The 102,682-nt window shown below is 57.0% G+C and carries 89 protein-coding genes; 34 read left to right on the top strand and 55 right to left on the bottom strand.

Annotated elements, in window-relative coordinates; genetic code table 11:
* Positions 1–304: 304 nt before the first annotated feature.
* Positions 305–802 carry a ferritin gene (locus tag HMPREF2920_RS09170; RefSeq protein ID WP_070438323.1) on the bottom strand — a complete coding sequence of 166 codons (498 nt, stop codon included), beginning with the start codon at positions 800–802 and terminating at the stop codon, positions 305–307.
* A gap of 103 nt (positions 803–905) precedes the next feature.
* On the opposite strand from HMPREF2920_RS09170, the gene HMPREF2920_RS09165 reads away from it, so the two are divergent.
* The 3 genes from HMPREF2920_RS09165 (at position 906) to msrB (ending at position 3,536) form a co-directional block, all read left to right on the top strand.
* Positions 906–1,718, top strand: coding sequence for a dihydrofolate reductase family protein (locus HMPREF2920_RS09165; protein ID WP_049189727.1), 813 nt, complete (start codon positions 906–908; stop codon positions 1,716–1,718).
* Positions 1,719–1,861: 143 nt separating this feature from the next.
* The gene (locus tag HMPREF2920_RS09160) at positions 1,862–3,118 is read left to right on the top strand and encodes a glycosyltransferase family 87 protein (RefSeq protein WP_070827430.1); all 1,257 of its coding nucleotides are present in this window, start codon (positions 1,862–1,864) and stop codon (positions 3,116–3,118) included.
* A complete protein-coding gene (msrB, locus tag HMPREF2920_RS09155; protein WP_048733231.1) occupies positions 3,111–3,536 on the top strand; it encodes a peptide-methionine (R)-S-oxide reductase MsrB in 426 nt (141 codons plus the stop codon). The genes HMPREF2920_RS09160 and msrB overlap by 8 nt, the downstream gene beginning before the upstream one ends.
* A gap of 91 nt (positions 3,537–3,627) precedes the next feature.
* Here msrB and hemQ read toward each other — a convergent pair whose 3' ends face one another.
* From hemQ to hemE, 3 genes are all read right to left on the bottom strand, one after another.
* Entirely contained in the window at positions 3,628–4,326 is a 699-nt protein-coding gene (gene hemQ, locus HMPREF2920_RS09150) for a hydrogen peroxide-dependent heme synthase (protein WP_049173031.1), read from the bottom strand.
* Positions 4,327–4,410: 84 nt separating this feature from the next.
* The gene (hemG, locus tag HMPREF2920_RS09145) at positions 4,411–5,889 is read right to left on the bottom strand and encodes a protoporphyrinogen oxidase (protein WP_049189729.1); all 1,479 of its coding nucleotides are present in this window, start codon (positions 5,887–5,889) and stop codon (positions 4,411–4,413) included.
* 105 nt (positions 5,890–5,994) lie between these two features.
* Positions 5,995–7,104, bottom strand: coding sequence for a uroporphyrinogen decarboxylase (gene hemE / locus HMPREF2920_RS09140; RefSeq protein WP_016422662.1), 1,110 nt, complete (start codon positions 7,102–7,104; stop codon positions 5,995–5,997).
* A 170-nt stretch (positions 7,105–7,274) separates the two neighbouring features.
* Here hemE and HMPREF2920_RS09135 point away from each other — a divergent pair, with 170 nt between their 5' ends.
* The gene (locus tag HMPREF2920_RS09135) at positions 7,275–7,829 is read left to right on the top strand and encodes a DUF3000 domain-containing protein (RefSeq protein WP_016422661.1); all 555 of its coding nucleotides are present in this window, start codon (positions 7,275–7,277) and stop codon (positions 7,827–7,829) included.
* A gap of 40 nt (positions 7,830–7,869) precedes the next feature.
* A complete protein-coding gene (locus HMPREF2920_RS09130) occupies positions 7,870–9,171 on the top strand; it encodes an HRDC domain-containing protein (RefSeq protein WP_016422660.1) in 1,302 nt (433 codons plus the stop codon).
* Here HMPREF2920_RS09130 and HMPREF2920_RS09125 read toward each other — a convergent pair whose 3' ends face one another.
* From HMPREF2920_RS09125 to dut, 3 genes are all read right to left on the bottom strand, one after another.
* Positions 9,172–10,437, bottom strand: coding sequence for a class I SAM-dependent RNA methyltransferase (locus HMPREF2920_RS09125; protein ID WP_016422659.1), 1,266 nt, complete (start codon positions 10,435–10,437; stop codon positions 9,172–9,174).
* A 134-nt stretch (positions 10,438–10,571) separates the two neighbouring features.
* Positions 10,572–11,351: a DUF3710 domain-containing protein gene (locus HMPREF2920_RS09120; protein ID WP_049173039.1), complete on the bottom strand. Its 780-nt coding sequence runs from the start codon at positions 11,349–11,351 to the stop codon at positions 10,572–10,574.
* A 118-nt stretch (positions 11,352–11,469) separates the two neighbouring features.
* Positions 11,470–11,922, bottom strand: a complete 453-nt coding sequence (gene dut, locus HMPREF2920_RS09115) for a dUTP diphosphatase (RefSeq protein WP_016422657.1) — start codon at positions 11,920–11,922, stop codon at positions 11,470–11,472.
* 166 nt (positions 11,923–12,088) lie between these two features.
* Between dut and HMPREF2920_RS09110 the strand changes: the two genes are divergently transcribed.
* Positions 12,089–12,565, top strand: coding sequence for a DUF3093 domain-containing protein (locus HMPREF2920_RS09110; RefSeq protein WP_070549532.1), 477 nt, complete (start codon positions 12,089–12,091; stop codon positions 12,563–12,565).
* A gap of 109 nt (positions 12,566–12,674) precedes the next feature.
* Here the strand turns inward: HMPREF2920_RS09110 and HMPREF2920_RS09105 are convergent, their stop codons facing one another.
* Positions 12,675–12,971, bottom strand: a complete 297-nt coding sequence (locus tag HMPREF2920_RS09105) for a DUF4193 family protein (protein WP_016422655.1) — start codon at positions 12,969–12,971, stop codon at positions 12,675–12,677.
* 203 nt (positions 12,972–13,174) lie between these two features.
* On the opposite strand from HMPREF2920_RS09105, the gene HMPREF2920_RS10655 reads away from it, so the two are divergent.
* Positions 13,175–13,783 (top strand): LytR C-terminal domain-containing protein, encoded by a 609-nt coding sequence (locus HMPREF2920_RS10655; RefSeq protein WP_160310020.1) that lies wholly within the window; start codon positions 13,175–13,177, stop codon positions 13,781–13,783.
* Between the two features lie 9 nt (positions 13,784–13,792).
* Here HMPREF2920_RS10655 and HMPREF2920_RS09095 read toward each other — a convergent pair whose 3' ends face one another.
* On the bottom strand, positions 13,793–14,770 hold the full coding sequence (locus HMPREF2920_RS09095; protein ID WP_016422653.1) for an inositol monophosphatase family protein: 978 nt from the start codon (positions 14,768–14,770) through the stop codon (positions 13,793–13,795).
* A gap of 34 nt (positions 14,771–14,804) precedes the next feature.
* On the opposite strand from HMPREF2920_RS09095, the gene ppgK reads away from it, so the two are divergent.
* Entirely contained in the window at positions 14,805–15,560 is a 756-nt protein-coding gene (ppgK, locus tag HMPREF2920_RS09090; RefSeq protein ID WP_042388657.1) for a polyphosphate--glucose phosphotransferase, read from the top strand.
* A 395-nt stretch (positions 15,561–15,955) separates the two neighbouring features.
* The gene (locus tag HMPREF2920_RS09085; RefSeq protein ID WP_016422651.1) at positions 15,956–17,518 is read left to right on the top strand and encodes an RNA polymerase sigma factor; all 1,563 of its coding nucleotides are present in this window, start codon (positions 15,956–15,958) and stop codon (positions 17,516–17,518) included.
* A 318-nt stretch (positions 17,519–17,836) separates the two neighbouring features.
* Here the strand turns inward: HMPREF2920_RS09085 and HMPREF2920_RS09080 are convergent, their stop codons facing one another.
* From HMPREF2920_RS09080 to HMPREF2920_RS09065, 4 genes are all read right to left on the bottom strand, one after another.
* On the bottom strand, positions 17,837–19,444 hold the full coding sequence (locus HMPREF2920_RS09080; protein ID WP_070549534.1) for an SLC13 family permease: 1,608 nt from the start codon (positions 19,442–19,444) through the stop codon (positions 17,837–17,839).
* A gap of 281 nt (positions 19,445–19,725) precedes the next feature.
* Positions 19,726–20,166, bottom strand: coding sequence for a hypothetical protein (locus HMPREF2920_RS09075; RefSeq protein ID WP_016422649.1), 441 nt, complete (start codon positions 20,164–20,166; stop codon positions 19,726–19,728).
* 39 nt (positions 20,167–20,205) lie between these two features.
* Entirely contained in the window at positions 20,206–21,951 is a 1,746-nt protein-coding gene (locus tag HMPREF2920_RS09070) for a DEAD/DEAH box helicase (protein WP_048733265.1), read from the bottom strand.
* Entirely contained in the window at positions 21,948–22,196 is a 249-nt protein-coding gene (locus HMPREF2920_RS09065) for a DUF3039 domain-containing protein (protein ID WP_005509477.1), read from the bottom strand. The genes HMPREF2920_RS09070 and HMPREF2920_RS09065 overlap by 4 nt, the downstream gene beginning before the upstream one ends.
* A 174-nt stretch (positions 22,197–22,370) precedes the next feature.
* Here HMPREF2920_RS09065 and HMPREF2920_RS09060 point away from each other — a divergent pair, with 174 nt between their 5' ends.
* The 6 genes from HMPREF2920_RS09060 to galE all read left to right on the top strand — a co-directional run bounded on the left by HMPREF2920_RS09060 (position 22,371) and on the right by galE (position 28,039).
* The gene (locus HMPREF2920_RS09060; RefSeq protein WP_016422647.1) at positions 22,371–22,910 is read left to right on the top strand and encodes a DUF3099 domain-containing protein; all 540 of its coding nucleotides are present in this window, start codon (positions 22,371–22,373) and stop codon (positions 22,908–22,910) included.
* A 38-nt stretch (positions 22,911–22,948) separates the two neighbouring features.
* Complete coding sequence (locus tag HMPREF2920_RS09055) at positions 22,949–24,514, top strand: DUF7782 domain-containing protein (RefSeq protein WP_070549536.1); 1,566 nt, start codon at positions 22,949–22,951, stop codon at positions 24,512–24,514.
* The gene (dtd, locus tag HMPREF2920_RS09050) at positions 24,515–24,949 is read left to right on the top strand and encodes a D-aminoacyl-tRNA deacylase (protein WP_070549538.1); all 435 of its coding nucleotides are present in this window, start codon (positions 24,515–24,517) and stop codon (positions 24,947–24,949) included.
* Positions 24,950–25,085: 136 nt separating this feature from the next.
* Positions 25,086–26,075 carry a sigma-70 family RNA polymerase sigma factor gene (locus HMPREF2920_RS09045; RefSeq protein WP_016422644.1) on the top strand — a complete coding sequence of 330 codons (990 nt, stop codon included), beginning with the start codon at positions 25,086–25,088 and terminating at the stop codon, positions 26,073–26,075.
* 303 nt (positions 26,076–26,378) lie between these two features.
* Positions 26,379–27,059, top strand: coding sequence for an iron-dependent transcriptional repressor DtxR (locus tag HMPREF2920_RS09040; protein ID WP_016422643.1), 681 nt, complete (start codon positions 26,379–26,381; stop codon positions 27,057–27,059).
* Positions 27,056–28,039, top strand: a complete 984-nt coding sequence (gene galE, locus HMPREF2920_RS09035; protein WP_016422642.1) for a UDP-glucose 4-epimerase GalE — start codon at positions 27,056–27,058, stop codon at positions 28,037–28,039. Before HMPREF2920_RS09040 ends, galE begins: the two co-directional genes overlap by 4 nt.
* Before the next feature lie 26 nt (positions 28,040–28,065).
* On the opposite strand, the gene HMPREF2920_RS09030 is transcribed toward galE, so the two are convergent.
* Entirely contained in the window at positions 28,066–29,178 is a 1,113-nt protein-coding gene (locus tag HMPREF2920_RS09030; protein ID WP_049193020.1) for a DUF4192 domain-containing protein, read from the bottom strand.
* 229 nt (positions 29,179–29,407) lie between these two features.
* Here HMPREF2920_RS09030 and HMPREF2920_RS09025 point away from each other — a divergent pair, with 229 nt between their 5' ends.
* Both HMPREF2920_RS09025 and HMPREF2920_RS09020 read left to right on the top strand, forming a co-directional pair.
* Positions 29,408–30,610, top strand: a complete 1,203-nt coding sequence (locus tag HMPREF2920_RS09025; protein WP_016422640.1) for a PAC2 family protein — start codon at positions 29,408–29,410, stop codon at positions 30,608–30,610.
* 42 nt (positions 30,611–30,652) lie between these two features.
* Entirely contained in the window at positions 30,653–33,172 is a 2,520-nt protein-coding gene (locus HMPREF2920_RS09020; RefSeq protein ID WP_141750518.1) for a DEAD/DEAH box helicase, read from the top strand.
* A 77-nt stretch (positions 33,173–33,249) separates the two neighbouring features.
* Here HMPREF2920_RS09020 and HMPREF2920_RS09015 read toward each other — a convergent pair whose 3' ends face one another.
* Entirely contained in the window at positions 33,250–34,182 is a 933-nt protein-coding gene (locus HMPREF2920_RS09015) for a hydrogen peroxide-inducible genes activator (protein WP_049193018.1), read from the bottom strand.
* A gap of 105 nt (positions 34,183–34,287) precedes the next feature.
* Here HMPREF2920_RS09015 and HMPREF2920_RS09010 point away from each other — a divergent pair, with 105 nt between their 5' ends.
* The gene (locus HMPREF2920_RS09010; protein ID WP_016422637.1) at positions 34,288–34,884 is read left to right on the top strand and encodes a peroxiredoxin; all 597 of its coding nucleotides are present in this window, start codon (positions 34,288–34,290) and stop codon (positions 34,882–34,884) included.
* A 5-nt stretch (positions 34,885–34,889) separates the two neighbouring features.
* The gene (locus HMPREF2920_RS09005; protein ID WP_016422636.1) at positions 34,890–35,414 is read left to right on the top strand and encodes an alkylhydroperoxidase, AhpD family; all 525 of its coding nucleotides are present in this window, start codon (positions 34,890–34,892) and stop codon (positions 35,412–35,414) included.
* Positions 35,415–35,540: 126 nt separating this feature from the next.
* Here HMPREF2920_RS09005 and HMPREF2920_RS09000 read toward each other — a convergent pair whose 3' ends face one another.
* Together HMPREF2920_RS09000 and HMPREF2920_RS08995 are read right to left on the bottom strand one after the other, a co-directional pair.
* On the bottom strand, positions 35,541–36,758 hold the full coding sequence (locus HMPREF2920_RS09000) for an ABC transporter permease family protein (RefSeq protein WP_070601514.1): 1,218 nt from the start codon (positions 36,756–36,758) through the stop codon (positions 35,541–35,543).
* Positions 36,759–36,900: 142 nt separating this feature from the next.
* Positions 36,901–39,003, bottom strand: coding sequence for a neutral/alkaline non-lysosomal ceramidase N-terminal domain-containing protein (locus HMPREF2920_RS08995; protein ID WP_070601515.1), 2,103 nt, complete (start codon positions 39,001–39,003; stop codon positions 36,901–36,903).
* A 216-nt stretch (positions 39,004–39,219) separates the two neighbouring features.
* Between HMPREF2920_RS08995 and HMPREF2920_RS08990 the strand changes: the two genes are divergently transcribed.
* The 3 genes from HMPREF2920_RS08990 (at position 39,220) to hrpA (ending at position 45,830) form a co-directional block, all read left to right on the top strand.
* Entirely contained in the window at positions 39,220–40,722 is a 1,503-nt protein-coding gene (locus tag HMPREF2920_RS08990) for a DUF1846 domain-containing protein (protein WP_016422633.1), read from the top strand.
* Positions 40,723–40,783: 61 nt separating this feature from the next.
* On the top strand, positions 40,784–41,716 hold the full coding sequence (locus HMPREF2920_RS08985) for an oxygen-dependent tRNA uridine(34) hydroxylase TrhO (protein ID WP_016422632.1): 933 nt from the start codon (positions 40,784–40,786) through the stop codon (positions 41,714–41,716).
* A 94-nt stretch (positions 41,717–41,810) separates the two neighbouring features.
* Positions 41,811–45,830, top strand: a complete 4,020-nt coding sequence (gene hrpA, locus HMPREF2920_RS08980) for an ATP-dependent RNA helicase HrpA (protein ID WP_083308237.1) — start codon at positions 41,811–41,813, stop codon at positions 45,828–45,830.
* On the opposite strand, the gene nrdR is transcribed toward hrpA, so the two are convergent.
* Complete coding sequence (nrdR, locus tag HMPREF2920_RS08975; RefSeq protein WP_042388651.1) at positions 45,827–46,309, bottom strand: transcriptional regulator NrdR; 483 nt, start codon at positions 46,307–46,309, stop codon at positions 45,827–45,829. The genes hrpA and nrdR overlap by 4 nt on opposite strands.
* A gap of 865 nt (positions 46,310–47,174) precedes the next feature.
* Here nrdR and lexA point away from each other — a divergent pair.
* The 5 genes from lexA to HMPREF2920_RS08950 all read left to right on the top strand — a co-directional run bounded on the left by lexA (position 47,175) and on the right by HMPREF2920_RS08950 (position 52,325).
* A complete protein-coding gene (gene lexA, locus HMPREF2920_RS08970; RefSeq protein ID WP_016422629.1) occupies positions 47,175–47,876 on the top strand; it encodes a transcriptional repressor LexA in 702 nt (233 codons plus the stop codon).
* Positions 47,877–47,969: 93 nt separating this feature from the next.
* Positions 47,970–48,749 (top strand): DeoR/GlpR family DNA-binding transcription regulator, encoded by a 780-nt coding sequence (locus HMPREF2920_RS08965; RefSeq protein WP_016422628.1) that lies wholly within the window; start codon positions 47,970–47,972, stop codon positions 48,747–48,749.
* The gene (locus tag HMPREF2920_RS08960; RefSeq protein ID WP_070601517.1) at positions 48,746–49,717 is read left to right on the top strand and encodes a 1-phosphofructokinase family hexose kinase; all 972 of its coding nucleotides are present in this window, start codon (positions 48,746–48,748) and stop codon (positions 49,715–49,717) included. Before HMPREF2920_RS08965 ends, HMPREF2920_RS08960 begins: the two co-directional genes overlap by 4 nt.
* A gap of 35 nt (positions 49,718–49,752) precedes the next feature.
* Positions 49,753–51,912: a PTS fructose transporter subunit IIABC gene (locus HMPREF2920_RS08955; protein WP_083308238.1), complete on the top strand. Its 2,160-nt coding sequence runs from the start codon at positions 49,753–49,755 to the stop codon at positions 51,910–51,912.
* Between the two features lie 140 nt (positions 51,913–52,052).
* Positions 52,053–52,325: an HPr family phosphocarrier protein gene (locus HMPREF2920_RS08950; protein ID WP_016422625.1), complete on the top strand. Its 273-nt coding sequence runs from the start codon at positions 52,053–52,055 to the stop codon at positions 52,323–52,325.
* Positions 52,326–52,416: 91 nt separating this feature from the next.
* Here the strand turns inward: HMPREF2920_RS08950 and HMPREF2920_RS08945 are convergent, their stop codons facing one another.
* From HMPREF2920_RS08945 to HMPREF2920_RS08930, 5 genes are all read right to left on the bottom strand, one after another.
* Positions 52,417–53,760, bottom strand: coding sequence for a uracil-xanthine permease family protein (locus HMPREF2920_RS08945; RefSeq protein WP_224433128.1), 1,344 nt, complete (start codon positions 53,758–53,760; stop codon positions 52,417–52,419).
* 96 nt (positions 53,761–53,856) lie between these two features.
* A complete protein-coding gene (gene hflX, locus HMPREF2920_RS08940; RefSeq protein WP_049189640.1) occupies positions 53,857–55,464 on the bottom strand; it encodes a GTPase HflX in 1,608 nt (535 codons plus the stop codon).
* A gap of 75 nt (positions 55,465–55,539) precedes the next feature.
* Entirely contained in the window at positions 55,540–55,857 is a 318-nt protein-coding gene (locus tag HMPREF2920_RS10740) for a FeoC-like transcriptional regulator (RefSeq protein WP_016422622.1), read from the bottom strand.
* Positions 55,858–55,959: 102 nt separating this feature from the next.
* The gene (gene feoB, locus HMPREF2920_RS08935) at positions 55,960–57,945 is read right to left on the bottom strand and encodes a ferrous iron transport protein B (protein ID WP_070601518.1); all 1,986 of its coding nucleotides are present in this window, start codon (positions 57,943–57,945) and stop codon (positions 55,960–55,962) included.
* A gap of 43 nt (positions 57,946–57,988) precedes the next feature.
* A complete protein-coding gene (locus HMPREF2920_RS08930; RefSeq protein WP_016422620.1) occupies positions 57,989–58,246 on the bottom strand; it encodes a FeoA family protein in 258 nt (85 codons plus the stop codon).
* Positions 58,247–58,526: 280 nt separating this feature from the next.
* Between HMPREF2920_RS08930 and HMPREF2920_RS08925 the strand changes: the two genes are divergently transcribed.
* A complete protein-coding gene (locus HMPREF2920_RS08925; protein ID WP_016422619.1) occupies positions 58,527–59,306 on the top strand; it encodes a hypothetical protein in 780 nt (259 codons plus the stop codon).
* Positions 59,307–59,366: 60 nt separating this feature from the next.
* On the opposite strand, the gene dapF is transcribed toward HMPREF2920_RS08925, so the two are convergent.
* From dapF to HMPREF2920_RS08910, 3 genes are all read right to left on the bottom strand, one after another.
* Positions 59,367–60,290: a diaminopimelate epimerase gene (gene dapF, locus HMPREF2920_RS08920; protein WP_070854152.1), complete on the bottom strand. Its 924-nt coding sequence runs from the start codon at positions 60,288–60,290 to the stop codon at positions 59,367–59,369.
* 31 nt (positions 60,291–60,321) lie between these two features.
* A complete protein-coding gene (gene miaA, locus HMPREF2920_RS08915) occupies positions 60,322–61,224 on the bottom strand; it encodes a tRNA (adenosine(37)-N6)-dimethylallyltransferase MiaA (protein ID WP_049189646.1) in 903 nt (300 codons plus the stop codon).
* Between the two features lie 67 nt (positions 61,225–61,291).
* The gene (locus tag HMPREF2920_RS08910) at positions 61,292–61,996 is read right to left on the bottom strand and encodes a hypothetical protein (RefSeq protein WP_070854151.1); all 705 of its coding nucleotides are present in this window, start codon (positions 61,994–61,996) and stop codon (positions 61,292–61,294) included.
* Positions 61,997–62,157: 161 nt separating this feature from the next.
* Here HMPREF2920_RS08910 and HMPREF2920_RS08905 point away from each other — a divergent pair, with 161 nt between their 5' ends.
* The gene (locus HMPREF2920_RS08905) at positions 62,158–63,522 is read left to right on the top strand and encodes a DUF349 domain-containing protein (protein WP_070604666.1); all 1,365 of its coding nucleotides are present in this window, start codon (positions 62,158–62,160) and stop codon (positions 63,520–63,522) included.
* 164 nt (positions 63,523–63,686) lie between these two features.
* Here the strand turns inward: HMPREF2920_RS08905 and HMPREF2920_RS08900 are convergent, their stop codons facing one another.
* From HMPREF2920_RS08900 to HMPREF2920_RS08880, 5 genes are all read right to left on the bottom strand, one after another.
* Entirely contained in the window at positions 63,687–64,436 is a 750-nt protein-coding gene (locus HMPREF2920_RS08900; RefSeq protein WP_016422614.1) for an Rv2732c family membrane protein, read from the bottom strand.
* Positions 64,429–65,976: a tRNA (N6-isopentenyl adenosine(37)-C2)-methylthiotransferase MiaB gene (gene miaB / locus HMPREF2920_RS08895; RefSeq protein WP_049170866.1), complete on the bottom strand. Its 1,548-nt coding sequence runs from the start codon at positions 65,974–65,976 to the stop codon at positions 64,429–64,431. The genes HMPREF2920_RS08900 and miaB overlap by 8 nt, the downstream gene beginning before the upstream one ends.
* Before the next feature lie 106 nt (positions 65,977–66,082).
* Positions 66,083–66,691: a regulatory protein RecX gene (locus tag HMPREF2920_RS08890; protein WP_049193012.1), complete on the bottom strand. Its 609-nt coding sequence runs from the start codon at positions 66,689–66,691 to the stop codon at positions 66,083–66,085.
* A 43-nt stretch (positions 66,692–66,734) separates the two neighbouring features.
* Positions 66,735–67,838 carry a recombinase RecA gene (recA, locus tag HMPREF2920_RS08885; protein ID WP_049170952.1) on the bottom strand — a complete coding sequence of 368 codons (1,104 nt, stop codon included), beginning with the start codon at positions 67,836–67,838 and terminating at the stop codon, positions 66,735–66,737.
* A 316-nt stretch (positions 67,839–68,154) separates the two neighbouring features.
* Positions 68,155–68,388 carry a DUF3046 domain-containing protein gene (locus HMPREF2920_RS08880; protein ID WP_005509697.1) on the bottom strand — a complete coding sequence of 78 codons (234 nt, stop codon included), beginning with the start codon at positions 68,386–68,388 and terminating at the stop codon, positions 68,155–68,157.
* A gap of 80 nt (positions 68,389–68,468) precedes the next feature.
* Here HMPREF2920_RS08880 and HMPREF2920_RS08875 point away from each other — a divergent pair, with 80 nt between their 5' ends.
* Genes HMPREF2920_RS08875 through HMPREF2920_RS08865 form a run of 3 tightly spaced genes read left to right on the top strand, consistent with a single transcriptional unit; the run spans position 68,469 to position 70,439 of the window.
* Complete coding sequence (locus HMPREF2920_RS08875; RefSeq protein WP_049170862.1) at positions 68,469–69,086, top strand: biotin transporter BioY; 618 nt, start codon at positions 68,469–68,471, stop codon at positions 69,084–69,086.
* A 34-nt stretch (positions 69,087–69,120) separates the two neighbouring features.
* Positions 69,121–69,822, top strand: a complete 702-nt coding sequence (locus HMPREF2920_RS08870; protein ID WP_049170859.1) for an energy-coupling factor ABC transporter ATP-binding protein — start codon at positions 69,121–69,123, stop codon at positions 69,820–69,822.
* The gene (locus HMPREF2920_RS08865) at positions 69,819–70,439 is read left to right on the top strand and encodes an energy-coupling factor transporter transmembrane component T family protein (RefSeq protein ID WP_049170855.1); all 621 of its coding nucleotides are present in this window, start codon (positions 69,819–69,821) and stop codon (positions 70,437–70,439) included. The genes HMPREF2920_RS08870 and HMPREF2920_RS08865 overlap by 4 nt, the downstream gene beginning before the upstream one ends.
* Positions 70,440–70,444: 5 nt before the next feature.
* Here the strand turns inward: HMPREF2920_RS08865 and HMPREF2920_RS08860 are convergent, their stop codons facing one another.
* From HMPREF2920_RS08860 to dapB, 11 genes are all read right to left on the bottom strand, one after another.
* Positions 70,445–71,272 carry a PspA/IM30 family protein gene (locus tag HMPREF2920_RS08860; RefSeq protein ID WP_005509356.1) on the bottom strand — a complete coding sequence of 276 codons (828 nt, stop codon included), beginning with the start codon at positions 71,270–71,272 and terminating at the stop codon, positions 70,445–70,447.
* 141 nt (positions 71,273–71,413) lie between these two features.
* The gene (locus HMPREF2920_RS08855) at positions 71,414–71,848 is read right to left on the bottom strand and encodes a helix-turn-helix domain-containing protein (RefSeq protein WP_016422607.1); all 435 of its coding nucleotides are present in this window, start codon (positions 71,846–71,848) and stop codon (positions 71,414–71,416) included.
* 51 nt (positions 71,849–71,899) lie between these two features.
* The gene (locus tag HMPREF2920_RS08850; RefSeq protein ID WP_016422606.1) at positions 71,900–72,442 is read right to left on the bottom strand and encodes a CinA family protein; all 543 of its coding nucleotides are present in this window, start codon (positions 72,440–72,442) and stop codon (positions 71,900–71,902) included.
* A gap of 24 nt (positions 72,443–72,466) precedes the next feature.
* Positions 72,467–73,033 carry a CDP-diacylglycerol--glycerol-3-phosphate 3-phosphatidyltransferase gene (gene pgsA / locus HMPREF2920_RS08845; protein ID WP_016422605.1) on the bottom strand — a complete coding sequence of 189 codons (567 nt, stop codon included), beginning with the start codon at positions 73,031–73,033 and terminating at the stop codon, positions 72,467–72,469.
* Between the two features lie 31 nt (positions 73,034–73,064).
* On the bottom strand, positions 73,065–74,198 hold the full coding sequence (locus HMPREF2920_RS08840; RefSeq protein ID WP_070854150.1) for a TerC family protein: 1,134 nt from the start codon (positions 74,196–74,198) through the stop codon (positions 73,065–73,067).
* Between the two features lie 236 nt (positions 74,199–74,434).
* Positions 74,435–77,731: a DNA translocase FtsK gene (locus HMPREF2920_RS08835; RefSeq protein WP_049193034.1), complete on the bottom strand. Its 3,297-nt coding sequence runs from the start codon at positions 77,729–77,731 to the stop codon at positions 74,435–74,437.
* Between the two features lie 105 nt (positions 77,732–77,836).
* Positions 77,837–78,454, bottom strand: a complete 618-nt coding sequence (locus HMPREF2920_RS08830) for a TIGR03085 family metal-binding protein (RefSeq protein ID WP_049170848.1) — start codon at positions 78,452–78,454, stop codon at positions 77,837–77,839.
* Positions 78,455–78,543: 89 nt separating this feature from the next.
* Positions 78,544–80,625, bottom strand: a complete 2,082-nt coding sequence (locus HMPREF2920_RS08825; RefSeq protein WP_070606685.1) for a ribonuclease J — start codon at positions 80,623–80,625, stop codon at positions 78,544–78,546.
* Positions 80,625–81,530 (bottom strand): 4-hydroxy-tetrahydrodipicolinate synthase, encoded by a 906-nt coding sequence (gene dapA / locus HMPREF2920_RS08820; protein ID WP_049170841.1) that lies wholly within the window; start codon positions 81,528–81,530, stop codon positions 80,625–80,627. The genes HMPREF2920_RS08825 and dapA overlap by 1 nt, the downstream gene beginning before the upstream one ends.
* Before the next feature lie 58 nt (positions 81,531–81,588).
* On the bottom strand, positions 81,589–82,341 hold the full coding sequence (thyX, locus tag HMPREF2920_RS08815; RefSeq protein WP_049170838.1) for an FAD-dependent thymidylate synthase: 753 nt from the start codon (positions 82,339–82,341) through the stop codon (positions 81,589–81,591).
* 20 nt (positions 82,342–82,361) lie between these two features.
* A complete protein-coding gene (gene dapB, locus HMPREF2920_RS08810) occupies positions 82,362–83,114 on the bottom strand; it encodes a 4-hydroxy-tetrahydrodipicolinate reductase (RefSeq protein WP_049170836.1) in 753 nt (250 codons plus the stop codon).
* A gap of 264 nt (positions 83,115–83,378) precedes the next feature.
* Here dapB and HMPREF2920_RS08805 point away from each other — a divergent pair, with 264 nt between their 5' ends.
* The gene (locus HMPREF2920_RS08805; protein WP_224433133.1) at positions 83,379–84,767 is read left to right on the top strand and encodes an MDR family MFS transporter; all 1,389 of its coding nucleotides are present in this window, start codon (positions 83,379–83,381) and stop codon (positions 84,765–84,767) included.
* Positions 84,768–84,798: 31 nt separating this feature from the next.
* Here HMPREF2920_RS08805 and galK read toward each other — a convergent pair whose 3' ends face one another.
* The 7 genes from galK to HMPREF2920_RS08770 form a co-directional block, all read right to left on the bottom strand.
* Complete coding sequence (gene galK / locus HMPREF2920_RS11060; RefSeq protein ID WP_083327118.1) at positions 84,799–87,210, bottom strand: galactokinase; 2,412 nt, start codon at positions 87,208–87,210, stop codon at positions 84,799–84,801.
* Positions 87,211–87,219: 9 nt separating this feature from the next.
* Complete coding sequence (locus HMPREF2920_RS08795; protein WP_049189429.1) at positions 87,220–87,501, bottom strand: hypothetical protein; 282 nt, start codon at positions 87,499–87,501, stop codon at positions 87,220–87,222.
* A 16-nt stretch (positions 87,502–87,517) separates the two neighbouring features.
* The gene (locus HMPREF2920_RS08790) at positions 87,518–89,179 is read right to left on the bottom strand and encodes a sodium:solute symporter family protein (protein WP_187400126.1); all 1,662 of its coding nucleotides are present in this window, start codon (positions 89,177–89,179) and stop codon (positions 87,518–87,520) included.
* Between the two features lie 278 nt (positions 89,180–89,457).
* The gene (locus HMPREF2920_RS08785; RefSeq protein ID WP_049189431.1) at positions 89,458–90,414 is read right to left on the bottom strand and encodes an aldose 1-epimerase family protein; all 957 of its coding nucleotides are present in this window, start codon (positions 90,412–90,414) and stop codon (positions 89,458–89,460) included.
* 157 nt (positions 90,415–90,571) lie between these two features.
* Positions 90,572–92,839 (bottom strand): polyribonucleotide nucleotidyltransferase, encoded by a 2,268-nt coding sequence (locus HMPREF2920_RS08780; RefSeq protein ID WP_070854149.1) that lies wholly within the window; start codon positions 92,837–92,839, stop codon positions 90,572–90,574.
* Between the two features lie 507 nt (positions 92,840–93,346).
* Positions 93,347–93,616, bottom strand: coding sequence for a 30S ribosomal protein S15 (gene rpsO / locus HMPREF2920_RS08775; protein WP_016422594.1), 270 nt, complete (start codon positions 93,614–93,616; stop codon positions 93,347–93,349).
* A gap of 141 nt (positions 93,617–93,757) precedes the next feature.
* Positions 93,758–94,753 (bottom strand): bifunctional riboflavin kinase/FAD synthetase, encoded by a 996-nt coding sequence (locus HMPREF2920_RS08770; protein WP_042388641.1) that lies wholly within the window; start codon positions 94,751–94,753, stop codon positions 93,758–93,760.
* Positions 94,754–94,817: 64 nt separating this feature from the next.
* On the opposite strand from HMPREF2920_RS08770, the gene truB reads away from it, so the two are divergent.
* Positions 94,818–95,804 (top strand): tRNA pseudouridine(55) synthase TruB, encoded by a 987-nt coding sequence (gene truB / locus HMPREF2920_RS08765; protein WP_016422592.1) that lies wholly within the window; start codon positions 94,818–94,820, stop codon positions 95,802–95,804.
* 16 nt (positions 95,805–95,820) lie between these two features.
* Here the strand turns inward: truB and HMPREF2920_RS08760 are convergent, their stop codons facing one another.
* From HMPREF2920_RS08760 to infB, 6 genes are all read right to left on the bottom strand, one after another.
* Positions 95,821–96,534, bottom strand: a complete 714-nt coding sequence (locus HMPREF2920_RS08760) for a 4'-phosphopantetheinyl transferase family protein (RefSeq protein WP_049170823.1) — start codon at positions 96,532–96,534, stop codon at positions 95,821–95,823.
* A complete protein-coding gene (locus tag HMPREF2920_RS08755) occupies positions 96,513–97,889 on the bottom strand; it encodes an MATE family efflux transporter (protein ID WP_080969546.1) in 1,377 nt (458 codons plus the stop codon). The genes HMPREF2920_RS08760 and HMPREF2920_RS08755 overlap by 22 nt, the downstream gene beginning before the upstream one ends.
* Before the next feature lie 4 nt (positions 97,890–97,893).
* Positions 97,894–98,955, bottom strand: a complete 1,062-nt coding sequence (locus tag HMPREF2920_RS08750) for a DHH family phosphoesterase (protein WP_049170820.1) — start codon at positions 98,953–98,955, stop codon at positions 97,894–97,896.
* A gap of 42 nt (positions 98,956–98,997) precedes the next feature.
* Positions 98,998–99,429: a 30S ribosome-binding factor RbfA gene (rbfA, locus tag HMPREF2920_RS08745; RefSeq protein ID WP_016422588.1), complete on the bottom strand. Its 432-nt coding sequence runs from the start codon at positions 99,427–99,429 to the stop codon at positions 98,998–99,000.
* 361 nt (positions 99,430–99,790) lie between these two features.
* Positions 99,791–100,519 carry a hypothetical protein gene (locus HMPREF2920_RS08740; protein ID WP_070854148.1) on the bottom strand — a complete coding sequence of 243 codons (729 nt, stop codon included), beginning with the start codon at positions 100,517–100,519 and terminating at the stop codon, positions 99,791–99,793.
* Between the two features lie 20 nt (positions 100,520–100,539).
* On the bottom strand, positions 100,540–102,682 hold a 2,143-nt coding region (gene infB / locus HMPREF2920_RS08735; protein ID WP_246821110.1), incomplete at its 5' end, for a translation initiation factor IF-2.

The raw sequence follows: 102,682 nt of genomic DNA, 5'->3' as shown, positions 1-102,682 counted from the left end.
CGAGCGGACACACTTTTTGCTACTTAACCCCCAATTTCATCGAGTCCTACCGCTCCCCCGGGTTAAGCAGGAAAAATATTGTCCGGCGGGCGTCTCGGCTGGCAGGTTTTCCAATTCGGCGAGCTTTGCTGAGCAGCTCGCTCGTCTAAATGCTATGGACGGTCAGCCCATGACAGCTCCCCGAATTTCGGTTTGGCTGGACGCCAAGCCCATCAATTGATACCCCAGCTAAATAGAAATGACCGCCCTAGGCAGTTAGCCCCAGGGCGGTCATTTCTATCCAAACTGCGAACCGAGCTCGATATTAAGCTGCGTCGCGAGCGCCAAGCTCCCGGTCGATACGCAGCAGGCCAGCACCGTTGTCGCCAACGATCTCCAGGCGACCGATGATGCCACGCACGGTGTCCTCTTCCTCAATCTGCTCAACCACGAAGCTGTCCAGCAGCGGGCGGGAGTCGAGATCACCCTCGCTATCAGCAAGCTTGCGGAGGTTACGGATAGATGCCGAAACCTTCTCTTCATGCTCGAGAGCAATGCGGAATGCATCGATTGCGGAAGTGACCTTCACCTCCGGTGCGTCGACAGCACCAATCTGCGGGTGGTTGTCGCGAGCATCGAGGTGTGCGATGAACTGATTCGCGTGATCAACTTCCTCATCCGCCTGTGCACGCATCCACTCTGCCATGCCGGAGAAATCCAGCAGGTCCAGTTCGATTGCCAGCTGGCGGTAGACGTGGGAAGCGGTGAGCTCCATAGTGATCTGGTCGTTGAATGCCTTCTCAAGAGTATCTGTTAGTCGCATGCCCCTACTATAAGTCCAATCCTTATAAATGACAACGATTATAACACTTCCCTTATAAGCCAGGCCTTGCCTATTCTGCAATCGTCGGCTTAACCTCGGCGGTATGGCTACACTCACCTCCGTAAGCCCATCGACCGACGAAATTCTGCAGTTTCTTTCTCGACCTGCGCAAACGACACATGATACAGCGGCGGCGTCTCACAACACCTCCACCGTCACGGCCATCGCCGTCACCAGCTTGGACGGACGCGGCGCCGTCGAAGGCACCTCGGGCCAGCTTGGCAACGACACCGATGCCACGGTTTTCAACACGCTTCGCGCGCTTGCCGACGTCGTTTTCGTTGGTACAGGCACCATTGCGTCCGAGGGGTACGGGCCAGTTGAGATACCGGAGTACCTAGAGGCCGTTCGACAGAAGCTAGGTCGCTCCGAGCACGTGGCGATGTCCACACTTTCGCGCTCGTTGGATCTAGATATAGAATCCGACTTTTTCGCGAATGCAGAAGTCAATCCTCCGATAATCTTCACCCCGACTGAGGACGCTTTTAATGATGAAGGAGCAAAGACCGCTCACAAGAACAAAGCTAAAAAGATGGAGTCGGCCGGGGCTCGCGTCGTTAAGCTCCCTAACCCCTCGGTAAAAGCGGCGTTAACCTGGCTGGCTGAACATGGGTATCGGGACATTGTCGTAGAGGGTGGACCGACGATGTATCGAGAAGCATTCAAAAAGGGGTGCGTCGACGAACTGTTCCTGACGTTGTCGCCGATGTGGGTGGGTAACGGTCCCCTGGCTTTCGGCGAGAACGACCCTGATGATGACGGGAACTCGACGAACCCGCAGGCTTTTGAAGTGCGGGATATCCTACGTTCCGACTCACACATCTTCCTACGCTATTCCCGCAGCTTCACCCAGTAGGGTGGAGTATTGTGAGTAAACCAAAAATCGACGTGAGCGCAAGCGCAACGGCATTAACGCAAACGTCCAAGGACACGCCAGAGACAAATTCGGTGGCTCCACGCCCTCTGTCTCGGCACGTGTCGCGAGGACTCAGCGCTTTCTTGTGGCCTATCGCAGCTGTGGTGATTTTTCACCGCACCTGGGTTTTGCCGAAAGACGTTTCTGGCACAGATGACTTTACGACCGTCTGGTCGGCAATTAATCGATTCGTATCGCAGGTACCCGTTTATTCGGAAGACTACGTAACAGCCGATCCGCACTATCTGTATTCCCCAGGCGCTACCCTACTTTTAGCCCCGATTGATTTGTTCGGCTCGCTTGAATCGGGCCGAATCTGGTTTGCGGTGTTTCAGTCAGCTGCAATCATTGCGGCAATTGTATTGCTGCTGAGGTGGCTTGGTATTGCGCGCTCTGGCCCCATCATTCCAGCGTCGATAGCACTGCTCTACCTCACGGAACCCGTTACCAACACCCTTGATTTTACGAACGTCAACGGTTCACTCTTCCTTGCATTAGTGCTGTTTTTTATTGCTCTGACCGAGCGGCGCAATATCCTGGCCGGCCTGATCATCGGTATCGCAATCACCATTAAACCTGTTTTCTTGCCAATGCTGTTCCTACCGTTCATGCGCAGGCAGTTCTCTACGGTACTGACCAGTATCGGAGTGGTAATTGCAGCCAATGTCATTGCGTGGCCGCTCATGGTCCAACCACGTGACTACCTAGATATCACCGTCCCCTACCTGGGAGTTGTCCGTGACTTTGCAAATGCTTCACTGACTGGACAGCTTGTTTGGCTAGGTGCCCATCCGACCCTGATTTTGCTGTGGCAGATCTTTTTCGGCATTTTCGTCTTGGTATCCGTCGTGCTCCTTCTTCGCTGGCTCGAAAGGGATGAGATATTCTGGATTGCTACGACTTCCGGAGTTCTCTTCACCGGCGCGTTCTTCCTTTCCAGCCTGGGCCAGCAGTACTACTCGATGACGCTCTTGCCAATGGTTCTCACCGTGCTTCGCCCATTGGTTTTGGCTCGCGACAATGAAGGAAATATTGGTTCGACAGTCATGTTGAATTGGGGCGCAGGACTCGGAGTCGTACTCTGTTTCTTCTACGCCAATTGGTGGATTGATGAAGATGACCTCTTTTTCCCGTGGTTCACGGTTGCAATCGGCGGTATTGGATGGGCCGTTCTTATTCTCTCCATCACGGCAGCACTCATTCGAATGACGATTGTGGATGCCGTCAATGGGCGTAGCTTTGCATCCGGCTTCAGCTGGCTGAGCGACTGGAAGATAGCAGGCAGGAAGTCTAATCAGGAATCTGATCTCAAGTCTGAGGAGGCTATTCAGAATGGTTGATTCGCATAGCGAAGACTGGAATCTGAGCGAAGAAGAATGGCGCGAACGCCTCAGTGCCGCGGAGTACCAGGTTTTGCGTCAGGCAGGTACTGAACGCGCCTTCACCGGTGAGTACACCGATACCAAGACTCAAGGTGTCTACCGCTGCCGGGCCTGTGGTTACGAGCTGTTTCGGTCGAACGAGAAGTTCGACTCTCACTGCGGTTGGCCATCCTTCTTCTCTCCACTAGCTGGAGACCGGATTATTGAGCGCCGAGACACCAGCCTCGGTATGGTCCGTACCGAAGTGCTGTGCAGTCGTTGCAAGTCTCACCTCGGCCACGTCTTTGAGGGTGAGGGATACAATACTCCGACCGACCTGCGTTATTGCATCAATTCAATTTCACTCACGCTCGAACCGGACAAGACGGCTGAATAACTAGATAGAGAAGCAGCGCCGCTGGTCAAAATCCCGTCAGTTAACGGGGCTTGACCAGCGGCGCTGCTGATTCTCTCGTTGATTGCGTGAGCTACGGCAGAACGTTGATGATCTCTGCGATGTCATCGACGCGACGTCCCGTGTGGAACGGAATCTCTTCGCGGACGTGCAGACGAGCCTCGGTGTAACGCATCTTCCACATCAAGTCCACAATGCGGTCGAGCTCCGGCCCCTCGAATGCAAGGATCCACTCGTAGTCACCGAGTGCGAACGCCGGGACAGTATTGGCGCGCACATCCGGGTAGTCACGACCGGCCATACCGTGTTCAGCAAGGATGCGGCGTCGCTCGGTCGGCTCCAGCAGGTACCAGTCGTAGGAACGAACGAAGGGGTAAACCGCAATCCATCGTCCCGGCTCTTCACCCATGATGAACGACGGCAGGTGCGACTTGTTGAACTCAGCTGGACGGTGCAGCGCAGCGTTCGACCAGTGCGGAGTGGATGCCTTGCCCAGCGGAGTCTCGCGCAGGAAGGCGTTGTAGAACGCCTGCAGGTCTTCCAGCTTCTCTGCGTGGATCCAGAACATGAAGTCGGCTTCAGCACGCATGGCCGAAACATCGTAGAAACCACGGATGATCAGATCAGTGTCTTCGTAACGAGCCAGGAATTCCTTGGTCTTAGCCACTGCCTCTTCGCGGTTATCACCGAGTGCACCTGGGGTCACCTTGAAGGCAGACCACATGGTGTAGCGGATGGTGTCGTTGAGCTTCTTGAAATCGAGCTTGGTCATTAGTTGTCTCCTAGTTCGGTTGAAAGGTTTGTTTAAAAACGATGGGTCAGCGCCAGTTTCGTACTCAGCACCAATCTCGCAGCTTTATGCCAGCTCCGCAGCAATCTTGCTGGCCGCAGCCTTGGCGTTGGAGATACATTCCGGAATGCCCGGGCCACTGAGCCACGCCCCCGTTGCTGCAAGCTTAGGCACCTCGGCCAATTCCTGGCGAGCAAAATCCATCAGGCCGCCATGCCCCATATCGAAGCGTGGAATCCCCGCCCACCAACGCTGGACGAAAACCGCAGTCGGTTCAGCATCAAAGCCAGTCGCCTTAGCCAAATCCGCCTTTGCCCTGGCGATGAGGTCCTCGTCGCTACGATGCACGTGCGAGTCATCATCAAAACGGCCGAAGCTTGCCCTCACAACGGCACCGTAGCGCTCACCAATATGTGGCCACTTCCGGGACGACACTGTAAAAGCTTTCGCGGACAGGTCAGCACCAATCTCGCACAACACGCCGTTAATCTCCGGCAGTCCTTCCGACGAGTCGAAACACATACCGACCACCGCCGAGTTCGACGTGTCTACCCCACCAATGAGCTCGGCCGCCTCTGGCGCAAGATTGCTCAACAGCTCCGATGTGGTTGCAGAAGGTGCCGCCACGACAACGCCGTCGACGTCGATAGTGCTAACGCTCGTGCCGCTTTCCGACGGCAGTTCCACAGTGACCTCAAAGCCATTGTCATGCTGCCGCAGACCAGTAGCCTTCGTCGACAAGAGGAGTTCGGCTCCCGATTCGTCGACAAGCGTGTTGTAGAGAACCTCGAAGCCATCGCGGAACGTTTGGAAGACCACCGGTCGATTCGTCTTCGTCGAGTCTGTCGCAGCCTCACTGCTCAGACGCGCCTGCTGCGCCTGCTTACGTGCTTCCAGAACGCGCTGGACAGCGCCGGTGAGGCTGACATGATCACCGACACTAGCCATTTCATCAAGCGCTGCCGCCAACTGTGGGATGGTCGCACGCAGGCCCAGGTCGTATGCGGTGGTTGAGTAGACGCCTCCGAGCAGCGGGGAGACGATGCGGTCAACGACTTCCTCACCGAGCCGCGCCGCGACCAGCTGGCCGACATTCATGTCGTCACCCAGTACCCAGTGCAAGGCTGGAGTGAGCTCGGGGTTCGACTCGGCATCAATCTTGGCGAGGGTGGCCTCGCTGAGGAGGTAGCCCAACCCTTCTGAACTTCCTGGAATACCGGTGACCGTGTTACGCGGAAGGTCCTTGAGTTCACCGCCAATGTAGAGCTTGGAAGGCAGCCCCGAAGGGGCGACTAGCTGATCTGCCAACCCGAGTTCCTTGAAAAAATCGGTGGCATCGTGACGGAACGCCAGGTACGCCTCAGCGCCCGCTTCGAGAGGGCCGTTAGTTCCTGTTCGAGTCTTCAGCTTGCCGCCGACCTGTGCACTGGACTCGATGACAATTATTCTTGCGGCGGGTCCGAGCTTTTTACGCAACTCATACGCTGCGCTCAGGCCGGAGATACCGCCACCTATGACGGCAATGGTAGAAGGTTGTGCAACCACGGTATTTCGTACGCTTTCTCTATGCCCGCGCCTCGAGCGGGCACGGTCGATAAGACTTGTAGGAAATTAGCTAGTGCGTGTTTTACACGCCTGTTGCGTCGGCTTTTACGTTGCGTGAATGATCTCAACGGCGCGCGTAATCGCGTCGGCATCGGTATTCGGTAGCACCCCGTGACCCAAGTTGAAGATATGTCCACGGGCGTCACCACGCTTAATTGCACGGTCCGTCTCAGAGCAGATGCGCTGAATCTCTTGGGTCATTGCATCTTCACCGGCAAAGAGAATCGCCGGGTCAAGGTTGCCCTGCAATGCAAGGCTGTTTTCCGCCGGGTCTGCGCCTCGGTGAACGTCGGAAAGCGTGGCACGAATGCGGTTGGCAGCAACGTCCAGTGGCACGCGCCAGTCGACGCCCATGACTTCTGGGCCGGCTTCAGCCATCGCACCGAGAAGCTCGCCGGTGCCCACACCGAAGTGGATGCGCGGAATGCCGGCGTCGGCGACAGCCTGGAAGATTTCCTTCGAGTACGGCAACACAAAGCGGCGGTAATCACGCTCGGTGAGATAGCCAGCCCAGGAGTCGAAGAGCTGAATAGCGTCCACACCAGCGCCAATCTGCGCGCGCAGGAAAGCAATCACCATCGGAGTGATTTTCTGCATCAGGTGATCCCACAATTCAGGGTCCGAGTGCATCAGCGCCTTAGTGCGCTCGTGATTGCGGGATGGACCGCCTTCAATCAGGTACGACGCCAAGGTGAACGGTGCACCGGCGAAACCAATGAGTGCCTGGGTATCAGTCAGCTCTTGCAGAATGAGGCCGATACCCTCGGCCACCGGAGCGAGTTGCTCTTCCGTGACTTCCGGTAGAGCCTTGATGTCTGCTTCCGAGCGCACCGGAGTATCCATTACTGGACCGCGGCCAGGAACAATATCCAGGTTGACACCCGCAGCCTTCAGCGGCACGACGATATCGGAAAAAAGAATCGCAGCATCAACGTCGTGCCTACGTACCGGCTGCATAGTAATCTCAGCGAGCAGTTCCGGACGGAAACAGGAGTCCAACATACCGATGTCCTTGCGCACCTCACGGTATTCAGGCAGTGAACGACCGGCTTGCCGCATAAACCACACCGGGCGGCGCGACGGAGTTCGACCGTAAGCTGCATCAAGAATCGGGGCATCAGTCAAAGTGCGACGATTGTTCATACGGACAATCATGCCCCACTTACCTTAGAAATTGATGTGTGGGGTACTAAGAACAGGGAAATCGCTCGCCCTGCTGTGCGTTTTCGACGAACCGCTTGGTCGCTTCCCACTCTTTTCGGCGCGCCTCCCACTAACGCAAGCGTCATATGGCTAAGTTCAGGCGCGTGAATGGAACCGATTCAATGCCACAGAACTTCCGCGCCGCGGTCCAGTCAATGCACTCTGCTGAACTGCGACCTGAGATTGCTCTGGGCACCGTTCGGCCACCGCAGAAGCTGGCACCGTTTAGCCACGCTGTCTCGCTTGAGGTCACGCAGCCCGAAGCTGATATCGTCCCCGAGTCCTCGGACGACGATGCCTTTGGTCGTTTAATTTTGCTCCATGACCCCCGCAGTGAGGAAACCTGGGACGGTGACATGCGCTTGGTTGCATACATCCAGGCGGATATGGACGCCTCCCTCGCGGAAGATCCGCTGCTTCCCCAGGTTGCCTGGCAATGGCTCACCGAGGCTCTGGCTGAGAACAACGCCGAACTGTCGAACTTGGGTGGCACGGTGACTACTACGAACTCTGTCCGCTATGGCGAGATCGGCGGCAAGCCACAGGCCTTTCAATTAGAAATGCGCGCATCGTGGACTGCTCGTGGCACCGACCTGCGCACCCACGTTGAATCCTTCGCTCAGGTACTAGCGAACGTCGCTGGTCTGCCACCCGTCGGCGTTTCCCTGCTGGGCTGATACCGGCGACTGCTGATACCGACGACCGAAGAGGCGTGCGATGAGCTCCGACGTGGAAACTAGTCCCGACGTAGAAGTAAGACTTGCCCCAGCCGAGGGAACTCCACGCGTGCTTTCTGCCATCGACGACATTATTGACGCCGGTGAGCAGCTGGCCAAAGGACACGGTTGGCTCGCAGTCGATACTGAACGAGCTTCGGCATATCGCTACGACGACCGCGCCTTCTTGCTTCAATTTCGCCGCCGTGGAGCGGGCACCTTTCTCATCGATCCCGAAGATGGTCGCAAGGCGATGGCCGTTTTCGGTTCCTCAGTCAACGACCTGACCTGGATTATTCACGCCGCTCATTCTGACCTTCCCTGCCTCGCAGCTCTGGGTCTCTACCCCACCAAAGTCATTGACACTGAGCTGGCCGGCCGCCTTCTCGGCCTGGAGCGAGTCAACTTAGCAGCTCTGACAGAGCGACTCCTCGGAGTTGGACTTGCCAAGGGGCACGGTCGAGAGGATTGGTCTACTCGTCCACTGCCAGCAGATTGGCTGGACTACGCAGCCTTGGATGTCGAGCTGCTCATCGAACTCGCCGAGGTTCTTTGTCAGGCGCTGACTGAGCTCGACCGTTTGGAATGGCTGGAACAGGAATGCGAACGCGAACTCGCTCTAAACCGTAAATACCTCGATGGTCTGCACGTCGGACACTCGTGGCAGGGGCTCAAAGGGATTGGGAAGCTGCGCACTCCCGAACAACTTCACGTCGCCCGTGCACTGTGGACTGAGCGTGACGAAATCGCGCAGCGCCGTGATGTCTCCCCAACACACGTCATGGGTCACAGCGTTCTACGTACAATCGCAGAACAACTCCCCGGTACGCAGCGTGAACTAACTGCAATCCGTGGATTTCCACGTCGCCGTCGCGGTGCCGCGGACGCTTGGTTGAAGGTCGTTAATGAAGCCCGTCAGGAACCCAGGTCGTCATGGCCGAAGCCCCAGAAGCAGGCTCCCAACCAGATGCCCCACTTTCGCCGTTGGGCTGAACATGCCCCACAAGCCGCCGAGATTTTCGAAACCACGCGAGACTGCATCGACAACGTCTGTGCCCAAATACACCTGCGCAAAGACACACTCATCACTTCCGCGCAGACACGTGAACTGGTGTGGTGGATTCACAGTCGCGCAGTCGGCTCATTCGTATTCCGCCACCACGACAACTACGCTGGCGGCCTGCCAGCCGTTACAGAAATCTCCGCTCACCTCAGGGAACAGGGTTTCCGCCCATGGCAGGCACATTTGCTTGCCGACGTGATCGGCGCCAACGTTCTTGCGCCCATGCGGCAGCCACTCTAGCTACAGCTGCTCCAGCACCGCGATGGTTTCAAAGTGATGCGTTAGACCAAATGCGTCCACGACCTCGAGGTGTTTGAACGCGTAGCCATAGTCAGCCCAGTACCGGGCATCGCGGGCAAAAGTCGCCGGATCGCAACCGAAATGTACGACCGTGCGTGGCTTTGCCTCAGCAATAGCGGCAATGGCATCCTTACCAGCACCGGAGCGCGGAGGGTCGAGAACGACGATATCCGGGTTTGGTGTTTCCGCATTAGCAACTTCGCGGCGCACTACCTTGGTGACATCCCCGGTTACGAACCGGACTGGTGCCGCAGGCGACGCATTTCCACTGTGGTCAGCTGCAGTGAAAGCCTTGCGCCCCGCCGTCGCGGCCGCGGCAAAACCCTCGACAGAGAGAATTGAACCCTCTGCGTCAACTAGCTTGCGCAGTGCCGCCGACAGAACGCCTGCGCCACCGTAAAGATCCCAACCGCAGGAGAAAGACTGACCAACCAACAGGTCGATGATGCGCGATCCATAGAACTCAGGGGCATGGCAATGGGCTTGCCAAAAACCGGTCGTCGGCACATCGAAAGTAATTCCGTGAACGGTGTGCTGTGTAGTTGGCTCGCCTTCAATCAACGTTTGCGTGCGGTTCCTGCCGCTGCCGGAAACGTATACAGCACTTCGGTTACCCTCCGTGTCCATGGCCACATGGAGTTCTCCTGGCTTCGGCTTCTTGCTCCCTCGACCGCGAGCAGGCTTAGCAACAGGGATGGTTCCGGCCGTCGAAAAGCCAGCGATGAGATTGGGAACTGTTTGGACGCACTCGGAGCCGATGACGAGCTCGTGGGAACGGGAACGACGTAATCCCGCTCGTCCCTGGGAATCCACACCCAGCCGCACGCGCGTGCGCCAACGGGAGGTCGGAGCCAGTGGAAGAACATCGATAGCTGGCAGCTCGTCGGCGGTGAAACGTCCAAGACGGCGCAGGCAATCGGTCAAGACATCAGCCTTGAGACGCGCCGCGTGCTCAGGATCAATAAAACCCCAGTCGCAACAGCCCGCGCCCTGCTGAGCTGCTTCGCAACGCTGCGAAATTCGATGCTCTGAGGCATCCAGAACCTCAACGACATTGCCGCGCCAAAGCTTGGCATCAGGTTTGGCAATTTCGACAACAACGCGTTCGCCGGGGATACCGCCGGTGACGAAACCGATACGTCCGTCATAGCTGGCAATGAATTCTCCGCCGGCAGCGGGACGGTCAATAGTCACTTCGATGTTCACGCAGTGTGATACTACCCGCTGACAAGAGAAAAGCCGCCGTCGGGTGACGGCGGCGGGCAGTGCACAGTGGCACCTGCAGATCCTCTTCTACCTTGTCAAGCAGCTAGCCTCTCTCTGCTGGCGGGTTAACCAAACTAATTGGTGGAACCATCCGGGTTGATACCAGTAGCGCCTGGCACCTGTCCAGGTTCACCTTCAGCTTGAGCAGCCTGGGTCTGCTGCTGGTATGCCTGACGAATCTGCTCGGCCATCTGGGACGGCAGCGTAACCGGAAGCGGCTGACCTGCTGGCATCGGGTTCTCACCGCGAGAGACGAAGCTACGGGCAAGGAGACCGCGGGCGAGATTCGCAAGTTCCTCCGCCCGATCAGCCGGACCGGAGGCCGTCATGCGAAGCATCCAACGCGGGCCGTCGGCGCCGATGATTCGCATTTCCATATCGGAGGTGCGACCTACGACCTCAGAACCCCACGGCCCCTGCTCGACATGGACATCGAGGCCATCGGACTCAAGACCGTCCTTGATTTCCTGAGCGGACTCCTCCCAGAGGCCACCCGACGTCGGAGCAGCGAATGCTACAGGAGTTACGCGGCCATGCTCAGTGGCGACGTGCAGCATGGTTGGACCTGTCGGCCCCATCTCCACCTGAATATCACCAACGTGAGGAATAGGCAGCAGCATCGAACCGAGGTTCAGGCTGGCCTTCGCGAAGTCCGAAAAATCAAACTGCGTCGGGCTAGCGCTGTTGATATCGAAGGGGCCGTTTGCTGGTGCGTTCTCCGCGGCGGTTTCCGACGCGTCGTCATGCACGGTTGCGGTAGCCTCCTCAGAAGCTGGCGCCGCAGAGTCGGTGGCAACGGTCTCTGCCTCAGCAGCTGGTTCTTCTGGCTGGTTCTTCTTTCCAAATGGCCACATGGTGGTTTATTGACACCTCGCTAAAAAGAAATCTTTGTATACGCTTTTGTAAACGCTTTATTGAGCTCTTCACGCATTGAACCACACTTGGTAGGGTCCCCGCGCTGTCAGAGGCGTTTTAAAGCGTCGTGGACACTCCGGTTGACCCGTGACCTCCCACGCCGCGTTCAGTTTCATCGAGCTCATCGACTTCCACCAGCGGGCTGAGCTCGACCTTCTGCACAACCAATTGGGCAATTCGATCGCCCTTGGCGATCTCCACCGCATTGGTCGGGTCCAAGTTGATCAGGCAGACTTTAAGCTCACCACGGTAACCGGCATCAATCGTGCCGGGAGCGTTGACGATGGACAGCCCCTTTTTGAAAGCCAATCCGGAGCGAGGATGAACCAATCCCACTGTGCCCGCCGGCAAAGCAATGGCAATACCGGTTCCCACGAGCGCCCGCTGCCCTGGTGCTAGGATGACATCCTCCACTGAGCTCAAATCCACACCGGCATCATCGGCATGCGCACGCTGGGGAATCACAGCGTCTTTAGCGAGCTTTTTCACTTGCACCGGGGCATAAGTCATCTCTTTGTATATCCTTCGCTGTCGCGTCTTTTAAGAACCGCACTTCGGCCTTGTCAGTACCGAGCATAGCCGTGCCCTAGAATGGATAACCGTGAGTGGAAAAGATAACCTGCAGCCTCGTCGCGACGACAGCTCAGCATCCGTCTCTGAAGGTGCGGCAATAGCAATGAGCTCGAGCGGAGATTCATCGATTGTCTATTCCGAAAAGCTCTGGGTTCCCTGGTGGTTCTGGGTACTCGGCGCTGCTGCCGTTTTTGTATGCACGGCCCAGATTGGCTTTAACCGTTCACCGTTTTGGCTTGTCATCGGCGGCATTATTTGTCTGGCCGTGGGCGTGTGGGTGCTGTTGACTATGTCGAAGACCACGGTGTCCGTGGAAGTGGACAGCACTGGTGAACGCTGGCTTCACGCTGGCACGGCAGTTTTGCCAGCATCGGTTGTTGCCAAATCCCTGGTGGTCCCGAAGTCCGCGCAGCGCAATGCGTTGGGCCGTCAGCTCGATCCAGCAGCGTTCCTGGTTACACACACGTGGATTCCCACGATGGTGCTGCTAGTCCTCGACGATCCGGACGACCCCACCCCCTATTGGCTGGTCTCCACCCGCCACCCCGAGGCACTGCTTGACAGTCTCTTCGACCGCTAGGTCAAATCTCTCACCGCCGCTACACGCTTGCCGACGGCCCCAGCGCCGCCAGAACCGTGGTAGTGGCGGTTTTCCTTTTTCCTAGGAAGCTATCCCGGCTGTGCGGGGATTAGGCACAGTCCTGACAGATGGGGAATCCATCGCCGTTATCGATTGCGATCATTGAGCGGTGCATCACCATGAAGCAGGAGCCACAGGTGAATTCATCCTCCCCCTTCGGGGCAACATCCATATCGAATTCTTCACCCGCGATGTCGGCAACCGGCAACTCGAACGGCTCAACAATTTCGCCGTCGTCAGTGTCGTCGATTTCCTTCTCAGCAGATGCAGCCTGAAGGCCCTCGAGGGAATCGGTCTCCAGCTCTTCGGTTTCACGAGTACGCGGGGCATCGTAGTTTACAGCCATGTCCCAAACCTTCTTTCTGGACCTTTGCTAGACATTGTGAACTGACTTTTTCTCGGAGAATACAACGCGTTGAGACGATTGACACCCTGTACTCTCCAGCGCCTTTCTCAGCGGATATTAAGGCAATTCACGCAATCTGTCATCTCTGCAGGTCAGAATAGGTTTCTATGCCCATAAGCCGAGGAGAGGATAACATGATGGCTATGAGTTCAGGCCCCGCGAGCACTTCGAGCACATCACATCGACGAAAAATTGTTCCCTACGTGGTGGTTTCCGTCGTTGCTGTAGTGATTGCCGCTACGTTGTGGGTATTGGCATTCCGCAGCCAACCGGCAAGTTATCCGGTGTCCTGTTCCCTCCCCGCGGCTGGGGCCCCTGTTTCCTCCACCACGCTAATCGGAGAGCACGTCGTTCCACCGTCGGATGTTCATGTGCGCGTTTATAATGCCAACGGCAAAGTCGGCCAGGCTACAACCGTCGCCGAGCAATTGCGGCAGCTCGATTTTGTCCTCGATGAGCAGGTTCCCTACGGCAACGACCCTATTGTGGAAAACCAAGACCTCGGTTGCTTCGGCCAGCTGCGTTATGGCGAGGACTTCAATGGCCACGCCGCGGCGCTTCACGCTCTTTTCCCCTGCTTTGAGCTCATCCACGATGGTCGGCCGGATGCAACCGTCGATGTGTCGTTGGGTAAGGGGTTTAAGGATCTCGAAGTAGCCAGCCAGGTTGAGGAAACGATGTCCGCATTGAACCGTGGCGAACAAGCCGACCTAGAGGGTTTGAGCTCGTTAGGCTCGAGCACCTGCTCCTAGACCGACGCACTAATTCCTAGCCTTCGCGATAGCACCATCCAATGCCTCGAAGAACGCATCGGCAACTTCAGAGTTCGCCGCACCGACACCAAAGTCGAGCGGGTCTCCCTCCGGCCGGCCAGTAACGTTGGCACACTGAGTGAATTCCGGGACCCTAATCCTTGCGCCTGCTTCAGCCGCAATCAGAGCACCAGCTGCATAATCCCAAACCTTGATGTCGTGTTCGTAATACGCATCAACACGGCCGTGCGCCACCATGCACAAATCCAGCGCCGCCGATCCCATGCGCCGAATATCTCGACACTCCCCCAGCAACTGCGACGCTATCCGGCCCTGCACCTGCCGGAGACTAGCGGAATAGCTGAATCCCGTTGCCACAAGTGTCTTTTCCAGCTCGGCCGTTGGGGAACAACTAAGCGTCTGCACAGTGCCGTCCCGTCGAGAAACCTGAGCGCCCTCTCCCTTAGCTGCACTGTAAATCTCTCCCGAGGACGCATTTGCCACTGCACCCGCCACTACCTCATCGCCTACGGCGCAAGCGATACTCACGGCACAATTGGGCAGGCCGTAAAGGAAATTCACCGTGCCATCAATGGGGTCTACAATCCAGGTCACCGCTTCGCCCTCGTTGGCAGCCTGCGCTGGGGAACTCGCGCCGTCGTCAAGCCCGCCTTCTTCGCCCAAAATGCGGTCAGAGCTGCTAAACGTCTTGATAAGCGAACGAATGAGCTCCTCAGATTCACGGTCGACGACGGTGACGGGGTCAACAGCTGAGGACTTCGTTTCGGAACTTGCTAAAACGCCATCGGAGCCGAGTTCGACCCGACGACTGGCGATGTGCGCCGCGGCTGCGCGGGCGATAAGTACCGCGCGGTCACGCAATTCCCCGACGCTGGGCCGCACGGACCCGGGGCTATTCGGTGCAGCAGACCCCCTATTATCCGCGCTGTTAGCGAGTTGTTCGGTGCCATGCGAGTTATTGCTCATGCCCCCATTGTGTCTGTTTCGTACAATTTGAGCTATGGGACAACGAATTGGATTTGGCATCGACGTGGGAGGCTCTGGAATCAAGGGTGGCCGCGTAGACCTTGAAACTGGGCAGCTTATTGGCGACCGCATTAAAATTTTCACGCCACAGCCGGCAACTCCGGAAGCGGTTGCGGAGACCATTGCAGAAATTGTGGACATTGCGAAGTGGGATTCCGATGTCGGCATCACGATTCCGTCCGTCGTACAGAATCAGATTGCCTTGCTGGCCGCCAATATTGACGGTTCTTGGGTTAATACGAACTGCCAAGAGCTCTTCGCTAAATACCTGCCCAACAACAAGGCGCACGTGCTTAACGACGCTGACGCTGCCGGCCTCGCTGAAGTCCAGTTTGGCGATCCGGGCAATAAGACAGGCGCCGTGTTGTTGCTAACTTTTGGTACAGGCATCGGCTCCGCGCTTATTCATGACGGACTGCTCTACCCCAATTCGGAGTTAGGCCACCTCATCATTGATGGCATGGAGGCCGAACACTTTGCATCCGCGAGAGTTAAGGATGTGGAGGGGCTCGGCTTCGAAGAGTGGGCTGAGCGCGTGAGCAAGGTGCTTAAGACCTACGAGGCGCTGTTTTGGCCGTCACGGATCATCGTCGGCGGCGGAATCAGTCGCGAACACGAAAAGTGGATTCCGCTGTTGACATGTAAGACTCCAGTTGTCCCCGCAAGTTTGGATAATAATGCGGGTATTGCTGGCGCCGCCTTTGCAGCTGACCAGGGACTTTACCCTTAACCACTTTCATTTCTTATATGGGGATTGGTAGCTACGTGTCGGGCGTGACACGTGCTTGAAGCCATGCCCCGTGGCGGCGATTTTAAGAATTGGTTTACAATAAGAAGTTGACTCACGGCAAGGTTGAATAATCAACAGGCTCGAGGAGGATTGGGAAAATCGAATTCCAGCGCACTGCTTCGATGAGGATTTTCACCGATTACTTCTTCGCTAGGAGCCAGAAAGCAACACTGATGACCGTGGCACGAAAAGGTCAGCTCTGAATGTTTTCCATTCGGCTAGTTGGCTATAGACGAAGTAAAGGCGCACCACTGGCGCGTTGAGCTTCTCTTCGACCGAGAGAAGCTGGCGGCGGCTTTGGCGGCGCACACAACGTACATCGTGAAAGGGCGTTCGTGGCAGGCAACGAACTGGGGCAAGCTCAGGACCAATCCACCGGGAGTGGCACCGGTTCAGCTACTCCTGCAAAGAAGGCTGTAAAGAAGGCCATCAAGAAGGCAGTGAAGAAGACCGTGGCAAAGAAGACTGCCGCGAAGAAAACTGCTGCCAAAAAGACGGCTGCTACCAAAACTGCGGCGAAGAAGACGACCGCTAAGAAGGCAGCGGCCAAGAAGACCGTGAAGAAGGCGGCCAAGAAGTCCGTCGCTAAGAAGACCACGCGTAAGGCCGCCGCCAAGAAGGCAACTAAGCGGACAACGGCTGCGAAGGCCACCGCGGCCAAGGCTGCTGCAGCGAAGGCGAAGGACGCGCAGGCTCTCGACGCAACTGAGAACGAAGAGCTCGAGGACGAGGAACTCGACCACGACTTGGAGCAGGAGCAGGACTACGACCCGGATCTGGATGATGATCTCGAAGACGATGATCTTCACGACGATCTGGATGATGACGACCTCGAAGACGACGACCTCGACGATGATGAAGAAGAGGACGACGAGGACGAAGACGAAGACGAGGATGAAGAGGACGAGGGCGACGAGGTCTGGAACGAGGACGAGTCCGCTCGTCTGCGTCAGGCCCGCAAAGATGCTGCCCTCACCGCCTCCGCCGACTCTGTCCGCGCCTACCTCAAGCAGATTGGTAAGGTCGCGCTGCTGACTGCCGAGGAAGAAGTCAGTCTGGCAAAGCGCATCGAGGCCGGTCTGTACGCGCAGTACAAGATTGACGAGGCCAAGGAAGCCGGCGAGCGCATCGCTTACGCTCAGAAGCGCGACTTGCGCGAGATTTCTCGTGACGGTCAGCGCGCCAAGAATCACCTGCTCGAAGCCAACCTCCGTCTTGTGGTGTCCCTGGCAAAGCGCTACACCGGCCGTGGCATGGCTTTCCTCGACTTGATTCAGGAGGGCAACCTCGGCCTGATTCGCGCCGTCGAGAAGTTCGACTACACCAAGGGCTACAAGTTCTCCACCTACGCAACGTGGTGGATTCGCCAGGCCATTACTCGTGCAATGGCCGACCAGGCTCGAACCATTCGTATTCCGGTTCACATGGTCGAGGTCATTAATAAGCTCGGTCGTATCCAGCGTGAACTGCTTCAGGATCTGGGCCGCGAGCCCACCCCGGAAGAGCTCGCCAAGGAAATGGACATCACAGAGGAAAAGGTTCTCGAGATTCAACAGTACGCTCGTGAACCGATTTCCCTGGACCAGACCATCGGCGACGAGGGTGACTCTCAGCTCGGTGACTTCATCGAGGACTCCGAGGCAGTTATCGCCGTGGACGCCGTCAGCTTCACGCTCCTCCAGGATCAGCTTGGCGACGTCTTGGAGACTCTCTCCGAACGTGAAGCCGGTGTCGTCCGCTTGCGCTTCGGCCTTACCGACGGCATGCCACGTACCCTGGACGAGATTGGTCAGGTCTACGGTGTGACACGCGAGCGCATCCGTCAGATTGAGTCCAAGACGATGTCCAAGCTGCGTCACCCGTCGCGCTCGCAGGTGCTGCGCGACTACTTGGAGTAAAGCTTTAACCTGGAGTTGTTCAGGGGCTAACAGCTAGACCCAGAGAATCGGGCTTGAATGAGGTTTCACACCTTATTCGAGCCCGGTTTTTCTTTTGGTGTCAGCGCTAGTGAGTTACTGACTGCGTTTATGTCAAAAATGACCTCAAAAATGGCCTGAAAGTGTCATAAACTCACACAGTTTCACATTTGCAGCCAAAAGCCCCGAACCACCAAAGTGGAACGGGGCGAAGGAGCATCTGAGCAACGCTAGGCGGAGAAGCCCGATGGTGGTTCAGCACACTGGCCCACCATCCACTACGGGCTACTACCTACCCAGCTAGTACACGACGCCGAATACCCACTGCAGCAGCGTCAGCGATGCCACAGAAATCACGATCAGTGCGACGACGTTCAGCCAAACACCGGCCTTGACCATGTTGTCCATGCTGACGTAGCCGGAGCCGTAGGCGATGGCGTTCGGCGGTGTTGCAACCGGCATCATGAATGCCGAAGTAGCTGCCAGTGCAACTGGAACTGCGAAGATCATCTGGTCGTGGCCCAGACCGATTGCCATCGCACCAACCAGCGGCAGGAAGGTCGCGGCCGTCGCGGTGTTAGAGGTGAACTCGGTCAGGAACAGCACAACGGCGCCGACGACAACCACGAGTGCAGCCACTGGCATCCAGCCGAGAGTAGACAGCTGCTCGCCAATCCAGTCCGACAGCCCAGAGGCACCGAACTGCGAGGACAGCGCCAGGCCACCACCGAACAGCAGCAGCACACCCCACGGCAGCTCCAACGCATTTTCCCAGCGCATGAGCTTCACGCCATTAGGGCCACCCGGAATAAGGAACAACGCAATACCCACGGTCATTGCGATAACCGCATCGGCAATCTTGGTGTCGGGCAGCAGCACCGGAACAAAGACCCACGCCAGTGCCGCCGCGATAAACACTAGGAGCACTCGGCGCTCTCCAGTCGACATACGGCCAAGGCGCTTCAACTCGTCACGCATGAGTTCGCGCCCACCTGGAATATGCGTAATCTCCGGCTTAAACAGAACATTTGTCAGCAAAAACCATGCACAGAGCATGAGCACAACCGCCACCGGGACACCCAGCAGCATCCACTGGCCGAACCCAATGTTGACACCCTGCTCCGCCATGTAGGCCGCCAGCATCGCGTTCGGCGGAGTACCAATAATCGTGCCCAGCGAGCCAATCGATGCCGCGTAAGCGATACCCAGCATCAGCGCGATACCGAAGTTTGACTTTGGCATCGGGTCATAGCTTGACGACGACTCCTCGGCCTCCTCCAGCGCATCCCCACCGGGGGTTTCAGCGACGGATTCACTCGCAGAGCCCGTATCCTCTGCAGGAACCTTTTCATCGTGCAGCATTCGGACAATGAGGCTCAGGACGGACACACCGATTGGCAGCATCATCACGGCCGTGGCCGTGTTGGAGACCCACATCGACAGGAAGCCAGTAGCCACCATGAAGCCGAGAATCAGCATTTTTGGTGACGACCCCATGAGCACCAGAACCCACAATGCGACGCGCTTGTGGAGGTTCCAACGCTGCATCGCCAGCGCCAACAGGAAGCCGCCCATAAAGAGGAAGATGGTCGGGTCTGTGTACTTGCCCGAGAAATCCTTAATCTCCGCGAGGTTGAGAATCGGGAATAGAGCCAGCGGCAGCAGAGCCGTAACGGCAATCGGGATAGCCTCGGACATCCACCACACGGCCATAAGCACTGCTACACCTGCGGTTGCACGCAGGTTGTGATCGAGCTCAGCCGGCATAAAGAAGTACACGAGCAGGGCCAGGATGATACCGAGTCCTAGACCGGTGCGCTTACGGAAAAGCTCCCGGCTGAGGTATCCACGGTCTTGTTGGCCAGGTGACAGTTCCGGGGAGTTATCGCGCGTAGATGTCGCTGCCACGATTCACGCTCCTATTTAATAATCAGCAGACATCCTGTATTGCACGCATGTTCAAACGTTTACCGCATGTGGGGATGCCAAATGTGGGTACTTTCTGACACCAATATCATTACCAACACTCGGCCAAATATGAGATTTCACTAAGAAACCCCCGGCCGAAACTGCAGGCAGTTGGGCTTCGGGGGTGGACTACGGGGTTAGCTCATTTCCTGATTGCGTATCTGGCATTGACCGAAAACTCCGGGCACAAAGTAAGACCGCCATTGATGTCGCTTCCAAACTCACTCCGATTGCTTCTTTGGCTGATCAGTACCCATCTGCTTAGAGATGCACTCGGCATACTCTCCAGAGGTGCGCTCGAACTTCTCGCACTTCGACATCGCATCTGATGTCGACGAATACAGCATCAGCGATACCACGGCGGCTGCAATACCCGTCACAATGCCGACCACGCCCAATCCGAACGAACCGCTGATGACCGCGTCTCCCCCGGCTGCCTGCACGCGTTTCTTGGCACTCATTGCCTTCGCCATCGCGATGATGCCCAGAACAATGCCAAAGACACCGAGGATGCCACCAACAATCATCCAGGACATCAAGAGTCCGCCGACGCCAAAGATCAGTGCCAGCACGCCAATAGTCCGACCGTCATTGCCTGGTACAGCTGACAAACCACCGCCGGTCAATTCCGACGGCCTCGACTTATCACTGCTTGCCGACATTCTTCTCTCCACCATAGATTGCTCAGTTCGTTTGAAACCCTACCAATTACGCAGGTAGCTGATGCGATCACGCAACTGTTCCTCCGTACATAGCGCAGTCGGCGGGCCACCACAGGCGCGCCGAACCTCGTTATGCACTTGACCATGTGGCTTACCGGTTCGCGCCGCTGTCATCGACACCAGCGTATTGAGCTCCTTCCGCAACTTCGGCAACACCTCACTGGCCACCTTCTGCGGCCTTGGGTACGCCGATCCCTCAATCCGGTGCACCGCGCCCCCTTCGCCTCCGCTTGACGACGATTCCCTCGCCTCCTCGCGGGCTTCCTTCTCTCGGGCACTGGCGGCTTTAAGCTGTTCATCCTGCCGCTGACGCAGCAAGAGTCGCATCTGATCGGCGTCGAGAAGCCCTGGCAAACCCAGATAATCGGCCTCTTCGGCGGAACCGGCAACGGTTGCGGTGCCGTAGGAGGAGCCGTCGTAGATGAGGTAGTCAAGTTCAGCATCCGCGCCAATGGATTCGTAGGCCGGCAGCAATTCGTCGGGCTCATCCTTGCGGCGATTGGCCTCAGCGACCAAGTCATCCTCCCAGCCTTCCGAAGGCCGATCCGGCTTGCCGAGCACGTGGTTGCGCTGCACCTCCATCTGCGAGGCCAAGTCGAGCAGCACCGGAATCGACGGCAAGAAGACCGAAGCGGTCTCCCCCGGCATGCGGCTTCGCACGAATCGTCCGATAGCCTGCGCGAAGAATAGTGGAGTCGAGGAACTGGTCGCGTACACGCCGACCGCCAGCCTCGGCACGTCCACGCCTTCGGAGACCATGCGCACGGCCACCATCCACTCATCGGTGGACTCGGAGAAAGTCTTAATTCGTTCCGACGAGCCCGGTTCATCCGAGAGCACTAACGCCACCGGCGTAGAGGCAATCTGCTCGAGAATGCGTTTGTACGCACGGGCAGTTGCCGCGTCGGAGGCGATAACCAGGCCACCCGCGTCCGGGATATGCTGCCTCATCTGCGAGAGCCGGGTGTGCGCTGCCCGCAGCACAGATGGCATCCACTCGCCCTTTGGGTCAAGCGCGGTGCGCCAAGCACGCGTGGTCTCCTCTGGACTCATCACGGTGCCCAGACGCGCAGCAAACTCATCGCCCGCACTATCACGCCAGCGGGCTTCACCGGAATAAGCCAGAAAGACCACCGGGCGGACAACGCCGTCGGCAAGCGCATTGGAATAGCCGTACGTGTAATCAGCGACGGAACGCGAGTAACCATCGCCGTCCGGCGAGTAGCGAACAAACGGAATCGCTGCGTCATCGGAGCGGAACGGCGTACCAGTTAGGCACAGGCGGCGTTCGACATCGCCGTAAGCTTCGGAAATACCGTCGCCCCAGCTCTTGGCATCGCCGCCGTGGTGCACCTCGTCCAGAATCACCAATGTCGGCCGAGCGGTGGCTACGGCATGGTGCTTAAACGGATGCACTGCGACTTGGGCGTAGGTCACAACAATTCCCTGGTAGGAGGGGTTTACCACACCCTTGGCGTTGGTGAATTTGGGATCCAACGCAATCCCCGAACGAGCAGCGGAAGCAGCCCACTGCACTTTCAGGTGCTCAGTGGGAACCACGACGATGATGCGCTCGACGATCCGGCGCGACAGCAACTCACTGGCGATACGCAAGGCGAAGGTCGTCTTACCTGCGCCCGGTGTCGCCACTGCAAGGAAGTCCTTGGGGTTAGTCGCCAGGTATTTGTCGAGGGCCTCCTGCTGCCATTTACGAAGCCCGCTCACTTGCGACGCAGGGACTTGTAAATCCGCTCGCAGTCAGGGCATACCGGTGAACCCGGCTTCGCTGACTTCTTCACAGGGAAGGTTTCACCGCACAGAGCAACGACGTAGGAGCCGTTGACCGCGGAGTTCACGATCTGGTCCTTCTTGACGTAATGGAAGAACTTCGGGGTATCGTCCCTCGTCGACTCATCGACGCGGGTATCGGTGCGTTCAATCGTCTTTGTCGTCTTCAATGGAGTGCTCACAGATTCCAATTGTGCCCCATCGGTCAAATTATGCCCAGTGACCCAGGTGCTGGCCGCTGCTGACTGCTGCCTTCCACAGCCATCCACAACATCGCTACGACTACGCGAGCATGCGGCTGCAACGGACATAGCTAGTTGAGACGACCCCACGCCACAGGCGTATGCTAGACAACCATGGCGCGAATCAATGACCGTCGCGACTCCGCGCTGCCGAAACGCGGAAGTTCCCGGCGACGCAAGAAAGACGCGGCGTTGATTACCGACGCCCGCGGCTCTCGGATTCGCAACTATGACCACCGCCGCCACGTCTACGCGGCTCTGCAATGGTCTCGCATTCCGCTGCTGCTTCTTTCCGGCGCTTTTTATCTGTGGTGGGATGTGCCGTGGATTGCAGCGATTCTCATGGTCGTCTCCGTACCCATGCCGTGGATCGCGGTTGTCATCGCCAATGGCGTTGGAGAACCCGCTGACAAGCGTAAGCCGCGCGTCTACAAGCCTGGAGTTGTACGCGAGCAAAACCGCAAATGGGAGGAGCAGCAACGCCAGCGCGCCCTCAAGGAAGCAGAGATGCGCGCGCTCGGTTCTGCCGCCAGTACCGAAGACACCGACGCACCGACGCAGTCCGGTAACGAGACCACCTCAAATCCCTTCGATGACGCAAATGTCATCGATATGCCGGAAGACGACGATTCGTCGTCAAGCTCCCCTAACTAGCCCCTCCGCCCCGCTTTACGACGAAGGTAGTGCCTACGATGACCTTTTCCCCCTCCACCTTCACCCCACCGACTGATCAGCAGCTTCGTGATTTTGTCGACTGTGCGGAGGAATTTGCCACCGCGCTCAGGCGCCTTGAGTTTTCCAGTGAGTCACTGCGTCGAGTCCTAGGCGCCGAGGGACTGGCCGCGCTGGACCGCGGTGAGCCCGGCGTTGTCGATGTTCTACTTACCGAAACTGAGGGCGTTTCTGCGGACACTGTGACCGCGTTGCGTCTTTTCATCCTGGGCGATTTCGCCGACGCACAGCAGCTATTTGGGGCTGAGCTGACAGCCAAGTTACTGGGCAGCGGCATACTTGCCGGCACCGCCACCAACGCACAGGTGTGTATCGATGTGCGCCCGGTCGAGATTGCGGGAGTCGACCGTATTGTCTTTTCCGACCGCGATGCCTCTATGAGCGATCACGTTCCTGGACCCGATCATGTCTTGGGCGTAGGGCGGGCTTCCCGCTCCCTCCTCGATATTTCGCCGACCTCGGCGGTGGAATCCGTACTCGACCTCGGTGCCGGTTGTGGCGTCCAGAGTCTTGCCCAGCCGGATGCAAAGTCGATTGTCGCGACGGACATTCACCCCCGGGCGCTGTTTTTTGCCCGCGCTACTTTCGCCGCAAATGGCTTCGACCAGGCGCAGGCCGTCGAAGGTTCGTGGTTTGAACCGGTTGCAGGCAAGAAGTTTGACCGCATTGTGGCGAACCCGCCGTTCGTCGTAGGGCTGCCAAGTGTGGAACATGTTTACCGTGACTCAGGATTGAATCTGGACGGTGCCACCGAACTTATGATCCGCGGTCTGGCCGACCATCTCACCGACGGCGGCACGGCGCATCTGCTCGGTGCTTGGGCCCATATCGAAGGCGAAAGTTGGCAACAGCGCATCGCCTCTTGGCTCCCTGCTGAAGGCCTCGAAGTGTGGGTAACACAACGAGATGTCGCCACGCCGGCGGAATACATCGGCACCTGGCTTCGAGACGAGTCCATCGACCCCCGCAGCCCAGAAGGCTGCGAGCGCTCCCGTGCCTGGCTGGAGCACTTCCGCAACAGCGGCGTGACAGGCATCGGGTTCGGCTACATCACAGTCCAACGCATTGCCGGCCCGACTTCCGCCGTGTGCGAAGAAATGCCGCAGCCTTTGGCCGCTCCCTTCGGCGCCGAAGCCCAGGAGTATCTCGGCCGCGCCGAATGGCTTCGCGCACAAACTGCTAACACCATCCTCGAAGCTGCCTTTACTCTGCGCCCTGGCGTCGCCTTAGAACGCGTTTCGCTTGCCGACGTCGACAGCGGCCAGGGCTTCACTGAGTTCGATACGCGCATCTCACGCACCGACGGCCCCGCCTGGACACACTCAATCGATGAGTCCGTGGCAACCATTCTGGGTGCGCTGCATCCCGAAGCTGCTCTGGGCTCCGTCATCGACATCATGGCAATGTTTGGAGCCTTTGATGAGTCCGAAGTCCCTGCAATCAAGGACGCCCTAGTTCCCATCGTCGTTGACCTGGTTCGCCATGGTCTGATTCTCCCCACCGAGCTCTTGGAGGATAAACAGTAAATGAAAGCCGTTCTCACCCTAGTTAAATCCGCGTCAGTCACTGTCGACGGCTCCGTTGTTGGCCACGTTGACGGAGGCGATACCGGCGCCATTTTGGCGCTCGTAGGTGTTGGCCGCGAGGACACTGCCGATGCTTGGGAAACGATGGCCCGCAAGATCGCGGAGCTGCGCATTCTGGATGGCGAGCTCAGCGCTGTCGACGCTGGCGCCCCGGTGCTCGTTGTTAGCCAATTCACGTTGATGGGGGCGACAAAGAAGGGACGGCGGCCGTCGTGGGTAGACGCGGCTCCGGGCCCAGAAGCCGAACCCGTCATAGAAAAAATTGTCGAGAACTTGCGCAATCGTGGCTTGACGGTCGAAACGGGACAATTTGGAGCAATGATGGAGGTCGCATCCGTCAATGATGGACCCTTTACAGTTCTCGTAGAATGCTAGTCGCGGCAGTTTTTCTAAACATTATATTTGCATGGCAAAATTACCCTATTGACATTCATCAACTTTCACGGGAACATTTCCGTAACTCCGTGCGTTGTAGTTATTGAGTCCACTTAAAAATCCAGGAGGCAGATTCATGAAGAGTGCCGATATTCAAAATGACGAACTGGAAGGTCAGCCACGGGACAAGGGGCGCCGCACTGGCAATAACTCCAATCCGTCCGCCGATTTGGTTCGTGTGTATTTGAACGGCATCGGAAAGACTGCTCTTCTCAGCGCTGAAGAAGAGGTGGAACTTTCTAAGCGCATTGAAGCCGGTGTATACGCCGAGCATTTGCTGCAGACCGGCGCGAAAATGACCCGCGCAAAGAAGCGTGATGTCAAGATTTTGGCAAAGGAAGGTAAGGCTGCACGCGCCCACCTACTCGAAGCCAATCTCCGTCTTGTGGTCTCGCTGGCGAAGCGCTACACCAACCGCGGTATGCCTCTGCTGGATCTAATCCAGGAGGGCAACTTGGGCCTCATCCGCGCCATGGAAAAGTTCGACTACACCAAGGGCTTCAAGTTTTCCACTTACGCAACGTGGTGGATTCGCCAAGCTATTACCCGCGGTATGGCTGATCAGTCGCGCACTATTCGCCTCCCCGTCCATTTGGTTGAGCAGGTCAACAAGATTTCTCGTATCAAACGTGAGCTCTACCAGCAGCTCGGCCGTGAGGCTACGAATGAGGAATTGGCAGAGGAATCCGGCATTCCAGAGGCCAAGATCGAGATGCTGCTGCGTCAGTCCCGCGACCCGGTGAGCTTGGACATGCCGGTGGGCACTGATGAGGAAGCTCCTCTGGGAGACTTCATCGAGGACTCAGAGGCAACTGATGCCGAGGAGGCAGTTGTCGCTTCCCTGCGTCACCACGATGTCCGCAAGGTTCTGTCCACTCTCGAGATTCGAGAGCAGGAAGTTATTAAGCTCCGCTACGGTCTCGACGATGGCCTGCCCCGCACGCTGGATCAGATTGGCCGCCACTTTGGCCTGTCTCGAGAGCGCGTCCGCCAGATTGAGCGGGAAGTTATGTCCAAGCTCCGCGAGGGTGACCGTGCTGACAAGCTGCGTGAGTACGCAAACTAACGCCACATGGCGGTGACATCGATAGGGTTCCTAATTTCAGCCCTGAGATAGAGCTGGACTTCAATGCCGACCCCGTGCCGGAGTTTCATCCACACTGGCGGTCGGCGTTTTCGTCTGCACGTCGAACTTTCGACATCGCGTACGCTCCCTTCCGTCTCAGCAGCGCCCACCGAACCAAGCTTTTCGCTGCCTAATCAGCACCAAAGCCACTAGATTTGCGAGCCCTAACATCTTTCTTGCGCAAGTGTGGTTATCCTAATACTTGAGTGAAAACTTTTAAGACTGTGTTATCGGAGGAAAACCGTGAGGGATTTGGTTGACACCACGGAAATGTACTTACGTACGATTTTCGAACTCGAAGAAGAGGGCATCATTCCTTTGCGTGCTCGCATTGCCGAACGCCTTGAGCAGTCGGGGCCGACCGTTAGCCAAACCGTTGCGCGCATGGAGCGCGATGGCCTTCTCGTAGTTGCCCCAGATCGCAGCTTGCAGCTTTCCGACGAGGGCCGCAGGCTGGCCACGGCTGTCATGCGTAAGCACCGCCTAGCTGAGCGCCTACTTACGGATGTCATTGGCCTCGAATGGGACAAGGTTCACGACGAAGCCTGCCGCTGGGAGCACGTAATGAGTGACGAGGTCGAGCGCAAACTTCTCGACGTGCTTGACTCTTACACACGCTCCCCATTCGGCAATCCGATTCCCGGTTTGGGAGACCTCGGTGGGACTCAGTCACCAGAGTCGTTAGAGAACGTTCGCCGACTGTCCGATCTAAACCCCGGCGAGTACACCGTTGAGATCGTCCAGATTAACGAAATCCTGCAGGTCGAGCAGAGCTACATGAAGCGTCTCCACAAGGCTGGAATTATGCCGGGTACTGAGGCACTTGCCGAGGTTGCCGCCGGCCGCGTGACTCTCGCCCGTGGTGATCATTCTCTTGACATTCCGGATACTCTGTCTCACGCAATCATGGTGATTATCAAATGAAACTCCTCGTCACTGGTGGTGCCGGCTACGTCGGTAGCGTGTGCTCGGCAGTATTGATTTCTCTTGGCCACGATGTCACCATTCTGGACAACTTCTCTGTTGGCAACCGTGATGCGGTGCCAGAGGGCGCGACCCTAGTCGAAGGCGATGTGGCGGACAAGGCCTACGAGGTTCTGTCCTCCGACAGCTTCGACGGCGTCGTTCATTTCGCTGCGAAATCGCTTGTTGGCGAGTCTGTTGAGGTTCCTTCCGACTACTGGCACAACAATGTGGGCCAAACCCTGAAGCTACTCGACGCAATGCGTGATACCGGTACGAATAACCTGGTGTTCTCTTCGACAGCTGCAACCTACGGTGAGCCAGAGAAGACACCAATTACCGAAGACATGCCAACCGCACCGACCAACCCTTACGGTGCCACCAAGCTGGCCATGGACTACGCCATCTCGTCTTACGCCAAGGCATACAACATCGGCGCTACCAGCTTGCGTTACTTCAATGTGGCGGGTGCCTGGGGCGGTTTTGGCGAAAACCGTGAGGTGGAAACTCACCTCATCCCCCTGGTACTGCAGGTTGCGCTCGGTCACCGCGACAAGATTATGGTCTTTGGCAATGACTGGCCGACTCCGGACGGCACCGCGGTTCGTGACTACATCCACATCAAAGACCTCGCCGATGCGCACGTCTTGGCACTGGAGTCCAACACGCCGGGAACCCACCGTATCTTCAACCTCGGTTCTGGCGACGGCTTTTCGGTTCGCCAGGTTATTGAGACCTGCCGTAAGGTCACCGGTCACCCGATTCCTGCTGAGGATGCACCGCGTAGAGCCGGTGATCCGGCAACCCTTATTGCCTCTTCTCAGCGCGCCATGGACGAGCTCGGATGGAAGCCCAATCATACGGAGCTGGAAACCATCGTCGCCGATGCATGGGAGTACACCAAGAACCTCGGCGACCGAGCCCACTCGGCGCACCGCTAGGTACTGCAGCACAGCTTGCAGGGTCGCTAATCAATACGCGGCATTTTCACCTTGTATACCCTGCGCAGCACCTCTTGTGCCGCACCAAGAATTGTGCCAACGCACCTCGGCACAATTTGATTGGCGACCGCAATTTCCAGCAACTGAGTCAGTGAATGATTCGGTTGCTCCCCCGCTGCCTCATCGAGAGCTGTTTGCGCATAGTTCTCCAGCCCAGCCGCGAACTTTGCGATGGCAAAACACGCTAAAGCGTTAGCACGCAGGCTGCCGCGGTGGACGATTGCGGCCTCGCGCCAGATTTCTCCCATTGATTGCGCCAACTGCGTAGTAATGAAAATCATGGACATATCGCGCAAGGTGACGTTGGTCAGTGCTGCAGCAATGGCATATCCCGCGGTTTCATCGCGAACCGCCTCATGTGCATCCATCACACCATCGGCCACGTTTTCCACGGCGGCTTTTAGCATGTCGAAATGCTCGATGAGCGCGGGATTGTCCGAACCAATTTTGAGCTTCCTAGGCTGCTCAACGGCTGTCGCTCGTTCCCGGAGGCGTTCAATCAGAGCCCTGTCTTTACTGTCGCGGAATTGGCCACCTCGAAAATAGCTGCGGTACTCCTCATAGTTTTTGAAAATCTGCTCTCCCTGCCGAGAGATTAGATTTGCATTGTCGGTCATCAGACTGTCACCGACAATGCCGACGATCTCTCCCTGCTCGTCCGTGACAACTTCCCCCGCAGCAATAGTGGCAACGCCCGCCAAACGCACCTCATGCAGGCCGCCTTCTCGCAGCCAGCCTGTAATAGGTGTGGAGTCCTTTTCAATCCCCCAGGATTCGTCGATGATAAACACATCTGCGTGAGTGCATCCTTCATCGAGCAGGAAGTCCGCGGCTGCCCGCACCAAGTCAGGATTGTTCTCCATCGAGGCCACATCCTTAATCAGCATCGGGCCAGCATGCGCTGTCGGATCAAACTCGACCTTGCCATCGATGAGATCTTCGACCTGCTGACGATACAACGCCGCAATCACTACCTGCCCCCGCGGATAGAATCCAACGATTCCCGGCAGGTTCGTCAGAAAAACACTCGGCTCAATTTCAGGCTTTTGTCCTGCACCGAAGTTCTGTTTGTTTCCCATTAATTCCTTACCCCTTTTCCCCCATTGGAATAGCTCGACAGCGGACAATCCTCTCGCCATCTGGTGGCTCTCATTGTTATCGAATCCGCAACAGCCTTGCTTGTGCGCGACCGGAAAAATCGGCCCATCTGTGGACTACTTTCTACTTGTGGATAACTGGAATAGTTTCTGCGGTATCGTGGTTGTTTACTTCAAATGACGAAAAATGTGATGCAGGAGGTAGTCGTACGTGAGTGATCCGACCGACAAGCCTCAGGGCAATATGTACGAGGTAGTTTTTCCGGTTCCTGACGTAACGGGAAGCGAGGGCCATCTGACCCTGGTCATTGCACTTAGCGGTTATGCGGATGCCGGTAATGCCGTCTCGGAATCAGCTAGTTTCCTCTTGGATGCTCTCGAGCACCGTCCATTGGTGAACTTTTCTATCGACGAGCTGATTGATTATCGTTCTCGCCGTCCCTCTGTGACGATGAACCACGACCAGATTGTGGATGTATCCGATTTGAACCTGTCACTCAATGTGGTTCGCGACAACGTCGGTAAGCCGTTCTTGCTGCTTTCTGGCCCTGAGCCAGACATGCGGTGGGAGGCTTTCTCGACTGCCGTTGCAGAGTTGGCGGAGCGCTACGATGTCGGTCGGACTGTGTCGCTGTACTCGGCTCCGATGACGGTTCCGCACACCCGACCACTGGGCATCATCGCCCATGGCACAGATAAGCGGAAACTCGGTGATATGCATACCTGGGGAAACCGCGTCACAGTTCCGGGTGCTGCGAGCCTGAACATTGAGTACGAGCTCGCAAGCCGCGGTTGTGATGCCTTTGGTTTCACCGCACAGGTGCCACACTATGTCGCGGCCTCTGAGTATCCGCTGGCGTCACTGCGGCTGTTGCAGGAGGTAGCAAAACTAGCCAAGCTCGAGCTCCCGCTTGAGGCGTTGGAGAAGGAATCCGCGCGGGTGGCGGAGCTGCTCAATACGCAGACGAATGATTCCGGCGAGGTCTCTCAGCTGGTCAATCTTCTCGAGGAACAGTACGACCAGGAAGTTCAACGTCGTCAAGAGCTGGAGACTTCTCCCCTGCTTGGACCTAACGGCGAGATGCCTTCGGCCGACGAGATTGGCGCTGAGTTCGAAAGGTTCCTCGCTTCTCAACCGCTGCGCCCAGTAGAGGATTCTTCCTCGCTTGACGACGAGGCGGAGACCCCGGCCAGCTCGGATTCCTCGGCAACTACATCAGAGGACACTGACGCACACTCGGAAGAATCCGAGTCGGCCTCGGCGGATGATAGGTCTGCGGAGTTTTCTGCAGACGGCACTGCCGAACAGCCTGAGTCAGAACAGCCTCGGGAAGAGCAGGCGGAAAGCGAAGAATCCGGTGAACCGGAACAACCTCGCCGTCGGCGCGGCTGGAAGCCCTGGTTCCGCTTCTAATCCGGGGTTACCGCTAGGGTGGGAAGCGTGTCACTATCTGAAATGCTTCCCGACCTAGCTGAGGTTCCAGAGTCCCTTTTCGACGATGCGATTATGGACTCGTTCATTGCCTGGACCAGGGATCAGGGCATCACGCTCTACCCGGCCCAGGAGGAGGCCGCTATTGGTCTCGCTGGTGGCGACCACGTCATCCTTGCCACTCCGACAGGTTCGGGCAAGTCCATGGTGGCTATTGCTGCCCACTTCTGCGCCCTCGCTCGTGGCCAGCGCAGCTTTTACACAGCGCCTATTAAGGCCTTGGTCAGCGAGAAGTTCTTTGCCCTCTGCGAGGTCTTTGGCGCTGAGAACGTCGGTATGATGACCGGCGATGCCACCGTCAACGGTGGTGCACCCATCATCTGCGCAACTGCGGAAATTGTCGCCAATATCGCCCTGCGCGACGGGGCCGACGCCGATATTGACCAGGTGGTAATGGATGAATTCCACTTCTATGCGGATCCCGATCGCGGGTGGGCATGGCAAGTGCCCTTGCTCGAGCTTTCCCGTTGCCAATTCCTGTTGATGTCCGCCACTCTCGGCGATACTCAAAAGTTTGAGACGGATTTGAAGGAACGCACGGGACTCGACGTCAACCTCGTTACAGGTACGACGCGCCCGGTACCGCTGGATTTCCACTATGTCTACACACCAGTTCATGACACGCTGGCGGAGTTGCTGGAATCCGGCAAAGCCCCAATCTACATCGTCTTTTTCTCCCAGCGCCAAGCAGCTGAACAGGCTCAGGCACTGACCGGTCTGAAGCTGCTGACGAAGGAGGAGAAGGAGCGGATTCGCGAAGAGATTGGCGATTTCCGGTTTACCACGGCCTTTGGTCGAGTTCTTTCCAAGTTGGTGCGCCAGGGCATTGGCGTCCACCATGCGGGAATGCTGCCGAAGTACCGTCGTTTGGTTGAGCGTCTCTCTCAGACTGGTCTGCTGAAGGTCATCTGTGGCACGGATACCCTCGGCGTCGGCATTAACGTGCCTATTCGCACGGTGCTGATTACCGGTTTGGCCAAGTTCGATGGCCGTCGTAGCCGTATTCTCAAGTCACGCGAGTTCCACCAGATCGCTGGACGCGCCGGCCGTGCTGGCTACGACACCGAGGGCACCGTAGTTGTCGAAGCACCTGAACACGAAATCGAAAACGCCAAGCTGCGGCGCCGTGCCGGCCAGGATGAGGCCAAACTGAAGAAGTTGCGGCTGAAGTCCGTTCCCAAGGGCGAAGTGACATGGTCGGAGAAGACCTTCGACAAAATCGTTTCTCAGCCACCGGAGCCGCTGACCAGCCGCTTTGCAGTTACCAACGGTATGTTGCTCAACGTCATTGCACGTGGTGGCGATACCTACGAACACATGCGTCATCTGCTGCGCACCAATCACGACACCCGCCACCAGCAAAATGAGGCTATTCTGACCGCAATTGAGCTCTACCGCGGTTTGGTCAACGCGGGAATCGTCGTCATGCATGGCGAGGGCGATGACTGCCGCCCCGAGCTGACAATGGAGCTGCAGCGTGACTTCGCGCTCAATCAGCCGCTGTCGCCTTTCGCCATCGCCGCGCTCGAACTGTTGGATAAGGACAGCCCGAACTACGCACTCGATGTCATCAGTGTGTTTGAGTCAATTCTGGAAGACCCTCGCCCACTGCTCATCGCGCAGCAGAAAAAGGCACGCGGTGAAGAAATCGCCGCGCTCAAGGCCGAGGGTGTTGATTACACCGAACGTATGAACATCGTCGAAGACATCACATGGCCGATGCCGCTTGCCGACGAGCTGGAGGGCGCATTCGACACCTATGCTCAAGGTCACCCGTGGGTGCGTGAGTTTTCGCTGTCGCCCAAGTCTGTGGTGCGCGAGATGGTGGAAAAGGCCATGACTTTCTCGGACGTGGTATCTGAGTATGGAATTGCCCGCTCTGAAGGTATTTTCCTGCGCTACCTCACCGATGCCTGGCGCACTTTGCGACACACTCTCCCTCCGGAAGCCGCTAACGAGGAACTCCGGGACATTGTGGAATGGCTCGGCGAGCTCGTTGTGCAGGTGGATAACTCCCTGGTGGATGAATGGGCGCAGATGGCCGATCCGGACAAGCCATTGGACGAGGAAACTCTCAAGGAAGCGGCTTTTGACACCGACGAGTCGCGGCCCCTTACAGGCAACGAACGTGCATTTACCCGTATGGTGCGCAATCTCATGTTTCGCCACGTGCAGCTCTTTGCCTTTGAAAAGGAGGAGGAGCTGGCCGACCTGGACAACTACCTCGACGATGCGCCAGATTGGCCTGCCGCGATGGATGACTACTTCGATGAATACGATGACCTAGGGATCGATGCAAAGGCTCGCGGCGGCGATATGATTTCGATTGACCGCAAGGCTGGTGAGGGCCTATGGCATGTGATCCAGATACTCGATGACCCTGAGGGCGACCACGGCTGGCGCTTTGAAGCGGGCGTTGACTTGGCTGCATCTGATGAATACGGCGAGGTCAGGTTGGCATCGCTGCGAATTATTCAGGGATAAACGCGAAAAACCGGGCTGGAACTACCAGCCCGGTTTTGCTTATTTCATACGCTACTGCGGCATGCGCCAAGAGAGCTTTAGGCAACAGCGTCTATGTAGGCCTGCCGTACCAGTTCAGCAATTCGATTGAACTCGCCGCCGCGTACCGATGATGCGCGGTGAACCAGCCCAATGGTGCGTCCCGGCCGTGCCGGACCTTCGAATCGCGCAACAGCCAGGCCGGGACGGTCGGCCTCAATCTTGACAGCCGATTCCGGTACAAGCGACTGCCCCAACCCACCGGCAACACACTGCACGACGGTCGATAGAGAAGCCGCCCGTGTTTCCAAGCTGGAGGTCTCGCCGTGAACAGCATCGACCTTGCGACAAATATCCAACACTTGGTCGCGCAGGCAATGACCGTCGTCAAGCAGAAGCAAGTCCAAGTCTCTGATTGCCTCAAGCTTTACCTCTTCCTTACCTGCCAGCGGATGATCCTCTGGCACGACGATGTAGAACTCTTCGTCGTAGAGGTAGATCTCTTCAAAGGAAGGCACATCGGACGGCAGTGCCATGATGGCTGCATCAATGGTGCCGGAGCGAAGTGATTCGATGAGGCGCTCGGTCGGCTCTTCGACGATCCTAGGCTTTAGATCTGGCAGCTCGTCACGAACCAACTGGAGGAAGTTGGGCAGCACGTATGGAGCAACCGTAGGGATAACACCAATGGATAGTGGTCCGGACAAATCATCTGTACGGCCAGAGGCGCGAGCAACGATCTCGTCAACAATTTCAGATGCTTGGCGGGCATATGGAATCAGTCCGCGACCGAGTGGCGTCACCAGCACTCGGCGAGTCGAACGCTCTACAAGCTGCACCCCCAGTCCCTGCTCAAGGGTGGAAAGCGCTTGTGACAGGCTGGGCTGTGAAATGCCGAGGCGGGCAGCGGCTTGACCGAAGTGACCGGTATCGGCAATCGCGACAAAGGCACGTAACTGAGGCAAAGTGGGCCGATAATCTCTATTACGCATACCTATAAGCCTACACGAGCTTATTAACTTTTTCCTCTTGACGGTTCGGGGATCCATAGGCATAATGGTGTGTGACCCCAAAAGGAATACATTCAGGAGGATTCCATGGCAATTTTGACTGTTGGCGACAAGTTCCCCGAGTTTTCTCTGACCGCTCTGAAGGGCGGCAACCTGCGTGATGCAAACGCTTCTTCTCCGGATGACTACTTCGAGCAGGTAACCAATGAGTCTTACGAGGGTAAGTGGAAGGTCGTCTTCTTCTACCCGAAGGACTTCACCTTTGTCTGCCCGACTGAGATTGCTGCATTCGGCAAGCTGAATGAGGAATTCGAGGACCGCGACACCGTTATTCTCGGTGGCTCTGGCGACAACGAGTTCTCCCACTTCAACTGGCGTGCAACCCACGAGGAACTGCTGGACATCCCGTTCCCGATGTTCTCCGACATCCGCCATGACCTGATGCGTGCACTCGGTGTCGAGAACGCTGACGGTGTTGCAGATCGCGCAACCTTCATCATTGACCCGGACGGCATCATTCAGTTCGTCTCCGTTACCCCGGACGCTGTCGGTCGTAACGTTGACGAGGTTCTGCGTGTTCTCGACGCTCTTCAGTCTGAAGAGGTCTGCGCATGTAACTGGCAGAAGAATGACCCGACCAAGAACATCGACAAGATGGACGTTCTGAAGCAGGAGCTGAAGTAACTCATATGAGCATCGATAACCTTCGTTCCGGTCTACCGGAGTACGCCAAGGACATGAAGCTTAACCTTGGCACTCTCACCCGTTCTACGGAACTCTCCGAGCAGCAGCTGTGGGGTACCCTGCTTGCATCCGCTGCTGCCACCCGCAACGAGACTGTTTTCTCCGAGATCGCCGAGGAAGCCAAGGAGCACCTGTCTGACGAGGCTTTCGAGTCTGCACTTGGTGCGGCCACCGTTATGGGCATGAACAACGTTGCTTACCGCACTCGCCACATGCTCGGTGATGACTACGCACAGGTCAAGTTCGGCCTGCGCATGAACATCATCTCCAATCCGGGTGTCGAGAAGGAAGACTTCGAGCTGTGGTCTCTGGCAGTTTCTGCCATCAACGGCTGTGAAGCTTGCGTGACTTCTCACGCAAAGGTCGTCCGCGATGCCGGTCTGACCAAGGAGCAGGTCTGGGAAGCTGTGAAGATTGCAGGCACCGTCTCTGGTGTTGCACAGGCTGTCTTCGCCGAGGCTACCCGCTAAATATTCGGAGCATAGGTTCGGCTTTTGATAGCCGAACGCTCCCCAGCAGGATTACCTGCTGACGAAATAGCGCCCGAGGAACCAATTTTTATCGGTTCCTCGGGCGCTTTCTCTTGTTTGGTTTGGCTACTGCTGCGGAGGGTAATAACCCGGATTCTCCTGGGCTTCATTAACTACTCGACGGCCACCGATGAGCTGACGGTAAATATGTACTTGCACGAGGAGAGCAAGCGGGACTGTGTACAACATACCGATATAGAAGAGCATTGCACCTGCGGAAGAAACAATTGACGTCAGAATGAATGCAACGAGCATCGTCCAATACTGAGGCTTCACCAAGCGCCAAGCGACGACCGGAGCCTCAAGTGCTGTTGCTCGACCATCGAAAACAAGAAGCGGCATAGTCGCTGTGATTGGCATGATGAAGATGGACAGCACAAATACCAACAGGTAGCCGATGGGAATCATCGCAGCTGCAGCTTCACTGCCGTTGGCAGACAGGGATGCTCCAGCGATGAAGAGTGCCATCCCCGGAAGCATGGCGAGCAGCCCCACCAGGAACGTGACAATGTAGGCACCGATAAGAGATCCCCACCGGTTTACACGGAAGAAAGTACCGTAGCTCGGCACTCGCCCGTCGACAGCTTCGAATGCACCGCGCAGCATGAATGCCTGCATCGCGAACATGCCCACCGCAAATAGCAGTGCCATCGCGCCGAGAGTCGCGAACATCGACCCTAAATCCTCAAACGGAACATCGCCTGGATAGTTCGGCTCAAAGTCCGGATCGAAGTCACCAGATGCAAAGAGAATTGCCGCTGCGCCAACAATCAGGGCAACTAGTACGGCGAAGAACGTCAGCATGATGCCAAGCCAGGAAGCAAAATTGCTGTTTAGACTACGAAACGCCGCGGAAAAGGCACGTCCAATGTCGACCTTCGTCGACCCCTGTGCCACAGGCTTCACCGGCGGCTCATCGCCACCTGGCATGTTGACACCTGGAGCAAGCGCGCCGGCTGCAGGATTCCCACCTGCCGGTTGCTGCCAGTAGCTCGAGTCCGCACCATAGGGTTGCCCGGCATAACTATCGCGAGACTCGCCAGTACCGTAAGAAGGAATTGCGCCATAAGCCTGTTCACGGCCGTAAGCCTGATTCCACTCTGGCGAATCCTCTGGTCCACGCGGGCCATGTTGTGCGTCCGAATCGAACCCGTAAGGGTTGTAATCCTGCGAACCATTGTTGGGAAAACCGTGACTCTGGGAGTCATAGTTATTGGACTCATTGTCCCGGCTGCCGTCACCGTAAGGATCGTTGTTGCTATATGGATCGTTTGAGGTACTCATGAAGCAAATTGCTCCTGCCAAATTGACGGATACATACAAATAATGCGCACAACGGACTATACGTGAGACAAGCCCTTGATGAGTTTTTAAAGGCCGAAGTATAAGTCACATTATGCGCATGGACGTATTTAATTGGACGTTCTTACACGAGCTCCACCGCGGCGACTCCCTCGAATTCGTTCAGTGAATCACCGACACCCAACGCGCTACCACGCACGATGATGTCATACTTGCCCGGCGCGACTCCTGCGGTCTCCCAAGTGACCTTGGCGGTGGTATAAATACCGTCCTTGGCAAACTCAATGACAGTTGCTTGGTCCCAGTCGTCGGAAACAATCTCGCCGCGGTCATTCTTGATAAGTAGGTAGCCGTCTTCCAGTCGCAAGTCGTTATTCGGATTTGCCGCGACGAATTGGGCAACGGCCTTCTGCCCTACCGTGATGCTTGCAGTCGATTCGAGCACGTCACCAAAATTCTTGCCCATTGGTGCGGAATCGATAATCTTTCCTCCTGCTGGCGACGGCGGGATGATGCCAGTGAGATCACCTGCAGCACTACCCGGGTCGACAGCCATGCCGTCGGCAAGCGCGTGGGCGAGATCGTGATAGATGGAGATCATCGCACTGAGCGTGTACTTGCCGAAAGCCGTCGCGCCGCCCTCGTAGTCCTGCTGATCGTATTCCTCTGGGGTAACGACGTAGTGTCCATAGCTGTTGGTGTAGCCCTGGCAGATGACAGTGTCGATTGGAACGCCGAGGACATCGGCGACGTGCTGACGCATGCGGTAACCCGACATCGTGGTGGGTTCAAGGCCGTTGGTAATCAAGGTGAAGCCACCGATGCGGGTGATGGAGAACATATGGGTCTGCTGGAGAAGACCATCGATGTAGCCCACTGGCAGCAGGCACTCTTTCTCACCCTGAATCTCCCCGATATTCTTCGGGAGTACGACGTTATTGAGCTGACGTACCCACGGTGTGCCTCCACGCTGACCCTCGTTGAAACCTAGGGCCGGTTCGCCGCCGCCGTCCTCCTGGCTACTGGCTGCGAAGGCCGCACCGAGGATTGCAGGTCCAGTGCGGTGTGGCTGGCCATCGGGCGTGAATTGGCCATCGATGTCGACATCGCCGAGGTTGACCCACTTGTGGACGGTGGAGATCCCGCCTCCTGGCAGTGCAATGGTCTGGCCTTGGGTAGCGTCAATCTGACGCTGACCGAGAATGCGGGCGGACTCTGCTTCGTCTCCGTTGCCGGGACCCGAATTTGGCACGAGCCCCATGTTCGGGCTGATGTCACCCGGGCACGACATGGTAAATGCGGCGACAAAGGGGGCATCGGCCGGCTCACGGTGGGTAACCCCGCGGTCGACCTCAACCTTCCATGCTGCATAGCCCTTGTTGTCGCCGTCGATGATGGTGTGCTCGGGGCCGAAGGTGGTCGGATGAATTCCATACCAGTTAATGAATCCGACTTCGCGACCACCGCGACTCACGTGCAGTGTATGGCTTTCCGGGTTGACTCCGTCGGGGAAAAGACGCTGTTCTTCCTCGGGGTTACGCCTGAATGCCTCCAGGGAGCGGTTAACACCCGCATCCTTGGCAATCCCCTTGGTCAGGTGGATAGTCGACGGCTGGTAATCAGCGTGTGCACGTTCAATAGCCTTGACCACACCGACGACCACAGCTTCGAAAGTGACGGGACGGAAACCGAGAGTAGTCAGGTCGACCATAAGATGGCCCGATGTACCACCCGGCGCGACATGCGTATGAGATGCGCAGATAAGCACGTTGCCCTCGTGGTAGAGGTCTCCGAAGAGAGCTCGCAGTCGCCGCAGAACTTCCATCTGGATGGACTGGAACATGAGCCCCATATCTGCGGTGACGTGGACGACACGGTTGTCGTTGTCATCACCGAAGATGAATGCACGCGCCATCTGGCGAAGACGCAGACCCGAGGTGGTCTGGTCCATGACCGCATACCCGTTCATGCCAGCGCCGAGTGGCTCGCCTGTCATGTCAGCCATTCCTCGACCGACATTCAAAGTGGTGGTCGAATTCCCCGCGGCGGCAGAAGCCCCGTTTGCAGGAGCGGCGTTTGCCTTTGATGCACCATTTACGGCAGGCATCATACTCGCAGCTGACACGGCAGTTGCTCCGACGAGGAAGCCTCGCCTGCCCACTTGGTACGGGGCGCGTGCGGTTGGTTCTGCCGAATTCGACGATGATGCCATCTGGGGATCGAGCATGTCACATCCTCTTCATATTTCTTTTTGAATATCAATATGTTGGACTTTAATCAGACAATCCCCTACGCGTGGCCTAATAAGCCAAAGTTCCCAAAATTCCCCCCGCGACAGCAGTAACCGATACGACATTCGCAAGGCAGTATCACTACCATGGACACAGTAGAATTTCGCAAGCTTTAGCGCGCTCCTCGCAGACACAACTTCAGAAAGGGCACCATGGCTCAGGCTGTCGGTTTTAACCGCGAAAAGTACATCGAAATGCAATCCGCTCATATTAAGAAGCGGCGCGCAGACATCGCAGGTGAAGGCGGCAAGCTCTATCTCGAAATGGGCGGCAAGCTATTTGATGACATGCATGCCTCGCGCGTGCTCCCCGGCTTCACGCCTGACAATAAAATCGCTATGCTCGATCGCCTCAAAGACGATCTGGAAATCATGGTGTGCATCAATGCCAAGGATTTGGAGCGCCACAAGGTCCGCGCTGACCTCGACATCACTTACGAAGACGATGTGCTGCGCCTCGTCGATGTCTTTCGTGAACGCGGGTTTCTAGTCGACAGCGTCGTCGTCACGCAGCTTTCCGACGACAACACCCTGGCAAAGAACTTCATTGAGCGCCTGCAGCGACTCGGATTGAGCGTAATCCGCCATCGCAATATCGAGGGCTACCCGACAAACACGGAGAAAATTGTCAGTGAAGCCGGCTTCGGGCTGAATGAATGGGCGCAAACGTCGCGGGACTTGGTCGTTGTTACAGCGCCGGGCCCGGGCTCTGGAAAGCTGGCGACCTGTCTATCGCAGATTTATCACGATCACAAACACGGAATTCGTTCCGGTTACGCAAAGTTTGAGACCTTCCCTATCTGGAACCTGGCACTCGAACACCCGGTAAATCTGGCCTACGAGGCGGCAACAGCTGATCTCGATGACATCAATCTCATCGACCCTTTTCATTTGGCCGCCTATGACACCAAGGTCACCAGCTATAACCGTGATGTCGAGGTCTTCCCACTGCTGCGCACTCTGTTGGAGAAGCTCGCGGGCGAGTCGCCGTACAAGTCACCGACCGACATGGGCGTCAATATGGCCGGTTACTGTATCGACGATGACGAAGTGTGCCGAGAGGCATCCAACCAGGAAATCGTTCGCCGTTACTACAAGGCTCTTGTCGACGAACACAAGAACAGCGCAGACGACGAAGTCTCACAGCGCATTGCCATGATTATGAGCAAGGCCAACGTGTCGACAGCCGCCCGCCGAGTCGTCGCACCAGCACTTGAAGTTGAGAAATCTACCGGGGCACCGGGTAGCGCAATCGAATTGCACGACGGCACAATCATCACGGGCAAGACTTCTGAACTACTCGGATGCTCAGCAGCAATGCTCCTCAACGCTCTCAAGAAGCTCGCCAATATCGACCCGGACTTGCACTTGCTCTCCCCAGCTGCCATTGAGCCAATTCAAACGCTTAAGACGCATCACCTGGGCAGCCGCAACCCCCGCTTACATACCGACGAGGTTCTTATCGCCCTTTCCGTGTCGGCGGCCACCAGCGACGATGCCCGCGCAGCCCTCGCCGAGCTGAAGAACCTTCGAAACTGCGATGTCCACACCACCACCATTCTGGGCAGCGTGGACGAAACAATTTTCCGCAACCTCGGTGTGCTAGTGACTTCGGAGCCTAAGTACCAGAAGAAGGCTCTCTATCAGAAGCACTAAGCCATACCAGCAGCTCACGCCGAAAATAGGATAACTGAGAGAGCAGACTAGAATAGTCCCCGTGAGCATCAGCAAGATTCTTCTGTACTACCAGTTCGCCCCACTGTCCGATCCGCGTGCCATCATGCTATGGCAGCGCGATCTTTGCGAGTCGTTAGGGCTCAAGGGCCGCATTCTGGTGTCCGAGCACGGCATCAATGGCACCGTCGGCGGTGATCTCGATGCCTGCAAGAAGTACATCAAGAAAACCAAGCAGTACCCCGCTTTTCACTCCATGCAGTTCAAGTGGAGCGAAGGCGGCGCTGATGACTTTCCAAAACTCTCCGTCAGGGTTCGCGACGAAATCGTCGCTTTCGGTGCTCCGGGTGAGCTGAAAGTCGATGTCGATGGTGTCATTGGCGGCGGCACACATTTGAAGCCGGAAGAGGTCAATAAACTGGTCGAGGAACGCGGCGACGATGTCATCTTCTTCGATGGCCGCAACGCAATGGAAGCCGAGATTGGCAAGTTTAAAAACGCTGTCGTCCCGGACGTAAAGACCACGCACGACTTCATCGACGAACTGGAATCCGGTAAGTACGACTGGATGAAGGACAAGCCGGTTATCTCCTACTGCACCGGCGGCATCCGCTGCGAGATCCTCTCCGCACTTATGAAGAACCGCGGTTTCGAAGAGGTCTACCAAATCGACGGCGGTATTGTGCGCTACGGCGAAAAGTTTGGCAATAAGGGGCTGTGGGAAGGCTCCCTATATGTCTTCGACAAGCGCATGCATATGGAGTTTGGCGATGGCATCGAAGACGAGGACTACGTACAGCTCGGGCACTGCGTCCACTGCGGCAAGCCCACAAACACCTTCCAGAACTGCATCAACGAAGATACCTGCCGTCGTCAGGTGCTTATTTGCGATGATTGCTGGGAGCACACCGAGACACAGCACTGTGGGCGCGAGGACTGCAAGGAAGTTGCCGAAGAGCTAGCAGCCGCAAAGTAGGACGCTCCCTGCTGCCATCGGACTATCTCGAGCACCTCTTAATCAGCACAGATGTGGGTTGTCTCCCCAGACGCGGCTAATCTAGTAGGCAACCATGAGTACTCCTAGCCGTTCTGATAAACCAGCTCCACGTGCCCAGTCGGGAAACCACCACTCCGGCCACCGCAATTCCGCCAGGCCACAGCGCTCTGGCAAACCTGCTAAGGACACGCGTAAAAAGGAGCTCTACCAGCTCGCTGATCAATTGCCGATTCGGGAGGCTCAGTCCTTCCGACGCCGGCTAAAGCGAGCATCCGCGCCGAAGGCGCTGTCTGCAATCTCTGCAGACCTCGACTTTGCGCTGGAGCGGTTAGAAGATCGTCGTAAAGCGATTCCTCGCATCACCTACCCTGCCCAGTTGCCGGTGTCCGCGCGCCGCGACGACATTGCAGAGGCAATTGAAAACAACCAGGTCGTCATTATTGCTGGTGAGACTGGCTCTGGTAAGACTACGCAGATCCCGAAGATATGCCTCGAACTGGGACGCGGCGTGCGGGGCAAGATTGGTCACACTCAGCCACGTCGTATTGCGGCGCGTTCCGTCGCGGAGCGCATCGCTCATGAGCTGGGCGAAAAGATTGGACAGCACGTCGGCTATGCAGTGCGTTTTGATGATCGCGTGAGCAAGGATACCTGCATCAAACTGATGACCGACGGTATCCTGCTGGCCGAAATTGGCCGCGACCGACTGCTACGCGAGTACGACACCATCATCATCGATGAGGCGCACGAGCGCAGCCTCAACATCGACTTCCTGCTGGGATATTTAAAGCATATTCTGCCGCAGCGTCCAGATCTGAAAATCATTATCACTTCCGCGACGATTGATCCGGAACGGTTCGCTCGTCATTTCGCGCCTGACGACGAGCACCCTGCGCCCATCATCGAGGTGTCGGGGCGCACCTACCCGGTGGAAATCCGCTATCGCCCGCTGGTGCGGACCGTTGTTGCGAAGAATGGGCAGGAAAAGGAAGTCGCCATCGAGCAGATCGATGGTGTAATCGCTGCGTGTGAAGAGCTGATGCGGCTTGGCGACGGCGATATCCTGGTGTTCTTTTCGGGTGAGCGAGAGATCCGAGAAGCTGCCGAAGCCATCGAGGGCAAACACTGGAAAGGTGTAGAAGCCGTTCCACTATTCGGTCGGCTATCTAATGCAGAGCAGCATCGGATCTTCACTCCGCATTCCGGGCGTCGCATTGTGCTGGCGACCAACATTGCGGAAACGTCGCTGACGGTCCCTGGTATCGAGTATGTCGTCGATACTGGTACCGCACGCATTTCCCGCTACTCCACCCGCACGAAGGTGCAGCGCCTGCCAGTTGAGGACATCAGCCAGGCATCCGCGAATCAGCGCTCTGGACGCTGTGGCCGTGTAGCTGATGGTGTGGCGATTCGTCTCTACAGCGAAGAGGATTTTCTCTCGCGCCCCGAGTTTACGGATCCGGAGATTCTGCGCACCAATCTCGCTTCGGTTGTACTGCAAATGATTTCACTGCGGCTTGGCGCGATTGAGGACTTCCCCTTTGTCCAGCCACCAGAGCACAAAGCAATCCGCGATGGCATTAACCTGCTCACAGAGCTTCAGGCTATTACCACCACGTCGGGGTCTGATGCCCCCGAGCTGACGGACATCGGCCGACAAATTGCCCGTATCCCAGTCGACCCGCGTCTTGCCCGCATGCTGGTCGAAGGGTACGAGAACACCACTCTTGGGGCGGTAACCGTCATTGTCGCCGCTTTGTCTCTGCAGGATGTTCGCGAACGTCCACTGGAGTTCCAAGCTCAGGCAGATCAGCTACATGCCCGTTTTAAGGACACCACCAGCGACTTCAACTCCCTACTGAAGCTCTGGGAGTACCTGGAGGAAAAGCGTCGCGAGCTTAGCGGTAACCAATTCCGCAAGATGTGCAAGCGCGAGTACCTCCACTATCTGCGCGTTCGCGAGTGGCAGGACTTGGTGCGTCAGCTCCACCAGGCAACGGCCGAGCTGGGCTGGCATCTTTCGGCCCGCAGCTCAACCAACGGTGTCGACAATCCCGACGAGGTGGCAAAGTCACTGTTACCGGGTCTGTTATCGATGATTGGTACGCGCGAGGGCGAGGGCAAGGAATTTACTGGCACCCGCAACACTAAGTTCCTCATTCACCCCTCGTCCGCGTTGGCAAAGAAGCCGCCTCGCTGGGTGATGGCTGCGGAAATCGTCGAGACCTCGCGCACTTTTGCGCGCAACGTCGGCACGATTCAGCCGCAGTGGCTAGAGAAGGTAGCCCCTCATCTGCTCAAGCACCAGTACTCAAAGCCTCACTGGTCTACTAAGCGCGGTGCAGCGATGGCTTACCAGAAGTCGACGCTCTACGGCGTGCCCGTGGTGGTTGACCGTTTGATGCCTTATCACCGAGTCAATGCCGACGCCGCCCGCTCGATCTTCATTCGCTCTGCGCTTGTCGACGGCGAATGGAACACACATCACGAGTTCTTTAAGAACAATCAAGACAAACTTGCCGAAGCCGAGAAGATCGAGGAAAAGCAGCGTTCCCGCGGCATTGTCGTCGATGACGACGTGCTCTACGCGTTCTACGACTCCAAGCTGCCCGCCTCTATCACCACGGCCACCAATTTTGACCGCTGGTGGAAGAAAACTAAGCCCAAGCAGCCAAATCTACTGGACTTTGATCCCAATAAGCTGCTCAACCCCGAAGCCGGCGACATCGACGACAACGCCTTCCCCGAAATGTGGCAGCAGGGCTCGGTCGATTTCTCTCTGTCCTATAAATTCGAACCGGGCGCCCCTGATGACGGTGTGACTCTCCGTGTCCCCGTGCCTCTTCTTGCAGGTCTGCGTGAAGATGGCTTCGACTGGCAGGTACCAGGTCTTCGCGCTGAGCTCGCGGAAGCCTACATTCGCACTCTGCCGAAGGCACTGCGGAAGTCCGTTGTCCCCGCCCCGGATTTCGCACGCCGCGCGCTGGAGACGATGACTCCGTACTCAGGCCGCTTCGTCGATGTTTTTGCCGATGCTTTACGACGACTCGGAGGCTCGGGCATCAATGGTGCAGACTTTGCCCCTTCGAAGCTGCCAGCACACTTGCGCTTTAACTACGCAGTGGTCGACCGCCATGGAAAGATCGTCGATCAGAGCCGAGATCTTGCTGCGCTTCGAGACAAGCATGCCTCGACGGTCTCAACTGCTGTGTCGAAACGTTCGAAGTCTGCAGCACGCGAAGCTGTGAAAAAGTGGACTTCAGAGAACTTGGGCGCCGTCTCATTAACGGTCAAAAGTAATGTCGACGGTCAGTCCGTCACGATGTATCCGACGCTGGTGACCACCAAGGATGGCGTGGCCATTGAGGTCAAACCAACTAAGGCTCAGGCTGAGGCGACGTTGGCGACCACAAACTTGACAATGCTATTGCGGGATTGCCCAGTAAATGGTGCACAAATGACTAAGGGGCTTCCACTCCAGCAACGTGTTGGCGTGGACGCATGGCCACATGGGGGCGCCGATGGGCTTGTCGAGGACTGCCGTGTCGCAGTGATTCGCGACCGTATGATGGCTGCCGGTGGCCCGGTCCGCGATCCGAAGGAATTCGACAAACTACTCGAACACGTTCGTTCTGGAGTCGCCTCAGAGGTGCGCCAATTGGTCGTCGGCGTTGCCCAGGCAATGCCTCGTTATGTCTCGGTGGTGAATCAGCTAAACAAGTGGGAAGGCGATGCCATTGACGATATGCGTCGCCAGCTGGAGTTCATGTTCCCTAAGGGCGCTGTGGCAAGGCACGGTTGGCAGCACCTACGACATTTGCCACGTTATCTCCAAGCGATGGAGATTCGGCTTGAGGAAATGAACCGTGACCCGGACCGTGATGCTGAACGTGAGGATGAGGTGACTGAGGCCCGCGAATACTTGGCGGCAAAGCTTCAGCAGCTACCTAAGGCACGTCCGAATTCCGCGGAGGTACGGGATATTCAGTGGCTCATCCAAGAACTGCGTGTCAGCCTTTTCGCACAACGCTTGGGTACCGCCCAGAGCGTATCCCTGACTCGAGTAAAGAAACGTGTGGATAAACTGCGTTAGTTCTTTTTTACCTCGTTGCCATTAGCCTGCGGCCCTTTCCCCTTCCGCATGCTGGCAATCTCTTGCGCGAAATCGTCCGCGGAGGAAAAGGACTTGTACACCGAAGCGAAGCGGAGATAGCCAACTTCGTCCAGTTCTTTGAGCGGCTCAAGGATGGCAAGGCCAATATCGTTTGAGTCCACCCGGGGCGTGCCTTTCTCGCGGAGGCTCTCCTCCACTTTTTGTGCAAGTTTCTTCAGCTGAGACTCTGATACTTCGCGCCCCTGGCACGCACGTCGAACACCCTGGATGACCTTTTCACGGTTGAACTCCTCAGGGATTCCATCCCGTTTAACGACCATCAGCTGCGAGCGTTCAATCGTAGAAAAACGTTTACCGCAATTCAGGCATTCTCTCCGGCGACGAATCCCCATACCGTTATCTATTAACCGTGAGTCCAAGACTCGTGTCTGATCATGATGACAAAACTGGCAATACACAGTCTCCAGTCTACGTCCCACCCCAACGCAGGAAACCGGAATGATTATTGTGCGGAGTACGAAGCGTACGTGGACGTAAAGGTGCTTTCGACTGCCTCATTTTGCCCTTGTTCAAAGACCATGCTGCCGACAATTCCGAAGAAAGCACCAAGCCCTAGAGCCCATACCGCCATCAGGCGAGTCAGGTTAGTGCCTGCGGATACATCACTACGATTGGACTGCTGCGCCCTGCTAACGGATAGAGACGGACGCCCGTAGTTGACCGAGACATGACTGGGCCGCGACCTGTCCCTCCGCATTCGCGCCGATGAAGCCCCATTTCGATTGCGCTGTGCAATACGTGCACGCTGACCGGGCCGAACGATGTGCTGTGTGCAAGACGCACTACGTTCACCCCACACCAACGGGGCTTTCCGTGTCGTCCGAGCAGGGAGCTCGGAAACTTGAGAAAAGTCAATATCAGATGTGCTGCTAACACCAAGTGCGGTTGAAACCGTAGACATCATGTTTTCTCCCTTTCCAACGTTGACTCTCCCACCGTTGCCGGCCTGGAGAGAATAAGAGTTGTACGACCGTTTCCCGACGCTGTGGAGACTATGTCCAAGGGCGGATGCGGAGAATCCGTCTAGACCCTTTCATCAAACGACTGTTCGAGTAACTTGTCATGTTCGATTTATAACACCATGTTCGAATATTGTCTACTGCTATCCGGATTTATTTTCGATTTTCGACATCATCACCGCCTCCGAGCACGGATAATGTACACGTTTTCTAAAGAATTCAAGGGCGCACAGTGTTCGATGCTCGACGATTCGAACAGTTTTGAGTTATGATTCATTCGAAAGAGTTTGAGAAGGGATGTTCCATGGCTCAAAAGAAGAAAGCGAACCCTAAAACACTCACCGATCGGCAGCGTCGGATTCTTGACGTCATTTCGGATGCCGTCGTACTTCGCGGATACCCACCGAGCATTCGAGAAATTGGGGATGCTGTGGGCTTGAATTCCACCTCGTCGGTGGCATACCAACTCAAGGAGTTGGAGAAGAAGGGCTTTCTCCGCCGCGACCCACACAAACCCCGCGCGGTAAACGTAAGGGATTCGAAGTCCTCCGCTGGCACTTTCACTCCGGTAAAGCCTGGGCCAAAGGCTACTGGCACCACCCAAACTCCCGAGATGCCAGAGGACATGCCAGAGCCAATCTTCGTTCCTATCGTTGGACAGATTGCGGCTGGCAACCCTATTTTGGCGGAGCAGCATGTGGAAAGTCACATGGCACTTCCGATGGAGATTACGGGCTCTGGTCAGCTATACCTGCTCAAGGTCGTGGGTGATTCCATGGTTGACGCGGGCATTCTCGACGGAGACTGGGTGGTAGTCCGTTCCCAAGACGTGGTCGAACAGGGAGATTTTGTTGCAGCCCTGTTTGAAGATGAAGCAACAGTCAAGGAATGGCACGAAGACGCTGCTGGCAAGTGGCTCATGCCCCATAATCGCGCCTTTGACCCACTCCCCGCGGAGCACGCCAAGATCCTCGGCAAGATTGTCAGCGTCCTACGCAGCCTCTAATTTCCCACATTTTCGTTGCCCGAAACAGACATAAACGGGCATACTGGGAACAGATAGTAAAGCTGAGATTTCTTAACAGCTAAGGAGCGGGGAATGTACGCAGAGGAACGCCGCCGGAAGATTGCGTCTTTGACAGCAGTCGAAGGGCGCGTGACGGTCGCTGATCTTGCGGAAGCTTTCGATGTCACAGCAGAGACGATTCGCCGTGACCTAGCTCAGTTGGATGCAGAGGGCGCAGTTCACCGCGTACACGGTGGCGCTGTGGCTACTCGTTCTTTTCAGACTGTTGAGTTTTCAGTTGCCGCTCGAAAGAACGCGCAAAAGGACGCGAAGCTCTCTATTGCCCGCTGTGCTGCGGATTTTCTGCCTGACTCTGGTGGTGGAATTTTTCTCGATGCTGGAACTACCACCGAGGCTCTTGCAGAGCTGATGGTCCACTCCCCTGATAACCGCCGTTGGTCGGTTGTCACAAACTCTCTTCCCAACGCCATCACACTCGCAGGATCGAACCGCATTGAGCTTCAACTCCTTGGCGGCCAAGTTCGCGTCATTACTCAGGCGGTTGCTGGCGATACGGCACTCCGCACTCTCGCGGTTATGCGTGCCGATGTCGCTTTCATTGGTTCTAATGCCTTGACAATTGACCACGGTCTTTCTACTGCTGATCCACAGGAAGCGGCGGTAAAGCGCGCGATGATTACGAATGCGCGCAAGGTCATCGTTATGGCGGACTCGACGAAACTTGGCCGCGACTTCCTCGTCAGCTTTGCAGCATTGGAAGATATCGACGTCGTGATTACAGATTCCTCTGCCCCGGAACAGTTCGTCAATGACCTCAGGGAGCAAGGTGTCGAGGTTGTGGTTGCTTCATGATCCTGACCTTGACTGTAAATCCGTCAATCGATCGACTTGCTCGACTCGATACGGAGCTCAAGCGAGGTGGCGTGTTCCGTCTACCAATGGCTGAGGACATGGCTGGTGGCAAGGGAATTAATGTGTCCAAGGCGTTGCACTACGCCGGAGAAAAGACGCTCGCGCTCTACCCGGCATCGGACTCCGGAAAATTCACGCGCCTGTTGGAAGTCTCTGGCATACCTCATGAAGCCATCAACACGACTAACGAAGCCCGCGTTAATCTCACACTCGCAGAGCCAGATGGGACGACCACCAAGCTCAATTCCCCTGGCATGACATTGACGAAAGCGCACCGTAGGCGTGTCCTGGAGAAACTTATCCACCATGCTAAACACGCCACGTGGGTAGTTTTCGCAGGTTCATTGCCCCCTGGTGTCCCCAGGGATTTTTACGTTCAATGCACCGAGGCGGTGTATTCGGTCAACCCGAATATTCGTGTTGCTATGGATACGAGCGACGGCCCACTGACTGAGGTCGTTCGCGCATTTCCAAAGGTGCGACCTTTCTTGATGAAGCCGAACGCCTACGAACTTGGTCAAATCATTAATCAGGACGGCGAAGAACTTGAGGCCGCTGCAGCCGAAGGGAACTATCTTCCCGTAGCGCAGGCTGCTCGTGCGCTGAACGAGCTTGGCGTATCCGAAGTCCTGGCCACTCTCGGCGAAGCAGGAGCGGTGCTTTCAGTGAAGTCAGGCGGTTGTTTCGCTGCTACCTCCCCCTCGATAGTCGCTCAGTCGACGGTCGGTGCTGGAGACTGTGCTTTGGCCGGCTACGTTATGTCCCGCGAACGCGGTGATAGCTACCAAGATGCACTAACCACCGCCGTAGCTTATGGGGCGGCGGCAACCAGTCTTCCCGGTACGACCATCCCCTATCCAGAACAGGTGCACCCCGAGGCCGGCCGGTTATGGCAGCTCGACGCTTAGCTTTTCGATGCCTAGATAAGGAGCATTAGAAAACCATGTCTTCTTCGGCAGATTTTTCCGCTATTGCATCAGACTTAGCCGATGAGTCGACAGTGTTCCTTAACCTAGATGTCGGTCCGCAAAAGGAGAGGATCCTTAACTACCTCATCGCTAAAGCTGTAGAGACCAGCCGCGCCACCAACTGCAACGGTATCGTCGCAGCAGCCCTCGAACGCGAAGAGAAGGCCCCGACAGGTCTGCCGGGCGGGATAGCCATCCCCCACTGCCGCCATGAGGATTGGTCGAAGCCGACCCTGATGTTTGCCCGCTTAACCAGCGCTACGGAATTCACCACACCAGACGGGCCGGCGGACCTGCTCTTTTTCATCGGTGTCCCATCTACTAACAGCGATGTCCACGTCGACATTCTGGCCGCACTCGCAAAGGCACTTCGCGATAAGGGGTTTCGCGCAGCTCTTCGCGGAGCTGAAAGCGATGAAGAGGCCGCCCGGATCATTAGCGAGCACATCACCAAAGCGCCGCGTCGGAAAGCGAAAAAACCTCCGACGAAGACCAATATCGTCGCCATCACAGCCTGCCCCACGGGCATCGCTCACACTTATTTGGCAGCCGAAGCGCTTACTGGCGCGGCAGAAAGCATGTCTGATGTCACACTAACTGTAGAGACGCAGGGCTCGGCAGGAACCCAGGAAGCCCCCGCAGAGGCAATTGCCCGGGCCGACGTGCTAGTAATCGCAGCCGATATTGGGGTTACGGGGCTTAAGCGCTTCAGCGATAAACCACAGGTCAAAGTGCCAATTCGTAAGGCAGTCAATGAACCTACTGCGGTTATTGAACAAGCGAAGGCAAAAGCAGAACAATCACGGGTTCGCGCCTACGACCGAAAGGCGCCGCAACCTAAGGATGACCACGACAAGGAGGCCGGTCCGCAAACCGGTACTACCGGCGCGGACCCTTCATCTGAGAGGGTACAAGCAACTACCAAGGTGGGGGCACATAAATCATCCTTAGGCGGTGACAAAGCCTTCGGACACTGGGTTCGTGATGCCATTATGACCGGTGTCAGCTATATGGTGCCGTTCGTGGCCGCATCGGGGTTGTTGATTGCGCTGGGATTCCTCGTCGGCGGTCATCAGGTTGGTGTAGTAGCTGACGCCGTGACTAGGGATTTGCGGCTGCCGGAGATTATCGGACTCGATGCCCCGATTGCTGTGCCGACAAAAGATCTCGGCACCGTGCTAATTGATCGTAGTGGGCTGTGGCTGTATCTCGGCTCGGCGCTTTTTGCCATTGGCAACCACGGCATGCAGGTCATTGTGGCTGTAATGAGTGCTTATATCGCCTTTGGCATGGCTGGCAGAGCCGGCATTGCACCAGGCTTTATTGGCGGTGCCATCGCGGTCACGGTTGGCGCCGGCTTCCTTGGGGGCCTGGTGACAGGCATCCTGGCGGGACTAGTTGTAGCCCTACTGTTGAGGATGAAAGTCCCGGACTGGCTGCGACCGCTGATGCCGGTTGTCGTGATTCCTATGCTCGGAGCTATGGCCGTTGGGCTCACCATGTACCTGCTGCTCGGGATGCCGCTGGCGTGGCTGATGACGGCTCTGCAGCAGTGGCTGCAATCACTGGATACGACGGCGGCGTTCCTGTTCGGTGGTCTTCTCGGCGCAATGATGTGCGTGGATATGGGCGGAATGATCAACAAGGCTGCTTATCTTTTTGCCGTCGCAAACATCGCCTCAGCAGATCCCGCATCATGGAAGGTCATGGCCGCTGTGATGGCGGCGGGCATGGTACCTCCATTGGCTACATCTCTGGCAGTTGTGCTCCGACCAAAGCTGTTCAGTTCGGCGGAGCGTCAAAACGGCAAAGCGGGCTGGGTGCTCGGTGCGGCCTTCATTTCAGAGGGAGTAATTCCCTTCGCCGCCGCAGATCCGCTACGTGTGATTCCGCCGATTGTGATTGGCGGTGCCGTCACCGGTGGCACCTCAATGGCTTTGGGTGCGGCCACACGTGTTCCGCACGGAGGTATTTTTGTGCTGTTTGCAATCGACAACCCTGTCGCATGGCTTACTGCAATCGTCTTGGGCAGCATAGTGGCAGCAATTCTCGTTGTGGCAGCTAAAAGCCTGTGGCCGCGGCAAGTCAGCACCGATAATCAAAACCTAGAAGCGGACGTTTCAGCGGAAGCGTAGTTTTTACCGCACCGGCTGGTTTATCCCAACGAGCATTTCTACGATTTTCAGCAAACATTCCCCAACCCATCCGGGCAACCTATTAAGCTCAGAAATGGCATCGAGGAAATCGAGAAGCAGAAAGGCAGGATGCCGCTCGCATGGTTACTCAACATGTCCACGTCGGCTCCAAGGTGGGTATTCATGCCCGCCCTGCAACGGTCATCGCTGAGCGTGCCTCCCGTTTTCAGGAAGAAATTCTGGTCGAGCTCCTTGACTCAGACGAGCCCGACAACGAACCGGCCGATGCTTCATCCTCGTTGATGCTCATGGCACTCGGTGCCGAATTCGGCGATGAAGTCACTGTGACCAGTAGCAACGCGGTTGCGGTAGAGAAAATCGCCGAACTCATCGCCCAAGATCTGAGCGATTAAAAGCAATCAGCTTAACGACGAAACATTGTGGCAACGGTCACGTGGTTCCGTCGTTAAGCATTCGTGCGAGATTCTGCCCTGGACGGGTGGCCTACGAGCGGTTCTCGCCGATGCGGTTGTAGAGCCAGTTCAAAATTGGATAGCCGATAATAATGCCGACCGACCCCCAAGCAATGCCCTCCAGCGTCAGCGAACCAATGTCGAGGGTGAGGTTGCCGATACCCGCGATCAGCGCGGTAGCGGCAGCGGTGAGATTAACCGGGTTGTTGAAGTCGACCTTTTCGTCCATCCAGATGCGCACACCGAGCAAACCGATTAGGCCGTAGAGCACCATCGTTGCCCCACCGAGCACGCCGGTAGGAATGGTCAAGATGAGTGCGCCGAACTTTGGAATGAAAGCCAGTGCAATGGCGGTGAAAGCTGCCACCCAGTAAGCTGCGGTCGAATAGACACGGGTAGCGGCCATAACACCGATATTTTCAGCGTAGGTAGTGGTACCAGAACCACCAGCTGAACCGGCGATGGTGGTGGCTAGACCGTCTGCAATAAGAGCATCGCCAGCGATGTCATCGAGGTTTCGGCCGGTCATGGCAGCAACAGCCTTGACGTGACCGACATTCTCTGCGATGAGTACTACGATGACGGGCAGACCAATCAGCATCGCATTGAAGTGGAACTCCGGCGCGTGGAATGCGGGCAGACCAATCCAGGCGGCATTGCCGACAGTTTCTGTAGCCTCGGGCGAGAGATTTCCAGTGGCAGCGGCGAAGACCCAGCCGATTAGTACGCCGATAAGGACACCCAGACGGCTGACCATACCGCGGCCAGCGACGGTTGCGAAGACAATGGATGCCATCGTGACAAATGCGACCAACGGCTGAGTGGCGAAGTTCTCCGTGGCGGCAGGCGCCAGGTTAAGTCCGATGAGAGCGACGATGGCACCGGTTACTGCAGGTGGCATCACTGCATCGAGGACACGCTTGCCGGCGAACTTTACAACGCAGCCAACGAGCATGAGCGCGATGCCGGCGCAGAGCACGACACCGAGCTGAACACCAATACCCTGCGCCTGTGTCGCGGTCAGTGGTGCGATGAAGGCAAACGACGAGCCCAGGTAAGAGGGCAAGCGGTTTCGGGTGATTAGCAGGAAGACAATCGTGCCGATACCCGAGAACAGCAGTGTGGTATTGACTGGGAAACCAGTCAACAGCGGCACCAGAAGAGTTGCACCAAACATGGCAATGACGTGCTGTGCGCCAATGCCAATTGTACGAGGCCAATCGAGGCGTTCGTTGGGAGCCACCACGGCTCCCGGTGCAATCTTTCGACCGTCACCGTGAATATCCCAACCGAAAAGACGGCCACGTTCGGCGTTTTCAGCAGGCGGATTTGCGGAGGTTCCCTGTTGGGTCTCCGCGTCAGAAGTAGAATTCATGGTTGTAATGCTAGTGGATGCCCACCGCAGATCACGCCACGGATACCGCATTAAACCCAGGACTGCCGGAGCTCTTTGTCGCTCTCCCTATTCCGACTAGGCGTCGTTGCTACTATCCTCATTCGCATCCGCCGTGAAGTGAGGATCCGCTGCAGGTTCGATGCGGTATGCCGACAGTTCATCCGCGAGGCTAGTGGGCAAACGCACATCCATCTGGGTGCCTTGCTCTGTCCATGTCTCCGACAGCACGGTCGCATCTTCGTGGAGCATGGAGACAATATTGCCCTTGTCATAGGGAATCAACATATGGACGTGAGACTCCAACTCATTGAGAGCAAGCTCGAGTCGGGTCTCCAGTTCACCAATCCCCTCACCCGTTCGCGCAGAGACAAAGACCGCATCATCGAGCTGGTGGCGCAGTTGCGCCAGGGTAATGCCATCGGCCTTGTCCACCTTGTTGACTACCAACAGCTCGGGCGGAATCTCGGCCTTTTCTTCCTCCGCGATTTCGTTGATGACTTTGTTGACAGCCTTAATCTGCTCCAGCGGGAATGGGTCAGAGGAGTCTACGACGTGCATGATGACGTCGGCTTCGAGCACCTCTTCCAAGGTCGAGCGAAAAGCTTCAATGAGCTGCGTCGGCAAGTGGCGAACAAATCCGACCGTATCGGTCATAATCACCGTGCGACCGTCGCGAAGCTTGGTGCGACGAGTCGTCGGATCCAGCGTTGCAAACAGCGCGTCTTCCACCAGCACACCAGCGCCTGTCAGTGCGTTGAGCAACGAAGATTTACCCGCGTTGGTGTAGCCGACAATTGCCACGCGCGGCAGGTGTCCAGCCTTACGACGTGCGCGTTTAATCTCACGCGCAGTCTTCATGCCAGCTAATTCCTTGCGGATTCGCGCCATATCTTGGCGTAGGCGCTGACGATCGGTTTCGATCTTAGTTTCACCCGGACCACGCAGACCCACGCCGCCGTTGGAGCCCGCGCGACCACCAGCCTGACGCGATAGGTTGCCGCCCCAGCCGCGCAGACGCGTGTACAGGTACTGCATTTGTGCCAGCGAGACCTGCGCCTTGCCCTCCTTGGACTTCGCGTGCTGAGCAAAGATATCCAGAATCAGCATGGTGCGGTCAATAACCTTGGCGTCAAGGCGATCCTCCAGCGCCACCAATTGACCGGGAGACAGTTCACCGTCGCAAATAACTGTATCTGCGCCGGTAGAGGCGACAATATCGCGAAGCTCGTTGAGCTTGCCGGATCCCACGTAAGTACCAGGGTCCGGCTTATCGCGGCGCTGCAGCACCATCTCTAAAACTTCCGAACCTGCAGTCTCTGCCAGTGCGGCGAGCTCCTCCATCGCCACTTCAGCTTCCTGAAGGGTCCCGGATGTCCAGACACCGAGCAGCACCACGCGTTCCAGTCGGAGCTGACGGTACTCGACCATCACTTCTTCAGACTCAGTATGTGCTACTGACCTGGTCAGCCGGCGCAGAGAGGAACGCGCCTCCAAATCCAAATCACCGACGGTAGGTTCCCTTTGCGTGCCGACGTCCGTTGCGAACGCATCCCCGGAGGCACTATCGGCGTTTTCGCCAGCATCGTTAGCGTCGATGAAAAAATCGTCCATCTCGTGCGAGGTGCGAGCTTGCTGCGACGTTTCGTCGCTGACCTCATCAAAGTTGTTGGAAAAATTCGTCATACTAGCTGCTATTGTCGCATGACAAGCCAAATTCTCCGCATTGTGTGCGGAGAATACCGAGCCGAAGCTCAAGACTTAGGCTGCAGAAGGTGGCCTGCGTGTCAGAACCAGTGCGACCGGACCACTCTTAGAACTACCACCAGTACACGTACCGCTGTCGGACATTCCGCAGTTGGAACAACCTCCGCCTGGGCACATGCCACCGAGGGATTCCCGGCGCAGTTGGCCGGTGTGTTCCATGCGGTCAAGGATGAGGTCTACCGTTGCTCGCTGCAATCCGGTGATTTCGCAAATCTTGCGTCGGGAGCTAATGCCCTGCGCAATTGCATCCTGAACGGCTTCTGAAGGCCGACGAGTAACCGTCGTATTCTTCCTGGCTCTAAAGAGTCCCACGGCGATAGCTCCTTTCCGTATCGCGATTCTTGTTGGATCTGATTTCTAGTTCGCAAGTGTGACTTAGTAGCTTTGCCGAAGCTACTAGGAATCAACGAGGCTTTACAGGAACAGCTTCAACCCTTGGAAAACAATCACGGCCAGTGCCCATGCAACGACCAGCTGCGCTAGCAAACCGAAGCCCGTCCACTTCACGCCGATCTCTCGACGTTGTGCCGCGAGCGTAGCCACGCACGGTGTGTAAGCCAGCAGGAAGATCATGTAGGCCCAGACTGCTGCCAATCCATGTCCATCGGATGCATTGTCAAAGTCACGTCGAATATTCTCCGCGAGCGGGCTGGAGGCCTGTTCGCTCGAATCGGAGTCGGTGACGTCCTCCACTGCATAGGTCTGTGCCCAGGTAGAAATGACGGCTTCCTTGGCCACAAAGCCCGTCACCAACGGACCTGTCAGAGACCATGTACCGAAACCTGCCGGGTTAAACACAGGAGCAATAGTTTCGCTGACTGCACCGTATGCGGAGTCCTGCGGTGCCAGGTCTTCATCGGCAAAGGAGTGCCCGGAGACAACCGGGATAGACATCAGAAGCCATACGACGATGACGGTGCTGACGATGATTCCACTAGCGGTCTGCAGGAAGCCCTTCAGACGCATCCACATCACAGATAGTGCCAGCCGTGCGGTCGGAAGCTGGTAGGTTGGCAGGTCAATGACCAGCGGTTCCGACGGCATGGTGCGCCACAAGGTCTTACGCAATGCAAGGCCGGTCAGAACGATCAGCAGAATCGAGATCACGTACATAGCGAAGACGACTGTGCCCGCGTGTTCCGGGAAGAACACCGCACCCAACATGACATACACGGTTAGACGCGCCGAGCAGGAGGTAAACGGAACCAGTAGTGCCGTCAAAATGCGGTGGCGCGGATTACTCAGCACACGTGTTGCCGAAATCGCTGGCACGTTACAACCAAAGCCAACAATCAGCGGAATAAATGCCTTACCCGGAAGACCAATTGCACGCATGACACGGTCAGCCACCACGGCTGCACGCGCCATATACCCTGAATCCTCGAGTACTGCGAGGCACAGGAACATGAGTGCCATCAGCGGAACGAAGGTCAGCACCATGCCGACACCACCGATGATGCCGTTTACAAGCAGCCCGGTGACAATCGGATGGTCCCATCCCACCGCTTCTAATCCACGAGTAACCAAATCTGCGAAATTACCGGTAATAAGGGTTTCCAAACCGTCCTGCAACGGTGCTGCTACCGTCGTCGTGATTTGGAAGACTGCCCACATAACTGCCAGGAACACAATCGGTCCGAGCACCGGGTGAAGAACCACGTTATCAATGCGGTCGGAGAAAGTCTGGCGATCTTCCACCCCGCCCGTAGATGCCGCAACCGCCGCATCAATCGCGGCAAAGCGTGCGTCGTCCAGGCGTTCAATCGATTCACCATCGACCTGGCGAATCGGTGACGACACCGAACTACATCCGTCCAGAGCCGCTGCTACCGCGTCGGCCAACCGCGCCATTCCCGCTTTACGACGGGGATCCAGCGCCACCACCGGCATCCCCATAGCTGACTGCAATGCGTCCGGATTCACATCGATGCCCTTGGCCTTGGCAACATCTAGTTTGGTCAGAGCCAGAACGATGCGCTGGGGCTGTTCCGCCAATTCCGCGGCCATGTAGAGACCACGGCCCAGTGCCGTGGCGTCGACAACGACAACGACGAGATCCGGGCGTTCTTCTTCCGGTTTCTCGATGAGCATCTCGCGAGTGAGCTCTTCGTCCGGACTCATGGCATCCAGCGAGTAGGCACCCGGGAAATCGATGACATCGTACTCAGCGGCATCGGTCTTCCACGCGCCGCGGCTGACCTCTACGGTCGTACCAGGCCAATTGCCCATCTGCGCTTTCGCACCAGTCAAACTATTGAACAGTGTTGACTTACCGGAGTTCGGTGCGCCGACTACTGCGACAACAGGTGCACCATCCTTTGCTGGTGCTCCGCCACTGCATGCATGGCAGCTGGGCGTGGATGCGAATTTTCGCGTTGAGGAATCCGTAGGTGTTGTCATTGTTTACTTTCAGGAGGGAGGTGAGAAAAGAGATGTAGGGGACCTAACCCACGACGGACATCTTGTGCAGCGTGCTGGCATCGATGGCGTAGCGCGTTGCGCCAGCATGGACGATTCGCCCACCGCCGCTGGTGCTCCGTCCCACAGTGACACTCATTCCAGGGCGAAGCCCCAGTTGCGAAAGCCTGCGGCACAGGCGCTCATCCACATGCGACGCTCCCAGAGTGACGGTTACCCCCACCGGGACGTCGGCAAGCGACTGAATGTCATCCGACTGTTTTCGAGACCGCAATCCGAGCATGAGAAACCTCGCTTATATAGATAAGAATTAAGCTAAGCAAATCGTGTTTACGGAGATGAGCTTACTCTTAGGCATGCCTAAATGGAATAAACCGGGCACACCTAAGGAAAGTTATTTATGCCACACTTAATATTTGCCTATTTAGCGTGGCAGAATTGTTAGTCCCATCCGAATAGTTGCCGCGGCGTGGAGGAATGGTTCTAGGTACCCCAGAGCACAATGTGCTCACGTGCGATTCGTTAGTTCGCAGATGAAGATATGGGAAGTATCATCGAAAAGTATGACTACTGACTTGCGAAGCATTGGCATGGACTACCCCAGCTGGCGAGACGCGATGGAAGCCGCGATTGCCAGTGACAATCTGTCGGTCATCGGCGAGGTCCGCGGTGGCCAGCTGGTCCGTTTCGAAGATTCCTCTGGTGCGCGTCTGCACATCCTGGGTGTTGAACCATTTTCTACCTACGCCGGCTTCGCGGGCAGCCCGACCGTCACTGCCCATGTATCCAGCGTGGACGATGTCTTGGCGCTCGTGGAAATCGTCGAGGATGATCCCTCCTCGGATAACTTTGACAAGGTCATCGAGGTCGCTACCTGCCTGCTGTCACAGGGGCCAATGATTGTTGATGCCGGAACTCAGACTTTTGAGCATGTCGCGCTATCAGCTCTGGCAACTGATTTCACCCTCGACGCATCCGCTGAGGAGTACGAAAAGCGCACTGGGGCAACCCCGACAACATTGGACTTCGAAGGTGCTAAGGCAATTGTCGGAGATCAGGTCGGCAAGGCATCGCCTAGCGCAACCGTCAAACTGGCTGGTGTTATCAATAACTCCCGCAAGCATGTCAATGAGCTGACCGGCAAGAAGTTCTGGGTGCTCAACCTTGCTCTTCCGACCCCCATGGACGTACTTGTCCCCGGCGGCGACGAAGCTCCCCAGCCAGGTATGGTCGTCTCCGGCACTTTCTCACTGACCGGTGAGATCATTCCGCCTCAAGGTTGCGGAGGCGGCTGTGGCGATGGCGGCTGTGGTTGTGGCGACGGTGGCTGCGGCGGACACTAGTCCGCTAACTCCCCACCGCTTCCACTACCCCGCTAGGGCTCCTGCTGCACTAGCTACCAGTCACAGGGCTTCCAGCTCAATATCGCCGAGCGTGTGAATCACGCTCGGCCCGGTCAAGGTCGCCGAGAAGTCCCCATCCGCATTGCTGGCCTTGTGGACATCCACAGTCACCACACCGCCGGGCACCTTGACTGTCACAACCCCCTCAGTCCGGCCGGCATCGGCCAGCGCGGCAATAGCTGCCGCAACCGTACCGGTGCCACACGAGCGGGTCTCACCAACTCCACGTTCAATTACTCGCATGGACACCGAATCACAGGCATCCAGCGGGGTGACAATTTCCACATTGAGGCCGTTCGGGAACATGGCTTCGTCGGCACGCACTGGCTTCGCGACACTACCCGCCGCTTCCAATTCCAGCTCCGCCAGAGCGGCGGCATTTAGGCCAGGCATGACGCAGGCCAAATGCGGATTTCCCACGTCGACACCAATCCCGGCGAATTTCTGGGCATTGTTGCCCGAACCGATGAACGCAGTAGCGAGGCCGAGGACTTCTGGCTGGCCCATATCCACCCCAACGACCGCGTGCCTGCGGCTGAGCTCATCAATCGAAACAGCGCGCAGCCCTGCTCGAGTGCCCACCCGCAAGGTTCCGTCGACGACACTGTCCGGGCTGTGAATCGCGGCAATATAGTGTGCAAAGACGCGGACACCATTCCCGCACATCTCGGCAATAGAACCGTCACTATTGCGGTAGTCCATAAACCAATCGTCGGCTTTAACGCCCTCCGGCAATGCCGCCAAAACACCGGCATCGACGAGTTTCCCCGCACGGGCAACCCGCAGGACGCCGTCAGCGCCAAGACCTCGCTGTCGATCGCATACTGCTGCGACCAGTGATTCGGTCAAATCAATCGACACCAAATCATCTGGAAAAATCAAGAAATCGTTTTGCGTACCGTGGCCTTTGGCAAATGAAACCATGCCCTTGATGCTAGCGGGAGGTCCGAATCTCTTACAGACCAAGTGCGGAAAACGCCTGTCCCGGCACGTCACCGGCAGCGTCTAGCCACATGATCCGATGATCACGGTTGAACCAGGAGCGCTGACGTCGCACATACCTGCGCGTACCAGTAATCGTGCGTTCACAAGCCGTATCCAGGTCGTAAACCCCATCGAAGTAGTCCAGCACCTGTGCATAGCCGATCGCGCGACTAGCGGTCACACCTTCGCGCAACCCTTGCGCAATCAAACTCTCAGTTTCTTCCACCAGGCCAGCGGCAAACATGCCCCGCGTACGCTGTTCTATCCGCGGATTTAGCCATTCCGCCTGCGTGCGCAACCCCAATATGCGAGTGTTCCACCGCGGTGGCTTATCAATCGACGGCTTCGACGCTGCAAAAGGTTTACCTGTCAGCTCGATGACCTCCAAAGCCCGGACAGTGCGCCGCGGGTCGTTGGTCTCAATAATTGCCGCCGCATCCGGATCAATCTCTGCCAACCGATCGTGCAACGCCGCCGGACCAATCTCGTCTTGCACTGCCTCCCACTTCGCACGTACCTCAGGGTCCGTAGGTGGGAACTGCCAGTCGTCCACCAACGCCTGTACGTACATCATCGACCCGCCGACAAGGATGGGGACTTTCCCCCGCGCGCGAATAGCCTCAACATCCGCGACCGCCTCACGCTGATACGTCGCCACACTCGCCGGCTGCGTCACGTTCAGCACATCGAGTTGGTGGTGCGGAATCCCCCGCCGCTGGTCCACCGACAGCTTCGCTGTTCCGATATCCATTCCTCGATAGAGCTGCATCGAATCAACATTGACGACCTCACCGCCAAGCTGCTCCGCAAGCACCAGCCCCAAATCCGACTTTCCCGACGCCGTCGGCCCTACCACCGCAATCGGCACCGGCAAGCTCTCACTCTCGAAAGCCGTCACTACCCAGTTCACACTCCTGCACAAAAACTAAAAACGCGAGCTCTTACTTCGCAACACACTGCCAGCTGGCCACGTGGTAACCGATGCCGTAAGGCGCCCTGTCATAGTAAGAACGCTTTACGACGGTCATTCCAGACCCCGTCCAGCTTTCAGCAGCTTTACTCAGCTGCTGCCATAACTCGGCCGCGTACGCGCCGGGAGCTGGAAACACAATATTTTCCACGTTAATGCTTGAGCAGTCCTGACCAGCAATTAGACTGCACAGCGCATCAACCTCCGCTGCACCTTCAATTACGCCGACCGGGGAATCGTCCGCAAGGCCGAATGCGCCGTCGACAAGCACAAGCAGACGCGTGTGACCGGCAGCGAGTGCCTCAGCGATAGAGTCGAAGCACGTTGCCTGAATGACGCGGCCAGTGGGTCCTTCAGAATTCCGTCGCGCGTAGTCTTCGATAAGCCAGCGTCCCAGCAGCTCAGGTAATTCGGTTCCGCCTGACACCGTGACATCAACCGCATACGGAGAAAAACTGTCGGGTGCGCTGGTCTGGTGCGGGGACTTCGCCTGCATCCTGCCAGTGATAATAGCGACCGCGCCGGGCTCCCCGGGTTCGTCATCTGTCCACAGCGTCGCGACGGTTTCACGGGCATGACGGCGCAATTCCGTGGCGGTGGGCGCAAAACCACCCAGCTCCTCGACGATGAGGAGCGCACGCGGAACGATAACAAGCCGAGGCAAACGCGAATTCACGTCCTCAACGCTACCGTGAGGGGCTAGTCGATGCCTTATTCCGGCGGTGTTACGCGCGCTGTGCCAAAATTTTTGGGATACTCGAGCACATACCGTAAGTGTTTGATGGCAGCCGTGTCGCGCGGCAGTTCTGCATGAAGATTGGAAGAGGTTTACCCACTATGACCGGTACCAGCAATTCCCCTAAGCCAGGTCCACGCCCGGGTCCACGTCCGGGACCTCGACCAGGCGCAATGCCGGCTCATCGTAAGGCCCCTGGAGCTACTCCAGCGCCTGCGGGGTCGGCCGCTGTGGCACATGCCGTCCACAATGATCCAAAGAAGTTTGGCCGCATTGACGAAGACGGCACTGTTTGGCTGGTCACCAGCGCCGGCGAACGCAATATTGGCTCCTGGCAGGCTGGCACCGTAGAAGAGGGTTATGCCCACTACGGCAAGCGCTACGAGGATCTGGCCACCGAGGTCGAGCTACTGGAATCTCGTGTAGTCTCCCACCCGCAGGAGGCAAAGACCATTTCTCACAACGCAGTTGAACTGCGTGAGAGCCTTGCCACCGCCACGGTTCTCGGCGATATCGATGCGCTGGATAAGCGCCTTGCAGAGGTCATTGCCACCTCCCACGTCGCAGAGGAGAAAGTCGCTCACGACAAGGCAGAGCGCCGTAAGAACGCCATCGCACGTAAGGAAGAGCTCGCCGCAGAGGCCGAGGAGCTCGCAGAGAACTCCACCGAGTGGAAGGTCGCCGGCGACCGTATCCGCGAGATTCTCACGGAGTGGAAGCAGATTCGCGGCATCGACCGCAAAACTGATGATCAACTCTGGCGCCGTTACTCTCGCGCGCGTGATTCTTTCAACCGCCGCCGCGGTGCCCATTTTGCGGAACTGGACCGCAACCGTGCGGCTGCTCGCCGCGTTAAGGAGGACATCATTGAGCGAGCTGAGGCCCTGAAGACCTCCACTGATTGGGGTGGCACCGCTGCTGCCTTCCGTGACCTGATGGCTGAGTGGAAGGCCGCTGGTCGAGCCCCACGCGAGGTCGATGACAAGCTGTGGGCGCAGTTCAAGGCCGCCCAGGATGAGTTCTTTGGTGCTCGCAACGCGGTCAACGAAGCTCGAGACAAGGAGTTCGAGGAAAACGCTGCGGCCAAGGACGCACTGCTGGCTGAATACGAAGACCGCATTGATCCGTCCAAGGGCCTCGATCACGCTCGCAACGAACTGCGTCAGTTGCAGGAGAAATGGGAGGCCATCGGCTTTGTGCCGCGTGGTCGTGTGCGTGAGTATGAAAACCGCATTGGCGCACTGGAAAAGCGCGTCTCCGATGCTGCCGATTCGCAGTGGCGCCGTACCGACCCCGAAGCACAGGCTCGCGTCCAGCAGTTCGCCAACCGCGCAGCGGAGTTTGAGCAGAAGGCCGCCGAACTCGAGGCGAAGGGCAAGGCTTCTCAGGCCGCCAAGGCTCGGGAGCAGGCCGAACAGTGGCGACAGTGGGCAGAGCAGGCCGCGGAGACTCTCAAGGAGCTCTAACAGAAGCTAGTTGTGTGTCGGGGAAGCAGGTTCTCGCTCTCCGGCGTCCGCAACAGAATCCTGGCTCAGCTACGCGCTGGCAACGCGTCGATGGTTAAAAGTAAGGGGCTCTCTTCCGGAATGGAAGAGAGCCCCATACTTACTGCGCTAGTTAAAAAGTCTCACTACTCGTCGCTGACCTGTTCGTCCTTTTCGCCGGTCTGCTGAGAGACATTATCCGCGCTACTGCCCTGCTGGACACGATTGCGTCGGCGAGCGCGTTCACGGCGGTCGTCGACGACCTCAACATCCGTAGTCGTATTCGGGGTCAGGCCCGCCCGCAGGTAAACCTGCTGCGCGCGCAGTACCGGATCGGTGTCAGCGTGCTTGCGACGTTTCGTCGCGATTGCGAGCTGCTCCTTACTACGTCGGAAAGCGATGAAAGTCACGGAGATGGCCAGTAGAAAACTGCAGAAAATACCGAGCATCAGGCCGAAGGAAATACCCTCGCCGGCCAGTTCCTGTGGACGAGACTGACGCATCCAACCAGCGAAGACTGAGTAGACCATCTGAATACAGGCAAAAAACCAGGTGACGAATGCGAGAATCGTCGTCCGCGTAATCAGCGTGGCAATAGCTAGCAAGACACCTACCACCACGAGAATGGAGTAAATTCGCTCCGGTCGAGTCGTGAAGTACTGATGCGCAACATCCGTATCCAGCAACACATCAAAGCCCAAAACAACGCCCGAGTGCGGAAGGAAGAAACTCGTAATGAGGCCGATGACGGCAACCATCATCGGAATCACCGCACGGCCGAGATCCAGCTCGCCAGCGGCCTTGCGCTCCTGAACCCGCAACGCCTGCGCGGATTCCACCGACTGCTCGCTAGTGGATTCCATATCACTTTCCGGCGAAGCCTTGTCACTACTCACAGCCGCATCCCTCACTTACACTCGTTTTCTCCGGGCGCCCAATCTTTGGCAAGCCCAGACCAACTCCGATCGGCGCGGTCGTCGGAGTCTGGCCGACCTCTACATTATCGCCCGCCTTAGTGCGGCGGTGTGTGAGCACACCGGAGTCAGCAATGAGGAAGTGCGGTGCGGAGTCGGTCACGCGTACTGTCACGTAATCACCTGGGCGAATCTTGCGGTCGACGATGCCTGGTTCGCTTTCCGACGGGCTGAAGTGCACCAGGCGGCCATCCCGACTACGACCAGACATGCGATGAGTCTCCGCATTCTTACGGCCATCGGACTGGCTGACCAGCAGCTCGACTTCCCGGCCGACTAGCTTAGCGTTTTCTTCCTCGGAAATACGCTCCTGAAGCGCTAGCAGCCGACCATAGCGTTCCTTCACAACCTGTGGTGGAACCTGATCCGCCATGGTTGCCGCCGGAGTTCCCGGGCGGGGCGAGTATTGGAAGGTGAACGCCGAGCTAAAACGAGCCTTTTCCACCACGTCGAGAGTTTGCTGGAAGTCCTCTTCAGTCTCGCCTGGGAAACCGACAATAATGTCAGTGGTAATGGCGGCATCCGGCATTTTTTCCCTAACCTTCTCCAGAATTCCCAGGAATTTCTTGGTGCGGTAGGAACGGCGCATGTCTTTCAGCACTCGGTCGGAACCGGACTGTAGTGGCATGTGTAGCTGATGAACCACGTTCGGTGTCTCCGCCATGGCGTCGATGACATCATCGGTGAACTCAGCTGGGTGCGGAGACGTAAAGCGCACGCGCTCCAACCCCTCAATCTGGCCGCAGGCGCGCAGCAACTTGGAAAAAGCCGAGCGGTCGCGTTCCATGTCAGGGTCGGCGAAGTTAACACCATAGGCGTTGACATTCTGTCCAAGGAGGGTGACGTCAGTAACGCCCTGCTCCACGAGTGCCTGCACCTCAGCGAGAATCTCGCCTGGACGACGATCGCGTTCCTTACCACGCAAACTGGGGACGATGCAGAAGGTGCACGTGTTGTTGCAGCCTACGGAGATACTCACCCAACCTGCGTAAGTGGATTCACGCTTGGCCGGCAGCACCGAGGGAAATTCTTCCAGTGCGTCCTTAATCTCGACTTCAGCCCGGTCATTATGAGCGGCGCGTTCCAACAGTGCTGGCAACGAACCCAAGTTATGCGTACCGAAGACAACGTCCACCCATGGGGCCTTCTTTACGACGACGTCCTTATCCTTCTGGGCCAAGCAGCCACCGACGGCAATCTGCATGCCTGGGTGAGCATCCTTGACTGGTTTGAGCTGTCCCAACGTGCCATAAAGGCGATTGTCCGCATTCTCTCGAACGGCACAGGTGTTGAAAACGACCAGATCAGGATTATCGCCTTCTGCAGCCGCTACATAACCGTTTTCTTCCAGCAAGCCAGACAGTCGTTCCGAGTCATGGACGTTCATCTGACAACCGAACGTACGTACCTCATATGTGCGAGGCGAAGACTGCTGCTGAGAGTTCAAAGAAGGGGTAGTCACGGCAGTTTAGGTTAGCTGTTTATGGCCCATTTCCCCAATCAGCGACCCCTTTAAACCTGACGGGTCCGCAGCCGGCGTGCTAATCCGGCGTGCGGTGGCACCGGCGCTAATCTGTGTCCTCTTCGAGTTCCCGGTATCGCTCTTCTAACTGATCCCGAGCAATGCTCATGGACAATTCAGAGGGGAAACCACGCCGCGCCAGCACACCGACGACTTTGCGTAAATCCTTTTGCTTGGAGTTGAAGTCAGGTGCCACTGTTTTAATAGTGGCCGCTTTCTTCGCCGCTAGCTTCCGGGCGACTTCTTCTTCCGCGTTGTGCGTAATCTGCTCCAACGCATCTGCACGAAGCGAAACATCAATGCCCTTTTCCTGCAGCTCCCGGTTCAAAACCATCTTCGACTTGCCGCGACTGGCAAAGCGCTGCCGCACCCATTCGGATGCGAAAAGCTCGTCGTTGACCAATCCACTTCGGGTCAGGTCATCAACGACTTCTTCAATCATCGAGGTTGGAAACTCCTCGACTGCCTCGAGCCTTTCTACGAGTTCCTTGCGGGAACGCATTCGCTGATCGAGCAAGCGCAGTGCCTTAGCACGAATCGGGGCCTTGGATTCCTCACGACCCGCATCGTAGAGCGAACTACCGTCAGCTTCCGCAATTTGCTGAGCAAGCTTTTCGATAGTCTCCCGCACATCGCGGCCGTTACGATCCTCCACGGTCCTCACTTTTCGTGTGTCGCGGCACTACGCCTCGAGCTAGCTAGTCTTCCAAATCATCGAAGTCGATGTCCGGCACGACATCGACAGGGGCATCGATATCGGTCTCGTCCTCGACCTCCGCGAATTCCCCGACACCGAGCTTCTTCTTGATCTTGACTTCGATTTCCTGGGCAATTTCTGGATTCTCGCGCAGATGCATACGAGCCTTTTCCTTGCCCTGACCCAACTGATCGCCCTCGTAGGTAAACCACGAACCGGACTTCTTGACAATGCCGTTATCAACGCCCATGTCAATCAACGAGCCCTCACGCGAAATGCCCTCGCCGTAGATGATGTCAAACTCTGCCTGCTTGAACGGCGGCGACACCTTGTTCTTGACTACCTTCAAGCGCGTGCGGTTACCCACCGCATCCTGGCCGTCCTTCAACGTCTGAATTCGGCGTACGTCACAGCGAACGGAAGCGTAGAACTTCAGTGCTTTACCACCCGTGGTGGTCTCAGGAGAGCCGAACATGACGCCAATCTTTTCACGCAGCTGGTTAATGAAGATGGCAGTGGTACCGGTGTGGGACAGCGCACCCGTCATCTTGCGCAGCGCCTGACTCATCAACCGCGCCTGCAGACCAACGTGGGAATCGCCCATTTCACCGTCGATTTCAGCCTTCGGAGTCAACGCGGCCACCGAGTCAACCACAATGATGTCAATAGCACCGGAACGCACCAACATATCTGTGATCTCAAGTGCCTGCTCACCGGTATCTGGTTGGGATACCAGAAGGTTGTCCGTATCTACTCCAAGCTTGCGCGCATAAACCGGATCCAGCGCATGCTCCGCATCAATAAATGCGGCAATACCGCCCTGCCGCTGCGCCTCTGCAATAGCATGCAGTGCGACTGTGGTCTTACCCGAGGATTCTGGACCATAGATTTCTACGATACGACCACGCGGGAACCCGCCCAGGCCCAAGGCCACGTCGATAGCGATATTGCCGGAGGGAATAACCTGAATTGGAGGACGATTGTCGTCCCCCAGGCGCATAACTGCACCCTTACCAAAGTCCTTCTCAATATTCGCCAGAGCTACATCGAGCGCCTTCAGGCGATCATTGCCCTGGTTCGAAGCCGTAGCCTTCTTACGAGCCATAGTTCGTTGTTCTTCCTCATTGTCATTGTCGCGGTCATTGTCGCGTACGGTATCGGGTTCTGGAGCCGTACTCAGAGAATGTGTCTCCCGATTTTCATCCAAAACAGAAACTTCGCTCACACTTAATTAGGCGCGAAACTAGCCGTTCCGGTTCCAAATTGGTCCGCGACACCTCTACTGCCGGTTACACCCGGAAGTTATACCGAATCAGACGGATTGACTTCATCAGCACTTTCGATAATATGCGAAACCCTGTTCGAATGGCAACGACACGCAAGAGCCGTCGGCAAGCATTCACCGTCGTCTACGCCGGAACCTATTCGTCAGGACCGTACCAGCGGTCTTCGGGAATATCGTGTTCCCTACACAGCGCCCACCAGATATCCCGAGGTTCGACCCCGTCCTCGAGCAATTCCGCGGGAGTTTTTCCATATTCCATCAGTACGTGGGAATGCAACAGCCACGGGCCGTGCTGAGGCCCAAATTCGTGGTTGACGAAGTTGTGAAAATCGGCCAATCGCATGAGACCAACGTACAAGATACCTGTCACTGATACCTACCTGGCCACCCTCTTTTCATAACCTAATCCCCGCTCCCCTGCCTGAACAGTGCTCAACCCATGGGTTTAAGATGAGAGCTGTGAATAATTCCAAGGTGTATGACCTCACTCTTATCGCTGCTTTCGCAGCACTGATCATCGTGCTCGGCGGCATTGCCATTCCCGTTGGCGGCCTCGGCGTGCCAATCGTGCTACAGAACATGGGCATCGCACTGGCCGGGATGATTCTCGGATTCAAACGCGGTGGCCTCGCCACTACCCTGTTCCTGGCTGTTGGTCTCGTGGGCGTCCCAAACATGGCGGGCTGGAAACCACTTCTCGCCGCACTTCCCGGCCCTACCGTGGGCTACATTGTCGGCTACTTAATTGCAGGTTTCGCAATCGGCGCGATTGCCCAGCAAGCACCACGGGCGAAAGTTTCACGAATCAGCGTCTTCATCGGCGCGGGCCTCGTTGGAGTTCTACTACAGTACTTCTTCGGATCTGTCGGATTGGCTTGGCGTATGGGACTTAGCTTCACCGACGCACTGATTACCAACGTCCCGTTTATCCCAGGCGACGTGGCAAAGGTTGTCGTAGCCGCGCTTATTGCTACTGCAGTACTGCAGGCTTTCCCTGATTTGCTTCCCGACGCTGCCAACCGTAAGCAAAGTCGTTTGGTTAAGGAAGCAGCCACCTCGGGCAATTAACCCCACAGAATTAGAAAGGGTCTCGAGTCGCACTATGCCCACCATCGCTTTTGACCGCGCTTCCGCAACCTATTCGGGACGCCAGATACTGAAGCCGACCACGCTAACTCTCACAGAGAAGCGCATTGGCATTATCGGCGAAAACGGTGGCGGTAAGTCCACGCTGGTGCGACTCATTAACGGCCTGGGCCCGGTCACTGGTGGCACGGTCACGTATGAGGGCATGAATGTCGCAAAGCAGGCAAAGGCAATTCGCAAGAATGTCGGCTTCATCTTTTCTGATGCGGATAATCAAATTGTGATGCCTACAGTCGCAGAGGACATTGCCTTTTCACTACGCAAGCGAAAACTACCAAAGGATGAGCGCAACCAGCTGGTGCAGGAAGCCCTCGAGCGGTTTGGGCTTGCCGATCATGCTGACGCCTCGCCACACTTGCTCTCGGGTGGACAAAAACAGCTACTGGCGCTGGCGGCAGTGTTAATTCTTAATCCCACGACCATTATTGCCGATGAGCCCACTACGCTCCTCGACTTGCGCAATCGTCTCCACATTCGGAGTATTTTCGCCCAGCTTGAGCAGCAAATTATCGTGGTCACTCATGATCTGGATTTTCTTATGGACTTCGACCGAGTTATCCGTGTAAGCGCAGGAGAAATCGTCGACGACGGTGCGCCGAAGGAAGTTATTGACCGATACGTCAGCGATATGACTCGTGCGGAAGAAGGCCGCTCATGATTCATCCAGCCGATGTCCCGTTAGGGCTTTACCTAAACCATAAGTCGCCTGTGCACAGGCTCCCGACGGCCCCCAAACTCATCATTGTCATCGCATTTTTATTGCTCACCGGGATTCTCGTGGATACCTGGCTAGGCGGGGCGATTGCCCTGGCAATTGTCACCCTCGCTTATGCGGTGGCCAAGGTGCCACCAATGGTTGCTTTCCGACAGCTCCGTGGAGCCGTAGTCATTTTGGCGCTGCTTTCGCTTCTCCTGTGGTGGCGCGCCGGGGGTGAGCAAGCGCTGACGACCTTCCTCGCGCTTCTCGCCGCAATCGCAGCGGCAATATTGCTAACGCTGACGACCCGCGTCAGCGACATCATGGATACTTTGACCACTGCGATGCAGCCGTTCGCCCGTTTCGGCCTACCAGTCGACACCATCGCGCTCGCACTATCGCTGACGCTGCGTATGATTCCGCTTCAGGTTATGGCCGCTGCCGAGGTACTGGAGGCTCGAAAAGCACGAGGGGCTGCCGGCTCAATCATTGCCTTCGGCGTACCTGTGGTCATCCGAACCATTAATCGCTCGAAGGCAATGGGTGATTCGCTAATCGCACGTGGTGAAGGTGAGTAGGAGAATTAATTGCCCTCACGCAGCTGGCGCATGCGCTCAGCAACAGCAGGGTCAACGTTGGAGGCAGCGCTTCCCTCGATGGACTTCTGAGCCTCGCCACCAGAGAGCTCGTTGCCACCGTTCATTTCTGCGCGGATTTGCTCCAGGCGAGAGTGCCCAGCAAGCTGAACGCCTGCGGCCTCTACCTCAGCCATACGCCCCTGAACCGAGTTCTGAGCTAGCTCGGCCTGACCAAGAGCGTTAGCGTAACGACGCTCAATCTTGTCACGAACCTGATCCAGATTAGGTGTAGCCCCCGAAGAAATCTGATTCATCGACTGCAGGGACTCAGAGACTTTCTCCTGCATCTTTGCTTGCTCCAGCTGGCTGAGGAGCTTTGCGCGCTCCGCGACCTTCTGCTGCAGCTGCATGGAATTACGCTCGACGGCCTTCTTAGCCTGAGCCGCCTGCTGCAGCGACTGATCGTGCAGAGCCTTCAAATCTTCTACCGACTGCTCAGCAGTAACCAACTGAGCTGCGAAAGCCTCAGCTGCGTTCTCATACTCCGTAGCCTTGGCAGTATCCCCCTCAGCACGAGCCTTGTCAGCGAGCTGCAATGCCTGACGAGTGTTCCCCTGCAGCTTCTCAATCTCAGCGAGCTGACGGTTAAGGCGCATTTCCAGCTGGCGCTGATTACCAATCACCGCCGCTGCCTGCTGCGATAGTTCCTGGTGCTGCCGCTGGGCATCCTCGATAGCCTGCTGAATCTGCACCTTCGGATCAGCGTTTTCCTCAATCTTGGAATCAAAAGCGGCCATCAAGTAATTCCACAGCTTTACAAATGGATTAGCCATAGCGTCCCATACACCTTTCTTATTGCAACTACCTCAAAGCAGGTCTGTGCTTATCGCGCACCCAATCTTAACTAAAGCCGAGCGTCTTCGGGTGCTAAGTACCGGAGCAATGGAATGAAATTCCACCGCCGCAACCAATTTCTACATCGCTGCCAATTCTGGGCTCGCCGAATGCAGGGCCATCGCTGTGGCTGCTTCCATCATCAAATCCGACACCGTCACACCAAGCGCCGCGCATACCGACGCCAGCAGCTCAGATGAGACTTCTTTCCGTCCACGCTCAAGCTCAGACAAATAACCAGGGCTAATAGCCGCATTTTCAGAAAGCTCACGCAGCGTCTGTCCACTGCGCGAACGGATATCACGCAGCGTCTCCCCCAGTGCCTCTCGCAGGAGTGGCTCACGGGATTCTCCCCGTTCCGCCAAATCCTGTGCCGTTAACTTTGCAACCGATCCAGGCTGCTCCCCTACAGCCACCCGCGCCGACGGTGCTGTGGCATCCATGGAAGCTTCGAAAGCGGCAGCGCTATCTACCTCTGGGTAGCGAATGGTCATAAGTGCAGTATTGTTGGTCATCACTTTCTCTAACGCTTTAGAAGGCCGACCTGTTCCCAATTTTCAAAAATTCTACTCACCGTCGAGATTCTGCAACAACAGTTCTAACGCCAATACCACTGCTTGACGACGAATCTCCGCGCGCGACCCCTCTTTATTCACCGGCAACCTAACAGCAGTTACCCCATCAAGGTACGAAACTCCCGGCGGTTTCAGACCACACCAGACTTCACCTACTGGGTGCCCATCCTGCATCGCTGGACCAGCAACGCCAGTTAGCGAAATCCCCCAGTCCGCCACTGCTTTATTTGCCACTCCAAGTGCCATATACCGGGCCGTCAACTCGGACACGGGGCCATATGCGGCCAAAGCATCCTTTGGCACGTCGGCAAGCAACGCCTTCGTGTCAGTGGCGTAAGTGACCACGCCACCGCGGAGAACGGCGGAGGCTCCCGGTACGGAGGCAACTGTAGCGCAGAGAAGACCTGCGGTAAGTGATTCTGCGGCTGCAAAAGTCTCGCCACGAGCCGTAAGCGTTTGGACGAGTTGAAGCGAAACGCCATCGACACCGTCAGCGTTTTCGTCGCTCTGGGCGAGGCGTTCGACTGTGTTCACAGCTTTACCCTCCACTTAATTTCTCTACGAGACCTTTCGCGCATCCACAATGTACTGGATACCAGTACCGACGGTGACGACAATGGCGGCAACCATCACAATCCAGGACGGCCAGAACAACCAGTCCACTGGCATCAGGAAGAGCCCCACTGCTACAGACTGCAGGACCGTCTTTATCTTGCCGCCCCGAGAAGCCGGAACAACACGCCCCTGACGCAGGGCGAACATACGCCAGATGGTGATGCCACCTTCGCGAATCACGATGATGACAGTCACCCACCACGGCAGAATGTCGATGATGTTCATACCAATCAGCGCAGCCAGCATTAGAGCCTTATCGGCAATCGGATCGGCAATCTTGCCAAAGTCGGTAATGAGGTTACGGCTACGTGCGAGGTGCCCGTCCAACTTGTCAGTCGCCATCAGAAGCGCGAATACGACAAACGACCACCAGCGCCAATTGGTGGCTTCGCCGCCCTCCTGAAGAAGTACCCACAGGAACACCGGTACTCCGAGGATGCGAAGCACGGTCAGGAAATTGGGCAAGTTCCAGTTGGAAACACGGCTTGTATCAGCACTTGGAGCAGTCACAGTTGTTACCTTATCTCACAATCGTGTTCGATTAACGCCCAGGCTCGTTCTTACCGGTGTGTGAACCGTTAGTTTCGCTTCCGGCCGACGTTGACCCCTCACTGACAGAAGTAGAGGAGGCGTGAGAGCCGAGGCCATCGCGGCTTCCATCATCATCGTGGTGAACACGCGGAAGGGCAATCGCACCCATGTTTTCATCACGCTTGCTCTTGAGCCACGATGCCAGGACAGTCACCACCAGAACGATGACGATGACCGCCAGCGACGCCCAGGTCGATACTTCAGGCACCGACACGTTCTCACCGCTGTTGATAAACGGCAGGTTGTTTTCATGCAGTGCGTGCAACAGCAACTTCACACCAATAAAGGCCAGGATGACACCCAGGCCATAAGCCAGGTACACCAAGCGATCCAGCAGACCGTCGAGCAGGAAGTACATCTGTCGCAACCCCATGAGAGCAAGGGCATTTGCAGTAAAGACGATATATGCCTCCTCCGTCAGGCCGTAGATAGCCGGGATAGAGTCAAACGCAAACATCACATCGATAAAACCGATGGACACCAGCGCGATGGCAAGTGGAGTCAAGTAACGCTTGCCGTTTTCCTTAACGGTCAGCTTGTCCTTGTTGTAATGGTCCGAAATTGGGACGATTCGACGCAGCCATTGAATCAGCTTCATATCCGACGGATCGGGTTCCGGCTTATCGACGGCTTCGTCGTACACCGTCTTGATAGCCGTGTAAATCAGGAAGATTGCAAACAGGTAGAAAACGTCAGACCACTTGGCAATAACTGCCGCACCAGCCCAAATGAACAGGCCTCTGAATACCAGCGCCATCGCAATACCGAACAGCAAAACCTTTTGTTGGTACTGGCGCGGAATCTTGAATGCGCCGATGATGAGTGCAAAGACAAATAGATTGTCTACGCTGAGCGCCTTTTCGGTGATATAGCCCGATAGAAACTCAATGCCTCGGTGGTGATCCCATAACAACCACACCATTCCGCCGAAAATTAATGCCAAGACTACGTAGAAAGCGGTCCAGATGCCGGCTTCCTTCATAGTTGGGTTATGCGGCGTGCGAACGTGTGCATAGAAGTCAAAGGCGATAAAACCCATGACGACCACAATGGTGATAATCCATACCAATGCGGGGACATGCATATTAAAAAAAGACCTCCGGTCGTGCGAACATGAACCGGAGGTCTCTCCTGCTTCTGCCATAGTGGCAAAAGTGACGGCACCGGGATTCGATGTGCGCAAGACGAGTCTGTGCGTCCAATCCGTGCTGACGATAACCGTCACGGGCTAGCGGAAAACATCCACTTTTACCGGGGATACTCCCCTCCACGTGTGCCGACTATACACGCAATCAGAAACGGCGGTAAGGCTGGGTCGTCCTACGCCATAGACTGATTCGGATCAGCGTCGACTACGTTTACTTCTTCCTTAGGAGCATCCTCCGGGTTTGCGCCCTTGATCATCCACTTAATGGTTTCGAGCTCCTCTGGTTTGACCAGCACCTCACGTGCCTTAGATCCCTCTGACGGTCCAACCACTCCGCGAGTTTCCATCAGATCCATCAGTCGACCGGCCTTGGCGAAACCGACTCGCATCTTGCGCTGCAACATCGAGGTCGATCCGTGCTGTGCGGTGACCACCAGCTCGACTGCCTGAAGCAAATCTTCCAGGTCATCTCCGATATCGGGGTCAATGTTGCGCTCAGCCTCAGCACTCTTATCCTCCGTGACACCCTCGGTGTAATCCGGCTCGGCCTGCGCCTTAGCTGCATCGACTACTGCCTGAATCTCTTCGTCTGTGACGAAGGCCCCCTGAAGACGTCGCGGCTTGCCTGCACCCTGTGGGATGAACAGGCCATCGCCCATACCAATGAGCTTTTCAGCACCGCCCTGGTCAAGAATGACGCGGGAGTCCGTGAGCGACGAGGTAGCGAATGCCAGTCTCGATGGCACGTTCGTCTTAATCAAGCCGGTGACCACATCCACAGACGGACGCTGCGTAGCCAGCACCAAGTGGATACCGGCAGCACGGGCCTTTTGCGTGATGCGCACAATCGCATCTTCGATATCGCGGGGTGCGGTCATCATCAGGTCTGCCAACTCGTCAACGACACAGACAATGTACGGGTACGGACGGTACTCGCGCTCCGAGCCAAGTGGGGTCGTAATCTCACCGGACTTGACCTTACGGTTGAAGTCCTTGATGTGACGGACGCGGGCGGCCTTCATGTCCATGTAGCGCTGTTCCATCTCTTCAACCAGCCACTGCAGAGCCGCCGCGGCCTTCTTCGGCTGAGTGATGATTGGCGTAATCAGGTGAGGAATCCCCTCATATGGAGTCAGCTCGACCATCTTCGGGTCCACCAGAATCAGGCGGACATCCTCCGGGGTCGCACGAGTCAGCAGCGAAACCAACATCGAATTTACGAACGCGGACTTACCCGAACCGGTCGAACCGGCAACGAGAAGGTGCGGCATTTTCTGGATGGAGTGCGAGATAAACTCGCCCTCAATATCCTTACCGAGACCGATCAGCATCGGGTCATCGTTCGCAACGGTCTTGGGCGCGTTGAGTACGTCGGCAAGCCGAACCATCTCACGGTCGTTGTTCGGCACCTCGATACCAACGGCCGACTTTCCCGGAATCGGAGTCAGTAAGCGGACATTGTCGGTCGCTACCGCGTAGGCAATGTTGGACTGCAGGTTCGTGATCTTCGAGACCTTCACGCCCGGGCCAAGCTCGACCTCGTAGCGAGTCACCGTCGGACCGCGAGAGAAACCAGTCACCGCAGCATCGACCTTGAATTCTGCGAATACTTCAGTAATCGCCTCAATCATGCGGTCGTTCGTCGCCGTACGTGTCTTGGGACGCTCACCTGGAATCAACAAATTAGTCGATGGCAGGTGGTAGTCAGATTCCGGCGTGCGTGCCGACGAACCGGAAGTACCCTCGGCATCCTTTTCCAATTCAGACTTCGGAGTTGTGGCCGGAATCTTAGAGGCATCGATACCAGAACGAGCGGCAATGGCATCCATTGTGCGGCGGGTAGCCTCAGACACTGCATCCCGCGAATCATCGACAGACGACTCGCCCTGCGGCGCGCTCGCCGGCTCTACGGCCTCAGGTTGAACAGCGGGCTGTTTCGGAGCTCGGGAATCGGAAACACAATTCCGTTCGCTGTTATTAGCTGCAGCAGCCTCCTGCGTCGGGTACTCGGAGTACTCGTCATAATCCTCGTCGACAGCGTGGTAGTTCGTGCCCCCGACAGCTGGAATAGTCGATTCTGTCTCAGCGGTGTCGCGATGTACTGCATCCGACTGAGCTTCCTCCACGTACTCAGCTGCCGGAAACGCCGGCTCCACTGGGGAAACTCGATTGGAGTGCGGTGCCCCATTCCGGACATCGAACACTGTGGTCTTTGCCGAATCGTAGTCGACATCCTCAACCTGACGGGCACGTCGCGGAGCCTGTCGGTTCCTCTGCGGCTCTTCGTCCAAAAGATCGTAGAGGTTACCGTCAGTATCCGGTTCGTCGTAAGGCGCGGGTTCGGGTGCGGATATACGGCTATCCGCGCCACGGCGGGACGCTCGGTAAGCAGGGCGACCGGTCGAACGAGACGAGGAATGTTGCGTGCGGCTGCTGTGGCTTGGGCGACGCTCAATTAGCTGCGTCGGCTGGTCAAAGTCCTCATCGGCATATGCGGTATCGGAATCCCAGCTCGCACGACGTTCCAGCATGTCATCGACATTGCCGTAGGGATCGTCCGATTCCGGCTCGTCGCCGGCACGACGCGAAGACCACTCGGAAAAGTTGAAGTATTCCTTAGTGGCATCGATAAGCTGGCGCACCGTCGCGCCAGAGAGCACCAGAGCGCCGTAAAAAACGATACCCAGCAACAAAACCACGGCGACCCACGAGGTAAACCCGGCTGCTAGCGGCGAACCGATATAACCACCAATTGCGCCACCAGCTGCACGTCGCCCCTGCCAGTCCGCAGGACGACCCGAGCCGATATGCACAATTGCGAGCAGCCCCACCACGATCAGCGAAGCTCCAGTGATGGTAGGTGTCAGACGTTCACGGCGCGGCATAGCATCCAGCATCATTAATACGGAAACAACACCGAGCAGCACCGGAAGTACAAAAGCGCCGATACCAATGAGCGTGCGCACTGCCGTTTCAATGAACTCCCCCACTGGCCCTGCCAGGTGGAACCATGTCGAGCCAGCGAGCACAATCGCCAACGCCAGCACGAGTAGTGCGAGGCCATCCTTCGATCCCGGTTCGCCACCCTCATCGAAGTCTGCGTCGAACTCGTCAGCTGGCACGGAGGCCGGTGCCGGCGGTTCAATTACATCGTCATAGCCGCTAGCTGCTTTACGACGCTTCCTACGGGGCTTCGTCGAAAAATCGGCGTCTCTTTCGCGCCGCGACATATTCTCCTCTTCGTTTCGCTTATTTTTGCGACCGCTGACCCGCCGGGCAAGACCGGCCACGCCGCGGGCAGTTTCAGTCCAGGCGCTGGCCAAGCTATTGGCCACGAACGACATGGCGCTAGGAGTGCGCTCGAATTCCTCCGTGGCGCTGTGCACGGGGTATCGCCGCGTGGCATCTGTCTCCGCAGAGCGGGAAGATCCACGACGATTGTCAGTTCTGGTTCGGCTGGTCGCAGACATGACCATTACCTTACAGCTAACACCGGATCGTTTTCACATTAGTCACACGCGTGTCATTGTTTAACAGGCGTGCTGTCGCGACCGTCCAGAACTGAGAACGTGATTTTAAAGACTGTTGCGCTTGATGCCCGATTCGTCACCGTCGATGGTGACGCGTACCTCGTCACGGCCATAGAGCCACAGCACCAGTTCCCCGACGCTTCCGCGGACAGTCACAACTGGAGCACCTTTAGCACTGTTGTCGATTAGGGTCACCGCAACTCCGTCGTCACGCATTAGCACCACGGTCGAGGTCGAACCGCGCAACATCATACGGCCGGCAGTAGTGACCAGACGCCACAGGTCCGAAACTCCGGAGGGTGGCAGCTGACGAACGGTCCAGCCTTCCTGGGCACGACGGACATCCTCGTGATGGACGAAGTTCTCCGCAGCGTTGACGTAGCGGTCTGCCCAGTTCATTGGATTCCATCGCGGAGCACCACTACCCCACTTCCCCACCACTTCGACGTAGGGCATTCGATTGACCTCAGCGGTAACAGCATCGAGGCGGTCCGAAAGCGCCTTGACGAACATCCCGCCAGCGGCATCCAGACGGTTTTCGCGAATGTACAGGTGGTTGGCAAGATCCCGGGTCGTCCACCCCTCACACAAGGTCGGTGCGTCGGGGCCGACGCTGAGCAGTAGATTAGCTAGGTCTTCACGTTCCCGTTCAGCAAAAGTCATAGCTCCAGCCTAGACCAGGCACGGAGAAGCCCGCATCCACACGGCTTTAGGTGGATGCGGGCTCTTACGCTAAACGACGCTCTAGAAACTTAGATGCTTTCGCGCGACTCCTTGATTTCCTCATCGGTGACCTCTTCGGCTGCCTCTGAGGACATCGGCACGATGGTCGGAACAACCATCGGACTGCGACGCCATTTCTGGTTAATGACGCGCTCGGTGCGGCGACGAACTTCCTGAGCCATACGGTATGGATTGTTCTCGCCACTGCCAGCCAGGTCAAAGAGAGTATCGTCAACGACCTGCTCGACGGTTGCGAGCACTTCCTTGGCGTCGTCCGAGTAACCGCGAGCCTGAGCCCGCGGCTTCTCCAACGGACGACCAGTGCGGTTATCGATGACGGCTGTGACGGTGATAAGACCACCTTCACGCATTTCAGCACGGTCTGCCAGCACGTCAGCGTCGACGTCACCCATGGTGACGCCATCAACGTAGAGGTTACCGACCGGAACCTGGCCAACTACACGAGCGCGGCCGTCAACGAGGTCGACAACCACACCGTTCTGAGCGAGGACAACGTTCTCTGGCTTCACGCCAGTGGACACAGCCAGTTCCTTGTTGGCACGAATGTGGCGCCACTCACCGTGAATTGGCATGACATTCGACGGACGGGCTGCGTTGTAGAGGAACAGCAGCTCGCCAGCAAACCCGTGACCGGAGGTGTGAACCTTGGCATCCTTGCCAGTGATAACCGTGGCACCAATCTGGGCCAACATGTTAATAACGCCGAAGACCGCCTCTTCGTTACCGGGTACCAGCGAAGAACTGAGGATAATCAGGTCGCCATCACGGACGGTGATCTGACGGTGCTCACGGCGGGCCATGCGAGACAGCGCAGCCATTGGCTCACCCTGCGTACCGGTAGTCACCAGCACGACCTTGTGGGGCGCCATGCGAGCGGCCTCGTTCATTTCCACAATGGTATTTTCCGGAGCGGTCAGCAGCCCCAATTCCTGCGCGATGCGCATGTTGCGAATCATAGAGCGACCGTTGAAGGCAACCTTGCGGCCAGCCTTAACAGCTGCGTCGATGACCGCCTGCACGCGGTAAACATTCGATGCGAAGGCCGCGACGATAACGCGCTGCTTGGCATCCATAATCAGACGGCGCAGAGTTGGAGCCAGCTCCGCCTCGGATCCCGAGAAGCCCGGAATCGTAGCGTTGGTGGACTCACACAAGAAGAGGTCGATTCCCTCATCACCGTAGCGGCTCAGCGCCGGCAGGTCAGTCGGCTTTCCGTCCGGCGGGGTCTGATCCATCTTCACGTCACCGGTGTGGACGACCATGCCGGCTCCGGTCTTAATGACGATGCCAAGGCACTCCGGAATCGAGTGGTTGACATTGAAGAAACGCAGATCGAACGGGCCACGCTGAATGTGGCTGGTGTCGTTGACCTCGATGACCTTCGGGCGCTGACGGTGTTCCTGTGTCTTGGCCTGAATCAGTGCCAGGGTAAAGCGAGAAGCAATAATCGGGATGTCCGCGCGCTGCTTGAGCAACCAAGGGATAGCACCGATGTGGTCCTCGTGACCGTGGGTGACCACGAGAGCTTCCACGCGATCCCACTTGTCTTCCATGTAGGAGAAGTCAGGCAGAATCAGGTCAACACCCGGCTCATCCGAGCTCGGGAACAGCACGCCGCAGTCGACGATGATCAGGCGGTTCTTGTACTCCAACACGGTCATATTGCGACCGATTTCGGAAATACCGCCCAGTGCAACCACGCGCAGGCCGTCCTTGGGGGCCTTCGGCGGTGCAGGAAGACGCTGGGTCAAGTCCGCACCCTGCATCGACTGGACTACGTTACGACGGTTGCCACCGCGTCCGCCACGGCCACCCCTCGAACTATTTCCGCGATTACCTCCACGGCCACCGCGACCACCGCGGGAACCGCGGTTGGAAGAATTCGAGGAACCTTGGGACTTCTTAGCGTTACCGGAGTTCTTACGCTCACCGGAACGCTGCGAGGACTTCGAGCCGTTGGATTTAGCTCCACCCTTGTCGGAACCCTTGGATGCAGAGTTATTGGACTGCTCTGCTGCAGCCACGTCGGACTCGGAAGGCGGACCAGCCTTACGAGTTACCTTGCGGGCGCGATTGCGTCCTTCAGCCACTACAGAACACCTGCCTTCCGCATAGCTTCTTCAAGCACCTCAAGCTGCTGGTCATTTGCTGCAATTTGCGGCAAGCGTGGATCTCCTATCTCAATGCCCTGCAGACGCAGAGCGGATTTAGCAAAACTTACACCGCCAAGTGCAGCCTGAGCGGCAAACAGCGGAGTCATCTTCGCGTGGGCAGCCTGCGCACCAGCAAGGTCTCCCTTGTCAAAGCAAGAGCGCACCTCAGCCAGCAGCTGCGGGGCTGCATGTCCAATAACGGAAATAAACCCGGTGGCGCCAATAGACAGCCACGGAAGGTTCAGCACATCGTCACCGGAGTACCACGCCAAATCAGTATTAGCGATAATGCCGGCGGCAGCTCCCAAATCCCCCTTGGCGTCCTTAACAGCCTGGATTCTCGGGTGCTCCGCCAACCGGTAAATGGTATCAACTTCAATCGGAATAACCGAACGCGGTGGAATGTCATACAGACACACCGGCGCCTCGGTTGCGTCAGCCACTGCCGTAAAGTGACGGTACAGCCCCTCCTGGGACGGCTTGGAGTAATACGGCGTGACGACGAGCAGCGCATCCGCGCCCGCCTCCACAGAAGCCTTTGCCAGCTCGATGGACCCGGCCGTGTCATTGGTGCCGGCACCGGCCACGAGCTTAACCTCGTCACCCATCTCTGCACGGACAGCTCGGAGAAGCTCAAGCTTTTCCTCAACCGTCGTAGTAGGCGACTCGCCGGTAGTACCGGCCAGAATGAGTGCATCGCAGCCACCGTCTACAAGATGACCAGCGAGCTGCACACCCGCCTTGACATCGAGGTTTCCGTCCTTATCAAAAGGGGTCACCATAGCTACGGCGACGGTGCCGAAAATGTCAGCACCGCGAGTTGACGCAATTCCTGTGCTCATTGTTGACTACCTTTTCTTAAAAATCTCAATCGACTATATCTTCACACTGTACGTGCGATTACCCCTCGAAGGCGTAAGGACTCGACGCGACGACCGACCCATCCTTCAGAGTGTTAATCTCAAAATCCCCAAAAGCAACAGGAGCACAGCGCTGCAGCTCCCGCAGGCAAGCCACTGCCAACTCCCGAATTTCAGCATCGGCATGCTCAGTCGCACGCATCGAAATGAAGTGGCGCCAAGACCGGAAATTACCAGTAACCACGATTCGAGTTTCGGTGGCATTGGGCAAAACCGCCCGGGCTGCCTGGCGTGCCTGCTTTCGCCGCAAGATAGCGTTGGGCTCGTCGGCCCACTTCTCTTCCAGTGCGTCTAATAACTCACCATAGGCGAAACGGGACTGATCAACCGCGCTTTCGAAAACTCGCAACAGATCCGGGTCCTCCGCAATTGCGGGAGGAACCACAACATTGTTGGAACTGGCCGGCACAAACCGCTGCGACAACTGCGAAAAGGAAAAGTGGCGGTGCCGTGTGAGTTCATGTGCACACGAGCGCGACAGCCCACGAACATAGATGCTTGCACTTGCGTGTTCAAAAAGTGAGGTGTGGCCTACCTCAAGCACATGTCGCAGATATCCCCTATTCGTCGCCGTTCGTGGATTGGGCTTGTCCCACGTTTCATAACAAGCCCTGCCGGAGAACTCAATCAATGCTTCCCCACCATCGGCATCGGTATCAAAGTCGATGTCCTCCGGCGGGAAGAAGTTGGTCGCGGCGATTAGCTGCGCCTTGAGAGTGACATTTTCAGACATTTTCAGTTAACTCCCGGCCATTAAAGTCCCAGGAACGGCTCCAGTCCCACAGTCAGGCCCGGAAAATCCTCAATCTTGCGCACACCCAGCAGAACGCCTGGTACGAAGCTGGTGCGCGAGTAGGAGTCCTGCTTGATGGTGAGCGACTGCCCTTCTGCACCAAAGATAACGGTCTCGTGAGCCACCGAACCGGTCATACGGACTGCGTGCACCGGAATGCCCTCGACCTCAGCACCGCGAGCACCATCGAGAGTTTGCTCAGTGGCGTCCGGCTGCTCCCCCATGCCGGCTTCCTTGCGAGCACGAGCAATAGCCTCAGCAGTGTGGATAGCGGTGCCCGAGGGGGCATCCTTCTTAAAAGGGTGGTGCATTTCGATAACTTCAGCGGAATCGAAGTACGGAGCGGCTAGCTCCGCCATCTTCATCGTCAGTACCGCGGAGATTGCGAAGTTCGGTGCAATAAGAACATTGGCCTCACCGGCGGCGTCGTCAAGCCAGCGCTGCACCTGATCGAGGCGCTCCTTGGTAAAACCCGTAGTACCCACGACGGCGTTGATGCCATTCTTAATGCAGAACTCAAGATTGCCCATCACAGCGTCGGGCTGAGTAAAGTCAACAATGGTCTGCACACCAGCGGTGACAAGTTCATTCAGGTCATCGCCAGAGTCGAGACCCGCTGCCAGCTCCAAATCGTCGGCGGCTTCGACTGCCTCGCAGATGGTGGACCCTACCTTGCCCTTGGCGCCAAGTACGCCGACCTTGATATTGCTCACAGCTATTGTCCTTTCCCAACGGGTTTATCTTTCTCCCTTACCTTAGAATGTGTTGGCCAACTTGTGTGCCAATGCCCCCGTCCGCTTTGCCTTTTTGTCGACTTACGACGGGGTTTTTGTTGCGCTAAGATTCCATGTCTTCGACAATTACCTATTTCTGTACCGATATATAGAAAGAGACTTCAATTGGTTTCTGAATCTGAAGATTCCGAACTCAGCCCAAGTTCGGAGGCACCACAGGCCGATGCGCCCAAAAGTGCTTATATGGCCATTTACGTGCTACTAGCTGCGGCATTCATGGCTATCTTGAACGAGACGGTCATGAGCGTCGCAATTCCCGTCGTCAAGGCGGACCTCGGAATCAGCGCAGCTACCGCAGGCTGGCTGACAACATCGTTCCTACTGACCATGGCAGTTGTCATTCCGGTCACTGGATTTCTCATTTCGGCAGTGCCGTTCCGCATTCTTTTCGCGGTCAGTCAAGGACTATTCGTCGTGGGCACTCTCATCGGTGCTTTCGCGCCAAACTTCGCGATCGTTCTGCTCGCACGCATTGTCCAAGCGTCCGGTACCGCAGTGCTGCTGCCGCTGCTGATGACCACGGTGCTCAACGTAGTACCGGAGCATGAGCGCGGGCGCATGATGGGACGAATGAGCGTGGTCATCGCTGTCGCGCCTGCTATCGGACCGACCATCTCCGGTCTCATTCTGGAGATTGCCAATAACAATTGGCATGCGCTTTTCGACACGATGTTGCCGCTCGGCCTAATTGTGCTGGTAGTGGGCGTCATCCTCGTTCCCAATATTGAGGAAAACTCCGCGAAGCCCATCGATATCCTCTCGGTGTTCCTCAGTGCCGGCGCATTCGGCCCGCTGGTGTACGCGCTGAGCCGCGTAGGCGCAGAGTTTTCGCTTATCGACGGAATCCTGTGCGCAGTCGGCATCGTGCTGTTGGTGTTCTTCATCATGCGCCAGCGCCGTTTGGCACCGCACAACCGAGCTCTGCTGGATCTTCGAACCTTCCGCACAAAGAGCTTTAGGCTGTCCACAATCATTCTGACCATTGGTTTCATGCTGATGTTCGGTGTGATCATCATTTTGCCGCTCTACCTCAATCTGCGAGGTGTCGACGTCAAGACTATTGGTTTGATTGTGATGCCTGGTCCACTGGTTATGGGTCTGATGGGACCGGCTGTCGGCCGGCTCTTTGACAGCTATGGTCCGCGCCCACTGGCAATTCCCGGCTCCATTGTCCTTGCCCTCGGTCTTTTCGGGCTCGGCTTCATCTCAGCATCGACTCCGCTATGGTGGATTGTCGCCTGCCACATCGTCCTTGAGATTGGCCTGGGGCTGCTGTTTACTCCGCTGTTCACATTCGGTCTTGGTGATCTTCCGAAGCGCCTCTACCCGGATGGCTCAGCAATCATGAACACGCTACAGCAGGTTGCCGGCGCTGTCGGTACCGCACTGTTTGTGGCGCTGTCAGCTGTTATTGCCACTGGCCTGTCCGGCACTGGTGCAGCAGCTCCTGCCGCCGACGACTTGATTCGTGGCTATAGCATTGCGATGTTTACCGCCGCGGGATTTGCCGTGGTGCTAATCTTCCTCACCACGCTGCTCAAGCCGCAGCGGAAGAAGATTGCATTACAGTAGCCCCCCCCAAGACCGGGGGGGGGAATACCGCCTAAACTAGGCGGCTTGCTCCCGGCCCGGGATTTCCAACGAAAAACTCCGGTTCCGGCATTCCTCTGTCACGGAAGGCCGACGCAACTGCATTCGCTGCAGCACTGACACGGTCGTGTGGCAGCAGCGCAATGGCACTGCCGCCAAAGCCACCGCCAGTCATTCGGGCACCAAGCGCCCCCTGCTCAAGCGCTACGTCCACAGCAAGATCCAGCTCTGGACAGGAAACTTCGTAGTCATTCCTCAGCGAAAGATGGCTTGCCACCATCAACGTGCCAAAGGCCTCGAAGTCCCCCTCGGAAAGCTTTTCAATCGCCTGTGCCGTCCGGTCAATTTCGGTAACAACGTGACGTACTCGGCGCGCCACGGTATCAACCCATTGATCCCTATCTGCCTCAGCTGGGACGTTCTCCTTCGCCCAATTGATAGCAGCACCAACTGCATCATCCAGACCGCGGAAATCAGATACCCCAAGACCATTTGTCACGGCATCGATGATTCCGCGACGCGTCGCATACTGACCATCCGAGAGACTATGCCGAACGTTGGTGTTGATTACCAAAACCTCTAGGTCCTCGTCTGCGAAAGCAGCCTTTACAAGCTGGTCAGAACTCTTCGCAAAATCAATCACCAGTGCGTGGTTTTCCTTGCCCTTGATGGAAATACGCTGATCCAGACCGCCGGTAGAGGCACCAATGACCTCATTTTCTGCGCGGATAGCCGCCTCAACAATTCCCTGCTGCTCTTCATCGTTTGGTGCGCGCCCGTGGATGAGCTCAAAGGCTGCAACGCCGACAGAACACTCCAGAGCGGCGGAGCTGGAGAGCCCGGAACCGATCGGAACATCGGAGGAAATCGCAATGTCAAGGCTTGGACAATCCGCGGGCAACAGCCCTGCCTCACGCATAGCCCAGATAGTGCCAACTGCGTATCCCGTCCAATTTGCAGGAGAGTTCGGACCGACATCGGACATTGCGATAGCAACCGGCTTGTCACCGTCTGCGACGTCGTCCTTGTCCATCAAGTCCGAAACAACTCGCACTGTCCACGAGTCACCAGCAGCCTGGGCACCCACCGCTGCGAAAGTACTCTGTGCCAACGCGAATGGCAGACAGATACCACCGGCATAATCGACATGCTCGCCAATCAGGTTGACTCTGCCTGGGGCGCGGAAGACGCCCTGTGGTTCCGAACCGAAACTGCGGCGGAATTGCTCAGTTACGTCAGATACCGCCTGTTTATGGGAGCGAGTGGGAAGCCAGCGAGTCTGGCCAACTTCCCGGAAGCGGTCAGCGATTGCCTCCGGGGTCGTGTCCGAAATCCAGGCTCCTTGCCCGGACTCTGAACCCGCGAGGAACTTCATGCGTCCTGCAGAGCGCATCATGGAATAGAGCTGCAGGTGGAGGCGGCCAAACTGGTGATCCTCGCCTACCGGAGCTTGGTTCCATGCTGCGATGTACGGCGTTTTGTCGATGCCGGGGAAGAATCGGTCAATACGTCGCAGCAGGTCAAGGTACATTGCTGTCAGTTCGTCCTTCTCCGCATCGGTCAGCTCCTGAAAACTACCGACAGCGCGGTTAGCCATAATCATGACTTCGACTGGCCACTTAGCTGCAGCTGGGACGAATGCGGTGAAGTACTCCCCTTCTGCGATGATCCGTCGACCTGAAGCCTTTTCGGCCTCCAGGACATCCTCAAAGAGGTCACGACCGGTGGTTTCGAAGTGGGCTTTCGCGCGTGAAACAATGGCTGCCGCACGTGGGGGCAGATACGGGTACGAGTAAATCTGCCCATGAGGATGCTGCAGCGTTACCCCAATTTCCTTGCCCCTGTTTTCAAAGGGGAACACCAACCTCACACCTTCGAGCTTGCTGAGTTCCGCAGTGCGGTGCGCCCACGCTTCAATAACGGTGCGAGCACGAGTAAAGGTCAGATCCCGGAAGGAGTCCGAAACATTCGGGGTAAAGCAGACAACCTCACACCGAGCCAAGGCCGGCTTCCGCGGGAAAATCTCGGCGCCGTCGACAGTTTGGGCAAAGTCATCCGGAACTTCCATGTGCATGGAAAGCGAAGGGAAGCGGTTTTCAAAAACCACCACGTCGTAGTCACTGGCAGGCACCTCTGTGGGAAGTTGTCCCGGCAGCGTCGGAGCTAGTGGGTTCTCACCAGCAGGAGGCATAAAGGTGCGGTTCATGCGGTGCGCCGCGTAGCAGTACCACTCACCCGTCAGCGGATCTTGGCGCAGCTCCGACTCCGTAATCGCCTGTGGCAAATCACGTTCGTCGGTTAACTTTCGAGTCTTTTTGCCCGAGACATAGTCCGGTTCATCGTCGAAGTAGATTAGCTCGCGACCGTCGGCAAGCGTAGTGCGCGTTACCGAAAAAGCGTGAGAATGCTGGTCATCGGTTGTCATTTTTACTCCTTATGATTCTTCGACAACCGTTGGGCGCAGTTTTGCCCAGGTATAGAAAACGATTGCAAAGAGAAGCAGGGCTATGCCGCTGTACAGGTTATACATCGGCTCTTTGGCAACACTGGTCTCCGGGTTAACTCCAGGATCGAGGAACAGCCACGACAGCAGCAAAATGATGCCGTAAAGACCAAGCAGCGCCCCAATGACATTGCGAATGTCAAAGGCACCTGCTTTCTTATTACCCGTGCTGATAGTCGCTTCTACAGTTGAATTGTTGTGTGTCCGTGACATGATTTCTCACTAGCTCCTATGCGAAAACGATGTTAAGAACTACGGCCATCACCAGGCACAAAATACCCAGCGGAACAGTTCGCTGTAACAATGGCAGCTCTGCCTCAGCAGCGTCTGTGAAGTGAGCCTTCGGCGTGACGGACTTGACGAAGCCCACCAGCTCCTCATCGGGTTTCGGCGTTGTCATGAGCGAAACGACCACAGCCACCACAATATCGACGACGAATGCCACGGAGGCGGCAGCGAACGCAGTGCCCTGCCCCGGCAGCTCAAAGATAGTTGCGTTTGCCGACGTGAACTCGGAGATGTACCAGTACAAAATCGCAGCACCCGTTCCTGCGAGCAGAGACGTCCAACCTGCTGTCGGCGTCATGCGCTTCCAGAACATACCGATAAGGAAGGTAGCGAACAACGGTGCGTTGAAGAAGCCGAATAGCGTCTGCAGGTAGTCCATGACGTTGCCGAAATTATCGGCAATCAATGCGGTGAACACTGCGATGCCGGTCGCGCCAATGGTAGCGATACGACCAACCTTGAGGTAGTAATCATCTGCTCGATTTTTGACGACGTAGGTCTGCCAAATGTCGTAGCTAAAGACTGTGTTGAACGCGGAGATATTCGCCGCCATACCTGCCATAAAGGCTGCTAGTAGCCCTGCAATAGCGATGCCCAGCAGGCCGTTGGGAAGCAAATCTCTCATTAGGTACAGAATTGCGTCGTTAGGCTTGGCAGTCTGATCCATGATGGGTGCGACAGTCGCGCCGGCGATCATGCCCGGCAGCACCACGATGAACGGAATGAACATCTTTGGAAACGCGCCGATAATTGGAGTCTTGCGTGCGGCCGACAGCGAATCGGCTGCCATGGATCGCTGAACCTCCACGAAGTTCGTTGTCCAATAGCCAAAGGACAGCACGAATCCCAAACCGAATACCAATCCGATGACTGAAACTACCGGGTTGTCAAAACCAGAAATATCCGTGCCCGGCCAGGTGTGGAAGTGCGATTCAGTGGCAACTTTTTCCTTAAGCCCCGACCAGCCGCCGACGCTGTGCAGACCGATTAGAGTCAGTGGCAATAGAGCTGCGACAATCACGAAGAACTGAAGTACCTCGTTGTAAATCGCTGCGGACAGTCCGCCCAACGTGATGTAGGACAGCACAATGACTGCAGCGACGACCAATGTCAGCCACAGTGGCCAGCCGAGTAGCGCATTGACCACTTTGGCCAGCAGCAAAAGGTTGATACCCGCGATGAGCAGCTGCGCGACGGCGAATGAAATCGCGTTGACAAGGTGCGCTCCGGGACCAAAACGACGCAGCATGAATTCTGGTACTGAGCGAACCTTGGAGCCATAGTAAAAGGGCATCATGACAATGCCCAGGAACACCATGGCGGGAACCGCACCAATCCAGAAGTAGTGCATGGTCTGGAAACCGTATTCCACACCATTTGCGGACATACCGACGATTTCCACTGCGCCTAGGTTGGCTGAGACGAACGCCAACCCTGTCACCCAAGCCGGCAGTGAGCGCCCAGAGAGGAAGAAGTCAATGGAGCTGGACACTTTGGCTCGTGCAGCCCAGCCAATGCCTAGGACGAATAGGAAGTATAGGGCAACAATGGAGTAATCCACCCATGATGCCTCGAGCCGTAGGGCTGATTGCGCCACTATCACGACGGCCTCCTCACAATTAGGGAGTCAAAACGTATTCAGGAAATGCACGAATTGGGATTTCTTTTTCTCGGCACCTGGCTGGTGCACGCCCATCAAGGCCGTGAAAGTGGCTCGACCTACCCCGAAGTGTGGGGCCAGATAGCCACTATCCGGAACAAAAGGAAGACCTATTCTTTTACATTCGTCCCCAAGTGTATTTTCCATTCTTAATTCCAGGTGAATTAATTAAGAAGGTTTTAACCCGATTGAGGGGGCTGCACTCTTCTGCGCTGGGAAAACTATTTTCCGCCCGTTTCCGCGCGCAGTCCCATGGCAAGAGTTGTTGTCTCTCCAGCCTGAACTCGCAGCAAACCGGTACCGGAGCGTAGCGCATCCGGCGGACATGTCATTGGCTCCACCGCAATCGCATTCCCGTGCCCAGGAAATCCTTCTCGTCGTCCGGCGTCCGCAACATAGACCTGGAAAAACCTGAATTCATCATCGGCCCAGAGCACAGCACCCTTGCCATTTGGCCCAACCAAATGCGCTTCACGACGGCGCGGCGAGTCACTCCCCGCTGTCTCCTCGGCAGCAAAGAAGCAGTGATCCAGCCACAGTCCATCCAGGGATACTCCCTCTCGAAGGCTGGGAACCACCGTCTCGGCTGGCACCGCTGGGCCGGCGGGCAAGTTTCGAATTGGCTCCAGTGGCAGGTTTTTATCAACGGGCAACCGCAGTGTGCAACTGCCGAAGTCAGCGCCCAACGCGCTTAAATAGGGATGCCAGCCCAGACCAAACGGGCACTCCCTATCGCTGCGATTATGCACTGTGAACTCCGCCGATAGGCCATCTGAGGCTGTGACTTGCCAACGCACGGTCAGACCGAGTTCCCAAGGCCAGCCCGGCTGCGGCTCAACTTCCACGCCCAAGGTGACGCTGCTGTCATCAGAATCGACCACAGACCAAACGCGATCTGCAACAAACCCGTGAATAGCATTCGCCCGGGACGGCTCCGAAATATCTAGCCGATGTACTTCCCCATCAAAGATGAATACTCCGTCAGCGACCCTGTTCGGCCACGGAGCCAGGAGCGTACCTGCGGACAACGGTGGATTGAACCCTTTGGGATAGTCAGTCAGCAGTGGCAGGCCACAGTACTCCAGTGATCTCGGACCACCACCGAACAGGGAAATACTTGCGACATAGTCACCGGCCGCAATGTCAATGAATTCATGATCGTGCGCGACAAGTTGCATGCGCAAATCACCTTCCACGTGGGTTCGAAAATTAATCCGTTCGAAACCCGAGATTAACCCAAAACAAAAGCGCGGTTAGGTCAATTTGTGACCTAACCGCGCCATCGCTACACGCGTTGTCGGAGGCTACCTACAGCGCATCCTCCGTCGCCAAGCATTAGTTGTCTTCGACCGGAACCAGCGAGATCTTGCCGCGGTTGTCGATATCAGCGATTTCGACCTGAATCTTGTCGCCGACGTTGATGACATCCTCGACCTTCTCGATGCGCTTGTCGCCACCGAGCTTGGAGATGTGGATCAGACCGTCACGGCCCGGAGTCAGGGAGACGAAAGCACCGAAAGCGACAGTCTTCACGACAGTGCCCAGGTAGCGTTCGCCGACCTTCGGCAGCTGCGGGTTAGCAATGGCATTAATCTGCTCGATTGCAGCGTCCGCGGCCTTACCGGAAGTTGCCGAGACAAATACGGTGCCGTCGTCCTCGATAGAGATATCAGCACCGGTTTCCTCGGTGATACCGTTGATGGTCTTGCCCTTCGGACCGATGAGCTCACCGATCTTCGAAGCCGGAACCTTAACGGTGGTGATCTTCGGAGCGAGACCACTCATCTCGTCCGGAGACTCGATGACCTCAGCCATGGTGGACAGGATGGCCAGACGTGCATCACGAGCCTGGGACAGAGCATCGGCCAGAACCTTCGACGGAATACCGTCGAGCTTGGTGTCCAGCTGCAGTGCGGTAATGAAGTCCGCAGTACCAGCGACCTTGAAGTCCATGTCACCGAATGCGTCTTCGGCACCGAGAATATCGGTCAGTGCGACGAAGCGGTTCTCACCGTCAACCTCGCCGGAAACCAGGCCCATGGCGATGCCGGCAACCGGAGCCTTCAGCGGCACACCGGCGTTGTACAGCGACAGAGTCGAAGCACAGACCGAGCCCATGGAGGTCGAACCATTGGATCCAAGAGCCTCGGAGACCTGGCGAATGGTGTACGGGAATTCCTCGCGGGACGGCACGACCGGCAGCAGAGCGCGCTCAGCCAGTGCCCCGTGACCAATCTCGCGGCGCTTCGGAGAGCCAACACGACCGGTCTCGCCGGTGGAGTACGGCGGGAAGTTGTAGTGGTGGATGTAGCGCTTGGAGGTAACAGGAGTCAGCGAGTCAATCTGCTGCTCCATCTTCAGCATGTCCAAAGTGGTGACACCCAGAATCTGGGTCTCGCCGCGCTCAAACAGCGAAGAGCCGTGGGCACGCGGAATCAGACCGACCTCAACGCCCAAGTCACGAATGTCGGTGACACCGCGACCATCGATGCGGAAGCCCTCAGCCAGAATCTTCTCACGGACAATCTGCTTCATCACTGCGTTGTATGCAGCGCGAATCTGCTTAGATGCAGCTTGCTCGTCGACATCATCGGATACGAAGCGCTCCAGCAGCTGCCCCTCGACGTCCTCCATGTACTCATTGGTGGCGTCATCTCGTTCCTGCTTACCCGGAATGGTGAGCAGCTTGGCCAGCTTCTTAGCGGACTTCTTCTCGACTGCGTTAAAAATCTCATCGCTGTATGCCGGGAACAGCGGGAACTCCTGCGTTTCCTTCGCTGCGCGCTCAGCCAGACCCTTCTGTGCCTCACACAGAACCTTGATGTGCGGCTTTGCTGCCTCGAGGCCAGCGGCGACGATGTCCTCGGTCGGCGCCGGTGCACCGTCAGCAATACGCTTGACGACGGTCTCCCCTGCTCCGGCCTCCACCATCATGATGGCGACATCTTCGACGTTCTTGCCGCGACGCTTGCGGGTGACGATACGGCCAGCGACGACCATCTCGAACAGAGCCTGCTCGTGCTGCTCCTCGGTCGGGAAAGCGACCCATGCACCCTCTGGGTGCTTGTCATCAGCAACAAGCGCGATGCGGACGCCACCGACAGCGCCGGAGACCGGCAGCCCGGAAAGCTGAGTTGCAGCTGACGCGCCGTTGATTGCGACAACGTCGTAACGGTCCTTCGGATCCCAGGACATGACGGTGACAACAACCTGTACCTCGTTGCGCAGGCCCTTGACGAAGGTCGGACGCAGCGGACGGTCAATCAGACGACATGCCAGGATGGCATCGGTAGACGGGCGGCCCTCACGGCGGAAGAACGAACCCGGAATCTTGCCCGCAGCGTACATACGCTCTTCAACGTCGACGGTCAGCGGGAAGAAATCAAAGCCCTCGCGGGGCTGGTTGGAAGCGGTGACGGTGGACAGGAGCATGGTCTCCTCGTCCAAGTAGGTGGTCACCGAACCATCGGCCTGACGAGCCAGCTGGCCCGTTTCAAAGCGAATGGTGCGGGTGCCGAAATCACCATTGTCGATGGTGGCAACGGCCTCGGTAATACCGAAATCCTCATCAAAGAAAAATTCAACAGCCTTGCTGTTGGCCATAGGTTTCTTACTCCTAGAAATAGCGGCGATCATCGATGTCGCCTGTAAAAGATCGAATGAACTTCGTTTGCGTCACGCATTCTACCAGCTAACGCGGAAAGTTCTCGTATTGGACGGATCGGAGATCTCTCACTGCATCTGGGTTCTTGCACCTACGCGGGGTTCTAGGAGTTTGCGGGGCGGGGGGCACTTATCGATGACTTTTCTTGACTCATCGATGGTTTACCGTGTCTTATCGACGAATTACCGTGTCTTATCGATGGTGCCCCGGCACTTATGCGCACGCTTTCGATCAGCCCCTCCACCTGTCGATGAGGTATTCACTTGTGGCCACGCTACAGCGCATCGATGAGTGAATACCACAACGACAAGTGATCAAAAAAAGACCCGCCGTGAGCTTCCATCCAATGGAAACCCAAACGGCGAGTCTAAAAAGCTTAAAAGCCTTGAATTAACAGAGCAACTTACACCAATGAAGCTCTGACAAACAGGACCTTAAGGAGAACCTTAGCGACGCAGACCCAGGCGCTCGATCAGCTTACGGTAGCGCTCAACGTCGTTGTCCTGCAGGTACTGCAGCAGGCCCTTGCGGCGACCGACCAGCAGCAGCAGACCACGACGGGAGTGGTGATCGTGCTTGTGGAACTTCAGGTGCTCGGTCAGCTGACGAATACGTGCGGTCAGCAGTGCAACCTGAGCCTCCGGGGAACCGGTGTCGGTCTCGTGCAGGCCGAACTCCTTGAGAATCTCAGCCTTTTCTGCAGTGTTCAAAGCCATGTAAATCTAACTCCTTGAATCAAATTATGGTCGTTTTTTCAGTCCACATTCTCGGCTTTCCCGGAACCAAACAGCGTCTGGCAACTGGTTCCTCGCAACTGCTTGTGGACCGCAGTCACAGCCGACGTTTTACTTTAACAGCTAATCGGTCTTAGCCAAAATGGCTTCGGTGTCTGCCACGTCCTGGTTCATCCGGTCAATGAGCTCCTCGACCGAGTCGAACTTCTCCATGCCGCGAATCCGGTCGACAAACTCAACCTGCCCAGCGGTGCCGTAGAGGTCCGCATGACGGTCAATCACGTAGGCCTCGACCGTTCGATCAGTGTCTCCAAAGGTCACATTAGTGCCCACCGACACGGCCGCTGGGTAGCGCACCCCAAACTCGATATCGCCCTTCGGGTCCGGCTCCGGGCGGGCTGCCGTCGGCTGAACCGTGAACCATGCCGCGTAGACACCATCAGCCGGGATTGCCAGGCCCTCAGCGAAGTCAATATTGGCGGTCGGAAAGCCCAGCTGCGCTCCTCCACGCCCCTGACCTGGAAGAACATCACCATCGACACGGTAGAAGTACCCGAGACACGAGGCGGCTGCGGACACCGCACCGTCGGCAAGCAAACCGCGAATACGTGTCGACGAAACACGTTCGGTCGAGTCCGCGGCAGTGACGTCGAGAAGGTCGACGATGGTGACGTCGACCCCACACTTACAGCCGTGCTCCGGCATAGTCTCGGCGGTACCTGCGGCCTTCTGCCCATAGGTGAAGTTCTGGCCAACGAAGACGGCCTGTGCATTCAGCTTGTCGCGGACAACGGTGCGTACAAAGTCTTCTGCGGGGATGCTGGAGAAGTTCTTGTCGAAAGGCACGACAAGCATGGCATCGATTCCCTCCGCTTCTGCCAGCTCGGCGCGACGGGACACGGTGGACAGTGCCGGCGGCACCTTATCCGGGGCAAACAGCGCTACGGGATTGGGATCGAAAGTCATCAACAGCGACTTCACGCCACGAGCGCGAGCGTCACTGACCGCAGCAGCTATCAGGCGCTTATGCCCAAGATGAATACCATCGAACACTCCGATGGTTACGACCGTGTCCCCCAGGTCTTCGGGTGCATTGTCCAAGCCATACCAAATCTCCACAAAGAGCCAGTGTAACTGGTCACCGTTTAACACACCGCATATAGCGCAACATAGGATTGCGTCTATGACCGACTTCGATCCGATTGCAGACTCCGGCATTGTTATCGTCGACAAGCCCCAAGGCTGGACAAGCCACGATGTAGTGGGCAAACTCCGTCGCATCTTCCGCACCAAGAAGGTCGGCCACTCCGGTACCCTCGACCCAATGGCCACCGGTGTGCTCGTCCTCGGCATCGGCCGCGGCACCCGTTTCCTGCCACATGTCCACGCCGACACGAAGTCCTACCAAGCCACCATTCGACTCGGCGCTGCCACGCTTACCGACGACGCCGAAGGCGAGTTGCTCTCCGAATCCTCGGCGGCATCGGTGACTGATGAAATGGTTCGAGCGGAAATTGCGAAGTTCACCGGCACAATCATGCAAAAACCCGCGGCGGTATCAGCGGTGAAGATTGACGGTGTCCGCGCCTACGAGCGCATCCGCCGTGGTGAGAAGGTCGATATCCCTGCGCGCCCAGTGACGATCACCCGCTATGAGGTTCTGGACATCCGCCACGACTCCGATCCTTCGCGCCCCGGGGAGTGCATCGATATCGACGTGGAGGTCGACTGCTCTGCCGGCACTTTCATCCGCGCCCTAGCTCGTGACTTGGGGGATGCACTGAGAGTCGGTGGTCATCTCACTGCTCTGCGGCGTACTGCCGCCGGCGTTTTCACTATTGATGAGGCGTTGACTATCGACGAGCTCACGGCGAAGGCCGAGCAGTTCGACACCGCCCATCCAGAAATTGCGGAGATGCGACGCCCAGTCCCGGAGCGCGCCGCTTCCTTGCTGCCGATGAGTCTGGACGAGGCCTGCCTGCGTTGCTTTGATACCCGCGAAATTACTGAACAGCAGGCGGCTGATTTGGCTCAGGGCAAGTGGCTGGAGCCGATCGGAAAACCTGGAGTCTATGCGGCGGTGTCACCAACGGGAAAGGTTCCGGCGCTGCTCACAGAATCTGGCAAACGGGCTAAGACGGTCTTCGTGGTGCGCCCGGCCACGCTGTGACTACCTCTCAAGGATTTTAAGACTGCTCGAGCCACACCGCGGTTGCAACGATGCCTGCACCGCGAGCCCAGAAGCCTTTTACTCCGCAGAAGGCGTCGGGAATCTCACGGTGAAACGTTAGCTGTAAAGGTCCGCCTGTGAGTCCTCGGGAAAAACCTCGCGCTGCTATCCGTTTCTTTCGCAGTTGGACGGAGACTTCGTCGAAGTCTAGCCACTGCCCGACTATCGGCTCCCAGAGTTTGTACATTGATTCCTTGGCGCTAAATTGCACCAGCGGGTCAAGGCGTGCTTCGTCAGTGCGCAAGACTGCCTCGATGATTCCTAACTCTAGAGTCTGCTCGACCTCGACATCGATGCCAATCCCCTGCAGCTGTTCAGCGCTCGCGGACACGGCTGCCACGGCCCCGTCGCAATGGCTAATTGACCCCACGACTCCTCGCGGCCACAGCGGCGCTCCGGTGGTCGACATGCCAATCCCATGTGGGGCAGGCTCTCCTAGCCGTTGCACCGCCTCATGCGCAGCGAGGCGCCCTCGGGTGAAATCACGGATTCGAACAGGTGCTGCACTATCAGACAGCCTCAACTCAGCGCTACGGAGCTGCTGCAATTCCGCATCACTAAACGGACGCTCGGCATTGGAGTCAATAACTAGCCGGCTACCGGCGGGCAAATGCCTGGCCAGATACTCCTGGACGTCGGCAAGCACACTCATGCGCTGATGCCGTACCATTTCTCTCCACGGAAACGGGTAGCGACAAAGATTAGTCGCAGAATCATGAAGGCCAAGAGACCGCACCACACGCCGGTCAGCCCCCAGCCAAATGCCTGCGCCAGCCAGACCGGTGGGAGGAATCCGCACAGGACCGCGCTAACGGTGGCGTTACGGAGGAAGGCTGCGTCGCCGGCGCCGAGCAACACGCCATCGAGCGCGAAGACGACACCGCCGATAGGAATCATTGCGACAAGAATCCACCATGGTCCGGCGGTGACTGCGTCAATCACGCCTGTTGCGTCGGTAAAAATGCGGACGATGCTGGCATTACCTACTGCGAAAACAGCCGCTAGGCCGAGGGCAATGACGCTTGACCAGACCGTCACGCGCTTGCCAGTCCAGCGGGCAACGGCCGTGGAGCTACCGCCCAACGCTGCACCGACGAGCGTCTGTGCAGCAATCGCTAGCGAGTCGAGCACCAACGAAATCAGGTTCCACAGTTGCAGCATGACCTGGTGCCCACCGAGCGTGGTCGGCCCAACGCGGCCAGCAACCGCTGCGGCGGAGAGGAACGCTACCTGGAAGGACAAGGAGCGAACGATGAGATCGCGGCCGAGGACCAGCTGGCTTTTGATAATGGCGCCATTCGGGCGCATGGAAAGCTTGCGGCTAGAGCACTCTTTGAAAAGACTGCGGAGGAACAGTCCGCCGGTAATCAATTCGCCGAAGAGAACGGCCAGCGCAGAGCCCTCGAGGCCGAAGGCGCGGACCAGCGGCACAATCACAATGGCGGCCGGAACAAGGCCTGAGAGCACAAATAGCAGCGGCGCGCGGGTGTTTTGGATACCGCGCAACCAACCATTTCCAGCCTGCGCAATCAACGTCAGCGGAATGGCGAAGGCAGCAACTCGCAACCACTGCCCGGCATCATGAGCGACCTCCGGATGAGGAGCTAACCAACCGGTAAATACTGGTGCCAACCCCACGATGATGGCAAAGAGGCTAAGGCCCACAAAGATGGCGACCCACGTCGCTTGCAATCCCTCTTCAACCGCCTCGTCCACGTTGCCCCTGCCAAAGGCTCGCGCTGATCGGGCGGTCGTGCCGTAAGCCAAGAAAGTGAGCTGCGTAGTTACCACGGAAAATACCGTCGAACCAGCGGCAAGCGCCGCAAGCTGGACAGCTCCAAGCCGACCAATGACAGCCGTATCCAGCAGCACATAGAGTGCGGGCGCGGCAAGAACACCCAACGCTGGCAGCGCCAGCGAAACGATTGCGCGAAGGCTGACATCTGACTTCGCACTGTGCCCGGTTCGCTCTATGCCAGTTTGCTCAATCTCAGTGCGCTCCTGAGTTTCTCGCGAGTCCGACAATCCCCTAGGCCTCGCTCGTGCCTCGGCGTGCCTGGGCTGCGACATCGCTGGTGTCCAGGATGGCCTGCAGCAGCTCATCCTTGCTGCACTCCCGAGTCAGACCGGCGGCACGCTCGTGGCCACCGCCGCCAATTTCCAGGGCGACCTGGGAGACATCGACAAGCTCGCGAGAACGCAGCGAGACGGCCCACTGGTTTGGCTCATACTCCTTAAGCACGGCACAGACGTCGGCCGCATTAGTCGTACGCACAATGTCCACGACCGATTCAATCTCATCGTGGCCAACTTCGGCGGTCTGGTCGTGCTCAATGACGACGTGGATTAGGCCAGCGCCGTCGCCCCACTCGGGCACCAATGTCGCGGTGGAAAGCACCTTGCCCAGGAATGGAAGGTAGGCAAACGGATGTTCTTCCAGCAGCTGTGCACCAATCGTGCGCGGATTGAGCCCCTTATCCAGCAGGCGCGCCGCTGCAGTGTGCATGCGGGAATGGCCGAACTGGAACGATGCGGTGTCCGTCAACAGCCCTGCATAGAGAGCATGAGCCATCGGCGTGGTCAGCTTGATACCCCAGACACCAAAGAAGTCCAGGAGCACCATGGTCGAGGACTCTGCGCGTTCGTCAACCATGTTGACGGACCCAAAGCGAGTGTTGGTCGCGTGATGGTCAACATTGATAACGCGGTCGGAGGCCATCACGCGATCTTCCAGCGCACCGAGGCGCCCCGGGCTTGCGCAGTCGACAGTCACCCACGTGTCAATGTCTTCATCCAAGTCCGTGTACTCGACAAATCGCTCCCATCCGGGGATGGTCAACAGCGACTTGGCTGGCAAATCGCTCTCACCGTAGCTGGCTACAGCCGAAATGCCACGCTGTACAAGTGCCATGACCATCGCAGATGCAGCACCAATCGCATCCGCATCGGGGTGAACATGGGCAATGACGCCGACCTTCTTGGCGTCGGCAAGCATATCCTGCATCTGCTGAATCGGCTTGGACATGCGGCGATTAATCGCCTGGGAAAGCTGGTGAGCTGCCTGCTCCTGAGCCTGCGGAGAAGTGGTCACGTGGGTGCCCCTTTCATCGATAGATGTGGCCGGTGGAGAGTTTTACTCCTCGTCGCGGTATGGGTTGGCATCGCCTGCGGGCTTTGCGTTTCTAGCCTGCTCAGCCAATTCCGCGTCGCGCGCGCGAGTCTTATCGAGCAGCTCCTCAAGGTGCGCGGAAATCTCCGGCACCGTGTCAACCTCAAAAGCCAGCGTCGGTGTGTAGCGCACACCGGTGCCACGACCGACCAGGGAACGTAGCTGCCCCTTCGCCTTTTCCAGCGCTGCTGCTGCCGACTCGTAGTCCGGTTCCTCGTCGAGCGTACGTCCGCGCACAGTGTAGAAAACTGTGGCGTCGTGCAAATCGCCGGTGACGCGGCAGTCGGTGATAGTCACAAACTCCAGCCGCCGGTCCTTAATCTCACGCTCAATTGCGCTGGCGACAATCTCCTGAATACGCTTGGACAGCCTGCGCGCGCGTGCTGGATCTGCCATTTTTGGCTACTCCCTATCTATCTCTACCTGTGCGTAACGATTCGTAGCTAGACCCCATTTAGCGTGGGGCCTGAAGTGCCCCTTCGCTGACAAAGACCCATTTGGGATCCGGCAAAACGGTTCAATACAAAGGACTGCTAATACTAACACGCAAAACACTACTCAACTTCGAACCGCATGTTTCGCGACTTCGCCCGCACCCGTTTACCGAGTGCAGTCAATTGCTTCGCCGCACGCTCGCCCTTTGTTATTAACCCATTAATCATCACGACAACACTGCCACCACCATCGATGTCATCGACGGCATGGGGAGTCGCTACTACGGAATTGCGCAGCTGAAACGCAGCCTACCCGTACGCTCTTAACGGCGCTCCACGAAGTTGTACATCGGTAACCCATTAACATGGGAGCAGTCAGGCAGTGAATCCATCACACTATCCTGCAATGGTGTTTCTCCCTCGATGCCGAAAATCCATTTAACCGCAGCATTACCTAGCTCCAGCGGATGGAAAAGGTAACTTACCTCACTATTTTTATCCTTGGGCGCCACACTGCCATGGGTTTGTTCCCATTCAGCCACATCCGTCGGATGTAGTACCTCGACGTGTTCACCGTTAGCGAACGGTACCTCAAAATCCAACAGTCGTCCAGAGCTGAAAAACCGCTGCATGTCAAAATCATAGTCTTCGCAGCTTGCTTCTAATTCCCTGGTAGGAGTCTTATAGTGGCAGAAATCGACAACACTATTGATGCACAGTGACCAACTTTCGCGAGGATCGTTCGCCAACGCTGGGTCCTCAATAAGGTCGTATACGTCGTCGGTCCCGAAAAGCAGCGTTGGCCCAAACGCTACCGCGTGGAAGTACCAATTATGACCATCCTCAATGGTTTCTTCGGAATCAAAGGCGAATTTCCCTGGCCAAATCTTGTCCAATTGCGCAAGAGTCTCCTCTGCGCTCGCAGGAGGATAATTCAAAATATTCGTTCGCGGCAGTTCATCTGAGAGTGCAAAGAGATTAGTTTTGAAGCCCATAACGAACACGATACGCAAAAAGGCGCTCCCCGAAGGGAGCGCCTTATCAAAGTTCACGCAGTGTTTAGCTTACGTTGCTACGTGCGCGGAACCTCGACCATCTCGTAGACCTCGATAACGTCGTCCACCTGGATGTCCGGGTAAGACAGCACCATACCGCACTCGTAACCGGCTGCGACCTCGGTAGCATCGTCCTTCTCTCGCTTCAGCGACTCGATAGTCGCCGAATCCGTAATGACGTTGCCGTCACGAACCAGGCGAGCCTTCGCGTTGCGGCGGACCTTGCCGGACTCGACCATACAGCCGGCGATGAGGCCAACTGCGGAGGACTTGAAGATGGCGCGAATCTCTGCACGACCAATCTCCTTCTCCTCGTAGACCGGCTTGAGCATGCCCTTCAGAGCAGCCTCAACATCCTCGATAGCACGGTAAATCACCGTGTAGTAGCGGATGTCAACGCCCTCAGCGTTGGCAACCTCTGTGGCCTTACCCTCGGAGCGAACGTTGAAGCCGATGATGACGGCGTCAGACGCAGCAGCCAGCGTGACGTTGGTCTGAGTAACAGCACCGACACCACGGTCGATGATGTTCAGTGCGACCTCGTCGTCGACCTCGATCTTGAGCAGGGCTTCTTCCAGTGCCTCGACGGTACCGGCGTTGTCGCCCTTCAGGATCAGGTTGAGGGTGTTGGTCTCCTTCAGGATCTCGTCCAGGTTCTCCAGGGAGACGCGCTTGCGACGACGTGCTTGCAGCGCATTACGACGACGTGCGTCGCGGCGGTCTGCAATCTGGCGGGCCGTACGATCCTCGTCAACAACCAGGAGGTTGTCACCAGCACCCGGTACGGAGGTCAGGCCGAGCACCTGAACCGGACGGGAAGGACCGGCCTCATCGACGTCGTTGCCGTACTCATCGACCATGCGGCGAACACGACCATATGCGTCACCGACAACGATGGAATCACCGACGCGCAACGTACCGCGCTGAACGATAACGGTTGCCACCGGACCACGGCCACGGTCAAGGTGAGCCTCAATGGCGACACCCTGAGCGTCCATATCCGGATTGGCGCGCAGATCCAGCGAAGCATCGGCAGTCAACAGCACTGCTTCGAGAAGCTGATCGATGTTGAGACCTTGCTTAGCGGAGATATCGACGAACATAGTGTCGCCGCCCCACTCTTCGTCAGTGAGACCGTATTCAGTCAGCTGACCACGAATTTTCTGCGGATCTGCAGTTTCTTTATCAATCTTGTTGACTGCAACGACAATCGGCACATCAGCGGCCTTGGCGTGGTTAATAGCCTCAACCGTCTGCGGCATGACGCCGTCATCAGCTGCAACAACCAGAATCGCGATATCGGTCGACTTGGCACCACGAGCACGCATGGCGGTAAACGCCTCGTGACCCGGGGTATCCAAGAAGGTAACCTTGCGCTTCTCACCGTCGAGCTCCACCGGCACCTGGTAGGCACCGATGTGCTGGGTAATACCACCGGACTCGTGGCCACCGACGTTGGCCTTACGAATCGTGTCCAACAGGCGCGTCTTACCGTGGTCGACGTGACCCATCACAGTTACCACTGGCGGGCGCTGCTCCAGGTCCTCATCGTCGCCCTCGTCCTCACCGAACTGGAGGTCGAAGGACTCGAGGAGCTCGCGGTCCTCATCCTCAGGCGAGACGACCTGGACCTTGTAATCCATCTCGTCGCCGAGCAGCTGCAGGGTCTCGTCGGAGACCGATGCAGTTGCCGTCACCATTTCGCCGAGGTTGAACAACGCCTGGACCAGCGATGCTGCATCGGCGTTAATCTTCTCAGCGAAGTCAGACAGGGATGCACCACGTGCGAGGCGAATGGTCGTGCCCTTACCGTTGGGCAGCTTAACGCCGCCTACCACGGATGGTGCCTGCATTGCCTCGTACTCGTTGCGCTTCTGACGCTTCGACTTACGTCCGCGACGCGGGGCGCCTCCTGGTCGCCCGAATGCACCTGCAGTTCCACCGCGACGTCCGCCGCGACCACCGCGCGGTCCGCCACCCGGGCCACCCGGGCCGCGACCACGGCCGCCGAAGCCACCGCCACCGCCACCGCGGCTTGCCTTTGCAGGCATCTGCCCCGGGTTCGGGTGCGAAGGCATCATTGCCGGAGTCGGACGATTGCCGCTCGGCTTATTACCGCGGCCCTGTCCACCCTGCGGGCGAGGGCCACCCTGGCGTGCT

This window comes from Corynebacterium sp. HMSC075F02 (genome assembly GCF_001838335.1).
Lineage (GTDB): Bacteria > Actinomycetota > Actinomycetes > Mycobacteriales > Mycobacteriaceae > Corynebacterium > Corynebacterium jeikeium_D.
This window is presented reverse-complemented; position numbering and strand designations above follow the sequence as displayed.

Excerpts from the sequence above, each read along its gene's own strand:
- HMPREF2920_RS09170 (WP_070438323.1), bottom strand. The coding sequence starts at position 802 with ATGCGACTAACAGATACTCTTGAGAAGGCATTCAACGACCAGATCACT.
- HMPREF2920_RS09165 (WP_049189727.1), top strand. The coding sequence starts at position 906 with ATGGCTACACTCACCTCCGTAAGCCCATCGACCGACGAAATTCTGCAG.
- msrB (WP_048733231.1), top strand. The coding sequence starts at position 3,111 with ATGGTTGATTCGCATAGCGAAGACTGGAATCTGAGCGAAGAAGAATGG.
- hemQ (WP_049173031.1), bottom strand. The coding sequence starts at position 4,326 with ATGACCAAGCTCGATTTCAAGAAGCTCAACGACACCATCCGCTACACC.
- hemE (WP_016422662.1), bottom strand. The coding sequence starts at position 7,104 with ATGATTGTCCGTATGAACAATCGTCGCACTTTGACTGATGCCCCGATT.
- HMPREF2920_RS09135 (WP_016422661.1), top strand. The coding sequence starts at position 7,275 with ATGCCACAGAACTTCCGCGCCGCGGTCCAGTCAATGCACTCTGCTGAA.
- HMPREF2920_RS09130 (WP_016422660.1), top strand. The coding sequence starts at position 7,870 with ATGAGCTCCGACGTGGAAACTAGTCCCGACGTAGAAGTAAGACTTGCC.
- HMPREF2920_RS09120 (WP_049173039.1), bottom strand. The coding sequence starts at position 11,351 with ATGTGGCCATTTGGAAAGAAGAACCAGCCAGAAGAACCAGCTGCTGAG.
- dut (WP_016422657.1), bottom strand. The coding sequence starts at position 11,922 with ATGACTTATGCCCCGGTGCAAGTGAAAAAGCTCGCTAAAGACGCTGTG.
- HMPREF2920_RS09110 (WP_070549532.1), top strand. The coding sequence starts at position 12,089 with ATGAGCTCGAGCGGAGATTCATCGATTGTCTATTCCGAAAAGCTCTGG.
- HMPREF2920_RS09105 (WP_016422655.1), bottom strand. The coding sequence starts at position 12,971 with ATGGCTGTAAACTACGATGCCCCGCGTACTCGTGAAACCGAAGAGCTG.
- HMPREF2920_RS10655 (WP_160310020.1), top strand. The coding sequence starts at position 13,175 with ATGAGTTCAGGCCCCGCGAGCACTTCGAGCACATCACATCGACGAAAA.
- HMPREF2920_RS09095 (WP_016422653.1), bottom strand. The coding sequence starts at position 14,770 with ATGAGCAATAACTCGCATGGCACCGAACAACTCGCTAACAGCGCGGAT.
- ppgK (WP_042388657.1), top strand. The coding sequence starts at position 14,805 with ATGGGACAACGAATTGGATTTGGCATCGACGTGGGAGGCTCTGGAATC.
- HMPREF2920_RS09075 (WP_016422649.1), bottom strand. The coding sequence starts at position 20,166 with ATGTCGGCAAGCAGTGATAAGTCGAGGCCGTCGGAATTGACCGGCGGT.
- HMPREF2920_RS09060 (WP_016422647.1), top strand. The coding sequence starts at position 22,371 with ATGGCGCGAATCAATGACCGTCGCGACTCCGCGCTGCCGAAACGCGGA.
- HMPREF2920_RS09055 (WP_070549536.1), top strand. The coding sequence starts at position 22,949 with ATGACCTTTTCCCCCTCCACCTTCACCCCACCGACTGATCAGCAGCTT.
- dtd (WP_070549538.1), top strand. The coding sequence starts at position 24,515 with ATGAAAGCCGTTCTCACCCTAGTTAAATCCGCGTCAGTCACTGTCGAC.
- HMPREF2920_RS09045 (WP_016422644.1), top strand. The coding sequence starts at position 25,086 with ATGAAGAGTGCCGATATTCAAAATGACGAACTGGAAGGTCAGCCACGG.
- galE (WP_016422642.1), top strand. The coding sequence starts at position 27,056 with ATGAAACTCCTCGTCACTGGTGGTGCCGGCTACGTCGGTAGCGTGTGC.
- HMPREF2920_RS09030 (WP_049193020.1), bottom strand. The coding sequence starts at position 29,178 with ATGGGAAACAAACAGAACTTCGGTGCAGGACAAAAGCCTGAAATTGAG.
- HMPREF2920_RS09020 (WP_141750518.1), top strand. The coding sequence starts at position 30,653 with ATGCTTCCCGACCTAGCTGAGGTTCCAGAGTCCCTTTTCGACGATGCG.
- HMPREF2920_RS09015 (WP_049193018.1), bottom strand. The coding sequence starts at position 34,182 with ATGCGTAATAGAGATTATCGGCCCACTTTGCCTCAGTTACGTGCCTTT.
- HMPREF2920_RS09010 (WP_016422637.1), top strand. The coding sequence starts at position 34,288 with ATGGCAATTTTGACTGTTGGCGACAAGTTCCCCGAGTTTTCTCTGACC.
- HMPREF2920_RS09005 (WP_016422636.1), top strand. The coding sequence starts at position 34,890 with ATGAGCATCGATAACCTTCGTTCCGGTCTACCGGAGTACGCCAAGGAC.
- HMPREF2920_RS09000 (WP_070601514.1), bottom strand. The coding sequence starts at position 36,758 with ATGAGTACCTCAAACGATCCATATAGCAACAACGATCCTTACGGTGAC.
- HMPREF2920_RS08995 (WP_070601515.1), bottom strand. The coding sequence starts at position 39,003 with ATGCTCGATCCCCAGATGGCATCATCGTCGAATTCGGCAGAACCAACC.
- HMPREF2920_RS08990 (WP_016422633.1), top strand. The coding sequence starts at position 39,220 with ATGGCTCAGGCTGTCGGTTTTAACCGCGAAAAGTACATCGAAATGCAA.
- hrpA (WP_083308237.1), top strand. The coding sequence starts at position 41,811 with ATGAGTACTCCTAGCCGTTCTGATAAACCAGCTCCACGTGCCCAGTCG.
- lexA (WP_016422629.1), top strand. The coding sequence starts at position 47,175 with ATGGCTCAAAAGAAGAAAGCGAACCCTAAAACACTCACCGATCGGCAG.
- HMPREF2920_RS08965 (WP_016422628.1), top strand. The coding sequence starts at position 47,970 with ATGTACGCAGAGGAACGCCGCCGGAAGATTGCGTCTTTGACAGCAGTC.
- HMPREF2920_RS08960 (WP_070601517.1), top strand. The coding sequence starts at position 48,746 with ATGATCCTGACCTTGACTGTAAATCCGTCAATCGATCGACTTGCTCGA.
- HMPREF2920_RS08955 (WP_083308238.1), top strand. The coding sequence starts at position 49,753 with ATGTCTTCTTCGGCAGATTTTTCCGCTATTGCATCAGACTTAGCCGAT.
- HMPREF2920_RS08950 (WP_016422625.1), top strand. The coding sequence starts at position 52,053 with ATGGTTACTCAACATGTCCACGTCGGCTCCAAGGTGGGTATTCATGCC.
- HMPREF2920_RS08945 (WP_224433128.1), bottom strand. The coding sequence starts at position 53,760 with ATGAATTCTACTTCTGACGCGGAGACCCAACAGGGAACCTCCGCAAAT.
- hflX (WP_049189640.1), bottom strand. The coding sequence starts at position 55,464 with ATGACGAATTTTTCCAACAACTTTGATGAGGTCAGCGACGAAACGTCG.
- feoB (WP_070601518.1), bottom strand. The coding sequence starts at position 57,945 with ATGACAACACCTACGGATTCCTCAACGCGAAAATTCGCATCCACGCCC.
- HMPREF2920_RS08930 (WP_016422620.1), bottom strand. The coding sequence starts at position 58,246 with ATGCTCGGATTGCGGTCTCGAAAACAGTCGGATGACATTCAGTCGCTT.
- HMPREF2920_RS08925 (WP_016422619.1), top strand. The coding sequence starts at position 58,527 with ATGACTACTGACTTGCGAAGCATTGGCATGGACTACCCCAGCTGGCGA.
- dapF (WP_070854152.1), bottom strand. The coding sequence starts at position 60,290 with ATGGTTTCATTTGCCAAAGGCCACGGTACGCAAAACGATTTCTTGATT.
- HMPREF2920_RS08905 (WP_070604666.1), top strand. The coding sequence starts at position 62,158 with ATGACCGGTACCAGCAATTCCCCTAAGCCAGGTCCACGCCCGGGTCCA.
- recA (WP_049170952.1), bottom strand. The coding sequence starts at position 67,838 with ATGGCTCGTAAGAAGGCTACGGCTTCGAACCAGGGCAATGATCGCCTG.
- HMPREF2920_RS08875 (WP_049170862.1), top strand. The coding sequence starts at position 68,469 with ATGAGAGCTGTGAATAATTCCAAGGTGTATGACCTCACTCTTATCGCT.
- HMPREF2920_RS08870 (WP_049170859.1), top strand. The coding sequence starts at position 69,121 with ATGCCCACCATCGCTTTTGACCGCGCTTCCGCAACCTATTCGGGACGC.
- HMPREF2920_RS08865 (WP_049170855.1), top strand. The coding sequence starts at position 69,819 with ATGATTCATCCAGCCGATGTCCCGTTAGGGCTTTACCTAAACCATAAG.
- HMPREF2920_RS08860 (WP_005509356.1), bottom strand. The coding sequence starts at position 71,272 with ATGGCTAATCCATTTGTAAAGCTGTGGAATTACTTGATGGCCGCTTTT.
- HMPREF2920_RS08855 (WP_016422607.1), bottom strand. The coding sequence starts at position 71,848 with ATGACCAACAATACTGCACTTATGACCATTCGCTACCCAGAGGTAGAT.
- HMPREF2920_RS08840 (WP_070854150.1), bottom strand. The coding sequence starts at position 74,198 with ATGCATGTCCCCGCATTGGTATGGATTATCACCATTGTGGTCGTCATG.
- HMPREF2920_RS08835 (WP_049193034.1), bottom strand. The coding sequence starts at position 77,731 with ATGTCTGCGACCAGCCGAACCAGAACTGACAATCGTCGTGGATCTTCC.
- HMPREF2920_RS08830 (WP_049170848.1), bottom strand. The coding sequence starts at position 78,454 with ATGACTTTTGCTGAACGGGAACGTGAAGACCTAGCTAATCTACTGCTC.
- dapA (WP_049170841.1), bottom strand. The coding sequence starts at position 81,530 with ATGAGCACAGGAATTGCGTCAACTCGCGGTGCTGACATTTTCGGCACC.
- thyX (WP_049170838.1), bottom strand. The coding sequence starts at position 82,341 with ATGTCTGAAAATGTCACTCTCAAGGCGCAGCTAATCGCCGCGACCAAC.
- HMPREF2920_RS08805 (WP_224433133.1), top strand. The coding sequence starts at position 83,379 with ATGGCCATTTACGTGCTACTAGCTGCGGCATTCATGGCTATCTTGAAC.
- galK (WP_083327118.1), bottom strand. The coding sequence starts at position 87,210 with ATGACAACCGATGACCAGCATTCTCACGCTTTTTCGGTAACGCGCACT.
- HMPREF2920_RS08795 (WP_049189429.1), bottom strand. The coding sequence starts at position 87,501 with ATGTCACGGACACACAACAATTCAACTGTAGAAGCGACTATCAGCACG.
- HMPREF2920_RS08785 (WP_049189431.1), bottom strand. The coding sequence starts at position 90,414 with ATGCAACTTGTCGCGCACGATCATGAATTCATTGACATTGCGGCCGGT.
- HMPREF2920_RS08780 (WP_070854149.1), bottom strand. The coding sequence starts at position 92,839 with ATGGCCAACAGCAAGGCTGTTGAATTTTTCTTTGATGAGGATTTCGGT.
- rpsO (WP_016422594.1), bottom strand. The coding sequence starts at position 93,616 with ATGGCTTTGAACACTGCAGAAAAGGCTGAGATTCTCAAGGAGTTCGGC.
- truB (WP_016422592.1), top strand. The coding sequence starts at position 94,818 with ATGACCGACTTCGATCCGATTGCAGACTCCGGCATTGTTATCGTCGAC.
- HMPREF2920_RS08760 (WP_049170823.1), bottom strand. The coding sequence starts at position 96,534 with ATGGTACGGCATCAGCGCATGAGTGTGCTTGCCGACGTCCAGGAGTAT.
- rbfA (WP_016422588.1), bottom strand. The coding sequence starts at position 99,429 with ATGGCAGATCCAGCACGCGCGCGCAGGCTGTCCAAGCGTATTCAGGAG.